Source organism: Isoptericola sp. NPDC056573, assembly GCF_042793335.1.
Taxonomy (GTDB): Bacteria; Actinomycetota; Actinomycetes; order Actinomycetales; family Cellulomonadaceae; genus Isoptericola.
This window is the reverse complement of record NZ_JBHTUY010000001.1, coordinates 423913-539255: the sequence shown is the minus strand read 5'-3', so window position 1 is coordinate 539255 and position 115343 is coordinate 423913. Positions and strand designations below refer to the sequence as shown.

91 protein-coding genes (2 of these 91 only partly in view) are annotated in these 115343 nt (G+C 74.4%); 37 read left to right on the top strand and 54 right to left on the bottom strand.

What is annotated here, in order from left to right; genetic code table 11:
- The 6 genes from ACFQ8E_RS02400 to ACFQ8E_RS02375 all read right to left on the bottom strand — a co-directional run.
- Positions 1-1977, bottom strand: the 5' portion of a protein-coding gene (locus tag ACFQ8E_RS02400; protein WP_430548960.1) for a CDP-glycerol glycerophosphotransferase family protein. 237 nt of this gene lie to the left of the window's left edge; the window shows 1977 of its 2214 coding nt (coding positions 1-1977); the start codon lies at positions 1975-1977; its stop codon lies beyond the left edge, outside the window.
- Positions 1978-2089: 112 nt separating this feature from the next.
- Complete coding sequence (locus tag ACFQ8E_RS02395) at positions 2090-4159, bottom strand: CDP-glycerol glycerophosphotransferase family protein (RefSeq protein WP_430548959.1); 2070 nt, start codon at positions 4157-4159, stop codon at positions 2090-2092.
- 252 nt (positions 4160-4411) lie between these two features.
- On the bottom strand, positions 4412-5440 hold the full coding sequence (locus ACFQ8E_RS02390; RefSeq protein ID WP_430548958.1) for a sulfotransferase family 2 domain-containing protein: 1029 nt from the start codon (positions 5438-5440) through the stop codon (positions 4412-4414).
- A 16-nt stretch (positions 5441-5456) separates the two neighbouring features.
- A complete protein-coding gene (gene cysN / locus ACFQ8E_RS02385; protein ID WP_430548957.1) occupies positions 5457-6770 on the bottom strand; it encodes a sulfate adenylyltransferase subunit CysN in 1314 nt (437 codons plus the stop codon).
- Positions 6771-6773: 3 nt separating this feature from the next.
- The gene (gene cysD, locus ACFQ8E_RS02380; protein ID WP_430548956.1) at positions 6774-7676 is read right to left on the bottom strand and encodes a sulfate adenylyltransferase subunit CysD; all 903 of its coding nucleotides are present in this window, start codon (positions 7674-7676) and stop codon (positions 6774-6776) included.
- Positions 7673-8572 carry an inositol monophosphatase family protein gene (locus ACFQ8E_RS02375; RefSeq protein WP_430548955.1) on the bottom strand — a complete coding sequence of 300 codons (900 nt, stop codon included), beginning with the start codon at positions 8570-8572 and terminating at the stop codon, positions 7673-7675. Before ACFQ8E_RS02375 ends, cysD begins: the two co-directional genes overlap by 4 nt.
- 130 nt (positions 8573-8702) lie before the next feature.
- Here ACFQ8E_RS02375 and ACFQ8E_RS02370 point away from each other — a divergent pair, with 130 nt between their 5' ends.
- Positions 8703-9659 (top strand): sulfite exporter TauE/SafE family protein, encoded by a 957-nt coding sequence (locus tag ACFQ8E_RS02370; protein ID WP_430548954.1) that lies wholly within the window; start codon positions 8703-8705, stop codon positions 9657-9659.
- Positions 9656-10945, top strand: a complete 1290-nt coding sequence (gene cysC, locus ACFQ8E_RS02365) for an adenylyl-sulfate kinase (RefSeq protein WP_430548953.1) — start codon at positions 9656-9658, stop codon at positions 10943-10945. Before ACFQ8E_RS02370 ends, cysC begins: the two co-directional genes overlap by 4 nt.
- 24 nt (positions 10946-10969) lie before the next feature.
- Here the strand turns inward: cysC and ACFQ8E_RS02360 are convergent, their stop codons facing one another.
- The 5 genes from ACFQ8E_RS02360 to ACFQ8E_RS02340 form a co-directional block, all read right to left on the bottom strand.
- Positions 10970-13606 carry a glycosyltransferase gene (locus ACFQ8E_RS02360; RefSeq protein ID WP_430548952.1) on the bottom strand — a complete coding sequence of 879 codons (2637 nt, stop codon included), beginning with the start codon at positions 13604-13606 and terminating at the stop codon, positions 10970-10972.
- A complete protein-coding gene (locus ACFQ8E_RS02355; RefSeq protein ID WP_430548951.1) occupies positions 13599-18683 on the bottom strand; it encodes a CDP-glycerol glycerophosphotransferase family protein in 5085 nt (1694 codons plus the stop codon). The genes ACFQ8E_RS02360 and ACFQ8E_RS02355 overlap by 8 nt, the downstream gene beginning before the upstream one ends.
- Before the next feature lie 14 nt (positions 18684-18697).
- A complete protein-coding gene (locus ACFQ8E_RS02350) occupies positions 18698-19036 on the bottom strand; it encodes a hypothetical protein (protein WP_430548950.1) in 339 nt (112 codons plus the stop codon).
- A gap of 219 nt (positions 19037-19255) precedes the next feature.
- On the bottom strand, positions 19256-20224 hold the full coding sequence (locus ACFQ8E_RS02345; protein ID WP_430548949.1) for an ABC transporter ATP-binding protein: 969 nt from the start codon (positions 20222-20224) through the stop codon (positions 19256-19258).
- Positions 20217-21215 (bottom strand): ABC transporter permease, encoded by a 999-nt coding sequence (locus tag ACFQ8E_RS02340; protein WP_430548948.1) that lies wholly within the window; start codon positions 21213-21215, stop codon positions 20217-20219. Before ACFQ8E_RS02340 ends, ACFQ8E_RS02345 begins: the two co-directional genes overlap by 8 nt.
- Before the next feature lie 165 nt (positions 21216-21380).
- Here ACFQ8E_RS02340 and ACFQ8E_RS02335 point away from each other — a divergent pair, with 165 nt between their 5' ends.
- Positions 21381-22649, top strand: coding sequence for a CDP-glycerol glycerophosphotransferase family protein (locus tag ACFQ8E_RS02335; RefSeq protein ID WP_430548947.1), 1269 nt, complete (start codon positions 21381-21383; stop codon positions 22647-22649).
- 121 nt (positions 22650-22770) lie between these two features.
- Here ACFQ8E_RS02335 and ACFQ8E_RS02330 read toward each other — a convergent pair whose 3' ends face one another.
- Genes ACFQ8E_RS02330 through ACFQ8E_RS02320 form a run of 3 tightly spaced genes read right to left on the bottom strand, consistent with a single transcriptional unit; the run spans position 22771 to position 26296 of the window.
- On the bottom strand, positions 22771-23466 hold the full coding sequence (locus ACFQ8E_RS02330) for an NTP transferase domain-containing protein (RefSeq protein ID WP_430548946.1): 696 nt from the start codon (positions 23464-23466) through the stop codon (positions 22771-22773).
- The gene (locus tag ACFQ8E_RS02325) at positions 23463-24761 is read right to left on the bottom strand and encodes a CDP-glycerol glycerophosphotransferase family protein (protein ID WP_430548945.1); all 1299 of its coding nucleotides are present in this window, start codon (positions 24759-24761) and stop codon (positions 23463-23465) included. The genes ACFQ8E_RS02330 and ACFQ8E_RS02325 overlap by 4 nt, the downstream gene beginning before the upstream one ends.
- Positions 24758-26296: a glycosyltransferase gene (locus ACFQ8E_RS02320; RefSeq protein ID WP_430548944.1), complete on the bottom strand. Its 1539-nt coding sequence runs from the start codon at positions 26294-26296 to the stop codon at positions 24758-24760. Before ACFQ8E_RS02320 ends, ACFQ8E_RS02325 begins: the two co-directional genes overlap by 4 nt.
- A 157-nt stretch (positions 26297-26453) precedes the next feature.
- On the opposite strand from ACFQ8E_RS02320, the gene ACFQ8E_RS02315 reads away from it, so the two are divergent.
- Both ACFQ8E_RS02315 and ACFQ8E_RS02310 read left to right on the top strand, forming a co-directional pair.
- Positions 26454-28916 (top strand): hypothetical protein, encoded by a 2463-nt coding sequence (locus tag ACFQ8E_RS02315; RefSeq protein WP_430548943.1) that lies wholly within the window; start codon positions 26454-26456, stop codon positions 28914-28916.
- A 79-nt stretch (positions 28917-28995) separates the two neighbouring features.
- Entirely contained in the window at positions 28996-30117 is a 1122-nt protein-coding gene (locus ACFQ8E_RS02310) for an acyltransferase family protein (RefSeq protein WP_430548942.1), read from the top strand.
- Between the two features lies 1 nt (position 30118).
- Here ACFQ8E_RS02310 and ACFQ8E_RS02305 read toward each other — a convergent pair whose 3' ends face one another.
- The gene (locus ACFQ8E_RS02305) at positions 30119-30973 is read right to left on the bottom strand and encodes a TylF/MycF/NovP-related O-methyltransferase (RefSeq protein ID WP_430548941.1); all 855 of its coding nucleotides are present in this window, start codon (positions 30971-30973) and stop codon (positions 30119-30121) included.
- Between the two features lie 124 nt (positions 30974-31097).
- On the opposite strand from ACFQ8E_RS02305, the gene ACFQ8E_RS02300 reads away from it, so the two are divergent.
- The 3 genes from ACFQ8E_RS02300 to ACFQ8E_RS02290 all read left to right on the top strand — a co-directional run bounded on the left by ACFQ8E_RS02300 (position 31098) and on the right by ACFQ8E_RS02290 (position 35605).
- Complete coding sequence (locus ACFQ8E_RS02300; RefSeq protein WP_430548940.1) at positions 31098-32114, top strand: hypothetical protein; 1017 nt, start codon at positions 31098-31100, stop codon at positions 32112-32114.
- Between the two features lie 133 nt (positions 32115-32247).
- Positions 32248-34359 carry an acyltransferase family protein gene (locus tag ACFQ8E_RS02295; protein ID WP_430548939.1) on the top strand — a complete coding sequence of 704 codons (2112 nt, stop codon included), beginning with the start codon at positions 32248-32250 and terminating at the stop codon, positions 34357-34359.
- 763 nt (positions 34360-35122) lie between these two features.
- A complete protein-coding gene (locus ACFQ8E_RS02290; protein ID WP_430548938.1) occupies positions 35123-35605 on the top strand; it encodes a hypothetical protein in 483 nt (160 codons plus the stop codon).
- Between the two features lie 74 nt (positions 35606-35679).
- On the opposite strand, the gene glf is transcribed toward ACFQ8E_RS02290, so the two are convergent.
- The 4 genes from glf to ACFQ8E_RS02270 form a co-directional block, all read right to left on the bottom strand.
- On the bottom strand, positions 35680-36816 hold the full coding sequence (gene glf, locus ACFQ8E_RS02285) for a UDP-galactopyranose mutase (RefSeq protein ID WP_430548937.1): 1137 nt from the start codon (positions 36814-36816) through the stop codon (positions 35680-35682).
- Between the two features lie 13 nt (positions 36817-36829).
- Positions 36830-38698 carry a glycosyltransferase gene (locus tag ACFQ8E_RS02280; protein WP_430548936.1) on the bottom strand — a complete coding sequence of 623 codons (1869 nt, stop codon included), beginning with the start codon at positions 38696-38698 and terminating at the stop codon, positions 36830-36832.
- A 10-nt stretch (positions 38699-38708) separates the two neighbouring features.
- Positions 38709-40583: a glycosyltransferase gene (locus ACFQ8E_RS02275; protein ID WP_430548935.1), complete on the bottom strand. Its 1875-nt coding sequence runs from the start codon at positions 40581-40583 to the stop codon at positions 38709-38711.
- A gap of 62 nt (positions 40584-40645) precedes the next feature.
- The gene (locus ACFQ8E_RS02270; RefSeq protein WP_430548934.1) at positions 40646-42607 is read right to left on the bottom strand and encodes a peptidoglycan recognition protein; all 1962 of its coding nucleotides are present in this window, start codon (positions 42605-42607) and stop codon (positions 40646-40648) included.
- A 225-nt stretch (positions 42608-42832) separates the two neighbouring features.
- Between ACFQ8E_RS02270 and ACFQ8E_RS02265 the strand changes: the two genes are divergently transcribed.
- Entirely contained in the window at positions 42833-44179 is a 1347-nt protein-coding gene (locus ACFQ8E_RS02265; RefSeq protein WP_430548933.1) for a SpoIID/LytB domain-containing protein, read from the top strand.
- Positions 44180-44191: 12 nt separating this feature from the next.
- On the opposite strand, the gene ACFQ8E_RS02260 is transcribed toward ACFQ8E_RS02265, so the two are convergent.
- Positions 44192-44380 (bottom strand): Trm112 family protein, encoded by a 189-nt coding sequence (locus ACFQ8E_RS02260; RefSeq protein WP_430548932.1) that lies wholly within the window; start codon positions 44378-44380, stop codon positions 44192-44194.
- Positions 44377-45819, bottom strand: coding sequence for a phosphomannomutase/phosphoglucomutase (locus tag ACFQ8E_RS02255; RefSeq protein ID WP_430548931.1), 1443 nt, complete (start codon positions 45817-45819; stop codon positions 44377-44379). The genes ACFQ8E_RS02260 and ACFQ8E_RS02255 overlap by 4 nt, the downstream gene beginning before the upstream one ends.
- A gap of 104 nt (positions 45820-45923) precedes the next feature.
- On the opposite strand from ACFQ8E_RS02255, the gene manA reads away from it, so the two are divergent.
- Positions 45924-47132, top strand: coding sequence for a mannose-6-phosphate isomerase, class I (gene manA / locus ACFQ8E_RS02250; RefSeq protein ID WP_430548930.1), 1209 nt, complete (start codon positions 45924-45926; stop codon positions 47130-47132).
- A 27-nt stretch (positions 47133-47159) separates the two neighbouring features.
- Here manA and ACFQ8E_RS02245 read toward each other — a convergent pair whose 3' ends face one another.
- Entirely contained in the window at positions 47160-47516 is a 357-nt protein-coding gene (locus ACFQ8E_RS02245) for a DUF3499 domain-containing protein (RefSeq protein ID WP_429764601.1), read from the bottom strand.
- A gap of 131 nt (positions 47517-47647) precedes the next feature.
- Between ACFQ8E_RS02245 and ACFQ8E_RS02240 the strand changes: the two genes are divergently transcribed.
- Positions 47648-48127 carry a metallopeptidase family protein gene (locus tag ACFQ8E_RS02240; protein WP_430548929.1) on the top strand — a complete coding sequence of 160 codons (480 nt, stop codon included), beginning with the start codon at positions 47648-47650 and terminating at the stop codon, positions 48125-48127.
- Positions 48128-48154: 27 nt separating this feature from the next.
- Here the strand turns inward: ACFQ8E_RS02240 and ACFQ8E_RS02235 are convergent, their stop codons facing one another.
- The 3 genes from ACFQ8E_RS02235 to ACFQ8E_RS02225 form a co-directional block, all read right to left on the bottom strand.
- A complete protein-coding gene (locus tag ACFQ8E_RS02235) occupies positions 48155-49825 on the bottom strand; it encodes a DUF5719 family protein (RefSeq protein ID WP_430548928.1) in 1671 nt (556 codons plus the stop codon).
- Positions 49822-53214 carry a glycosyltransferase gene (locus tag ACFQ8E_RS02230; RefSeq protein WP_430548927.1) on the bottom strand — a complete coding sequence of 1131 codons (3393 nt, stop codon included), beginning with the start codon at positions 53212-53214 and terminating at the stop codon, positions 49822-49824. The genes ACFQ8E_RS02235 and ACFQ8E_RS02230 overlap by 4 nt, the downstream gene beginning before the upstream one ends.
- An 88-nt stretch (positions 53215-53302) precedes the next feature.
- Positions 53303-53638, bottom strand: a complete 336-nt coding sequence (locus ACFQ8E_RS02225) for a WhiB family transcriptional regulator (RefSeq protein ID WP_429733639.1) — start codon at positions 53636-53638, stop codon at positions 53303-53305.
- Between the two features lie 162 nt (positions 53639-53800).
- On the opposite strand from ACFQ8E_RS02225, the gene ACFQ8E_RS02220 reads away from it, so the two are divergent.
- Positions 53801-54565, top strand: coding sequence for a TIGR03089 family protein (locus ACFQ8E_RS02220; protein WP_430548926.1), 765 nt, complete (start codon positions 53801-53803; stop codon positions 54563-54565).
- A gap of 39 nt (positions 54566-54604) precedes the next feature.
- Here ACFQ8E_RS02220 and ACFQ8E_RS02215 read toward each other — a convergent pair whose 3' ends face one another.
- From ACFQ8E_RS02215 to ACFQ8E_RS02195, 5 genes are all read right to left on the bottom strand, one after another.
- The gene (locus tag ACFQ8E_RS02215; RefSeq protein ID WP_430548925.1) at positions 54605-55360 is read right to left on the bottom strand and encodes a class I SAM-dependent methyltransferase; all 756 of its coding nucleotides are present in this window, start codon (positions 55358-55360) and stop codon (positions 54605-54607) included.
- A 140-nt stretch (positions 55361-55500) separates the two neighbouring features.
- Positions 55501-56469 carry a lysylphosphatidylglycerol synthase domain-containing protein gene (locus tag ACFQ8E_RS02210; protein ID WP_430548924.1) on the bottom strand — a complete coding sequence of 323 codons (969 nt, stop codon included), beginning with the start codon at positions 56467-56469 and terminating at the stop codon, positions 55501-55503.
- Entirely contained in the window at positions 56466-57629 is a 1164-nt protein-coding gene (locus tag ACFQ8E_RS02205; RefSeq protein ID WP_430548923.1) for a glycosyltransferase, read from the bottom strand. Before ACFQ8E_RS02205 ends, ACFQ8E_RS02210 begins: the two co-directional genes overlap by 4 nt.
- Positions 57626-58633: a glycosyltransferase family 2 protein gene (locus ACFQ8E_RS02200; protein ID WP_430548922.1), complete on the bottom strand. Its 1008-nt coding sequence runs from the start codon at positions 58631-58633 to the stop codon at positions 57626-57628. Before ACFQ8E_RS02200 ends, ACFQ8E_RS02205 begins: the two co-directional genes overlap by 4 nt.
- Positions 58630-60321, bottom strand: a complete 1692-nt coding sequence (locus tag ACFQ8E_RS02195) for a DUF2142 domain-containing protein (protein WP_430548921.1) — start codon at positions 60319-60321, stop codon at positions 58630-58632. Before ACFQ8E_RS02195 ends, ACFQ8E_RS02200 begins: the two co-directional genes overlap by 4 nt.
- 195 nt (positions 60322-60516) lie before the next feature.
- Here ACFQ8E_RS02195 and ACFQ8E_RS02190 point away from each other — a divergent pair, with 195 nt between their 5' ends.
- Together ACFQ8E_RS02190 and ACFQ8E_RS02185 are read left to right on the top strand one after the other, a co-directional pair.
- A complete protein-coding gene (locus ACFQ8E_RS02190) occupies positions 60517-61893 on the top strand; it encodes an LCP family protein (protein WP_430548920.1) in 1377 nt (458 codons plus the stop codon).
- Between the two features lie 13 nt (positions 61894-61906).
- Positions 61907-63295, top strand: a complete 1389-nt coding sequence (locus ACFQ8E_RS02185) for an LCP family protein (protein ID WP_430548919.1) — start codon at positions 61907-61909, stop codon at positions 63293-63295.
- An 86-nt stretch (positions 63296-63381) separates the two neighbouring features.
- Here ACFQ8E_RS02185 and purE read toward each other — a convergent pair whose 3' ends face one another.
- Genes purE through ACFQ8E_RS02165 form a run of 4 tightly spaced genes read right to left on the bottom strand, consistent with a single transcriptional unit; the run spans position 63382 to position 67296 of the window.
- Entirely contained in the window at positions 63382-63918 is a 537-nt protein-coding gene (gene purE / locus ACFQ8E_RS02180; RefSeq protein ID WP_430548918.1) for a 5-(carboxyamino)imidazole ribonucleotide mutase, read from the bottom strand.
- The gene (locus ACFQ8E_RS02175; RefSeq protein ID WP_430548917.1) at positions 63915-65189 is read right to left on the bottom strand and encodes a 5-(carboxyamino)imidazole ribonucleotide synthase; all 1275 of its coding nucleotides are present in this window, start codon (positions 65187-65189) and stop codon (positions 63915-63917) included. Before ACFQ8E_RS02175 ends, purE begins: the two co-directional genes overlap by 4 nt.
- 55 nt (positions 65190-65244) lie before the next feature.
- Entirely contained in the window at positions 65245-66588 is a 1344-nt protein-coding gene (locus tag ACFQ8E_RS02170; protein WP_430548916.1) for an ATP-binding protein, read from the bottom strand.
- 24 nt (positions 66589-66612) lie between these two features.
- Positions 66613-67296, bottom strand: coding sequence for a response regulator transcription factor (locus ACFQ8E_RS02165; protein ID WP_079569979.1), 684 nt, complete (start codon positions 67294-67296; stop codon positions 66613-66615).
- Between the two features lie 232 nt (positions 67297-67528).
- On the opposite strand from ACFQ8E_RS02165, the gene ACFQ8E_RS02160 reads away from it, so the two are divergent.
- The 6 genes from ACFQ8E_RS02160 (at position 67529) to ACFQ8E_RS02135 (ending at position 78534) form a co-directional block, all read left to right on the top strand.
- Positions 67529-68890 carry a sensor histidine kinase gene (locus ACFQ8E_RS02160; RefSeq protein WP_430548915.1) on the top strand — a complete coding sequence of 454 codons (1362 nt, stop codon included), beginning with the start codon at positions 67529-67531 and terminating at the stop codon, positions 68888-68890.
- Positions 68887-69612, top strand: a complete 726-nt coding sequence (locus tag ACFQ8E_RS02155) for a response regulator (protein WP_430548914.1) — start codon at positions 68887-68889, stop codon at positions 69610-69612. Before ACFQ8E_RS02160 ends, ACFQ8E_RS02155 begins: the two co-directional genes overlap by 4 nt.
- A 310-nt stretch (positions 69613-69922) precedes the next feature.
- Positions 69923-70717 (top strand): ABC transporter ATP-binding protein, encoded by a 795-nt coding sequence (locus ACFQ8E_RS02150; RefSeq protein ID WP_430548913.1) that lies wholly within the window; start codon positions 69923-69925, stop codon positions 70715-70717.
- Positions 70714-73350: an ABC transporter permease gene (locus tag ACFQ8E_RS02145; protein ID WP_430548912.1), complete on the top strand. Its 2637-nt coding sequence runs from the start codon at positions 70714-70716 to the stop codon at positions 73348-73350. Before ACFQ8E_RS02150 ends, ACFQ8E_RS02145 begins: the two co-directional genes overlap by 4 nt.
- A 57-nt stretch (positions 73351-73407) precedes the next feature.
- Positions 73408-78021, top strand: a complete 4614-nt coding sequence (locus ACFQ8E_RS02140) for an FtsK/SpoIIIE domain-containing protein (protein WP_430548911.1) — start codon at positions 73408-73410, stop codon at positions 78019-78021.
- 264 nt (positions 78022-78285) lie between these two features.
- Complete coding sequence (locus tag ACFQ8E_RS02135) at positions 78286-78534, top strand: WhiB family transcriptional regulator (RefSeq protein WP_166849954.1); 249 nt, start codon at positions 78286-78288, stop codon at positions 78532-78534.
- A gap of 109 nt (positions 78535-78643) precedes the next feature.
- Here the strand turns inward: ACFQ8E_RS02135 and ACFQ8E_RS02130 are convergent, their stop codons facing one another.
- Complete coding sequence (locus tag ACFQ8E_RS02130) at positions 78644-80122, bottom strand: sensor histidine kinase (RefSeq protein ID WP_430549037.1); 1479 nt, start codon at positions 80120-80122, stop codon at positions 78644-78646.
- 63 nt (positions 80123-80185) lie between these two features.
- Between ACFQ8E_RS02130 and ACFQ8E_RS02125 the strand changes: the two genes are divergently transcribed.
- The 7 genes from ACFQ8E_RS02125 to ACFQ8E_RS02095 all read left to right on the top strand — a co-directional run bounded on the left by ACFQ8E_RS02125 (position 80186) and on the right by ACFQ8E_RS02095 (position 87566).
- Positions 80186-80707, top strand: a complete 522-nt coding sequence (locus ACFQ8E_RS02125) for a DUF2505 domain-containing protein (RefSeq protein WP_430548910.1) — start codon at positions 80186-80188, stop codon at positions 80705-80707.
- A gap of 208 nt (positions 80708-80915) precedes the next feature.
- Positions 80916-82241 (top strand): ABC transporter substrate-binding protein, encoded by a 1326-nt coding sequence (locus tag ACFQ8E_RS02120; protein WP_430548909.1) that lies wholly within the window; start codon positions 80916-80918, stop codon positions 82239-82241.
- Positions 82242-82351: 110 nt separating this feature from the next.
- The gene (locus tag ACFQ8E_RS02115; RefSeq protein WP_430548908.1) at positions 82352-83497 is read left to right on the top strand and encodes a carbohydrate ABC transporter permease; all 1146 of its coding nucleotides are present in this window, start codon (positions 82352-82354) and stop codon (positions 83495-83497) included.
- Complete coding sequence (locus ACFQ8E_RS02110; RefSeq protein ID WP_430548907.1) at positions 83494-84417, top strand: carbohydrate ABC transporter permease; 924 nt, start codon at positions 83494-83496, stop codon at positions 84415-84417. Before ACFQ8E_RS02115 ends, ACFQ8E_RS02110 begins: the two co-directional genes overlap by 4 nt.
- Before the next feature lie 90 nt (positions 84418-84507).
- Positions 84508-86064, top strand: a complete 1557-nt coding sequence (locus tag ACFQ8E_RS02105) for a glycoside hydrolase family 1 protein (RefSeq protein WP_430548906.1) — start codon at positions 84508-84510, stop codon at positions 86062-86064.
- Between the two features lie 15 nt (positions 86065-86079).
- A complete protein-coding gene (locus ACFQ8E_RS02100) occupies positions 86080-87084 on the top strand; it encodes a LacI family DNA-binding transcriptional regulator (protein WP_430549036.1) in 1005 nt (334 codons plus the stop codon).
- A 20-nt stretch (positions 87085-87104) separates the two neighbouring features.
- Positions 87105-87566 carry a YdeI/OmpD-associated family protein gene (locus ACFQ8E_RS02095; RefSeq protein ID WP_430548905.1) on the top strand — a complete coding sequence of 154 codons (462 nt, stop codon included), beginning with the start codon at positions 87105-87107 and terminating at the stop codon, positions 87564-87566.
- An 81-nt stretch (positions 87567-87647) separates the two neighbouring features.
- Here the strand turns inward: ACFQ8E_RS02095 and ACFQ8E_RS02090 are convergent, their stop codons facing one another.
- The 6 genes from ACFQ8E_RS02090 to ACFQ8E_RS02065 form a co-directional block, all read right to left on the bottom strand.
- Positions 87648-89267, bottom strand: a complete 1620-nt coding sequence (locus ACFQ8E_RS02090; protein ID WP_430548904.1) for an APC family permease — start codon at positions 89265-89267, stop codon at positions 87648-87650.
- Between the two features lie 194 nt (positions 89268-89461).
- On the bottom strand, positions 89462-90505 hold the full coding sequence (locus ACFQ8E_RS02085; protein ID WP_430548903.1) for a 1-acyl-sn-glycerol-3-phosphate acyltransferase: 1044 nt from the start codon (positions 90503-90505) through the stop codon (positions 89462-89464).
- Positions 90502-91371, bottom strand: a complete 870-nt coding sequence (locus tag ACFQ8E_RS02080) for a patatin-like phospholipase family protein (protein ID WP_430548902.1) — start codon at positions 91369-91371, stop codon at positions 90502-90504. The genes ACFQ8E_RS02085 and ACFQ8E_RS02080 overlap by 4 nt, the downstream gene beginning before the upstream one ends.
- Positions 91372-91440: 69 nt before the next feature.
- Complete coding sequence (locus ACFQ8E_RS02075; protein ID WP_430548901.1) at positions 91441-92442, bottom strand: hypothetical protein; 1002 nt, start codon at positions 92440-92442, stop codon at positions 91441-91443.
- On the bottom strand, positions 92436-93017 hold the full coding sequence (locus ACFQ8E_RS02070; protein ID WP_430548900.1) for a hypothetical protein: 582 nt from the start codon (positions 93015-93017) through the stop codon (positions 92436-92438). The genes ACFQ8E_RS02075 and ACFQ8E_RS02070 overlap by 7 nt, the downstream gene beginning before the upstream one ends.
- A gap of 142 nt (positions 93018-93159) precedes the next feature.
- Complete coding sequence (locus ACFQ8E_RS02065; RefSeq protein WP_430548899.1) at positions 93160-96702, bottom strand: proline dehydrogenase family protein; 3543 nt, start codon at positions 96700-96702, stop codon at positions 93160-93162.
- Positions 96703-96755: 53 nt separating this feature from the next.
- Between ACFQ8E_RS02065 and ACFQ8E_RS02060 the strand changes: the two genes are divergently transcribed.
- Entirely contained in the window at positions 96756-97601 is an 846-nt protein-coding gene (locus ACFQ8E_RS02060) for a helix-turn-helix domain-containing protein (RefSeq protein ID WP_430548898.1), read from the top strand.
- 9 nt (positions 97602-97610) lie between these two features.
- Here ACFQ8E_RS02060 and ACFQ8E_RS02055 read toward each other — a convergent pair whose 3' ends face one another.
- The gene (locus ACFQ8E_RS02055) at positions 97611-98897 is read right to left on the bottom strand and encodes an Nramp family divalent metal transporter (protein WP_430548897.1); all 1287 of its coding nucleotides are present in this window, start codon (positions 98895-98897) and stop codon (positions 97611-97613) included.
- A gap of 216 nt (positions 98898-99113) precedes the next feature.
- Here ACFQ8E_RS02055 and ACFQ8E_RS02050 point away from each other — a divergent pair, with 216 nt between their 5' ends.
- The 3 genes from ACFQ8E_RS02050 (at position 99114) to ACFQ8E_RS02040 (ending at position 102133) form a co-directional block, all read left to right on the top strand.
- Complete coding sequence (locus ACFQ8E_RS02050; protein WP_430548896.1) at positions 99114-99707, top strand: biotin transporter BioY; 594 nt, start codon at positions 99114-99116, stop codon at positions 99705-99707.
- Positions 99708-99953: 246 nt separating this feature from the next.
- Positions 99954-101255, top strand: a complete 1302-nt coding sequence (locus ACFQ8E_RS02045; protein ID WP_430548895.1) for a Glu/Leu/Phe/Val dehydrogenase — start codon at positions 99954-99956, stop codon at positions 101253-101255.
- Positions 101252-102133, top strand: a complete 882-nt coding sequence (locus tag ACFQ8E_RS02040; RefSeq protein ID WP_430549035.1) for a putative protein N(5)-glutamine methyltransferase — start codon at positions 101252-101254, stop codon at positions 102131-102133. The genes ACFQ8E_RS02045 and ACFQ8E_RS02040 overlap by 4 nt, the downstream gene beginning before the upstream one ends.
- 7 nt (positions 102134-102140) lie before the next feature.
- Here the strand turns inward: ACFQ8E_RS02040 and hemQ are convergent, their stop codons facing one another.
- The 4 genes from hemQ to ACFQ8E_RS02020 form a co-directional block, all read right to left on the bottom strand.
- A complete protein-coding gene (gene hemQ, locus ACFQ8E_RS02035; protein ID WP_430548894.1) occupies positions 102141-102905 on the bottom strand; it encodes a hydrogen peroxide-dependent heme synthase in 765 nt (254 codons plus the stop codon).
- A 19-nt stretch (positions 102906-102924) separates the two neighbouring features.
- Entirely contained in the window at positions 102925-104070 is a 1146-nt protein-coding gene (locus ACFQ8E_RS02030) for a ferrochelatase (RefSeq protein WP_430548893.1), read from the bottom strand.
- Positions 104071-104185: 115 nt separating this feature from the next.
- Positions 104186-104680 carry a MarR family winged helix-turn-helix transcriptional regulator gene (locus ACFQ8E_RS02025; protein ID WP_430548892.1) on the bottom strand — a complete coding sequence of 165 codons (495 nt, stop codon included), beginning with the start codon at positions 104678-104680 and terminating at the stop codon, positions 104186-104188.
- A gap of 79 nt (positions 104681-104759) precedes the next feature.
- On the bottom strand, positions 104760-105521 hold the full coding sequence (locus ACFQ8E_RS02020) for an isoprenyl transferase (RefSeq protein ID WP_430548891.1): 762 nt from the start codon (positions 105519-105521) through the stop codon (positions 104760-104762).
- 258 nt (positions 105522-105779) lie between these two features.
- On the opposite strand from ACFQ8E_RS02020, the gene ACFQ8E_RS02015 reads away from it, so the two are divergent.
- Positions 105780-106553 (top strand): hemolysin III family protein, encoded by a 774-nt coding sequence (locus ACFQ8E_RS02015; protein WP_430548890.1) that lies wholly within the window; start codon positions 105780-105782, stop codon positions 106551-106553.
- Between the two features lie 45 nt (positions 106554-106598).
- Here ACFQ8E_RS02015 and ACFQ8E_RS02010 read toward each other — a convergent pair whose 3' ends face one another.
- Genes ACFQ8E_RS02010 through mca form a run of 3 tightly spaced genes read right to left on the bottom strand, consistent with a single transcriptional unit; the run spans position 106599 to position 108795 of the window.
- Positions 106599-107564: a carbon-nitrogen hydrolase family protein gene (locus tag ACFQ8E_RS02010; RefSeq protein ID WP_430548889.1), complete on the bottom strand. Its 966-nt coding sequence runs from the start codon at positions 107562-107564 to the stop codon at positions 106599-106601.
- On the bottom strand, positions 107561-107923 hold the full coding sequence (locus ACFQ8E_RS02005; RefSeq protein WP_430548888.1) for a hypothetical protein: 363 nt from the start codon (positions 107921-107923) through the stop codon (positions 107561-107563). The genes ACFQ8E_RS02010 and ACFQ8E_RS02005 overlap by 4 nt, the downstream gene beginning before the upstream one ends.
- Positions 107920-108795, bottom strand: a complete 876-nt coding sequence (gene mca / locus ACFQ8E_RS02000) for a mycothiol conjugate amidase Mca (RefSeq protein ID WP_430549034.1) — start codon at positions 108793-108795, stop codon at positions 107920-107922. The genes ACFQ8E_RS02005 and mca overlap by 4 nt, the downstream gene beginning before the upstream one ends.
- A 107-nt stretch (positions 108796-108902) precedes the next feature.
- Between mca and ACFQ8E_RS01995 the strand changes: the two genes are divergently transcribed.
- The 5 genes from ACFQ8E_RS01995 (at position 108903) to ACFQ8E_RS01975 (ending at position 112825) form a co-directional block, all read left to right on the top strand.
- Positions 108903-109346, top strand: coding sequence for a DUF4307 domain-containing protein (locus ACFQ8E_RS01995; RefSeq protein ID WP_430548887.1), 444 nt, complete (start codon positions 108903-108905; stop codon positions 109344-109346).
- Between the two features lie 193 nt (positions 109347-109539).
- Positions 109540-110022, top strand: coding sequence for a transcription elongation factor GreA (gene greA, locus ACFQ8E_RS01990; RefSeq protein ID WP_429764557.1), 483 nt, complete (start codon positions 109540-109542; stop codon positions 110020-110022).
- Positions 110023-110308: 286 nt separating this feature from the next.
- Positions 110309-110944, top strand: a complete 636-nt coding sequence (gene ectA, locus ACFQ8E_RS01985; protein ID WP_430548886.1) for a diaminobutyrate acetyltransferase — start codon at positions 110309-110311, stop codon at positions 110942-110944.
- 171 nt (positions 110945-111115) lie between these two features.
- A complete protein-coding gene (ectB, locus tag ACFQ8E_RS01980) occupies positions 111116-112375 on the top strand; it encodes a diaminobutyrate--2-oxoglutarate transaminase (protein ID WP_430549033.1) in 1260 nt (419 codons plus the stop codon).
- Between the two features lie 45 nt (positions 112376-112420).
- Positions 112421-112825 (top strand): ectoine synthase, encoded by a 405-nt coding sequence (locus ACFQ8E_RS01975; protein ID WP_430548885.1) that lies wholly within the window; start codon positions 112421-112423, stop codon positions 112823-112825.
- A gap of 106 nt (positions 112826-112931) precedes the next feature.
- Here the strand turns inward: ACFQ8E_RS01975 and ACFQ8E_RS01970 are convergent, their stop codons facing one another.
- The 5 genes from ACFQ8E_RS01970 to ACFQ8E_RS01950 form a co-directional block, all read right to left on the bottom strand.
- On the bottom strand, positions 112932-114239 hold the full coding sequence (locus ACFQ8E_RS01970) for an RNA polymerase sigma factor (RefSeq protein WP_430548884.1): 1308 nt from the start codon (positions 114237-114239) through the stop codon (positions 112932-112934).
- On the bottom strand, positions 114236-114580 hold the full coding sequence (locus ACFQ8E_RS01965; protein WP_430548883.1) for a YciI family protein: 345 nt from the start codon (positions 114578-114580) through the stop codon (positions 114236-114238). The genes ACFQ8E_RS01970 and ACFQ8E_RS01965 overlap by 4 nt, the downstream gene beginning before the upstream one ends.
- Positions 114580-114969: a YciI family protein gene (locus ACFQ8E_RS01960; RefSeq protein WP_430548882.1), complete on the bottom strand. Its 390-nt coding sequence runs from the start codon at positions 114967-114969 to the stop codon at positions 114580-114582. Before ACFQ8E_RS01960 ends, ACFQ8E_RS01965 begins: the two co-directional genes overlap by 1 nt.
- Positions 114969-115127, bottom strand: a complete 159-nt coding sequence (locus ACFQ8E_RS01955) for a hypothetical protein (RefSeq protein WP_430548881.1) — start codon at positions 115125-115127, stop codon at positions 114969-114971. Before ACFQ8E_RS01955 ends, ACFQ8E_RS01960 begins: the two co-directional genes overlap by 1 nt.
- Positions 115128-115198: 71 nt before the next feature.
- Positions 115199-115343, bottom strand: the final stretch of a protein-coding gene (locus tag ACFQ8E_RS01950; RefSeq protein ID WP_430548880.1) for a carbohydrate ABC transporter permease. 755 nt of this gene lie beyond the right edge of the window; 145 of the gene's 900 nt are visible here — the last part of the coding sequence; its start codon lies off the right edge, out of view — the gene reads right to left on this strand; the stop codon is at positions 115199-115201.

Below are 115343 nucleotides of genomic sequence, written 5' to 3'. Positions count from 1 at the left end.
CTCCTCCTCGTCGAAGCGCGCGTACACGATCGGGGTCCCCAGGTACGCCACGTCGAAGTGCACCGACGAGTAGTCCGTGACGAAGGCGTCGCACTGCTTGAGCAGGTCCTGGAACGACACGGTGCCCGTGTCGGCGATCTCGATACGTTCGCCCGCCACGGTCGCCCCCTCGAACCTGGACGCCATGTTGTAGTGGGGCACGAAGGTGAGCCTGTGGTCGTACCGCTCCAGCATCTCGTGCAGGCGCCGGCTCTCCAGGAAACCCGACATGAACCGCTGGTAGGTCGACCCCTCGTAGGGGACCTCGCCGTCCTGCGAGCCCTGGAATACCGTCGTCGCGAGGTAGTTCCGCCAGGTCGGCATGAAGAGGATGGTCCGGCTGGCCGGGGTCGGCGTCAGCGCGTCGTACCGCGGCATCCCCGCCTCGACGAGCTGCCGGTCGTACCCCGACGCGACGCGCAACGCCTCCGTCTCCCGCGGCATGACCGTCAGGCAGATGTCGTAGCCCGTCGTGCCGCGCTTCACGGCGTTCGGGCTGAGGTGGACGCCGTGCTTGAGGTAGACGCGCAGCGCCCCGACCCGCCAGACGATGTGCCGCGTGTACTCCTTCCTGTCCCACCCGTCCGGCACCAGGTAGGCGATCGAATAGGCGTTGGCCAGGGCGGTGGCGTGCAGCAGGAGCAGCTGGTGCCGCCACGACGAGTGGGCGACGACGTGCCCGTACGGGGCCACCCGGTCGTACTGGGGGCTCGACCGGTCGATGACGTAGTAGGCCCGGCGCCGAAGGCCCGACTCGCGGAGGTGTCGGAACAGGTGGGCGCCGTTGTCCTGCGCGGTGTCCTTCCGCTCCCCGACGAGCCAGATCTCGCGACCGGCGAAGAACGGGCGCGTCACGAGCCGGAGGAAGCGGAGCCACCGCATCCGCCGACCCGCGGACCCCCGGGCGATGAAGCCGGCGTCCTTCTTCAGCAGCATGCCGGCCCACCGCAGGCGCGCCGAGAGCCCCGAGCCCTCCTGCATGGTGAGGAACGCAGCGTTTCCGTCGCCGACGGTGTGCAGGAGATACCGGACGGTGGCCGTCCGTGGTCGACCCGAGGCGGCGTCCGCCTCCGCGTGCATCCCGACCGTCCGCGCGCTGATCAGCGCGCCCCCGCGCGGCCGGAGGTTGCGCCGCAGCCGCAGCTCCGGCACCTCGGTGTCGAGCTCGATGACGAAGCGCCGGTGGCCGCTCCCCGTGCCGACGAGCGGGAGCCGGGTCCGCAGGCCCGCCCACTGCGCGTCGCCGCGGTTGCCGACCCGCGGCGTCAGCGGCACCGGGCCGGAACGGGCGACGTCGCCCGACGGGCCGGTCAGCGCGAGGCGATATCGCCAGGGCGGTTCGGGCATGTCCGAGCCGAACGCGACGGACAGGAACCCCGTGATCTCGACGTCTCCGTCGGCGGGGTCCAGCGCCTCGAGCCACGGCGTGGCCGCGGACAGCGCGAGGCGGCCCAGGAAGTCGGCGAGCAGCGACCCCCGCGTCACGTCGTGCTCCGTGAGCACCTGCTGGACGTAGCGGGCCACGCTCAGCTTCGTCCCGTGGTCCGTCCAGAGCAGGAGGGGCGTCGGGCTGGCGAGCGACAGCTGGTCCAGCCTCTTGACCTCACGCCACAGCTGTCGGGCCCACTCCTCGATCGTGGCGGCGCGCGGCAGAGTCGCGACGGTGCCGTAGCGGGCGCCGGAGGCCAGCAACCAGTCGCACGCGGCGTCGTTCCGGTCCTTGCTCAGGTTCGACGCCGCCTCCACCCCGGAGACCTTGTGGCGAGCGAGCACCGCCCGGACGTCCATGCCGGGGTCGTGCACGACCCCGATCGGGGCGCGGCGGAAGCGGGGCAGCTTCCGGAGCTGGGCCAGTGCAGGCCCGAGGCTCCCTGCCCGGCCCTCGCCGACGACGAAGACGATGGCGAGGTCCGGCCGCGGCGCATCCACGTCGCTCACATGCACGTCGTTCACCAGCCGCTCACTAGGATTCGTGGTCCGGAGAAGGGGAGGTCCGGCCCATTTCTACCAGAGCCGGAGGGCGTCGGGGCGTCCTCCGGTCCGGATCGTCTCACGACGCTCCCCCGTTCCCCGGGGCCTTCCGGTCGGACCATCGCCGGTCCGTCCACCGCCACCACAGGACCCTGGGGCCGCCCGCCGTGCGCACGGACTCGGCCGCCCGCTCGCAGTTGTGGCGGTCGTGGTATCGAACCGACCGCTGCGCGCGGGCCCAGTGCTCCTCCGGCATCGCGAAACCGTCGGCAGCCGTCGTCTCGACCTCCTCGACCAGCCGGTCGACGTCGGTGACGATCGTCCCCGGGAGGTCCGCGTCCAGGTCGAGGAACGACCCCTGGTCCCCGAAGAACCGCGCCTGGTCGAACTGGAAGTAGAGGACCGGTCGCCGCTGCAGCGCGAAGTCGAAGGCCACGGACGAGTAGTCGGTGACGAGGCCGGCGTGCTCCCGCAGGAGCGTCTGCACGTCGACCTCCCCCTGCTGCAGCACGCGGACCCCCTCCACGTCGAACAGGTCGACGTAGTGCCGCATGTTCGGGTGGAGGATGAACGTCACGCGGAGGCCGTCACGCATCGCCCGCGCGAGGCGCGGGTGGCCGAGGAACTCCTGCCACCGCGCGCGGTACTCGCTGTCCAGGAACCGGTCGCGGTTGCCCAGCCACTCTCGCCAGGTCGGGATGACGAGCAGGCCCTCCGGGTCCCGGTCGAGCGGTGCGAGCAGGTGGTCGAACCGCGGCAGTCCCGTCACCCGCACCTGCGCGGGCCGGTACCCGAACGCGTCGACGGCGACGCGTCGCTCCCGGTCCGAGCTGACGTGGAACCGGTCGGTGGCGAAGCCCGGGGCGAAGCGCCCGTAGTTGGCCGTCATGTTCTTCGTGCCGGAGATCCCGTGGCGCAGGAAGACGCGCACGGCCCGCACCCGGGCGACGACGGCCGGGTGCCGCGACGGCAGGAGGTACTCGGCGTGGTGCGTCCCGGCGATCCGCGAGGCCAGGAACGCCACGCGGACGTGCTCGCGCGAGCCGTGGAGCACGACGTTGCCGAGGCCGTCGAGCCTGGCACGGTCGGGGGCGTCCTCGGCGACGACGTAGTAGGCGCGTCGCCGCGGCTCGTGCTCCCGGAGCCACCGGAAGAGGTGGTAGCCGTTGTCCTGCGCCTTGTACGGCAGCTCCCCGATGAGCCAGATCCCGAGGAACGGGCGGACCAGCGGAAGGATCCAGGCGAGGCGGGTCCATCGCCGCAGGTACGCGTCGGCCTCCGGCGACGTGCGCTCGACCCGCACGGACACGTTGGACCCGCGGAAGGTCTCGTAGGGAAGCAGCTGCGTGACGACGCCCCCGACGACGGCTCGGCCTGGCCGGAGCACGACCGGGTGCGCCCTGGTCCCGATGCGGCGGGCCTGGACACGGCCCTCCGGGTCCTCGACCTCGACGCTGAGGTCCAGCGTCTCGTCCCGGGCGTCGAGACGGGTCACGAGCGCGGACACCGGCAGCGCGAGGGCCCCACGGTGGACGAACCGCCCTCGATCACGACGGGACTCGTCGGGCATCTCCTCGAGGGGCACGTCGAAGTCGTACCGTCGTCCCGTCTCGCGGGAGGCCGCCACCAGCCGGGCGGCACGGGCACCACGATCGGCGCCGCGGACCCGCAGCCGCAGGGCCACGCCGTCGGCGCCCAGGCGCAGCCCGTCCACGTCGATGAGGAACTTGCGCGCCGGGGCGCCTCCCAGGAGCACGCTGAGGTTGCCGTTCTGGGTCACCGCCAGGCGGTCGTCGGCCGCGCCGGCTCCGGACGACCGCGCGACGTCGACCCGCGTCGTCGACCGGAAGTTGCCGAGCCGGACGGGGGCCGGCGCCTCGGCGGTGCCCCGGCGCGAGGCCGCGCCACCCGCGGTCGGCACCGGGTGCAACCACAGGTCGGCGACGTCGTCCCCGGGCACGGAGCGGTGCCGCAGCTCGTCCAGCGACAGCCGCGCCGAGAACGTCTCGAGACCGCTCGCCGGGACCCGGACCTCGACCCCGCTGCCGCGGAAGACCGCCGACAGCTCGCCGACCTTCCAGCCGGGACGCACCGCGGTCCCCTCGACGACGACGTCACCGTCGCGGAGGCCCACCTCGAGGCGCTGCATGCCCGACCCCGCGCCCGATGCCGGGCGCAGGGCACGTGCCGTTCGACGGGCCCATCGACGGAGCCCCCCTCGCCTCACCGCGGCCACGCCGCGCGGACGAGGAGCGCAGGCCTGCACGCGTCGGGGCGCGACGGCGTGTCGCACCCGCGCTCCAGTCGAGCCATCGATACTCCCCACGACTACCCGCGGACACACCGCGGCGGCCACGACAGTCTAGGTCGTCCCCGGCCCGCGTCGGGCGCCCCGGCACCGCTAGTCGTCCGAGCGCGTCACCATGCGCTTCGCCCTGGAGGCGACGCGCCTCAGCGGCGTCCGCGTCGCCTGCGCGAGGCTGTGCTCCAGGTCCCTGTTGGCGCGGACCAGCCCGGCCCGCTCCTGCTTCAGGTCCTTGATCTCGTCGCGCTCGTCCTTCGCGATCCCGTACAGGGTGGCGATCCGCTCCCCGAGGCTGCGGCGCGCGGCGATGTCGCGGAAGTCCGACGCCGACCACCGCGCCGGCTCCTGCATCACGGGGTCGAAGTCCCACCGGTCGCCGAAGCGGTCGACGTCGGCCGCGTAGATCTCCTCGAGCGCCTCGCGCACGCCGCCCTCGAACACCTCGGACGCCGCCTTGAGCGGGGTGTCGTTCTCCCGGCCGAGGGACACCTCGTGCGGGCGCCCGACCTCGTCGAGATGGGCGCTCAGGTCACCGAGCAGCGTGGGGATCTCGCTGATGTCGTAGAGACGCGAGTACGGGATCGTGTCCTCGTGCAGCCGCGTCGACTGGGGCGCGAAGTGCGTGTCGCGGACCGGGCCGCGGGGGTCGCGCAGCACCTCGACGAACCGCGCGAAGTCGCGGACCACGTCCTCGACGGAGCCCGGCGCGTCCGGCAGCCACTCGGCCCCGGCGAACTTCCGCCCCGTGTACACGGGGTCGCCCACGAGGAACTTGGACTGCCACGCCGAGAACGCCCGCAGGCGCGGGTCGCGCACGACCGCGAAGACGAACCAGCCGTTCGCGGGGGAGATCTCCGCCCGCTCGGCCGGCTCGAGCTGCTTGAGCGACCGCACGCCGCGCCAGAGCCGACGGTGGTGGATCATCATGCGCGGCGTCGCCTCGCAGCTCAGCACGCTGGTGAACTGCTCCGGGTCCTGTCCGCTGAGCTCCGCGACGAGCCACTTCAGGCTCGTGCACGCGTTCTTCGCCAGGTGCGTGAACAGGACCTTGTGCTCCGGCAGCACCCAGGTGTTGGGCGCGGTCGCGTGCTCCGCCGTCAGCGGAGCGGTCGCGGTCACGGCCATGTCGATCACCTCGTCCTCAGGCGGTGTGCGGAAGGGTCCCGACCATCCCCGCCGCCACGGTCTTGTTCGTGGCCTCGTCGACCAGGATGAACGCGCCCGTGCGCCGGTTCTGGCGATAGGGGTCGACGAACAGGGGCTGCGTGACGCGCAGCTGGATGCGGCCGATCTCGTTGAGGCGGATCTCGGTCGCGTCCTCGTCGCGGTGCAGCGTGTTGACGTCGACGCGGTACTTGACGTCCTTCACCACGGCGCGCGCCCACCGGGTGGTGTGCTTGATCGCGTACTTCTTGCCCTGCACCAGCGGCGCCGACTCGTCCATCCAGCAGATCTGGGCGTCGATGTCCTGGAGCGCCGCGGGCGAGTTGTTCGGGCGGCAGATCATGTCGCCTCGCGAGATGTCGATCTCGTCCGCCAGCCGCACCGTCACGGACATGGGTGGGAACGCCTCGTCGACCGGGCCGTCGGCGGTGTCGATCCCCTCGATCGTGGTCTCGAGCCCGGACGGCAGCACCCGGACCTTGTCACCCTTCTTCAGCACCCCGCCGGCCACGGTGCCCGCGTACCCGCGGTAGTCGCGTGCGTCGTGCGACTGCGGCCGGATGACGTACTGCACCGGGAACCGCACGTCCTGCAGGTTGCGGTCGCTCGCCACGTGCAGGGACTCCAGGTGGCTGAGCAGCGGGCGCCCGTCGAACCAGGGCATGTTCTCGCTGCGGTTCACCACGTTGTCGCCGACGAGCGCCGAGATCGGGATGAACGTGAGGTCCGGCACGCGCAGACGCGAGGCGAAGTCCGTGAAGTCGCGGCGGATGCTCTCGAAGGCCTCCTCGGCGTAGTCCACGAGGTCCATCTTGTTCACGCAGACCACGATGTGCGGCACGCCCAGGAGCGTCGCGAGGAACGTGTGCCTCCGGCTCTGCTCGATGACGCCCTTGCGCGCGTCCACGAGGATGAGCGCGACGTCCGCCGTCGACGCCCCGGTGACCATGTTCCGCGTGTACTGGATGTGGCCAGGGGTGTCCGCGATGATGAACTTGCGCCGGGGCGTGGCGAAGTAGCGGTACGCGACGTCGATCGTGATGCCCTGCTCCCGCTCGGCCCGCAGGCCGTCGGTGAGCAGCGCCAGGTCGGTGTAGTCGTTGCCGCGGTCCTTGCTGACCTGCTCCACCGACTCGAGCTGGTCCTCGAAGATCGTCTTGGAGTCGAACAGCAGGCGGCCGATGAGGGTGCTCTTGCCGTCGTCGACGGAGCCCGCGGTCGCGAAGCGCAGCAGGTCGGCCGAGGTGTCGATCGCCGGGGAGGCGGTCTCGGTAAAGGTCTCGGTGCTCATGGCTTAGAAATAGCCCTCTCGCTTGCGGTCCTCCATCGCGGCCTCGCTCACCTTGTCGTCGCCACGGGTGGCGCCACGCTCGGTGAGGCGCACGGCGGCGACCTCCTCGACGATCTCGGCACGGGTCGCTGCCGTCGACGCGACGGCGGCGGTGAGGTTCGCGTCCCCCACCGTGCGGTAGCGGACGGACCGCAACTCGGCGGTCTCGCCGTCCTTGAGCGGCGTGAACTCGTTGACCGCGAACAGCATGCCGCCCCGGTCCACGACCTCGCGCTCGGCCGCGAAGTACAGGTCGGGGAGATCGATGCCCTCGGCCTCGATGTAGGCCCAGATGTCCAGCTCGGTCCAGTTGGACAGCGGGAACACGCGGATCGACTCGCCCTGGTGGACGCGCCCGTTGTAGAGGTCCCAGACCTCGGGGCGCTGGTTCTTGGGGTCCCACTGGCCGAAGTCGTCGCGGAAGGAGAACACGCGCTCCTTGGCGCGCGCCTTCTCCTCGTCCCGGCGTCCGCCGCCGAAGAGCGCGTCGAAGCCGTTCTTCTCGGCGGCCTCCAGCAGCACGGGGGTCTGGATGCGGTTGCGGGAGCCGTTCGGCTCCTCCTGCACCAGCCCGCGCTCGATGGCCTCCGGCACGGAGGCGACGACGAGCTGGACGCCGAGCCGCTCGACCCAGCGGTCGCGCGTGTCCAGCACCGACGGGAAGTTCAGGCCCGTGTCCACGTGCATGATCGGGAACGGGATCCGCGCCGGCGCGAAGGCCTTGGCGGCCAGGTGGAGCATGACGATCGAGTCCTTGCCGCCCGAGAACAGCAGACAGGGGCGCTGCATCTCCGCGACCACCTCGCGGAAAATGTGGATGCTCTCCGCTTCGAGGCTGCGGAGCTGGCTCAGGACGTGAGACGTCACGGCTGGGCACCTTCCTTGATGTCGACCCCGACCTCCGTCAGCGCCGCACGCAGGTGCGCCGCCACGGCCGGGTGGCTGACGAAGAGATCGGGGAGCCAGGGGTCCTGGCGGTTGTACTCGAGCGGGGTACCGTCCAGGCGGGTGCACTCGAGGCCCGCGGCGAGGGCGACCGCGACCGGTGCCGCCGAGTCCCACTCGTACTGGCCGCCGGCGTGCACGTACGCGTCCGCGGTGCCGTCCACGACGGACACGACCTTCACGCCTGCCGACCCCATGGGCACGAGCTCGACGTCGGCACGGGCGGCGAGGTCCCGCACGAACTGCGGCGGGCGGCTGCGGCTCGCGGCGAGGCGCAGCGGGCGGCGGCCGGCCAGGACAGCGTCCGTGTCCGTGTCCGTGTCCGTGGCCGTGTCGCCGGCCCGCCGCGGCCCGGCGTCGGTCGTGACGGTGCTGAGGACGGCGTCGCGGGCGGGCAGCCCGACCGCCCCGGCGGCCAGCCGGTCGGAGCGGGCGACGCCGCGGTCCCAGAGGGCGACGTGCACCGCGAAGTCGTCCCGCCAGCGGGCGCCGTCGCCGGCGCGCTCGGCGAACTCGCGGGTGCCGTCGAGCGGATCGATGATCCACACGCGGTCCGCCGTCAGGCGAGCGGCGGAGTCGGCGGCCTCCTCGGAGAGGACGGCGTCGGCCGGGCGTGCGTGCGCGAGCGCGGCGGCGAGCCACGACTGGCTGGCCGCGTCGCCCGCGTCCTTGAGCTCGCCCGCCACGAACGCTCCGCCGGCGGCGTCGACCTCTGCCCGCAGGCCGCGGAGCACCCCACCGGCCCCCTGCGCGAGCGCGACGGCGAGCTCGCCGTCGGGCAGGCCCGGGTCCGGGAAGGACGGGGCGGACGCGGACATGGGACTCCTCGGCTTGAGGCTCTGGACGGGGGCCCGGGCGGGCCGCGGCCGACGCTACCATTCCGAATTGGACGATTCCCCGAGAGTTCACATTGTTGAATTCTGTTTTTCCGATAGGAATGGTGCACTTTTGAGCCTCGACCTCCCGCTGATCGTCGGCGGACTCGTCGTGGGCTTCGTCGTGGGCCTCACGGGCATGGGGGGCGGCGCCCTGATGACGCCGATGCTCATCTTCGTCTTTCGCGTCGACCCGCTCACCGCCGTCTCCTCCGACGTCGTGGCCAGCCTGTTCATGAAGCCCGCCGGCGCCGTCGTGCACCTGCGCCGGCGCACCGTGAACCTGCAGCTCGTGCTGTGGCTGTGCATCGGTTCGGTGCCCGCCGCGTTCTCCGGTGCCCTGCTCATCCGCTACCTGCCGTTCGGTGACGGGTTCGACGAGGTGCTCAAGCAGATCCTCGGGGTCGCGCTGCTCATCGCCTCGGCGGGGCTGGTCGTGCGGGCGGTGCTCGGCATGCTCCAGCGCCGCACCGCGCTCGGCGAAGGACCCGCCGCGCCCAGCAGCCCGGACGTCGTCGTGCGCAAGGTGCCCACGCTGATCCTCGGCGCCGTCGCCGGGCTCATGGTCGGCCTCACGTCCGTGGGCGCCGGCTCGATCATCATCGTGGTGCTGCTCCTGCTCTACCCGGCCCTCAAGGCCTCCCAGCTGGTGGGTACCGACCTGGTGCAGGCCGTCCCGCTGGTCGCGGCCGCGTCGCTGGGCCACATCCTCTACGGGGACTTCGAGCTCGGACTGACGACGTCGCTGCTGGTCGGCGCCGTCCCGGGCGCCTGGTTCGGCGCCCACGTGTCCAGCCGCGCCCCGGGCGGCATCATCCGCCGTGCCCTCGCGATCCTCCTGCTGGCCTCCGGCCTCAAGCTGCTGGGCGCCTCGCTCGGCGTCGTCGTCGCGGCCGCGGTCGGCGCACTCGTCGTCGGCAACGTGCTGTGGATCGTGGTCCGGGAGCGCATCAAGCGGCTCCCGCCCAGGCCGACGCCGCCCGGCACCGTCCCGAACCCCGAGAAGAAGGACACGACGACGCGATCATGACCGAGCCCACGCCCGTGCCCTCCGACCTGCCCGCCGAGCTGCCCTCCGACCTGCCTTCCGTGACCCGCGTCCTGTCCCCCGACGAGCTGGACCTCCTCGAGCTCGCCCTCGCCGGCGGCCCCTGGGTCCCGCCCGCCGGGCTGCCCGCCGGCCCGGCGACGCTCACGGACGCCGAGAACACGCCGCTCGCCGTCGTCGGCGAGCCCGGCGACGAGGCCCCGCGCGCCGTGCGCCCGTTCGCCCGGGCCGCCGGGCCGCACTGGGACCCCGCCCTGCGTCGCACGGCCCGCGCGGTACGTGACGACATGCCCACCGGCCTCGCGCCCGTCGCCGTGGTCGTGACCGAACCTCCCACGCGCTCGGAGGTGGAGGCCCTGCCCGGGCTCGTCGGCGACGCCGGGGCCGTGCTGCTGCTCGTCCCCGCCGCGCGCCGGTCCCCCGCCGCAGGGCAGGTGGGAGCCCCCGGGCTGGTGCGCGTCGCCCGGGACCTCGCCGACGGCTCGCGCCACGCGAGCGTCGTCGTCGTGCCCTGGCCCGCCGACGCCCCGGACGCGCTGCGCTGGACGGACGTCGGCACGCGCTACGGCGCCGTGCGGACGGAGGTGCTCGTCGCGCACCGCTCCCCCGCCGCGCGCGACGCCGTCGCGGGGCTCGGCACGCTCTGGTCCGACGCGGTCGCCGGGCTCTACCCGGAGGTACCGGCGGCCGAGGTGGTGCGCGCCGCCGGCACGGCCCGGCCGCGGGGTGCGGTGGTCTTCTTCACGGGCCTGTCCGGGTCCGGGAAGTCGACCGTGGCCCGCGCGCTGGCCGCCGAGCTGGACGACGAGGGCCTGCACACCACCCTGCTCGACGGCGACGAGGTGCGCCACCACCTGTCCAAGGGCCTCGGCTTCGACAAGGCCTCCCGCGAGCTCAACGTGGAGCGCATCGGCTACGTCGCGTCGCTCGTCTCCTCGCACGGGGGTGTCGCCGTGGCGGCGCCCATCGCGCCGTTCGCGTCGGGCCGCGCCCGGGTGCGCGAGCTCGCCGAGGCCGCCGGCACCTTCCTGCTGGTGCACGTCAGCACGCCGCTGGAGGTGTGCGAGGCCCGCGACCGCAAGGGCCTCTACGCCAGGGCCCGGCGCGGCGAGATCCCCGACTTCACCGGGATCTCCTCGCCGTACGAGGCACCGACCGACGCCGACCTGGTCATCGACACCGCACGGGTGAGCGTCGAGGACGCCGTGGCGCGGGTCCGCGCGGCGCTGGACGCGGCGGGCGGCGACCGGTCCGGCCTGCCCCGCTGACCGCGGAAGCCCGCCGCCGGGGCCTCAGCCGCGCAGCGCCGCGAGGATCCGGTCGCGCGCCTTGCCGTCCCGGTAGGCGAACGCGCGGTCGATGCGCTCCGCGTACAGGTCGGGCAGGGCCCCGAGGACGTCGGCGACGGCCCGCTGGGCCTCCTCGGGGCTCGTGACGACCGGACCGAACCCGGACGTCTCGAACCCCGCCGCCCGGGAGCGGGCGCTGTCGGGGGCGCCGAGCACGGCCTCCCGGTCGACCTGGAGATAGACCGTCGGCCGCCCGAGGTAGGCGAGGTCGAGCGCACGGGCGGAGGAGTAGTCGGTGACGAGGACCGCCGCCGAGGCCAGGGCCGCCAGCAGGTCGTCCTGAGGGACGACCTCCACCCCGGGCGGGGGTGAGAAGACCTCGGGGCCGACCCCCGACGGGAGGACCAGCCGGACGCGGCGCCCCTCCCGGGTGGCGAGAGCGGCGAGCTCGGCGGACTCGAGGAGCTGGCGCCAGGCGGCGACGAACGGCAGGGCGCGGAACTCGTCGACCGCCCGCCCGGCCGAGGCCGGGTCCGACGGCCGCAACGTGCCCGCCCGCCAGCCGGGCAGGACGACGATGTGCTCGGCCGGCGCCCGCAGCTCCTCGAGCCGGTCGTGCGAGGGCAGCCCCGTCAGCGCGACCTCGCTCGGGAGGTAGGCCTGGTTCCCGTAGGGGCCGCCTGCTCGGACGAGCTCGATCGCCGACGAGACGGTGATGAGGTCGGCCTGCGACGCCCAGGAGTCCCGGTGGAGCAGCCTGCCGACCCCGCCGGCGGGCAGCAGCGCCACGCGCCACTCGCGCGGGATCCCCTGCCCCGGCAGCGGGGTGTGGGCGCGCCGTGACATGCGGGACGTGACCAGGAGGTCCGCCCGGCGCAGGAGAGCCGCGTGCTCGGGCGAGCCGGCGGTCACGCACCCGACGTCCGCCCGGCGCAGCCGCGACTCGGCCTCCGACCCCGCCTCGGTCACGAACCGCACCTCGACGTCGGACACCTGCTCCCGCACGTACTCGTAGAGCAGCTCGCTCTGCGACGGCGAGGCGTCGGCGTCGTCGCCCGTGACGAACACCCAGGTCTCGCCGCGCGTGGCCGCCGGCCCGGCAGGCGCGCCGGCCTGCGGCGGCACCGCGGTCCGCACGGATCCCGTCACGGCCCGTGCGAGGCGCCGCCACCGCGCGGCGGCGGGCCTGGGGGCCGAGCCCGGCGCGGGGGTCGGGGCCGGCGACGCGGCCGTGGTCGTGGTCGGACCGGCCTTCGGCGCCGCGGGCTTGACGTCGATGGGCGGCCGTCTCCCGGCACGCTCGTCGACGGCGCCGGCCTTCAGGATCGTGCCGTCGAGATCGAGCGTGAAGCGCGGGTCGGTCGAGGCCAGGCCGACCTCGTCACCCCGCTCCATCCGCACGAGCAGCACCAGCTGGTACAGCCAGGTCTTCCCGAGGAACTCGATCCCGCGGCTCCTGGTCTCGAGGACCTCGGCGTCGCCGACGACGACCTGCAGCTCCGGAAAGTCGCTGGCGCTGCCGTAGACGGCCGCGCGCCACGCGCCCCTCTCGGGGTGCCAGCGCAGCCGCTCCACGGGCGAGGACGTGACCTCCTCGACGGCGGCGAGCCACGCGAACCGCATCTCCAGCGGCACGGCGAAGATGTCGAAGCCCTGGATGTTGGCCGCGCCGATCTGCCGCAGGTTCTCGGTCAGACGCTCACGGATGAGGGCCAGCTGCTCCTCGGAGGCGAGGTCGACGGGGGTGTTCACGCGTCGGTTCCGCCGGAACAGCATGAACACGAAGTACAGCAGCAGGTTCGCCAGCCACGGCGGGCACTCGTCGCCGGCACGGTCGAGCATGCCGCGGTGCGAGATCCCGAACAGCGACGCGTAGCGGGACATGTTGCCGCTGTGCTTGGACACGATCGAGGACGCGTCGGCACGGCGGAGGTAGAAGTACTCCGCCCCCGGGACCAGCACGTACCGCGCGCCGTTGCACAGCAGGAAGTGCCCGATCATGTCGGTGTCGGAGGACTGCAGGATCTGCTCGTCGAAACGGAGGCCGTGGCGAACGATCACGTCGTGGCGGAAGAACGCGACCCCACCGAGCGTGTGGATCTTGCGCGGCTCCCGGTGCAGGTCGACGACCGAGCTGGGGGCGCCGACGTACCGGGCGTCCAGCGTGTGCCCGATCGTGGAACCGTCGGGCGAGGTGAGGATCGCCCGGCCCACGTACATCGTCTCGTCCGGGAACCGCTCCCGTGCCTGCTCGATCTCGAGCAGGTACCGGGGGTCCAGCCGGTCGTCGGGGTCCGGGTGCGAGACCCAGGTGCCGCGGGCCCAGGCGAGGCCCGTGTTCCGCGCCGAGGCCACGCCCCCGTTCTCCTTCGTGACGACCCGGACCGCGTAGTCGGTGGTGGGCATCCACGCCCGCACCACCTCCTCCGAGTCCTCGGGGCAGCCGTCGATGACGAAGATCAGCTCGTAGCCCGCGTGCGCCGCGACCTGCTCGTCGAGCGACCGGAGGAACGCGGGAAGGTACGGGCCGACGCGGTAGCAGGCGATGACGAGGCTCGTGTGGGGTGCCAGGCCGTCCCACTCGCCCTCGGGGCGATTGATGTCCGTCCTGTCGATGTCTGTCCTGTCGATGTCAGTCATCGCGGCCCTTCCGCTCCTTCAGGCCTTCGATCTCCAGCCCGACCTCGTAGATCCGCCTCGAGTTCTCGTGGTCGAAGTAGGAGAAGAACGTCTCGACCCGCTGCTCGAACTCCGGCTCCGGCGCGCAGCCCCGCTCCAGGTAGCGCTCCAGCAGGTCGAGCAGGTCCGACTCCTCCTTCGCGACCTCGCCGAACGCGTCGGTCGCGTAGTCGAACGACGCGGCGGGGTAGTGGGGCGGGATCGAGTCGGGCTGGTAGTACAGCACCGGCTTGTGCATCTGCGCGAAGTCGAACTGGACCCCGGAGTAGTCGGTGATCATGAGGTCCGACCCGGTGAGGAGCTGCTCGTAGCTGACGTCCTCCGTGGCGGCACGCACCTCGACGAGCTCGCTCTGCGAGACGAAGTCCGTCAGCTGCGTCCCGGTGTTGGGGTGGAGGAGGAACAGGAAGCGGTAGCCGTGCTTCTCCAGGGCCGCGTGCAGCCTCGGGCTGTTGATGAGCGAGTGGAAGACCTGGAAGTAGTCGGTCTTCCGGAAGGCGCGGTGGCTGAGGGTCTGCTCGACGCCCCGTTGCGGGCTGTGCAGGTACGTCCGCCAGGTCGGCGCGAGGAGGATCGTCCGCTCCGCCCGGGAACGGAGCCCGTCGTAGCGCGCGAACCCCGTGACCTCGACCTGGTCGGCCTCGTAGCCGTAGTTCGGCTGGAGCAGGTTCCGACGCTCGAGCTCGGAGACCACCAGGACCCGCTCGAAGTTCGAGTACCCGATGTTCAGCAGGTTGTCGAGCTTGTCCACGACGAGCCCGTGGTTGATGTAGACGACGCGCGCGTCGAACAGGTCGCGGAAGTACGTCTGGTCGAGCTGGAACCCGAAGGTGTTGCTCGTCCCGATGCGCGTGGCGAAGACGATCGACGCGTGGAGGTAGTGCAGCCGCTGCCGGTCCGTCCCGAAGGCGAGGTACTCCACGCCGTCGGCGTCGAGCTGCGCCGCGAGGGCCGTGCCCGGCTGGGCCACGTAGTGCGTCTCGGCCCCGTCGCGCTGTGCCTGCGCGTAGCGGTACGCGTACTCGCCGTTGTCGCCGCCCTTGACGATGCGGTCCGCGTACATCCAGATCCTGCGGCCGCGGTAGGCGGGCAGGGTCGAGAAGTACTCGCCGCGGAGCCGTGCGGCCTCGATCCGCACCGGGTCGCCGGACTCCCGCAGCGACCGCTGCAGGTTCTGCTCGGCCGCGTCCCGGGCCGACTCCGAGTAGGGCGCGATGTCGATCCCGCGGCGACCCACCGTCAGGATCCCGAGTCCGGGCACGGCCCAGTACGCCGCGGGCTCGCCGCTGAGCTTGGCGGTCGCCCGCGTGAAGCGGAGGCGCAGCGGGGTGTACCACGCGTCCGACGACGCGTACCGGAACTCCAGCCGCTCCGTGGCCTCGGCGAACGGGACCGACGCCGTGAAGGTGAAGGCGCGGTGGAGCGCGACCCCGTGCAGCGAGGTGTCGGCGTAGCGCTGCCGGTCGGCGAGCGGGATCGAGCGCCCGCCCACGTGCACCTCGAGCCGGTGCCCCGGGTGGTTGAAGGCCAGCGGGATCCGGCCCCTGACCGTCAGGACGCCGTCGCGGGCGGCCATCGAGTCGATCGAGACGGTCACGTCGTCCGGACGCTCCAGCTCCAGCCCTCGGAACTCCGCGAACGGGCCCTGTGCGTCGTGGCCCAGGGCCGGCTCGAAGGCCGCCCCGTGCTTGAGCCGCAGCAGGTGCATGCGCACGATCGGGGACGGGATCCGGGTGGGGCGTCGGGGGGACCAGATCAGCTCGTCGGCCGTGTGCCGCAGCGCACGCGAGAGGACGCGCTCGTAGGCGGCGAGGTCCTCCTCGGCGAAGATGCGCTTCGGCGTGCCGCCGGTGTTGTGCCGGACCCGCCCGGCGAGCAGGTGCACGAACAGGCGCTGGAGGTAGGTGTGGCTCGCGCCGAGAGCGTCCGTCGCCTCGAGGAGGTCCGCCCAGTCCCGCGCGAAGTCGAGGTACCAGTCCCGGGTCAGCACCTCGGCGGACTGCTCGGCGCCGTCGTCGAGCACGCCGTGGGAGCGCACCTCGCCGAGCACGCCGAACCCGCCGCTGATCGACAGCGCGGCGGCGAAGGCGAGGCCGCGCGTGCGCGCGGCCGGGTGCTTCCGGACGGCGGCCCAGAGGATGTCCGCGCGGACGAGCACCGGGCTGGAGCCCACCCACAGCGGGGCGTGCTCGGTGAGGGGCAGCCGTCCGCCGAGGTCGACCTTCGCGTGGAGCGTGTGGCCCGCGGTCGCGTCGGTGAAGACGTGCAGGTCCTCGGCCGCGTCGGCGTCCAGGCGGTCGAACGAGTCCGCCTCGAACTCCACCCCGGCGTCGACGAGGCACAGCCTGTCGCCCGGAGCCAGGCCGGCGAAGACCCCGGCCTCCACGAGCGCGTCGAAGGAGCGGTCCTGCACCGTGCGGAGATCCGCGTCCCGCTCGACCTGCGCGACGGAGAGCCGGGTCCGCAGGTGCGCCAGCGTCCCGTCCTCGCCGACGACGACGTAGCGGATCTTGGTCGTACGGCGCGGTCCCTGGTTCGTCGTGGGGCCGGCCGTCCCCGTCGTGGGGCCCTCGACGCGCGCGTCGGTCGCCCCCGCGCCCGGGAGACGCCGGGCGAGGTCGGGATCGGCGGCCAGGGCCGAGACCACCTCCCCCGCACCGAACTCGGAGTACCGCAGCACCGGGACCTGCTGCACCGTCTCGAGCCCGTCCGGCAGCAGCGGCACCACGTCGTGCTCGCGCGCGAGCCACAACCAGGACTCGGCGGCATAGAGCCGCTGACCCAGCATGTCGGGCACGAGGACGTCGACGCTGTCCAGGAACTCCGCGCGGTCGAGCTGGTCGCTCGGCACCACCGTGATCCCCGCGGCGTCGGCCCGCTCCGCGGTCAGCCGCCGTCCCTCGTCGTAGAACACGACCTGGGAGGCGCCGGAGCCGACGAACACGGACCGCAGGACGTCGAGGTTCCAGTCCGCGAGGTCGACGTGCCGGGGCAGGACCACGCCGATCCTCGGGTGGTCCCCAAGGGCGCTCCGCTCGGCCGCTCGTCCCTGGACGAGCGCGACGTCGACCCCCTTGCCCTGGAGGTACCGGAACAGCTCGGGCGACGAGACCATCCAGCTGACGCGCGCGCCGAAGACGGTCCGGACCTGCTCCTCGCACCAGGCGACCGGCGGGAGCAGGGACTCGTCCGCGCGCCGCACGGTCTCGTCGAGCACGACGTGCACCCGGTCGACGACGATCCCGACCTCGGGCTCGGCGGGGAGCGCGAGGAGGTACTCCGGGTTGTCGACGATCAGGGTGTCGACGTGGGTCGTGTCGCGCCAGCTCATCCACCGGAGCTCGCCCTGCTCGACCGCGTCGGTGATCCGGCGTCGAGGCCTCACGCTGCGCTGGTTACGGCTGGACCGTGGACGGGGCCCGCTCAGCAGGCCGACGGGACCCTCCGTCCCAGCCAGGAGGGAACGGAGCCGGTGGAGGCCGTCCCGAGAGCCTTCCAGGGCGGAGTTCCAGTCGGCCAGCACCGCGTGCGAGAGGCGTTGCGGCGGCTGCTCCCCGCGGACCCCGGACGGCGCCCAGCAGATCGACGGGCGCGCGGCGTCGAGCGTCCACTCGTCGGCGCCCGCGGCGTCGATACGGCTGTGTGCGGCACGGAACTGCGTCATGTAGGCGTGGCGCGCCCCCGACCTCCAGTTCGGCCGGAAGTCGGAGCGGGAGAGCGAGCCGACCTTGAGCTGGATGAGGCCGAGCGGCTCGGGGAGGTTCACCACCGCGGACCTCCCGAAGGCCCGCTTCAGCCGCTCGGAGAACTCGCTGTCCCCGCCCTTGCGCACGTCGTCGAACCGGCCGAGCCGGTCGAGCACGACAGACCGGCGGAACAGGAGCGACGACATGTTGGTCCGGTGCGGCGAGTAGCCCAAATAGGTGACCTCGCCCGTGCCCAGCACCCGCTGGCTCCTCGACGTGGACGCCATCTTGCGCGGGTCCGCGAGCAGCGGGAGGAGCTGTCGCTCGATGCGCTGCGTGTGCGAGACGTCGTCCGCGTCCTGGAAGGTCACGTACTCACCGCGCGCTTCGCGGAGCCCCGAGTTCCGCGCCCGGTAGGCGCCGCCGTTGTGCTCCCGCGGAATCACCCGCACCCGGGGGTCCGTCGCGGCGGCGGCGTCCAGGTGCTCCCGACCGCTCGTGGAGCAGTCGTCGACCACCAGGATCTCGAGGTTCGACCACGACTGGCGGACCAGCGAGTCGATCGTGTGGCGGAAGCCGCGGTCCGGGTTGTAGGTCGGCACGACGACCGACACCAGGGGCTGCTCGTCGCGCGGCACGCTGCACGGCGCGGCCTCGGGGGCCTCGATGCTCGCGAAGACCTCGCCGGCTCCGCCCAGGTCGTCGACGGCGAGCACGAACGGGGCGAGACCGCGGTCCGTGAACGGCTTGTTGAACTGGGCCCACCAGCGCTCGAGCCGGTCGCCGTCGACCGGGGCCGGACCGGCGGCGGTGCGGTCCGCCAGACCGGTCGGACGCACCAGGTCGGTGCGTCCCGCCCACGCGATCCCCTCCTCGGCGGTGGGGAGCGACGCGAGCTCCTCGAACAGCGCCTCGGCACCGGTGAGCACCGCGACCTGGGTGGCGAGCAGCAGCGCCGCCGACGCGCCCGGCTCCCACAGCTGCGACCGGTCGAGGGCCGTGAGCATGACCTTCGTGGCGGCCTGGAGGTGATGCTCCTCAGGCTCGAGCACGCAGGCGAGGAGCGCAGCGGCGAGCACGCGGGGGACGTCCCAGCGCAGCATCTGCTCCCGCGGGACGCCGGACTCGATGGCCTGGCGCAGCGCCTCCCAGCGATGGGCGGTGCCGGTGGCGTCCAGCGCGAGGAGGTCCAGGTAGGCGGCGGAGCGCATCCGGCTGCCGACGGCGAGCGCACGCCAGGGCGACTGCCGGTTCAGCAGGAGGAACTCCTCGGGCGTGAGCTCCCGGAACGCCGGTGCGGGGTCGTCGGGGTGCGCGTGCGCGAACGTCTGGGGCGCTGCGGGGAGGGACATGTCGGTGCCGCGTCCTAGAGGTCGGCCGAGCCCGCTGCGGGGGAGCCGGCCGCGTCCCGCTCAGGCCGCGCGAGCTCGAACGCGATCCGTGCCGCCAGCCGCTCCGGGAGGTGCTCCTCGATCCGCGCGAGACGCGCGTTCACCAGGGCGAGCTCGCGCTCCGTCGCAACGCCCGCCGAGCGCGACGTCTCGGACTCCCTCCGTGCGCCGTTCTGCCCGAGCCGGTAGACGGCCGAGAGCACCTTGCGCAGGAACAGCAGGACGATCGCCGTGCAGACCCCGATCGTGACCAGCACGGCGACGAGGCCCACCCGCACCGGGGCGAGCAGGCACACGAGCACGGCGGCGACCATGCACACCGCCATCAGGGCGACAGCGGCGATCTGGCGAGGCGAAAAAGACATAGTGGAAGACACCTAGCATGCGGTGGACGGTTGACGGACGCTGGCGCGCCATCCCTGTCGAACGGTTCTGACCCTGATCGGCCGACACCGACCGCGGCAGGGGCCGCTCGCGGGCCCATGGTAACCGGTGGGTCCGCCGGCCTCAGCGACCGGGCGGCCTGCCCGAGATCACGGCCCGGCCTGCTTCTTGGCACGCTGCTTGGTGCGGGCGCGCGGACCGACCCCGCCGGCGCGTGCGGACGAACGGGCCAGGCGGTGCGCGCGGACGAACTTGCGGTACTCGGCGAGCACGTCCTCCGTGCCGCCGTCCATGACGAGCTCCCCCTGGTGCACCCAGAGGACGCGGGTACACATCGCCTCGATCGTGCTGATCGAGTGGCTGACGAGGAAGATCGTGCCCGCGTTCTTGCGCACCTCGTCGATGCGGGCCTTGGAGCGGGCCTTGAACGCCGCGTCACCGGTGGCCAGCGCCTCGTCGATCATGAGGATGTCCGGGGTCGCGGCCGAGGAGATCGCGAACCGCAGCCGGGCGCCCATGCCGGAGGAGTACGTCTTCATGGGCATGTAGACGAAGTCGCCGATGTCCGCGAACTCCACGACCTCGTCGAAGCGCTCCTCGACCTGCTTGGGGGTGAGGCCGAGAGCCAGGCCGCCGATCCAGATGTTCCGCTCGCCCGTGAGCTGCGGCATCAGCGCGGCGTTGACGCCGAGCAGCGCCGGCTCCCCCGCCACGTACACGCCGCCGGACCGCGGCGGGATGAGGCCGGTGATGGCGCGCAGCAACGTGCTCTTGCCGGAGCCGTTGATGCCGACGATGCCGATGGACTCCCCGTGCCGGGCGACGAAGGAGATGCCGCGCACGGCGTGCACCTCGCTCACCGCGCCCACGTGCTGCGACGTCGAGCTCACCAGGCGGCGCAGGAGGGAACGCTTCGGCGCCTTGGCCTCGCGCACGTTGTCGGCGCCCTTGGCGGCGACCTGCTTCGCCTTGCCGCCGAAGACGCGGTAGACGATGTGCAGGTCGTCGACGACGAGCACCGGGTCGCCGACGGTCGCGACGGGCTTCGGGCCCTCGAGATCCTCGGGCTCGAAGTCCTCGTCGAGGTCGACGTCGAGATGAAGGTCGGACTCAGTCACGGCCGTACCGCTCCTCTCCGCGCCAGAAAACGATGAACCCGACCACGAAGGTCACGATCGCCCAGCCGGCCGCCCACAACCACATCCACGGGTCCTGCGGCATGGACGGCTCCTGCGTGAGGATCGAGCGGGCCACGTAGAGGAACACGCCGATCGGCTGGTACTCGAGGATCGGTCCGACGATGGCCGCCGCCTGGGCGGGCAGGTCCTTGACGTAGTGCATCACCGGGAAGATCACGCCGGAGGCGTACATCACGAGGCGCAGCACGAAGCCGATGATGTTGTCCAGGTCGGGAGTGATCGCCACGGCGCGGGCCACGATGAACGCGATGCCCGTGTTGAAGATCCACATCAGCGCCACGATGGCCGGCAGCAGGAGCCAGCTCCACGTGACGTGCACCGTCGGGTATGCCGGGAGCAGCCCGCTGAGCAGCACGATCGCGCACATGACCACCAGGGCCGGCACGAGGGTGGTGAGCAGCGAGACCACCTGGGCGATGGGCAGCACGGCGCGCGGGAAGTGCAGCGACCGGATGAGGTTGGTCTTCTGCGCGATCGACCGCGACCCGGCGTGCACCGACTGCTCGAAGAACCGGTACAGGAACGTCCCGATGGTGATGAACGCGATGGTGTTCTCCACACCGCGGTTCGCCCCGAGCAGGATGCCGAAGATCAGCACGTAGACGGTCGCGTTGAGGATCGGGTTGAGGACGGCCCACAGCTGGCCCAGATAGTTGTTCTGGTTCTTGGAGTAGGCCGTCGCGGTGCCGAGGACGCGGATGAACGCCCAGCGGGAGGCGACGTCGCGGATGTACTTGCCGAGCGGCGGGCGCACGCCCATCTGCTGCAGCCCGAACTGCTCCGCGATCGCCCGTCGCTCCTGCGACGTCGTGGCCGGCACGAGCGGCTCCGGCGGGCGGAGCGGGTCACGACCGGGCTCCGGCTTCCCGCGGTCACCCGAGGTGGCGTCCGTGGTGGTGTCGGTGGTCACGTAACTTGCATACCCGTCTTTCGAGGTACGGCCAGCGGCTGCCGGGCCCTGTCGATAGTACAGCGGCGAGGTGTGCGCTCCTCTCGCCGACGCCCCCTGGGGAAGGCCCCAGGACGCCGTGGAATACTCGTCGCGCCACGGGACCCCGCCACCAGGAAGGCACGGATGTCGCACGTCACCCCACCGCAGCAGCCCACGATCACGGACCGCGTGCGCAAGCTTGCCGCACAGATCTTGCTGAGCGCGGGTTCGCGCGTCAAGCGGGTCGTGACCAGCACGATCGCCGGTGAGGAGCCCGAGCACTCCCCCGAGCTGGACGGCCTGCCCCGGTTCCCCGTGGTGGCGTACTTCGCGGACACCCCCAACCAGGCGTACCAGCTGCAGCAGTGGCTGCCCGTGCTCGAACGCGTCGCCGCGGAGCACCCCGTGGCGATCGTCACCCGCCACTGGGAGCTCACCGAGCAGCTCCGCGAGACCACCGACCTGCCCGTCCTCTTCGTCCGGCGCCTGGACGGTCTGCGCCGGCTCTACGAGCAGATCGACGTGAAGACGGTCGTCTACGTCAACAACGGCTGGCGCAACTTCCAGTCGCTCATCTACCAGCGGGCCCTGCACGTGCACGTCAACCACGGCGAGTCCGACAAGGTCTCGATGGTCTCCAACCAGGCCAAGGCCTACGACCACGTGGTCGTCGCCGGCCAGGCCGCGGTCGAGCGCCACCGGCGCGCCCTCATCAACTTCGACCTCGACACGCTGGTCGTGTGCGGTCGCCCGCAGCTCGACCTCGACGTGGCCTCGGCGCTCGCGCCGGCCGAGGGCCGCCGGACCGTGCTCTACGCCCCCACCTGGTCCGGCGAGGACGAGGCCAACAACTACACGTCCCTCGACCTGTACGGCACCGCCGTCGTGCGCGCGCTCCTGGACCGCCCGGACGTCCGGCTCGTCTACAAGCCGCACCCCCGCGTGCTCACCGCGGAGGACCCGGCGGTCGCCGCGGCCCACGCCGAGATCGTGCGGCTCGTCACCGCCGCGCGAGAGGCGGGCGCGCCGCACGAGCTGCCGCTGGAGGCCGACATCCTCGGCCTGTTCGAGGACACCGACCTGCTCGTCACCGACATCTCGTCGGTCGGCCTCGACTTCCTCTACCTGCGTCCGGGCGTCCCGATCGTCCTCACCGACCGCCGCACCGACCGGGCCCGGATCGTCGCCGAGGCCCCCGTCGCGAGCGCCGTCGACATCGTGGACGGCGACACGGTGGGCGACGTCGGCACGCTCCTGGCCGCCAACCTCGCCCAGGATCCCCACCACGACGCCCGCGAGCGCGTGCGCGACCACTACTTCGGGTTCGCGCGCGGCGACAGCAGCCGCCGGTTCCTGGAGTTCGTCGCGGACTGCGTCGCACGCCGCGACGCCATGGTCGACCAGGCCGGCTGAGCCTGTCGGCACCCGCGACGGGGGGGACGACGGAGGGGCGACGACCTGCCGGTCGTCGCCCCTGCACAGAGCCGGGCCCGTCGAGCCAGGCCCGTCGAGCCAGGCCCGTCGAGCCAGGTGCTCAGAGCTCCTGGTTCGCCCGCTCCAGGTCCTCGGCGAAGTCCACCTCGACCGCGTACAGGTCGGAGATGTCCACCGGCAGCACCTTCACGCCGTCGTGCGCGATGGCGAGCTCGAGGCCGCCCTCGAAGTACTCCTGGTCGTCGACCTCGTCGAGGCGCTGCAGCAGTTTCGCCTTGTCCTGGGCGGCGACGTAGTTGATCCCCACGGCCTCGCCGAGCGCACCGTCGCCGACCTTCTTCGACAGCTCGTTGATGTAGCCGTCGTCGTCGACCGTGTACTTGACCTCCTCGTCACCGACGGAGGACGTGTTGACGCACACGAACGACCGGCCCTCGTCGATGAGGGGCTGCACGCGGCGCAGCACGTCCGGGTGGAAGACGACGTCGCCGTTCAGCCAGAGCACGCCGCGGTCCCCGGTGACCCGCAGGGCGCGCAGGAGGCTCTTCGATGTGTTCGTCTGGTCGTACACCTCGTTGTACGTGAAGGCGACGTTCGGCGCGGCCTCGAGGATCATCTCGAGCTTGAAGCCGACGACGATCAGCACCTCGGCCTCGCGGCCGTAGACGGAGCGGAGGTTGCCGAGCTGCTGGGCGAGGATCGTGCGACCGTCCCGCAGCTCCGTCAGCGGCTTGGGGTGCGGCCGGCCCAGGCGGGTCCCCATGCCCGCCGCCAGGATCACTGTCTGGATGCTCATCGCGTTCCTCTCTCGTTACCTGTCGGTGCGGCGCTCGGCGCGCCGTGGGCCTCGACCCGGGCGACCTCGCGGTCGCGGATCTGCATGAGGCGCTCGCACGCGGCGACGAACCGCCGCGTGGAGGCGCCGGGAGTCGTGTCGCCGAGGTAGTGCTCGCGCAGCGCGTGGCGCCGGTCGCGCGTCGGGTCCTCGGAGAGCTCGCGGTCCACGGTGGCCAGCACGTCGCCGAGGGCGGCGACAGGCAGCGACGGCGCGAGTTCCAGCAGCGGGCTCGCCGCGATGATCACGTCGCCGACCGGCCGGGTCACGACGATCGGCTCGCCGGTGGCGAGCCAGTCCATCGCCACGCCGGACACGTCGCAGACCAGGAGGTCGGCCGCCGCGAACGCCGGGGCGACGTCCCCGTGGGTGTCGGTGCCGTGGGCAGGGCCCTCGGCGGGGGCGGGCGCGCCGGCCAGGTACGCCCTGATCGCCTTGTCGGCCTCGCCGTACGCCGCGACCCGGACCCCGGTGAGCGGGTGCGGGCGGTAGAGCACCCGGTACCGGCCCGACTCCACGAGGGCGCGCACGATCGCGAGCCCGTGCGTGGCCACCGTGCCGTACTCCGCGGACGGCTGGCCGCCCTCCCACGTGGGGGCGTACAGGACCGTGGGCAGGGGCCCGCGCGGAGTCCTCGCGCGCAGGCGCAGCTGGTCGTCGAGCTGCGGGCGGCCCACCGGCACGCACCGCTCGTGCGCGTCGTACAGGGTGCTGAACCGCGCCATGCGCTCGACCGCGGCCTGCCCGGCGACGAACGAGAAGTCGTACGCCTTGGTCTGGTTCGACACCGTGACGAGCTTGTCGCTGTCGCCGTGCATCAGCGACGCGTGCACGAGCTGCCCGAAGCGCAGGCAGGTGAAGTTCTGCGGGTTGTGGTTGACGTAGAGCGCGAGCTTCGTCGGCGAGCGGCCGAGGACGTCGTCGAGCGTCGTGTAGTGCGCCACGGTGCGCACGTCGAGCCCGCTGTCGCGGCGGATCGCGCGCGCCGTGCGGGAGTCCTGGGTCACGACGACCACGGGGTGCTCGGCGTGCAGCGCGCGGAACGTCTCGTACCACTGCTCGATCTGGTAGAGCGCGTCGGGCGTGTCGGCGAAGTACACGAGCACCTCGTACGGCCACGACGTGCCGAGGAGCTCCTGGTCCTCTCCCAGTCCGTCCGGCATGCCGCCGGGCAGCAGCCCCAGCCGCCGGATGGCCTTGCCCCCCAGGGACCGGATCCGTCGGCGCCACGTGGCGCCGCGGGGTGTGGCGGTCAAGGCCCCTCCTCAGGGTGTAGGTGTGCGGTCCGGTGTGGTCGGCGACCGGCGCGTCGCAGCATACCGGCCACCTTCCGCGCGGCCCGGGACAGCGTGGAACGCCGGTACCGCGGCGGGCCGGCAGGCCGGCCTGCGGTCCGCGGAGACACCGGCCGACGACGGGCGACGTCCTCGAAGACCTCCGCCCACCGTCCGACGACCGCGACGTCGGAGTACCGCTGCGCGGTCGCGACCGCGGCCTCGCGCATGCGGCGCACGACGTCGTCGTCGAGCGACACGAACCGCACGATCGCCGCGGCGAGCGCGTCGACGTCGGCGTCCGGGACGAGGAAGCCGTCGACGCCGTCGGTGATGATGTCGGCGGGGCCGTAGCGGACGTCGAACGCGATCGGCACGCAGCCGCGCGCCATCGCCTCGGCGAACACCAGCGGCAGCCCTTCCGCCCTGCTGGTGAGGAGCAGGAACGAGGCGTCGGCGAGGCGGTCCGCCGCGCCCGTGACGTACCCGTGCAGCGTCACGCCGGGAACCTTCGCCGCGCGGGGCTCGAGACGCTCCCGCTCCGGTCCCTCGCCGTAGACGTCGAGGGTGAGCGGCAGGCCGCTGCCGGCCCTCGCGCGGCGCAGCCCCGCGATGGCGTGGCCGACCCGCTTGCGGCGGCTGAGGCTGGCGAGCATCACCCCGCGGTAGCGGTCGGCGTGCGCGGGCAGCGCGCCGTCGGGCAGGTCGGTGCTGTTCGGCACCACGTACGTGTTGTCCCGTGCGCCCACCCGGTCGTGGACGTCGCGCCGCTGCCCCTCGGTGAGGAACACCACCGCGTCGTAGTCCCCCACGTGCTCGATCATCGGGGCACGCGTCCCGGCGAGCGGCCCGTGCGCGTCCGTGGCCGCAGCGGTCAGGTGCGCCCCGTGCACCAGGTGCAGCGTGTAGATCCCCTTGATCTCGAGGTTGGCGAAGAACTTGGTCAGCGCCTTCGAGTCGACGACGACGTACGTCGGACGCTCGGTCAGGACGGTGCCGACCCAGTGCCGGTACAGGGCCCACACGGTGGACCACCGGCGCCCCGGGCGCCCGTCGCCGGTGTAGAACCTGACCTCGCGACCGGTCGGGGTGCTCTCGTCCACCGCCGCGACGGAGCCGTCGGGCCGGAAGTGCAGGTGCCGCGTGGTCTCCCCGCTCCTCTCCAGGCGCGCCCGCTCCCCCGGCGCTCCGCGCGGGAGGTCGGGGCGCGGGGCGGCGCCGGCGCGCGCCCCGACCTCCTCGTCCGACATCGCGCGGACGTCGGCCCACAGGTTGTGGAGCGTCACGCCCGGCACGAGCTGGCCACGCTCCTCGAGGCGGGCACGAGCCGCGTCGAGGTCGAGCGCCGGGTCGAAGGTGAGCACCCGCACCGGCGCCCCGCCCTGTTCCACGAACGCCCGGGAGCGCCGGAGCAGGGCCGACGTCATCCCTCCGAAGTCCGCGGGGATCGACCAGGTCGCGGCGGCATGCCCGCCGTCGGGCAGGCGGGTCGTCGTCGGTCCGTGGCTGTGGGGCACCGGCCCATCGTAGGGTCTGAGGTTCACTCGGTCCTTCTTCCGCGGCGCCCCTCCGGACACGGGGCCGCCCGCGGTGGACGGACGAGACGAGGCCACTGTAATCCGAGTCGTCCGATGTAGTATCGGCCGGCCCGTCGTCCCGGAACCGGAAGATCTGATGCCCTCTCGCCCGCTGCACCCTGCCACCCTGCTGCGCGGCGCCCGCCGCGCTCTGCGCGCCGCGCTCGGACGGCCGGAACCCTCCGCCCGGGAAGTCTTCGCCCGGACGCACCCGGTGGTGCACGAGGTCCGCGGCCTCCTGCACGCCAAGGACCTCAAGGGCGCGCAGTCGCGCGTCGACGAGGCCCTGGCCGCGCCGTCCCCCGGCCCCGACGCGCTCGTCGCGGGCGGCCTGGTGGCGCACCGCCGCCACCTGCACGAGCGGGCGCTCGACCTCTTCGACCGCGCGGGCGACGCACTGGCCGTGGCGCCCGTGCCCTACGTCGAGTCGCTCTTCCGCGTCGACCCGCAGCGCGGGCTCGCCCTCGTGCGCACCTGGCTCGACGGCGCCGGCGCGGCCCCGGGCGCTCGGACCTGGCACGCGGCGCTGCGCTACGTCTTCGCGCACGGCGACGACGCCCTGCGGCACGCGGTGCACGACCGGTTCGTCGCGGCGTACCGCGGGAACGAGGAGCAGTGGCCCGGCGGCGCCGCCGAGGTCGCGTGGCTCGAGCGCTGGCGCGGGGCCGACCGGCACACCACCGCACCGGCTCCCGGCACCCGCGTGCCCTTCGCGGTGATGGACTACGTGCAGCCGGGCAAGGGGAAGTCGTCGCAGAACATCGGCGACCACGTGCAGACGCTGTCCTCCCTCGGGCACGTCGTGCGCCGCCAGAACCTGCGCTTCCACGGCCGGGACGACCTCGTCGGCCTCGCCCAGGACATGCAGGAGCGGGTGCGCCCGGAGCTGCGGCTCGACGGCGAGGCGACCGACGTCGAGCTCTACCGGGTGGACCGCGACGGGTCGTCGTTCCAGTCGTTCCCGGAGGGCACCTGGCTGCTCGAGTTCGGCTGGCACTCCCACGACCTGGCGGGCACCGGCGTCTGGGACTTCCCGATGCACGAGAACCTGCGGCCGATCTTCGTCTCCTTCCACTGCAACAAGCGCGGGCTGCTGACCCCCGAGGTGCTCGACTACCTCCGCGCCCACGGCCCGGTCGGCTGCCGCGACTGGACCACGGTCGACCTGCTGCTGTCGCTCGACGTGCCGGCCTTCTTCTCCGGCTGCCTCACGACCACCGTCAGCACCGTCTTCCCCGAGCTCGACCAGCGCCCGGCGCCCGCCACCGTGTACGTCGACGCCGTGCGCGAGCCCGTGCCGGACGGGCACGACAACATCAAGCAGAGCTACCGCGAGGTGAAGGACCGCACGTTCGTGGAGAACATGCGCGAGGCGGTGCGGCTGCTCGAGTGGTACCGCACGTCGTTCACGCACGTGGTGACGAAGCGGCTGCACTGCTACCTGCCCACGACGTCGTTGGGCCTGGACGTCGACTTCCAGCCCGCGAACTTCGCCGACGTGCGCTTCAGCGGTCTGCACCCGCTGGACCACGACGGCTTCGAGGCCATCCGCACCGGCATGATCGCGCGGCTCGAGCCCGTCCTCACGGCGGTCTTCGAGGGCCGCGACGCCGAGCACGTCTACGCCCTGTGGCGGGAGACCGTCGCACCCGAGGTCGAGGCGGCCCGGGCCCGGCACGCCGCGGCGACACCGCTGCCGGCGCTCCCCGCCGCTCCGGCGACGGTGGCCGCCCCCGCCGCGGTCACGGCCCCTGCCGTGGACGGCGCCGTCGACGTCGTCCTCCTGCCCCGGCGCCCCCAGCTCCCCCACGTCGCGGAGGCCGTGCGGGCGCTCGACTCGTCCGCGTCCGTGCCGCTGCGCGTCTGGCTCGTGGGGCCGGGCGTCGCCACGCTCAGCCTGCCGGAGCTCTCCGAGCGCACCTCCGTGCACCGGGTGCCCACCACGGCCCTGGACGTCGGCTCGCTCGGCCTGGACTCGTCGCAGCGGGCGCACCACGTGCTGCTGCCGCACCTGCTCCCCGGCGTGGACCGCGCGGTGGTGCTGCCCGTCGACGCCGTCGTGCTGGACGACGTCGCGGAGCTCGCGGCGGTCGACCTGGGCTCCACGGCCGTCGCGGCCCGGCACACGTCGCACGCCGACCCGAGCGGCTTCGGCCTGCTGTACCGGGCGGCCCGCCGCCTGGACGACGCACCGGCGACGGCGTACGACTTCTACCGCCGCATCCACGCCCGGCACGTCTTCGACTTCAACGCGTTCGACGCCGACGTGCTGGTGCTCGACCTCGCGCGGCTGCGGGCCGACGGGTACGCGGCGGAGTCGCTCGTCGCGATGCGGGAGTTCCGGATCGACGCGCGCGAGGCCCTGCACCTGTACGTCGGGCCGCACCGCACCGAGCTCGACGCGGCCTGGGACCACGTGCCGACGCGGGACCTGCCGGACGCCCCGGCACGGCTCGTGCACTGGGCCGACCCGACCAAGCCGTGGGACGACGCCTACGTCGCGCGTCAGGAGCTGTGGCACGAGCGGGTGACAGGGTCCGTGCACCCTGCCGCTCGGTAACCGCGCCGCACCACCTCTCGTCCGAGCTCTCCTCCCGGGATGGTCGCCCAGGTCACCGGACCAGGTATCGTCGCCGCCCATGTTCTCCCTGCCGACCACGTCCGTACCGTCCGCCGGGAGCTCCACCCCAGCACGGGTGGGGTCCCGTCCGCGCCTCCGCGGACTGGACGGGCTGCGATTCCTGGCCGCGCTCCTCGTGCTCGGCTACCACTACACGGGGATCGGCATGCCGCACTGGGGCGCCGCGCCGTCCGACGTCTTCCCCGGGCTCAACCAGGTCACCCGCTACGGGTTCCTCGGCGTCCAGCTGTTCTTCATGATCAGCGGGTTCGTCATCCTCATGACGGCGTACGGCCGCCCGGTCAGCGCCTTCGCCGCGTCGCGCGTCGCCCGGCTGTTCCCGGCCTACTGGGCCGCCGTCGTCCTGACGGTGATGCTGCATCTCGTGTGGCACGACGGGCGGGACGCCTCGGCGGTGGACTCGCTGCTCAACCTCACGATGATCCAGAACGCCTGGGACGCCACCGACGTGCAGGGCCCGTTCTGGACCCTCTGGTTCGAGATGCTCTTCTACCTGATCGTGGGGGCGTTCATCCTCGTGGGGATCACCCGCCGCCGGGTCATCGCCCTCGCGGTCCTGTGGCCGCTCGTCGCGCAGCTCGCCAGGGCGAACGACGCCGACCTGCTGAGCGCGGTGCTGATCCCCTCCTACGCGCCCTACTTCGCCGTCGGCATGCTGCTCTTCCTCGTCTACCGCGACGGCGGCGACCTCGCGGTGTGGCTGGCCGTCGCCCTGACGAGCGTGCTGTGCGTGCGCCAGGCGTACCTCTACGCCGACCGGGCCTCCGAGCTGGTGGGCGCGCCCGTCTCCGCGGTCGTCTGCGCTGCCGCGGTGGTCGCGATGGTGGCGCTCCTCTGGGCGCTCAGCGCAGGGCCGCTGCGGCACCTCGACTGGCGGGTGCTGTCGACGCTCGGCGCCCTCACCTACCCGCTGTACCTGGTGCACGGCCAGTTCGGGTTCGCGGTGATCGACGTGCTGCACGACGACGCGCCCCGCTGGGTGGTGCTGGGGCTCGCCACCGCGCTCTCCCTGGCCCTCGCGGTCGTGCTGCACCACCTCGTGGAGAACCGCGTGCACGACCGCCTGCGCCAGGGCGTCCGGTCCGGGCTCGAGAGAGGGCTCGACACCGCCGGGCGCTGACTCAGCCGGCGCGCACCAGGTGGAGGCGCGCGTGCATCTCGCGCACCAGGCCGTACCTCGCGCCGTCGCGCGCGAGGAACTCGTCGACCGCCCTGCGGCAGCCCGACCACGCGAAGTAGTCGTCGACGACGACCCGGCCCGACGGGACGAGGCGCGGCACCACGCGCTCCAGGCAGGTGCGGGTCGACGCGTACCAGTCGCCGTCCAGGTGCGCGACGGCGACCGGGTCGTCGCCCGTCAGGGTGTCCTCGAACAACCCCCGGACGAGCGTCACGCCGGAGCTGTCGACCGGCAGACCGTGCCGGGCGAACGAGTCCCGCACCTCGCCGTACAGGTCGTCGCGGTAGCCGTAGTAGGTCTCCCCGCCACGACCCTTCGCACGCCCCTCGACGATCGTGGCGTACCGGGCGTGGACGTCCGCGCCGTCCTCCTGCGTGGGCGGCGGGATGAGGCCGAAGACGTCGTGGACGAAGAGCCGGCGCCCGGGCGCCTTGGCCGCCGCCATCACGACGGCCGAGCCACCGCGGGCCGTGCCGCACTCCATCAGCACGCCGGGCAGGGCCCGCGCCTCGGCGTCGAGCACGGCGTGCGCGAGGTCGTGCAGCGGGCGGGCGCCGAGCAGCGTCAGGTGCTCGGCGCGCACCGCGCGCGCGACGGCGCCGACCTGCTCGGGCAGGTCGTCGAGCAGACCCGCCTCCAGCTCGCGGACCCGGCGGCGCAGCCGGCGCACCTCGGCGCTGCGCGCGTCCAGCTCCGCGCGGAGCGCGGCGGCGTCCTCGTCACGGCCCGCCCGGTCCGACGCGGACCGCCCGCGCAGCGCGGCCACGAACCGGTCTCGCACGCTCCGTCCGGACATGTACCCATCGAACCTCAGGAACTGCCGGGCAGCCACGGGTGCGCCCCCGGACGAGCACCGAGCGTTCATCCCCCGGCCACGCCGACGTCCCCTGCTCGTCGCCCGACGCGGTGACAGTGGAGAGGTGACCGCGTTCGTCGAGTCCCCGCTCCAGCTGCTGTGCGCCGTCGAGGCGCACGCCGCCGGGCACGCCGGTCCCCGCACCCGGGTGCTGGCGCGCGCCGACGTCCCCGCTCTCACCGCCGGGGTGGACGCCGTGCGCGCCCTCGGCCTGCCCGGCGACCTCGACGTGGACCTGGCACCCGTGCCGCGGCACCTGCCGCACGACGTCGTGGTGGTCGGGGACCCCTTCTCCGGAGCCTTCCAGTCCGCGCTGGTCCGGACGCTGCGGCCGCCGACCCGGATCGTCGTGGTGGACGACGGGCTCGCCACCCTCGACCTCGCCCACCGCCTGACGTCCGGCAGCTCGTTGGTGCGGATCGGCGCCCCGCCCGGGTCGCTGCGCTTCGGGCTCGGCGCGCTGGCGGCGCTCCGGATGCGACGCGTGGCCGAGGCGGGCGGGCTGAGCCTGTGCACCGCCCTCCCGCTCGACCCGGACCTGCGCGCCTGGCTCCGCCTGCTGGGCATCGACGTGCTCGAGCACGGGTTCGAGTGGCTGCAGGGCAGGCCCCCGGCCGAGGCGCCTGCGGAGCGGACGGTGGTGGTCGGGTCGGCGCTGGCGGCCGACGGCCTGCTGCACCCCGACCGGTACCTGGCGTGGGTGCGCGGCGTCGCCGCCGACGGACCGGTGCGCTACGTGCCGCACCGCCGCCACGACCCCCGTGTCACGGCGCTCCTCGAGCAGGTTCCGGGGATCGAGGTGGACGCACCCGGCGCGCCGGTGGAGATCCGGCTCAGCGGGCTGCGGCCCGGCCAGCGCGTGGTCACGCTGCCGTCGGCCGCCGCCCTCACGCTCTCGCGGCTGCTCGTGCCGCGCGGCGTCACCGTCACCCCGCACGCCGTCCCCGAGGCCTGGTGGACCGACCGCGCGACGCCGGAGCAGCGTCACCGCCTCCGTGCCGCGCACGAGCTCGCGGTGCACGCCGCGGCCGCCCCCGTCGCCGGCCCGCCCCCGCGCGTCGTCCTGCCCGCCGCCTCGTGACCCGCGGGGACCACGTCGGTCCGCGCCCGGCGTCTCCCGAGGCCCCCGTGCGCGAGCCGGCTTGCCCTCGGCATCGGGTTCGTGGTTAGCCTTTCCGGCCCTCCGCCCCCGATCTCCACGGTGACCCCTGCGCATGACGACGCTCGTCCGCGACCAACCGTCCGGCCCGCCCGCCGCGGCGGACGGCGACACCCGCCGCCCGCCGCGACGCTTCCGCCCGGAGATCCAGGCGCTGCGGGCGCTGGCCGTGGGGCTGGTCGTCCTCTACCACTTCTGGCCCGGCCGCCTGCCGGGCGGCTACGTGGGCGTCGACGTCTTCTTCGTCATCTCCGGCTTCCTCATCACGGGCCACCTGCTGCGGGAGGCGGAGTCGACGGGCCGGATCCGGCTGGCGCGGTTCTGGGCGCGCCGGGCGCGCCGCCTGCTGCCCGCCGCGTACCTCGTCCTCGCGGCGACCCTCGTCGCGGCGGTGCTGTTCGCCCCGCAGTCGCTGTGGCAGCAGTGGTTCCGCGAGACCCTCGGCGCCACCCTGTACGTCGAGAACTGGGTGCTCGCCGGCGACGCCGTGGACTACCTCGCCTCGGACGGCGACCCGTCGCCGGTCCAGCACTACTGGTCGCTGTCGACCGAGGAGCAGTTCTACCTCGTCTGGCCCCTGCTCGTGGTGCTCGGCACCGTCGTCGCCGCCCGGCGGGGGGCGACCGTGCGCCGCACGACGTCGCTGCTGCTCGTCGCCGCGACCGTCGCGTCGTTCGCGTACTCGCTGTGGCTGACGTCGGCGAACCCGGCGCCCGCCTACTTCGCCACGACCACCCGCGCCTGGCAGTTCGGCGCCGGCGCGCTGCTCGCCCTCTGGCTCTCGCGGCCGGCACGGCGCCCGACGGGCGACGGTGCCCGCACCGTGCTCAGCTGGGCCGGCCTGGCCGTCCTCGTCTCGTGCGCCCTCGCCTTCGACGACTCCACGCCGTTCCCCGGCACGGCGGCGCTCGTGCCGGTGCTGGGCACCGTCGCCGTCATCGCCGCCGGCGCACCGTCCGGGCGGCTCGCCCCGACGTCCCTGTTCGCCTGGCGGCCCGTGCAGCAGACCGGCGAGATCTCCTACGCGCTGTACCTGTGGCACTGGCCCGCGATCGTCCTGGCCCCCTTCGTGCTGGGGCACGAGGCCGGCCTGGTCGAACGGGTCGTCCTGCTCGCCGGCGTCGTGCTGCTGGCCGCGGCGACCAAGCGCTGGGTGGAGGACCCGGCGCGCTTCACGGAACGCTGGAGCCTGCACGTCCCCCGACGTGCCCTCGGCGTCACCGCCGCCGGGACCGCCGCGCTCGCCCTCGTCGCCGGGGGCGGGCTCGCCCTGGCACAGCACCACGCGCAGGAGCAGGAGGCGATCGCCGACCGGATCGTCGCGGACCCGCCGTCCTGCTTCGGCGCCGAGGAGATGGACACCGAGCAGCCCTGCGACAACCCCGCCCTCGACGACGTCGTCGTCCCCGCGCCGGTCGCGGTCGCGGACGACGTCGCCGGGCCCCGGGACTGCTTCGTCGACGTCGACGGGACCGCGCTGGCGGACTGCTCCTTCGGCCCGGTCGACGACCCCGACGTGCCGCACGTCGTGCTCGTGGGCGACTCGCACGCCCGCGCCCTGCTCCCCGCGTTCCGGCAGCTCGCCGCCGAGGGGCGGCTCAGCGTCACCGCTCACCTGAAGAACTCGTGCGCCTGGACGACCGGGCCGGTCGACGCCGACGGGAAGCGCGCCCGCACCTGCGAGGAGTGGCGGGACAGGCTCGAGCCGTGGCTGGAGCGGAACGCCGGGTCCACGGACGCCGTCGTCACCACGGGGTACCTCGACTTCCTCTCGGGCAGCCCGGACCGGCAGGCGTCCGACCTCGCCGCCGCGTGGCGGCCCGTCGCCGAGCGGGGCGTCCCCGTCGTCGCCCTCTCGGACAACCCGCAGCACGACCAGGAGCCGTCGCAGTGCCTCGACGGCGGCCTGGCCGCCGACCCCACCCGGTGCGACCTGCCCGAGGACCAGGCGTTCCCCGACCCGCAGGTGTACGAGGAGGCCGCCGACGAGGTGCCCGGCGCCTCGTTCGTCGACCTCACGTCGCTCTACTGCGACGACGGCACCTGCCCCGCCGTCATCGGCGGCGTCAACGTGTACCGGGACACGCACCACCTCACCGCCACGTACGCGCTCACCATGACGCCCTACCTCGAGCGCGAGCTGCGCGACGTCGGCCTCCCGGTCTGACCGGCCTCCCTCCCCCAGCGCCGAACAGGCGCTTGACACCGTGATGGACGCTCCTCGGCGCCCATCACGGTGTCAACCGCCTGATCGGCAGCAAGGTGCGGAGGCTGCCCACAGGTACCGACCGTCCACAGATCGCGCCCGGCCACCGCTGACGTCTCGCTACAGGTGGTGCGGTGGCGGGATGCGCACATTCGCCGGGATCCCCCCTCTGCTCCAGGACGTGGCCGACGCCCAGGAGGGACTGCTCGGCTCCTCCCAGTGCGAACGGCACGGTGTCGGTGCGGCGCGCCGTTCGCGGCTCGTCGCCGCCGGCCGATGGCACGCCGTGGTGCGTGGGGTGTTCGACGTCGTGCCTGTCCCCCCGCGTGCGCGGACCGCGTCCGACGTGCCCCGGCGCGCGGTCCCACCGCTCGCCACCGCCCGTGTGCCGCTCCTGGCGCCATGGCCGCCGAAGTCACCGGGCGACATCCTGCACGGCCACCTGCGTCGCAGAGAGGCGTGGATCGGCATGCTCGCCTACGGACCCGACGCCATCGCTGTCGGGACGTCCGCGCTCGCGATGCACGGGGTGGAAGGGCTGCCGATCGTGACCCGTCCGGAAGCAGCGCTGCCGTCGGCGTCCCGACGTGCCTCACGTCCCGGAGTGCCCCTGCGACAGTTCGACGACGGACTCTCGACGGTGGAGTTCGGCGATCGTCGCACCGGGCACCGCCGCATCGTGACCGTCCCGTGGGCCCTCGCCCAAGCGGTTCCGGAGCTCCCGATGGCGCATGCGCTCGCGGTGCTGGACTCGGCGCTGCGGCTCGAGGCCGTCGACCGCCACGACCTCGGGCGTTCCCATGACCACGCCCGCGGGCGCCGCGGCGTCGCGTCCCGTCACGACCTGTGGGACCTGGCCGACCCGCGCGCCGCGTCCCCGTTGGAGTCGATGGCTCGCTGGCAGTGTGTCGAGGAGGGTGTGCCGCCGGACACCCTCCAGCTTCCCGTGCACGACCGGACGGGTCGTCTCCTCGCCGTCGGCGACCTCGCATGGCGGGTGCCCGGCGGATGGCTCGTCGTCGAGACGGACGGGCGTGCCTGGCACGACGACCTCCCCGGCGGTGACCGGAGGGATCGCGACCGCGACAACTCGCTCACCGTGCTGGGGATCCACCTGCTGAGGTTCGACGGCGGGCACGTCGCCCGCGGGGTGGTCGGCAGCGCGGTCCGCCATGCTCTCGCTGCGGCCCGCCGAACAGGCGGTTGACACCGTTATGGGTGTCGAGTGGCGCCCATAACGGTGTCAACCGCCTGTTCGGCAGCAGGAGGGTTCGTTCGGTGTCAGGCGGTGAGCTTGTTGTCCACCATGGACAGGGCGGAGCCGATCGCCATGTGCATGTCGAGGTACTGGTACGTGCCCAGCCGGCCGCCGAAGTGCACGTCCGGCTCGTCGGCCATGAGCTCGCGGTACCGCTTGAGCCGGTCCCGGTCGGCGGGCGTGTTCACCGGGTAGTACGGCTCGTCACCACGCTCGGCGAAGCGCGAGTACTCCCGCACGATGACGGTCTTGTCGCCCGCGTACTCCCGCTCCGGGTGGAAGTGGCGGAACTCCAGGATGCGCGTGTACGGCACCTCCGTGTCCGCGTAGTTCATCACCGGCGTGCCCTGGAAGTCCCCCACCGGCAGCACCTCGCGCTCGAAGTCCAGCGTCCGCCACGACAACGACCCCTCGGTGTCGTCGAAGTAGCGGTCCACCGGCCCCGTGTACACCACCGGCACCTGACCCACCACGGCCTGCTTGCTCACCGGCTGCGCGTCGTCGAAGAAGTCGGTGGACAGCCGCACCTCGATGTTCGGGTGGTCCGCCATCCGCTCCAACCACGCCGTGTACCCACCCGTCGGCAGGCCCTCGTACGTGTCGTTGAAGTACCGGTTGTCGTAGGTGTACCGCACCGGCAGGCGCGAGATGATCGACGCCGGCAGCTCGCGCGGGTCCGTCTGCCACTGCTTGGCCGTGTACCCCTGGATGAACGCCTCGTACAGGGGCCGACCGATCAGCGACACGCCCTGCTCGTCCAGGTTCGTCGGGCGTCGGCCCTCGAGCTCCGCCGCCTGCTCGCGCACCAGCGCCCGCGCCGCGTCCGGCCCGTGCGCCGACCGGAAGAACTGGTTGATCGTGCCCAGGTTGATCGGCATCGGGAACACCTCGCCCCGATGCGTCGTGTACACGCGGTGCACGTACGACGTGAACGACGTGAACCGGTTGACGTACTCCCACACCCGCTCGTTCGACGTGTGGAACAGGTGCGCGCCGTACCGGTGCACCTCGATCCCCGTGTCCGGGTCGGTCTCGCTGTACGCGTTGCCGCCCAGGTGGTCACGACGGTCGATCATGAGCACCTTGCGCCCCTGCTCGGCCATCCGCTCGGCGACGGTCAGGCCGAAGAGCCCGGTACCGACGACGACGAGGTCGGTCATGCTGTCCTCCTGGTCAGGGGGTCGGTCGGTCGGGCTCGTAGCCGCCGCGCAGGCGGGTGTACGCGCGGTACCCGGCCTTGCGCACCGACTCCGGCACCACGCGGTAGCCGGCGCGCACCACGACGTTGCGCACCATCTGCGGCCCGGTGAGGAAGCCCTCGGCGTGCAGCGTGCGCTGGAGCGCGAGCTCGGACGCCAGCAGACGGCGGCCACCGCGGCGCGCGTACGCCCCGGCGCCGACGCGGTACAGGACCAGCGGCCGGGTGACGTTCTCCGCGTCCGCGCCGCCCGCGATCATGCGGGCGAAGAGCAGGTAGTCCTCCATCAGGTCCAGGTGCTCGTACCCGCCCGCCGCGGCGACGGCGGAGCGCCGGTACACGACCGACGGGTGGTTGAAGGGGTCGCGGAACCGGGCCGTGGTCGCGATGTCCGCGCCCGTCGGCGGCACGCGCACCATGCCGGGCGCGTGCTCGTCGTCGTCGAACTCCTGGATCGCGGAGCCGACGATGTCGCACCCGGCGGCCACGAGCGGCACCTGCACGGCGAACCGCTCCGGCCGGGAGATGTCGTCCGCGTCGGCGCGCGCCACGATCTCGTGCTTGCACGCCTCGAGCCCGGCCTCCAGCGCGCGGGCGAGGCCGACGTTCTTCTCCAGGGGCACCAGGGTCACGGGGACGTCGGTGAGCTCGTGCAGGCGGCCGAGCACGGCGGCGACGTCGTCGCCGACGGGCCCGTCGCGGACGACCACGACCTCGTCCGGGCGCAGCGTCTGGTCCCGCGTGACGGACAGGAAGCCGCGTTCCAGGTGCGCGGCGTCGTCGCCCGCGTACACGGGCAGCAGCACGGAGAACCGGTGGTCGTCGAGGGCGCCGCGGACGACGGCGCGCACGGTGGTCGCCGCGGCCTTGCGGGCGGCCGGTCGCCCGGCGGCGTCGTCCTGCCCGAGCTCCAGCCGCGCCACGCTGAGGGCGGCGGGCCCCACCCCGGCGAGCACCTCGGTGTCGGCGCGCGGCCGCCGCACGATCCCGTGCCACAGCCCCCGGCCGCCGGCCTTGAGGAGGGTGCCGCGGGCGGAGGAGCGCACGACGGTGCGGGCCCAGCGCCGCAGCGTGGAGCCGCCGTAGAGCAGCCGCTCGGAGGGCGCGAGCGCCGAGGAGCGCGTGAACGTCCACACCTTGTTGCGCACCTCGAAGTAGAAGCGCGGGCCGGGGTCGTGGTCGGTGCCGACCAGCCGGGCGGTGCGGTGCTCGACGACGCTGCCCGGGACGTACAGACCGGTGCCGCGGCGCAGCAGGCGGGTCGAGTACTCGAAGTCGTCGTTCCAGATGAAGAAGTCGCTGACGGGCAGGCCGTGCTCGCGCACCGCGTGCGCGTCGACCAGCATCGACACGAACGACATGGACCGCACCGGCATCGCGCCGGCGGCGCGCGCCCGCGCCAGCTCGGCCGGCGACGCGCCCGGCCGGCTGCGCGGCGTGTTCATCGGGTGGTCGCTGCCGTCGGTCCACACGACGCGGCTGGCCATCGCGGTGACGTCGCCGGCATAGGCGTCGCGCGCGCCGAGCAGGGCCTCGAGGGCCGTCTCGGTGGGGACGGTGTCGTCGTCCATGAGCCACACGAGGTCGGCGTCGAGGTCGGCGACGGCGGTCGCGAGCCCGACGGCGAACCCGCCCGCGCCGCCGGTGTTGCGCTGGAGCGCCACGACGTCGGGGGCGCTGGGATGGGTGCGGGCGACCTCGAGGGCGTCGTCGGTCGACGCGTTGTCGACCACGACCACGCGGTCGACGGGCCGGCTCTGGGCGGCCAGCGCGTCGAGGGCCGCGACGAGCAGCGCGGCCCTGTTGTACGACACGACGACCGCGACGACGGTGGGAGTGGACATCCCGCACATCCTAGTGGTGCTCGGCGGGGCGGTGGTCCCCGCCCGGTCCGTCGTGCGCGGCGTCCGCGGAACGCGCGAAGGTCGCGCGCCACGTCGCCGGTGCCGCCAGTGCCGGGGCCGCGGCGCGCCAGCGCCGGGACACCGCGCCCCACCGCGCCGCGAGACGCACGTGGGCCACCGCCGTCGCGCCCGCGAGGCGCCACGCGCGGCGCCGGTCGTGGCGCAGCCAGGTCCCGGAGGCGCCGTCGCCCGCCAGCACCAGCACGGAGTCGTGCTCGGGCACCTCCCACCAGGTGGCCTGGTCGCGGCTCAGCGCGCCCCGCGGCATCCCCCGGGGTGCGGGGCGGAGGTTGCGCGCCAGGCCGCGCAGCGTGAGCCGCACGAGCGCCCCCGCCGAGGTGGGCTTCGGTCGGGCCGGCGCCGTCCAGCGCCGTGCGGCCGCGGCGTCGAACACCGCCTCCCCCGGCCGGTAGGTGATCGTCTCGGGGTAGGCCGCGCCCACCGCGCGTGAGGCGGGGACGACGTCGCCGAGCCCCGCGTGCAGGTCGCCAGGGCCGGTGAGCAGGTCGCGCAGCGCCCGGACGTGCAGGTCCACCGGGTAGTACCGCATCCCCAGCAGCAGCTTGAGGTCGGTGGCGAGCAGGGTCGCCAGGAGCAGGCCGCCGCGGGGGCGCCGGGCGTGCAGCAGCGCGGCCGCGATGCGGTTGCGCACGTGGACGTACGCCTGCCACTCGACGGTGTCGTCCTTCTCCGTCCACGCCACGTGCCACAGCGCCGCGCCCGGGAGCGACACGGTGGCGTGGCCGGCGTCGCGCGCGCGCAGGCCGAACTCGGCGTCGTCCCACTTGAGGAACAGCGGCAGCGACAGCCCGACGTCGCGCAGGACCGCGGTGGGGATGAGGCACATCCACCAGCCGTTGAAGTCGCTCTCGCCACGCGCGTGCAGCCAGGGGGTGTCGCGCAGCGGCGCGGCGGCGAGGTCGTGCCACTGCTGGTCGGCCTCGGGCGGGCCCCAGTTGAAGCTCCGCTCGTGCACTACCTCGCTGAACGAGTTGAGCACCGTGGGGCGGTTCAGGTCGAGCATGTGCCCGCCCACGACGACGGGCTCGCGCGCGGCGCGGTGGAACCGGATCGCGCGCAGCAGCGCCTCGGGCTCCACCTCGACGTCGTCGTCGAGGATGAGGACGGCGTCCGCGCCGTCGTGGTCCAGCGTCTCGAGCATGCCGCGAGAGAACCCGCCGGAGCCGCCGAGGTTGGGCTGCTCGACGACCGTGAGCTGGTCGCCGAGGGCCGCGGCGACCTCCGGGTAGTCGGGGTGGTCGACCAGGCGTCGCGTGCCCTGGTCGACCACGAACACCGTCCCGACCGCGTCGCGGAGCACCTGCGACGACGCGATCCGGCGCAGCGTCGCGACGCAGTACTCCGGCTTGTCCATGGTGGTGATCGACAGGCACACGTCGCCCGTCCGCCGCGGCGCGACGTCCACGAGCCAGCGCGCGCCGGTGACCACGACGTCGGCGTCGCCCGCGTCCACCTCGAACCAGAGCCAGCCGCCGTCGGCCATGCCCGAGACGTCGGCGTCGAGCACCACCGTGCCGCCGTCGACCGGCGAGGACGCCACGACGGACGCCACGCCCCGTGCGTCCGAGCGGACGAGGCGCAGCGTGCCGGCGCCGGCGGCCGCGGCCTCCAGCCGCACGGTGCCCACGCCGGCCCAGCGCACCCAGTACGAGGCGGGGAACGCGGAGAAGTACGTGGCGAACCCCTGGCTCGCGCCCGCCGGGACACGGACCGCGCCGTCGTCGACGACGGCGGGCCCCTCCTCCACGGTCAGGGCTCGGCGGTCGGGTGGGAGCGTCAGGATCAGCTGTTGCGCCAGGTGCACGCGCCCGACCCTAGCGTCCGCCGCCGGCCGGGCCGGCCTCCCGGCCCCTCATGCCCCGCCCGCTACCACCTCGCCACGGCGATCTTGCTGATCCGCACCGGCTTGCCGGAGTCCAGCGTCTTGAGCGTGACCGTGCCGCTCGTCCTCGGTACCCACACCGTGAAGATCCGGTCCCCGTCGGACGCCCTGCCGAAGTCCAACGTCTCGATCGCCTTCCCGCCGACGCGCACCTGCAGGCGTCCGTCCGAGGGGCTGGTCGCCCCGCGGATCACGACGCGACGCACCTGCTTGGCGCCCGGGAGCTGGACGTAGGCGCCCTTCGTCGTGGTGCGGTACGCGTAGTCGCCGAAGTAGGACGAGCTGGTGACCTTCTTCCACCCGGACGACCGCTTCCAGCTGGAGGGGCTGACCGCCCTGTTGGTCCGCGCCAGGCTGGTGAGCGGTCCACGGCGATGGTCCGAGTCGACGGCGCGCACGGCGAGCTCGCGGGACTGACCGGTGCTCTGGCTGAGCGTGATCGAGGTCGCGGACGTCAGCTTCACCTCCCGCCAGTAGTACGTGTACGGCATGCCCTCGTTCCACTTCGCGTAGCGCTGCAGCACCTGGTAGCTCACCGCGCCCGAGACGGGCTTCCACCGGTAGGTCGACCTGCCGTTCCACTGCACCGGGACCTGGTTCGACGTCGGATCGACGCGCGTGGGCGCCTTGACCTTCGGGACGATCGAGCCGTATTTCTTGATCGCGGCGTCGCGCCGCGAGTCGGCGCCCGCGCGGATCGTGCCCATCTTGGCCGCCAGGTACTGCCCCGGACAGGCCGTCAGGTTGGTGGTGCGGTGCATGAGCACCGTCGGCACCCGGACGTCGGTGCCGGGCTTGGCGCGCGTCCCCGAGCCCGTGCTCCCGCCGGTCGGCAGCACCACCGTCCCGCGCGGGTTGATCCCGTACGTGTAGCTCTTCCAGGCGACGACCCGGGCGAGCGCGGTGACGAGGGCGCTCGACGGCTGCGCCGTGTCGAAGCTCCCCATCGCCGAGATCCCGATGGTGCCGGTGTTGTAGCCGCCTGCTTGTGCGCCGACCGGGTTGTCCCACCGCGACTTCTTGCGTCCCTCGAAGATGTTGCCGAACTTGTCCACGAGGAACTGGTAGCCGATGTCCGGCCAGCCCCGGGACTTCGTGTGGTACGCGTAGACGCCGCGCACCAGCGCCGCGGACTGGCTCTCCTTGTAGCTGTTGGTGCCCGCCGTGTGGTGGATGTAGATGGCCTTGAGCTTGCCCGAGAGCTCCGGCCACCGGCCGGAGAGGGACTCGTCCGCCCCCCACCCGGAACGGCTGACGATCTTCGGACGGATCTCGGTCCCGGTGCCGGCGTCGGCCGACGCCGCGGGGGCCGACTCCTGGCCCACGGACGCGTCGGCCCGCGAGGTCCCCGGGTCCACGACGTCCACCTTCAGGCCGGTGGGCGGTGCCCCGCTGTCGGTGCGCACCCGGGCCTGGACGCCGTCGGCCCCCGCCGTCACGAGCGGCTCGGTCCCCGCGCGCCCGCCGGCCACGTCGGTGTCGTCGATCCCGAGCGACTGCCACTCGCTCCACGTCCCGGACTCCCGCACCCGCACCGCCACCTCGGTCACCGTCGCGGTCGACGCCTCGTCCCACGTCACCCCGGCCACCATGAAGTCCTGCGTGGTGGTGCGTTCGCTCAGCGCCGCGAGCGCCCCCTCGTCCGGCTCGGGCGCGGGGACGTCGCTGAGCGTCTCCGCCCCCTCCACGGCGGCGGTGTCCCCGGCGGTCTCGGCCGCGGCGTCGTGCTCGTGCCCGACGGCGTCGTCGAGGGCTCCCTTCTCGTGCCGGGCGTCGGGGTCGATGCCCCGCACCAGGACGTCCTCCACGTCCGGGGCGACGGCGTGCGCCTTCGGGACGGGGAGGGAGACCGTGGGGAGCACAACCCCCGCGAGGGCCAGCGCCACGACGGTCGACGTCGTGACGGCGGTCCGTGCCGCCCGTCGAGCCCTGGGTGTCGTCGTCATGCTCGTCTCCGCTCGTCCAGCTCTGGTCGATCGCCGATCGGTCTGACCGGACCGACGGGCCTCGGTCGACCCGCGTGGCGCATCGTCGCGCCGGGCACCTGACCCGCACGACGATAGGGACGGATCGGCCTGTCAGCACCTCGAACCCGGGAGCTCGGGCTGCTCCGCGCCTCCGGATGCTGGCGCGCGGCCCCTGGTGCACAGTGCTTGAGGGGGTGCATGACCATGACGCAAGAATTCTCGACCGGGCGGGCCGCGACCCGCCGACCGCGCCGGGCGCGGACCGCTCTCGCCGCGGTCGTCGCCGGTGTCCTGGCGGTGAGCGGCACCGTCGTGGCGGCGACGTCCGCGGAGGCCGCGGTGCCGTCGTCCTTCACGCTGACGGGCTCGGGTTTCGGCCACGGCGTGGGGATGTCGCAGTACGGCGCCTACGAGATGGCGCGACGGGGGGCGCCCAGCTGGGACGTCCTCCAGCACTACTACGCCGGCGGGAAGGTCGCCTGGAAGGACACGACCGGCAACAACATCCTGGTCCAGGTCTACGGCAAGGACCCGCTCGGGCGGTCCGGGTACGGCGACACGAAGACGACGACCACGGTCACGGTGCGCGGCGGTGACTGGCGCCTCGCGGACGAGGACGGCAAGACGCTGGCCTCCGGCTCCGGCACGGAGACCTTCGCGGTCACGGTCACGGCCGGCGGCCGGTCCCGGATCACGGTGAACGGCGACAAGTACTACGACCAGCTGCTGCGCATCACCTGGTCGGGCACCCGGTATTACAAGCCCACGGGGAAGACGGCGGTCGCGACGGTGTCCGGGGCGCACGGCTCGTACAAGCACGGCCGCCTCACGACGACGGCCCGCGGCGGCGTCCCCAACATCACCAACGACGTGCTGCTCAACACCGAGTACCTCTACGGGATCGCGGAGATGCCGTCGTCGTGGGGGCTCAACGGCGGCCTGTCCGCCCTGGCGGCGCAGGCGATCACCGCCCGCTCGTACGTCATGACCAAGCCGCTCCTCGCCGCGTGCCGGTGCAACGTCGTCGACGACGTGCGCGACCAGTACTACTCCGGCTGGAAGAAGGAGAGCGAGGGGACGGACGCTCGGTACGGCAAGGTCTGGAAGAAGGGCGTCGACGCCACCACCTCGAGCCGCACCCGGGCCCGGGTGCTGACCTACGGCGGCAAGGCCGTCGCCGCGCACTACTTCTCCTCCAGCGGCGGGCGGACGGCGAACTCGGAGGACGTGTGGTCGTCGAAGATCGCCTACGAGCGGTCGGTGTCCGACCCGTACTCGAAGTCGGCGCCGGGCAACTCGTACGCATCGTGGTCCCGCAAGCTGACGCAGGCGCAGGCCCGCGCCCTCTTCGGGCTGTCGAACGTGCAGTCGATCAAGGTCACCGCGAAGTGGTCGAGCGGTCAGGCGCGCACGCTCACGGCGACGTCGTCGACCGGGAAGACGGCGAAGGTGACCGGTAAGGCCGACACGATCCGGTCGACGGTGGGCAAGCGCACCACGGCGGGCTCGATGCCCGCCGCGTGGATCACGAAGATCACCGCGGTGTCCTAGCGACCGGGCGCGTCACAGGGGGCGGGCGTCGCTCTCCAGCAGCACGGGGACGCCGTCGCGCACGGGGTATGCCAGGGGCCGGTCCGGGTCGGTCGAGCGCAGCTCGGGCTCGCCGTCCGGGCCGACGGCGTCGACCAGCTCGGCGCCCGTCACCGGGCAGCGCAGGATGCTCCGCACCCAGGGGTCGATGGAGATGGTCATGCGTCCTCCGTCCGCACGAGCGACAGGACGTCGTCGCGCACCTTCACCATGATGTCGTCGTCGGCGGCCTCGACGTTGAGCCGCAGCAGCGGCTCCGTGTTCGACGCGCGCAGGTTGAACCACCACTGCGGGTGGCCGTCCCAGTGCGCCACGGTGAGGCCGTCAAGCTCGTCCACGTCCGCCTGCGGGTAGGCCGTGGCGTACGCCTCGCGCACCCTCGCCGTCGCCGCGGCGGCGTCCGCCACCGTCGAGTTGATCTCGCCGGACGCCACGTACGGCGAGTACATCTCCGCGAGCACGGACAGCGGGTGCGGCTGGCCGCCGAGCGCCGCCAGCACGTGCAGGGCGGCGAGCATGCCCGTGTCCGCGAAGAAGAAGTCGCGGAAGTAGTAGTGCGCGCTGTGCTCGCCGCCGAACACGGCGTCGTGCTGCGCCATCTGCGCCTTGATGAACGAGTGGCCCACCCGGGTGCGCACCGTCGTCGCGCCCGCGGCCTGCAGCAGGTCGGGCACGGCGCGGGAGGTGATGAGGTTGTGGATCACGGTGGGCGTGCGGCCCGCCTCGAGCTCCTTGGCCACCTCGCGCAGCCCCACGAGCGCCGTGACCGCGGACGGCGAGACCGGGTCGCCGTGCTCGTCGACGACGAAGCAGCGGTCGGCGTCGCCGTCGAACGCGAGTCCCAGGTCGGCGTCGTGCTCGACGACGGCGGCCCGCAGGTCCTCGAGGTTCTTCGGGTCCAGCGGGTTGGCCTCGTGGTTCGGGAAGCTGCCGTCCAGCTCGAAGTACAGGGGCACGACGTCGAGGGGCAGCGCCGGCAGGCCCGCGGCCGTGCCCAGCACCGCCGGCACGGTGTACCCGGCCATGCCGTTGCCCGCGTCCACGACGACCTTGAGCGGCCGGATCCCCGACACGTCCACGAGGCCGCGCAGGAACGCCGCGTAGTCGGCGAGGGTGTCGACGTCGCCGACCGACCCCGGCGTCGCCGTCGCGTCGTCGTCGGAGGCGGGGGCCGGCGGGTCGTCGAGGAGGCGCTGCGCGAGCTCGCGGACGTCGGCCAGGCCGGTGTCCTGCCCGACCGGTCGGGCACCCGCGCGGCACAGCTTGATGCCGTTGTAGACGGCGGGGTTGTGCGACGCCGTGAACATCGCGCCCGGGGCGTCCAGCGCGCCCGACGCGTGGTAGAGCCCGTCCGTGGAGCACAGGCCGATCCGCACGACGTCGACGCCGGCCGCGGTGACGCCCGCGGTGAACGCGTCGACCAGCTCCGGCCCGGACTCGCGCATGTCGTGCCCGACGACGACCCGGGTCGCGCCCTCCGGCGCCGCCACCACACGGGCGAAGGCGGCGCCGATCGCGCGGGCCACGTCCGGCGAGAGCTGGTCGGGCACGGTGCCGCGCACGTCGTACGCCTTGATGATTCGGGCCAGGTCGATCGTCACGACCCACAGCGTACGTGCCTGCCGCTCCCCGGGGCGGGTGGTTCTGCGGGCGGAGTTCCGCCCCGCGCGGCGCCGCGGGGGCGCGCGTGTGGAAGGGTGGTCCCGTGCCCGAGCTCTACCCGCTGGAGAACACCGTCCAGCACGCCGACTGGGGGTCGCGCACGCGGATCCAGGAGCTGCTGGGCACCGAGCCCGACGGCACGCCGGCCGCCGAGCTCTGGCTGGGCGCCCATCCCAGCGCACCGTCCCGGGTGAACGGCGACGGCTCCCTCCTGGAGCTCGTGCGCTCGGCCCCGGACGCGATGCTGGGCCGACGGGTCGCCGACGAGTACGGGCCGCGGCTGCCCTACCTGCTCAAGGTCCTCGCGGCCGAGCGGGCGCTGTCGCTCCAGGTGCACCCGAAGCCGCACGCGGCACGCGCGGGGTTCAACCGGGAGAACCGGCGGGGGCTGCCCCCGGGCGACCCGGGGCGCTCGTTCCACGACGACCAGCACAAGCCCGAGATGGTCGTCGCGCTGACCGAGTTCGACGGGCTGGCCGGCTTCCGGGCGCCGCGCGCCGTGCTCGACCTGCTCGACGGGCTCGACGGCGACCTCGTGGACGCCGTTCGCGCCGTCCTGCGGGCCGACCGCTCCCCCGGCGGCGTGAAGGCCGCGTTCTCCCGCCTCGTCGCCGCGCGCCGCGACCCGGGCGCGCCGGCCGACGTCTCGACGACGGTCGCGTCCGTCTCCGCGCGCCTCGCCGGGGGCTCGCCGTCGTCGCGCGCCGACGCGACCGTGCTGCAGCTCGCCGAGCAGCACCCCGGAGACCCGGCCGCGCTCGCGTCGCTGCTGCTGAACCGGGTCACCCTCGACCCCGGCCAGGGCCTCTTCCTCCCGGCGGGCGAGGTGCACGCGTACCTGTCCGGCCTCGGCGTCGAGATCATGGCGTCGTCCGACAACGTGCTGCGGGCCGGCCTCACCACCAAGCTGGTCGACGAGGTCGCGCTCGTCGAGTGCGCGTCGTTCGTGCCGCGACCGCCGCAGCCGCCCCGCACGCGACCCGCCGGCGGGCGGGGTCAGGTGACCACCTACCGCGCCCCGGTGCGGGAGTTCGCGCTCACCGTCGCCGACGTCGACCCCGCCGAGGACGTCGACCTGCCCGCCGAGGGGCCCCGCATCGTGCTGTGCCTCTCCGGCGACCTCAAGCTCACCGCCGAGGCCTGCCCCGCCCCCGCGACGCTGCACCGCGGCGGCTCCGTGTTCGTGCCGCACGACGCCGGGGAGCTGCGGCTGTCCGGCTCCGGGCACGCGGTGTGCGCGTGGGTCCCCTGACGGGACCGTGCGGACGACCGGGACGCGTCAGTCGGCCTCGCGCAGCACGCGCAGGTGGCCACGACGGGCGGTCTCGGTGACGGACGACGGCTCGCCCGCCGGCTCCTGGCGCACCCGCCCCGCCTCGCGGACGGCCTCCGCCAGCGCGGACAGGTCGTCGGGGGACGGCGCCGGTTCCTCGAACGCAGGGGTGAGGCGCACGACCTCCCACCCGCGGGGCGCGGTCAACCCTTCGGCGTGCTGGGCGCACAGGTCGTAGCTGTGCGGCTCGGCGTGCTGCGCGAGCGGACCCAGCACGGCCGTGGAGTCCGCGTACACGTACGTGAGCGTCGCGACCGCGGCATGCGTGCATGCCGTGCGCGAGCACTGCCTCACCGATCTCACGCGGGGAGAATACGCCGCGGTCGGGGGCGCGTGCGCGGGGCTCGCCGGTCGGTGCGGGTCGTGACCGCACCGTGACCCGGGCATCGGCACCGGGATCGGCACCGGGATCGGCACCGGCATAGGCTCGACGCGTGCACCACGCCTCCCGCCCCGACGACCGCCCCGAGCCCCGTCCGGAGCCGGGACCCGCTCCCGTCGTGCCGCCGACACGTCGCCGCGACCGCCGCGGGCGCGGGGTGCGCGGGCCGCTCCTGCCGCCCGGGATGCCGGCGTACCGCACCCGCGCGGAGCAGTTCGACGACCTGGTGCTCGACGTCGTCGAGCTGCTGCAGCGCCGCTGGGGCCCGCAGCTCGCGGGCACGGAGTTCGCCGTCGAGGACGTGCCGCCGTCCGAGCCCGCGCCGTGGGAGTCCGACGGCGTCCCGCTGGGCCGCTGCTTCCCGGCCGAGTCCGGCCGGCCAGCGCGCGTCGTGGTGTACCGCCGCCCGGTGGACTTCCGCGCCGCCGACGACACCGACCGCGCCGACCTCGTGCGCGACGTCGTCGTCGAGCAGGTGGCGCACCTGCTGGCACGCACGCCCGAGGAGATCGACCCCGGCTACGACTCCTGACCGCGCGGGGTCCGTCGGGCCGGGTCGTCAGCCGGCGTCGACGGTGCGCACCTCGACGGCGCCCGGGGTGGTGACGGCCGCGGTCGGCGCGACGGCGGCCAGCAGGGTCCCGGAGTCGTCGGTGCCGTCGTCGGCGCGGAGCACCGCGGCCCACGTGACGGCCAGGTCGCCGCTGCCCCCGTCGGCGCGGTCGACGCTCACCCCGGCGGGCACCGTGCCCTCCGCGGCCACGTCCTCGAGCGCGACGGGCGTCGTCACCCCTGCGGTGAGCTCGACGTCCTCGCTGCCGATCTCGTCCCCCGACGCGTCGTAGACCTTCACCGTGACGCCCGCCGTGCCTTCGGGGTCCACGTCGGGGCCGCGGTCGTCCGGCGCGGCGGCGAGCGTGAGGCCGGCCCGCACGCCCCCCGGCACCGCCAGCTGGCCCGCGGGCCCGGCGCCGTCCGAGCGGCGGACCTGCTGGGCCGCCGACCACGCCACGTCGTACGGGGTGCCGTCCACCACGGCGTCGTCCGGCTGCCGTCCCGGCTGGTCCGTCCGTGCGGCGCCCACGACCGGCACGTCCGCGTCCACGACCATCGTGTACCAGCCCTCGGGAAGACCGCCGAGGGGCACGTCCGTCACCACGCCGGGGTCCAGCTCCACCTCGTCGGCGCCGCGCAGCACGACCGGCCCCGACGGCCCGTACACGGTGACCCGCGCGGTCCCGCCCTGCTCGCCGGGCGCCAGGAGCCGCAGCCGCGGGGCGTGCGGGTCGTCCACGGCCTCGCCCCGGCTCTGCACCGCCCCGACCGCGAGCGACTCCCGCGGCGACGCGCCGGCCGTCAGCAGGTCCACCCCGGCCGGGAGCAGGCCGTCGATGGCCTGGGTCTGCAGGCTCGCGTTGACCCGGGCCCCGGCCGCGCGCACGTTGACCGCGAGCCGGTCCTGCTCCGGCGCCACCGACTCCAGCCGGGTCGTGACCTGCTCGTGCGGCGCGACGGTGAACGTCCCCTGACCGCCGAGGGCCACGGGGCCGCCCGGCCCGTACACGTCGAGTGCCACCGTGGCCGGCTGCTCCGACGGGTTCTGCACCGTGAGCGTGGCGGTCGACCCCACCTCCGTGCTGCCGCCCACCAGCCACTGCGACGTCGACGGGGCGGTGCAGACGCCCGCCCCGAGCCCGCGCAGGTCGCCCTGCGTCGTCACCGACCCCAGCGTCCCGGCCGCGCGGAACGGCTCGTCGGCCACCGGAGTCGCCCGCAGCACGCGGGTGGCGTCCACGCCACCCTGCCAGGCGGCCGCGGCCTCGCCCGTGGTGAGCGCCTCCGGGTCCTTGCCGCCGAGGGCGGTGGTGCGCGCGCCGTCCTCCGCGTCGCCCAGGACGAGCGCGCCCAGGCCGCTGGTCGTCGGCACGGGCGTGGCGTCGAACTGCTGGTCGCCGACGTCGGCACCGTCCGGCAGCGCGACCGGCGTCGGGCAGACGAGCGTGGCGTCCGCCGGCTGCACCCCGACGGTGCGCGTCCCCGCGGCCACGGCCTGCTGCTCCGCACCCGTCCACGACTGCGCCCACTGGTCGCCCAGCACGGCCACGGCCGCCAGCGCCCCGACGGCCGCCACCCCGGTGACCGCCGCCGCCGTCGCGCGCACGCCGCGCCGCACCCGGGTGGTCCGCACGTCCTCGTCCGCCTTCCCGGCGCGCTTCCGTGGCGCCGTCATCGTCCCCGCCGCCGTCCGACCGGCAGCGCCAGCAGCGCGTGCACCAGGAGCACCAGGCCGGCCGCGGCCAGCCAGGCCGTGCGGTGCGGCGCCTCGAACCACACCCGCACGTGGCCCGCCTCGGGGCCGGCCGCGAACGCCTGCGTCCCCCCGGCGTCCACGGCCGGGAGCCGCCGCCCGTCGAGCGTCGCGTGCCAGCCGGCGTCCGCCGTCTCCGCGATCCGCAGCGTGCGGTCCTCGCCGCCCTCGGCGAGCCGGCCGCCGGCGCTCGTCCCGTCGGACGGGACCGTCCGCACCGCGTCCTTCGGCGCGAAGAACGGGGTGGGCGCGCCGTCCTGCGCGGCGTCGTCGGTGCCGTCGTCGGTGCCGTCGTCCTTCAGCACGGTCGCCCAGCCCGGCGCGGGCCCGTCGGTCGTGACGCGCCAGACGAGCGTGCCCTCCTCGGTCACGCGCGCGAGGCCCGGCACGAGGTCGAGCGTGGTGGCGAGCTCCGCGTCGCCGCCGGCGGGGACCTGCACGGCACCGATGCCGAGCGCCGCGAGCCGGTCGACGACGTCGGTCGAGCGCCCGGTCGCGACCTCCGCCACGACCTGGTCCAGCAGCGTGGTGTCGGTGCGCTCGGCGCCGCCCACCAGGCCGGCGGCCCGGGCACGCACCACGGTGGAGGAGTCCTCGAGCCGGGTGCCGTCCGCGTGCAGCAGCGCGTAGTCGACCACCGCCGTGCCGGACGCGTCGGCCTCGCCGCCCGGCTGCACCCGGTCGACCTGCAGCACCCGGGCGGACCGCGGCGGCGCCTGCATCTGGGTGCCGACGGCGGGCACCACGGCGGTCTCGGCCGCGCGCAGGTCGCCCACCCGGCCGCCGGAGGAGCCGAGCGCCCACGAGGCGAGCTGAGCCACCGGCAGCGCGAGGGCCACGACGGCGACGACGACGACGCCCGCGGTCGCGGCCCGCCCTGCCCCGCGCGTCTCCCGGGCGACCGGCTCCGCCGTCGGCACCCGCCCGGCCGACGGCAGCGCGCAGATCGCGGCGGCGCCCAGCCCGAGCAGCAGCACCGACAGCCCGACGCCGGGCCAGCCGGTCACGCTCGCGGCCGTGCCGTCGGCCGCCGACCCGCTCGCCACCGCCGTCGCGACGGCGAGCACCGCCGTCGTCAGCCCCGCGGCCCCGGCGAGCCACGCCAGGCGTACCCCGCGCACCGCCCGGGGCCGGACCAGCGCGACGGCCGCCAGCGCCAGGACGGCGCCGCCCAGCAGGGCCGGGCCCACCACGGCCGCGCGGCCGAGCGCGCCGTCGGTCCCGAGCCAGGTCTCGAACCACGCGGTGTCCCCGGGCAGGCCGAGCAGCAGCTCCACGGCCGTGGGCGTGCCGGACGCGACCAGCGGGGCCCCGGGCTCGGCCACGAGCAGCCGCCAGCCGCCGTCCGACCACGTGCCGAGCACCTCGCCCCAGAACGGCAGCGGCACCACCACGGCCGGCAGCAGCACCAGCAGCAGGGCGCGCCACGCGCGGCGCACCAGCAGCGCGCCGACCCCGATCAGCACCGCGGCCACGGGCAGCAGCACCGGGGCCGCGCAGACGGCGACGGCCAGCAGCAGACCGGCGGCGCCGGCCGCGCCCAGGGAGCCGCGCCGCCGCCCGGGCGCGAGCGCGACGTCCCGCGCGTGCACCCCCACGGTGCGGAGCACGGCCACGAGCAGCCACGGCAGCGTGAGGTGCACGACGACCGCCCCCAGCCGACCCGAACCGAGCGACGCGAGGAAGCCGGGCGCCGCGGCCCAGGCGAGCGCGGCCACCGCCCGCACCACGACCGACCGCGTCAGGGCGCCGGCCGCGAACCAGCCGCCGAGGGCCGCCAGGGGCAGCGCGACGAGGACCAGCGCGTTCACCGCCGTCTGCAGCCCGCCGCCGGCCAGCACGGCGAACGCCGTGAGCGGCAGCAGCAGCGGGTCGGCCGGCGCGCGGACCCCGAGACCGTCGCGCACCCAGCCCGACGTCGCGGCCTCCCACACGTCGCCCACGGTGCCGGGGGCCGGCAGCAGCCCGCCGCCCACGACCCGGCCGCCGTCGGCCAGCACGCCCTGCCACGGGCCGAAGAGGGCGACGTCGAGCGCCACCACGGCGACCACCACGACCGCCAGCACCGTGCGGCGCGTGCGCCCGAGCCGCCGCAGGTCGGCGCGCTCCAGCTCGCTCGGCGCCCATCGGGCGCGCTGCGCCTCGGCGCGGGCCAGACGCGCGTCCCGGCGTTCGCCGGCCACCTGCCGCCACGTGCCGAGCAGCGGCGTCAGCACCCGCCGCGGGAGGCGCCGGGTGCGGGCCGCGCGCCGTCGGGCGCGGTAGAGCGGCACCAGGCGCAGCGTCGTGACCACGGCCGCCACGAGCTCGTCGCGGGCGTGCGCGGGCCGCTTGAGCGCCAGCCGGTACATGGCCGCGAACGGCGCCCACAGGAGGGTGGCGAGCCAGACGAACGGCAGCAGGGGCAGCGGGGTCTCGACGAGCCGCAGGTAGAGCTGGCTGCGGCGGCGGGCGTAGCGGGACGCCTCGAGGTCGGGCGTCGTGGCCTCGCGCCCGCGCAGGCCGAGCAGCGAGGCCTGCGCGTGCTTCACGACGGCGTCGGGCACCACGACCACGCGGTGGCCGGCGAGCCGGGCCCGCCGGCACAGGTCGAGGCCGTCGCCGAACGGGCCGAGCTCCGGGTCGGTGCCGCCCAGCTCGGCCCACACGTGGGCCCGCACCAGGGCGCCCGCCAGCCCGACGGCGAGGACGTCCTCGCGGGCGTCGTGCTGCCCCTGGTCGATCTCGGTGTCGTCGATGCCGGTCATGCGGCGACCGAGCGGCGACACGGTGCTGCCCACCTCGATCAGCATGCTCGCGTCGGGGGCGGGCGTGCCGTCGGCGGCGACCGGCCAGCGGCGCTGCTTGCAGCCCGCGACGGCCACGGCGCTCGAGTGCTCGACGGCGCGCAGCAGGCGCGACAGGGCGTCGGGCTCGGGGGCGGAGTCGTCGTGCAGGATCCACAGCCAGCCGGTCTCCGGGACGCCGACGACCTCCTGGGCGCGGTCCACCGCCTCCCCGAGGCTGCGGACCCCCGACGCCGTGACGAAGCGGGCGCCGCCGAGGCGCAGGTCCGGGTGCGCGGTGGACTCCGACGCGCCCACGTCGACCACGACGACCTCGTCCGCGCCGCGCTCCTGCCGCGCGAGCGCGTCGAGGGTGGCGTCGAGGAAGCGGGTGCGGCCACGGGTCACGACCACGGCCGTCACCGTGACGACCAGCGGGACGGCGCCGGTGCCGTCGAGCGTGCGGTCGGGCGCGACGGCGACGGTCGCGCCCGTGGGGGCGACCTCCCCGCCGGGGCGGGCTGGGATCGGGTGCGCAGCAGTCATCCTGCCCGCCATGATGCGACGGGCCCCGATCCGGTCGTGGGATATCCGTCCCGAGCGTGTCGGGCCGGACATCCCGTCGAGCGTCGGGTCAGACGGCGCGGCGCTTCAGCTTGCGGCGCTCCCGCTCGGAGAGCCCGCCCCAGATGCCGAACCGCTCGTCGTTCGCGAGCGCGTAGTCCAGGCACTCGGCCCGGACCTCGCAGGACGTGCAGACCTTCTTGGCCTCACGCGTGGACCCGCCCTTCTCCGGAAAGAAGGCCTCCGGGTCGGTCTGGGCGCACAGCGCCCGTTCCTGCCATCCCAGGAGCGTCTCGTCGTCGGTCGTAGCGTCGCCGAACAGCGGAAGCACCGGCGCGACGCGCTCGGGCTCTCGGCCGACGTCTGACGGGAAGACCCCCCGGTCCCCATCGAGCAAGTTCCACATGGCGTGCCCCTCCATGCCGTTCTCTAGGGAAACTGCATACCTGGAATTACACGCGTGTCCTTCGGAGGCGTCAAGTCGAAATGTGCTAGTGATTGCGATCTCCACTGCCCATTCACAAGCCTGGCGTCCTGTGCTAGCCCGGGCACTCGTAGGCTGACCTGCGTGAATCCGCTCCCCGCCGCCGGTCGCACCCCCACGACGATCTCTCAGGTGATGGATCTCGTCCTGTCCGACCCGGGGCGTCCCCGCCTCACCTGGTACGGCGACGAGGGCGAACGTGTCGAGCTGTCCGGCGCCGTCCTGCAGAACTGGGTGAGCAAGACCGTGAACCTGCTCGTGGAGGAGTTCGACGCCGCGCCCGGCACGGTCGTGACGCTCGACCTGCCGGCGCACTGGCGCGGCGTCCTCTGGGCGCTGGCCGCGTGGCGCTGCGGCGCCACGGTGGAGCTCGTGGGCGGCTCCCCCGCGGCGGGCGGCGACGTCGTCGTCACCTCCCGGCCCGCCGCCTGGGCCGAGGTGCTGTCCGGACCGGGTGCCGCCGACCTCGTGGCGGTCGCGCTGCCCGCCCTCGCTCGGTCGTTCGACGGCGACCTGCCCCCCGGTGCCGTCGACGCCGCGGGCGCGGTGATGACGTACGGCGACGTCATCGGGTGGGCCCCCGAGACCGACCCGACCGCCGTGGCGCTCGACGACGGCACGGGCACCGGCCCGGTCGCCTTCGCGGACCTGGTGCCCGCCGACGGCACGCCGGGAGCCCGCGTGCTCGTCGACGGAGCCCGCCCGCTCGGCGTCCTGCTGCGCGAGCTGCTCGCCGTCTGGGCCGCCGGCGGCTCCGTCGTGCTCGCGTCCGCCGCCACCGCGGCCGGGCTCGCCGCCGACCCCGCCCGCCTCGACCGCCTGCGCGAGAGCGAGCGCATCACGGCCTGACGGTCACGGTGCTCGGGTGAGCGCCCGTCTCCTCCTGCGTCAGGAGGCGGCGCGGCCCCAGGCGACGAGCCCCGTGCCCGTGCGCGGGAACGCGCGCTGCGCGACCCGGAACGGCCAGGTCGCGGCGGCCACGAGCGAGCCCTGCGCCGCCGTCGACGGCTGGAACAGGCGCCCGCTGCGGGCGGTGCGGTCGGCGGTGCTGCCCTCCTCGCGCAGGCCGGGGCGACGTCGCGCGAGCTGGTTGCGCGCCGCCTCCAGCGCGTACCCGAGGGGCACGCCGTACAGGCGCAGGCCGACGTCGGCCAGGCCGGCGTCGCGCAGCAGGGCCACGAGGGCGGCCGGGTCGTAGCGGCGGAAGTGCCCGACGGCCTCGTCCATGGGTCCGTACCGGCGCTGCCAGGCCGGTGTGGACAGCAGCAGCGTGCCACCGGGCCGCAGCCGCGCGGCCCACTCGCGGAGCGCCGCGGCGTCGTCCTCGATGTGCTCGATCACCTCGAACGCGCACACGAGGTCGAAGCGCTCGGCGGCGGGCAGGGAGTCGAGCGGGCCCTGCACGACCGTCCCGGGCACGCCCGCCTCGACGAGGCGCTGCTCGGCGGTGCGCGCGCTGTCCGCGTCGAGCTCGACGCCCGTGTACGCCGCGGCGCGGGCGGCGAGCCGGACGCCGACGGCGCCCTGGCCGCAGCCCACCTCGAGCACGCGGCCCGCGGCGCCCGGCAGCAGCGGTTCCACGACGTCCCACCGCAGGCTGCCGTACAGCGTGAGCGGGGGCAGGGCGGCGGCGGGGTTCGGCACGGGCGTTCCTTCGTCCTCGACGGCTCGGGCGGCGGTGTCCAGCGGCTCCGTGCGGCTGCACGACGGCCGGGGCCAGCCTGCCAGCGCGTCGGCCGTGGCGGCACCACGCCCCGCCGAGGGGCGGCGCCTCTCCCGGGGTGCTACCTGGGCCGGGCGAGCGCCCCCAGGCCGGCGAGGGCGAGGTCGGCGAGCGTCACCAGCACCCGGCTGACCAGCACCAGCAGCAGCACCGCGGCGTGCGGCAGCGCCCCGGCCAGCACCGCGAGCAGCACCAGCTCGCGCGCACCGGCGCCCGCCGGCACGACGACGACGAGGAACCCGACCACCCACGCCAGCGCGTAGCCGCCGACGGCGAGCGCGACGCCTCGCGGGTCGGCGGACATCCCGAGACCGACGGCCAGGACCCACACCTGCGCGCCGGCGAGCAGCCACCCGGCGACGGACCACAGCGTGGCGGCGCCGAGCCCGCGCCACCCGAGCGGGCGGTCGAGCGGGGGCCGGCGCGCGACGCGCAGCGCCCACGCGACCAGGCGGTTCAGCACGGGCGGCAGCAGCACGACGGCGACGGCGGGCAGCGCCCACAGCACCGGCCCGGCGGCACCGAGCGAGCCGGTCGCGACGAACGGCAGCGCGACCAGGCCGACGACCGCCCCGGAGACGACGCCGACGAGGGTGGCGACCGCCGTCGTCGTCACGGAGGTACGGCGCGCGATGCCGTGGTCGACGCCGAGCTCGGCCGCCGCGACCACGTTCCACACCCCGCCGGGCACGTACTTGCCGAGCTGGCTCAGCCCGAACACGCGCAGCGCGACGCGCAGCGAGGTCGGGGCGCCGAGGTCGGCGAGGACGACGCGCCACGACACGAAGGTGCACCCCACGAAGGCGACGGACAGCACGAGCGCGACGGCGAGCCGCTGCCACGAGAGCTCGGTCGCCGCGCGGGCGAGGTCGTCCCCCGCGGCCACGACGGCGTAGACCGCGAGCCCGAGCGCGAGGACGAGGAAGCCCCAGCGCACCCACGGCGACCGCAGCACCGCGAGCGCCCGGCCGAGCCGCCCGGACGACGCGCCGGCCTCCCCCGCCGCGTCCCCGGCGGCGTCGCCCGTCACGGCCGGACCCCGCGCGCCGCGAGCAGCCGGACTAGCGGACGGGTGACGGCCTCGGGCCGGGCGAGGTCCCGCCCGGCCGCCGCGCGGCCACGCGCGACGGCCAGGGCGTCCGGGTCGCGCAGGGCGAGCAGCCGGTCGGCGAGCGCCGTCGGGTCGGCGGGCGGGACGAGCTCCAGGTGGTCGCCCAGCAGCCGCCGCTGCGGCTCGGTGTCGGAGGTGACCACCACGCAGCCGGCCGCGAGGCCCTGGAACACCTTGTTCGGCACGACGCGCAGCCCCTTGGGGGTGGCGGAGAAGATCCCGAGGCAGACGTCGTGGGCGGCGACGAGGGCAGGCAGGTCGGCGGGCTCCACCCAGTCGTGCCAGGTGATGCCGGGCGTGCCGCGGAGCCGGTCGCGCGCGGCGGGCAGGTCCTGGCCGGACCCGGCGAGCGTGACCTCCAGGCCCCGCCCGCCGCGCGCGGCCTCCTCGGCCGCCCGCGGCAGCGCGACGGCCAGCGCCTCGGCGAGCACGTCGGTGCCCTGGAGCGGGGTGAACAGGCCGAAGAAGACGACGCGCAGGGGTCGGCCGTCGTCCGTCGCGCCGTCGCCGGCCGGGCCGGTGCGGACGGGCGCGGCGTCGAACCACGCCTGCGGCGCCCCGACCGGGACCACGAGCCCGCGGCGGGCGCGGGCGGGCACGAGCTCGCCGAGCATCCGCAGGTGCTCGGGGGTGTCCAGCAGCACGACGTCGGCGCACGACGTGGCGACGCGGTCCAGGCCGCGCAGCAGCGTGACCCGTGCCCCGCGGGCGCCCCGGTCGGCGGCGGTGTCGCCCGCGAAGACGAGGTGGTCCAGCAGCACGGGCGTACGGCCGAACAGCAGGCGCGCGAGCACGACGTCGAAGTGGCCGAGGTAGCCGACGAGCACCGCGTCCGGGCGGCCGTGCGCCCGCCGGTGCGCCGCGACGTCCCCCGCGAGCAGCGCCCAGCAGCGCAGCAGCCGCACGAGCAGGCCGGGCAGGCGCCACGGCTGGCGCAGCATCCGCACACGCTCGGCGGTGCTCAGGCCGAGCGGCCGGTCGAGCTCGTGGACCGTGTACCCCTGGTCGCGCAGGCCTGCGACGAGCACGCCGACGCGGGGGTGCCGGGCGGCGTCGTACGTGCCGAACGCGACGATCACGCGTGCGCGTCCTCGTCGTCCCGCGCCGCGCGCCGCTCCGCGTCGCGGGCGCCGTCGTCGGGCCGCGGGCGGTACTGGAGCTCCTTGACCCGCTCGAGGGTCTCCTCCATCAGGGTGCGGTTGGTCCGCAGCAAGTCGGCGATGACGAGCAGGGCGAGGCAGAGCAGCGCGCCGACGAGCATCGCGCCGGCGAAGACGAGCGACTGCACGTGGCCGCCGGCGTCTCCCTGGGCGAGGAAGACGAGGAAGCGCACCGCCGGCACGGCCGCCGCGACGAAGAACACGGCGAAGAGCGTGAGGAACACCAGGTGCGGCCGGAACATGATCGCCGACCGCACGATGGCCCGCCCGGACCTGCTCATGTGCTGCCAGATGTTGGTGAACAGGCGCGACTCGCGCGTCTTCGCGTTGGTGGTGATCGGCAGGCTCGCGATCCGCAGGCGCTTGTTCCCCGCCTGGATGATCGTCTCCATGGTGTAGCTGAACTGGGTCACGACGTTCAGCCGCAGCAGCGCCGCCCGCGAGTAGGCGCGGAAGCCGCTCGCGGCGTCGGGCAGCGACGTCCCGGCGGCCGCGCTGACCACGCGGCTGCCGAACCGCTGCATCCGCTTCTTGAACGGGGAGAAGTGCTCGATCGTCGCGGTCTGGCGGTCCCCGACGACGATGTCCGCCTCGCCCTTGACGATCGGCGCGACGAGGTCGCCGATGCGCTCCGACGGGTACTGGTTGTCGCCGTCCGTGTTGACCACGACGTCGGCCCCGTGGGCGAGCGCGTAGTCGACGCCGTCGCGGAACGACCGCGCCAGCCCGCGCGTGCTGGTGTGCCGCACGACGTGCCGCACCCCGAGGCGGCGCGCCACCTCCGCCGTGCCGTCCGTCGACCCGTCGTCGATCACGAGGACCTCGACGCTGTCGAACCCCTCGACCTCGCGCGGGATCGTCGCGAGCACGAGCGGGAGCGTCCCGGCCTCGTCGAGGCACGGGATCTGGACGAAGAGCTTCATCGCGCATCCTTCGGGGCGCCAGGGGCCGCCGACGGCAGGGCGCCGGGGGCCGCGTCGGTCGACGACGCCGCGAGTCTACGGGGCCAGAGGAGGCCGACGACCAGACCCCCGACCAGCACGGCGGCCGCGACCGCCAGCAGCACGACGAGCGCGGGCCCGGGCAGCGGGCTCCAGGCCAGCCACCGGTCGACGGCGTCGCCGAACGCCTCGCCGGGCCCCCGGTAGAACGCGTCGAACGCCCACAGCAGGCCGCCGACCGCGGCGGCGAGGGCCAGCGTCACGACGACGGGCACGCCGCGCGCGAGGCGCCGGTCCGACCGTCGCGCGAGCTGCCAGGCCGCGATCGCCACCGCCGTCGCGAGCGCGACGACGCCGCCGAACACGTACCGCCCCTGGATCGCGACCAGGCGCCCGGTCTCGGCGTGGAAGTCCCACGCGTTGTAGGCGACGCCCGCCGCGAGCGCCGCGGGGGTGAGCAGCACGACGACGGCGGCCCGGCGCGCGCCGGGCAGGGCGAGCGCCGCGAGCGCCGCGGCCATGAGGGCCACCGTGCCCCCGACCACCCACGCGCCGGCCAGGTGCACCTCCAGCCACGACAGGTTGCCGAAGAACGACTGCGCGAGGCGGCCCGCGATGATCGACGGGACGTCGGCGTCGGGCACGGTCGCGAGGATGTTCAGCTCGCGGGGCCGCCCGACCGGCTGCACGGCGCCCAGGGTGATCACGTTGCGCACCCACCACCACCCGCCGACGGCGAGCGTGACGGCGCCGGCGACGGCGAGGCGGCCGAGCCGACCGGGCCAGCGGCGGCCGCGCGCGAGCGCGTACGCCGCGACGACCATGGGCACCGCGAACGCGAGCATCACCTTGGTGAGCAGCCCCAGGCCGAGGACGACGCCGATCGCCACGGCCACGCGCCAGCGCAGGTCGCCCGTCACCACCCGCACGGCGAGGTACGTCGCGGCGGCGCACGCGAGGACGACGAGGGCGTCGTTGTTGACGGACCCCATGACGTGCCCGAGCTGCGGCAGGAGGAGCGGGAACGCCCCGGCGACCAGCCCCGCCGACGGCGACCCGCTGGCGCGCCGGGCCGACTCGGCGGCGAGCGGCACGACGAGCGCGAGCAGCAGAGCGTCCAGCAGCCGCAGCGCGAGCGTGACCTGGTCCCAGCGGGCGTCCGTCAGGCCCGTGACGTGCAGCATGCCCGCGCCGAGCGCGTAGTAGGCGGGCGGGTGCTGCGTCATCTGGTCCACCTCGGTGCCCGACGACGCGTCGCCCAGCGCGTTGCCGGCGTCGACGCGGGTGCGGTCCTCGCGCGGCACGGGGACGACGTCGACGAACTGGCGGGCGTCCGCGCGGTGCTGCCACCGGCCCGGCAGGTCGGCGGGGTAGGCGGCCTCGTCCACCGCGGCCGTGACCGCCGGGGAGAAGTAGGCGTCCCCGGGCGGGGGCCAGCCGCCGCCGTAGGCGATCCGCAGCACGCTGTTGACGTGGTTCTGCTCGTCGGGCGACCGGAACATCGGCGTGACCGCGGCCCACACCACCGTCCACGCCGCCACGACGAGCGTGAGCGCGGCGACGGCGCGCCGGTAGCGGCGGCCGGCGGGGGGCCGCGCGGCGCCCGTGCGGGTTTCAGGGGTGCCGGTCGCCGCGGGGGCCGGGCGCGCGTGCGGCGTCGTGTCCGTCACGACCACAGTGTCCCCCACCTGGTGGCCGCCGGCCCCGTGCCGCCGCGCCCGGCCGCGAGGGTTCGCCCGCTCTTCATCTGCCGTCCGCCGGCGGACCGTCGGACCAGCGCCGACGTTCGACCCACACATTTCCTCTACCGTCCCGGTCCTCGGGCACCGCAGCGGCGTAACACCGACCCTCTATGCTCGCTTCCCGTGACCCGCACCACCCCACGCCACGTCGCCTCGCGCCCCGGCACGACCACGGGGCCCTCGCACGCCCGCGCGCTGCGCCGGCACACGGTCGCGCGCGCCCTGGGGATGGGGCTGACCGCGGTCCTGGCGTTCGTCGCCGTCGGCGGCGCGACCGCGGCGGTGAAGCTCACCGGGAACATCACCGCCGTCGACTCCGACAAGCTGCTCGGTGAGGCCCGGCCCGAGAAGAAGATGCCGGAGGACCCGAACGCGGACATGCCGCTGAACATCGTCCTGATGGGCTCGGACAGCCGCGGCGGCGACAACGCCGACATCGTGGGCGACGGCACCCAGGGCGCCCGCTCGGACACGACGATGATCATGCACATCTCGTCCGACCGGTCCCGCGTGGAGATGCTGTCGATCCCGCGCGACACCACCGTCGACGTCCCGTCGTGCCCGACCGCCTCCGGCGGGCAGACCTCCCCGCTGTCCGGCTCGAAGTTCAACGCGGCCTTCGCCCAGGGCGTCATGACCGGCGGCGACGTCGAGTCGGGGGCGCTGTGCACGATGAAGACGATCGAGACGATCACCGACGTGCAGATGGACGGGTTCGTCGTCGTGGACTTCGCCGGCTTCGAGAAGATGGTCGACGCGCTCGGTGGGGTGGAGCTGTGCATCCCGAACGACATCGACGCCCCGCAGGCAGACCACCTCGTGCTGTCGGCCGGCCTCCAGGAGCTCGACGGGAAGACAGCGCTCAAGTACGCGCGAGCGCGCAAGGGGCCCGGGCTCGGCGACGGCTCGGACCTCGGCCGCATCGCGCGCCAGCAGGAGCTGCTGGCCGCCGTCGCCCGCCAGGTGCTCAGCGCCGGCACGCTCGCCGACCCGACCAAGTCGCTGAAGTTCCTCGGCGCCGTGACGGGCTCGATGACGATGAGCAGCAACTTCGCGTCCATCCAGGGACTCGCCGGGCTCGCGTACAGCGCGCGCAACGTCCGCCCTGACACCATCGCGTTCATGACCGCGCCGTATCAGTACGACCCGAACAACGCGGCGAACGTCCTGCTCACGGACGAGGCGGACGAGGTCTGGAAGAACCTGTACAACGACGAGCCCCTGAGCGACGCGATCGCGGAGGAGCCCGCCGACGACGCCAAGGACGGCGCGAAGGACAGCGAGAAGGACGGCGCGAAGGACGACGCCGGCACGGGCACGCAGGACGCGGAGTCCACCGACGACGTCGACGCCACCCCGGTGGCCGACGACGACACCGGGTCGACCGAGGACACGACGGACGGGTCCGGCGACGGCAAGAAGGACCCCGAGCCGAAGCGGACCCGCGACGCCGGCGAAGAGGCGTTCACGGGCGCCGACGTGACGTCGGTCTGCGGATGAGCGCGGGGGAACCATGAGCAACGACGACCAGCGCATCCCGCCGAGCTTCACGCCGTCCGGCGGCCGGTCCGACCGGCCCAGCGGCTCCGGCGACGCCATCCCCGTGGGCGGCGGCTCCCGGCCCTCGGCCCCGCCCACCGGCGGCCGCGTGGGCCGGCGGGACGACGCCGCCCCGGTCGAGCCGCGCGTGCGCCGCCAGTCGTCGCGCGAGATCCCGACGACGCCGCCCGAGCGGCGCGGCGGCGCCCAGCAGAAGCCCCGGTCGTTCGCGCCCCGCGGATCCTCGGCGTCGGCCCCGGCCTCCCGCGCGCCCCAGTCGCGCGCTCCCCAGGCCCGGCAGGGCTCGGGCACGCGCGTGATGCCCGCGTCGGCCCCGGGCCCGGCGCGCCGCACTCCCCCGCCCGGCAGGGACGGGGGCGCCGCGGCGGCCACCGCCGGGGGCGGCGGGTTCCGCGTGCGCAAGGGCCGCATCGCGGCCCTCGTCCTCGTGCTGCTCCTGGTGCTGCTCCTGGCCTGGCCGATCGGTCTGGTCGTCTGGGCGAACGGCAAGATCCAGCACGTCGACGCCCTGTCCGACGCCAAGGGCACGCCCGGCACCACCTACCTGCTCGCCGGGTCCGACGCGCGCGGCACGGGCAGCGTCGCCGACGACGGCACCGAGGGCGCCCGCACCGACACGATCATGGTGCTCCAGAAGCCGCGGAGCGGGCCCGCCTCCCTCATCTCGATCCCCCGCGACACGTACACGGAGATCCCGGGCCACGACCCGAACAAGATCAACGCCGCGTACTCGTTCGGCGGCGCTCCGCTGCTCGTCGAGACGGTCGAGGGGCTCACGGGCCTGACGATCGACCACTACGTCGAGGTCGGGTTCGGCAGCGTCGAGGAGATCGTCGACGCCGTCGGCGGCGTGGAGCTCTGCTACGACCGCGACGTCGACGACCCGAAGAGCGAACTGACGTGGGAGGCCGGCTGCCACATGGCCGACGGCGAGACCGCGCTCGCGTTCTCCCGCATGCGCTACTCCGACCCGAAGGGCGACATCGGCCGGGCCGAGCGGCAGCAGCAGGTCATCGCCGCCGTCGCCGCGAAGGTCGTCAAGCCCAGCGTGCTGCTCAACCCGGTCAACCAGGTGCAGCTCGTCAACGCCGGTACCGACGCCCTCACCGTGGACGAGAAGACGGGCATCGTCGACCTCGGCCGCCTCGGCCTGGCCTTCAAGGCCGCCACCGGCCCCGAGGGCGTCACCGGCACCCCGCCGATCGCCGACCCGGGGTACGACCCGGGCACCGGCGTCGGCTCGACGGTGCTGCTCGACGAGGACGAGGTCGACCAGTTCTGGGCCGACGTCCGCGACGGCGAGCTGAAGCCCGGCAGCACCGTCGGGGGCATGCCCGGCTGAGGTCGCGGCGGCCCACCGACCGCGGCCGCGAGCACGACGAAGGCCCCGCGAGCCTGCACGGCTCGCGGGGCCTTCTGCGTGCGGCGTCAGGCCGAGAAGCCCGTGCGGCGCGCGCCCTCGCGGGCGGCCCGCAGCTTGTCCCCCTTGGCCCGGGCGACGTCGGCGAGCTCGGCCTGGAACGCGACCATCCGCTCGCGCAGCGCGAGCGACCCGGCGTCGGTCCCCGCGGCGAGGATGCGCGCGGCGAGCAGGCCCGCGTTGCGCGCGCCGCCGATCGAGACGGTCGCGACCGGGACGCCGGCGGGCATCTGCACGATCGACAGCAGCGAGTCCATGCCGTCGAGGTAGCGCAGCGGCACGGGCACCCCGATCACCGGGAGCGGCGTCACCGAGGCGAGCATGCCCGGCAGGTGCGCGGCGCCGCCGGCGCCCGCGACGATCGCGCGCAGCCCCCGCTCGGACGCGGTGCGGCCGTAGTCGATCATCTCGGTCGGCATGCGGTGCGCCGAGACGACGTCGACCTCGACCTCGACGCCCAGCTCGGCCAGCGCGTCGGCGGCGGCCTCCATGACCGGCCAGTCCGAGTCCGACCCCATGACGATGCCGACGGCAGGCGTGCTCATGCGTGCTCCTTGGTGGTGGCGGTGCTCGTGGCGGTCGCCGTGGTGGTGCTCTCTCCGCGCAGCAGCGCGGCCGCGTCGAGGGCGCGACGGCGCACCTCGTCGAGGTCCGAGCCGCTGACGTTGACGTGCCCGAGCTTGCGGCCCGGGCGGATGCCCTTGCCGTACAGGTTGACGCGCGCCTCGGGGAACCGCGCGAGCACGTCGGGCAGCGCGTCGGTGAGGGCGTCGAGGCTCGAGCCGAGCACGTTCGCCATCACGGTCCAGGGGGCGCGGGCGGCGGTGTCGCCGAGCGGCAGGTCGAGCACCGCGCGCAGGTGCTGCTCGAACTGGCTCGTCACCGCGCCGTCGATGGTCCAGTGGCCGGAGTTGTGGGGACGCATCGCGAGCTCGTTGACCCACACCGCGGCCGTGCCGTCGTCCTCCCGGGTCTCGAACAGCTCGACGGCGAGGACGCCCGTGACGCCCAGCCCCTCCGCGACCTCGACGGCGATCCGGCGCGCCTCGGCGTCCACCGCCGGGTCGAGGTCGGGCGCCGGGGCGACCACCTCCGCGCAGACGCCGTCGCGCTGCACCGACTCGACGACCGGCCAGGTCCGCACCTCGCCGGACGGGCGGCGGGCGACGAGCGCCGCGAGCTCGCGCACGAACGGCACCTTCCGCTCCACGAGCAGCGGCGGGGCCCCGTCGGCCGCGGCCTGCAACCAGTCCACGACGTCGTCGGGCGACGACACGACGCGCACGCCCTTGCCGTCGTAGCCGCCGCGGGACGTCTTCACCACGGCCTCGTGCCCGGCCTCGTCCGCGAGGAAGGCGGCGAGCGCGTCGCGTGCGGCGGCCGGGTCGGTCGGCAGCGCGGCCCAGCGCGGGCACGGCAGCCCCAGCTCGGTGAGGCGTCGCCGCATGACGATCTTGTCCTGCGCCTGGACCAGCGCGTCGGGGCCGGGGCGCACGGGCGTGCCGTGGTCGATGAGGTCCTGCAGCAGGGCGTTGGGCACGTGCTCGTGCTCGAACGTGAGCACCGCGGCGGGGGCACGCCCGTCGTCCGGGGCGATGAGGGCACGGATCGCGCCGTCGTCGCTCGCCACGCCGACCGGCGCGTCGGTGACCACCTGCGCGGCCGACGACGCCGGGTCCTCGACCAGCACCCGCAGGCCGACGCCCAGCTCGGCGGCGGCGGGGGCCATCATGCGGGCGAGCTGGCCGCCGCCGACGACGGCGACGACAGGGGCGGCACTGGCAGGGCTGGCTGGGGCTGAGGTGGGTCCGGTCACGGGCACCGAGGATACCGGCCGCCGGTCACCGGCCGTCCGCAGCGGACCGGCCGGCTCAGTCGCCGTGGTGGTGCAGCCAGCCCCGCCGGCGACCGCGCGACGAGATCGTCGTCCCCGGCGGCAGGACCAGGTGCGGGTCGAGCGTGCGCGGCACGCCCGCGAGGAAGAGCGCGAAGACCGGGGGCCGGCGCTGCACGAGGTCGAGCCGACCGCCGTCGGCGGCGGCCAGGTCGCGCGCCAGGGCGAGACCGAGGCCCGTGCTGCCGCCCGTCGTCGTGCCGCGCTCGAAGATGCGGGTGGCGACGTCGTCGGCCACGCCCTCCCCCTCGTCGGAGACCTCGATCGCGACCGCGCCGGTCGTGCCCGACGGGCGCGAGCGCACCGTCGTCGTCCCGTCGCCGTACTTGAGCGAGTTCTCCAGCAGGGTGGCGATGATCTGCGCCAGGGCACCCGGCGTCGCGAGCACCTGCATCCCGTCCGGCACCTCGATGACGAGCCGGCGCCCCGCCCGCTCGAACGTCGGCGCCCACTCCTCCTCCTGCTGGTGCACGACGTCCGCCAGCACCACGGCCTCCGTCGTGCCGCCCTGCGACCGCCTCGACGCGGCGAGCAGGTCGTCGACCACGGTGACGAGCCGCTCGACCTGCTCGAGCGAGATGCGCGCCTCCTCGACGATCTCGGGGTCGTCGGAGGCGAGCGTGATCTCCTCGAGCCGCATCGTGAGCGCGGTCAGCGGCGTGCGCAGCTGGTGCGACGCGTCCTGGGTGAACTGCCGCTCGGCCGCGAGCCGACCGGCGAGCCGGTCGGCCGACCGCGCGAGCTCCGCGGCGACGAGGTCGATCTCCTCGACGCCCGACGGCTCGAGACGCGGGCGCACCTGCCCCGACCCCAGCTGCTCCGCGGACGCCGCGAGGTAGACCAGCGGCGCGGACAGCCGGTTCGCCTGCCACACCGCCACGGCGATGCCGGCCGCGATCGCGACGATGCCCGCGATGATGACGAGCACCACCGTCTGCGCGGACTTCACGTAGGCGCCGATGGCCGACACCGTCATCGACACACCGACGTTCTTGTCGGTGAGCTTCGCCTTGTCGATCGTGGGCGGGGAGACCGGCTCGCCCGCCGTCAGCTGGGTGCCGTCGGGCAGGGTGACGACGACGTACGCCGGCAGGTCGCCCTCGCTGCCCTCGGCCGCGCGCTGCACCGTCGCCTCCTCGACGACGTCGCCCCGCTCGAGGGTGTTGTCGACGCTGCGCGCGAGCGTGTCCACCCGGTTGGTGACGCGCTGCTCCTCGGTGGCCAGGACGTACCGGGCACCGAAGATGCCCAGGGGGACGCCCAGCAGGAGGACGGCGACGGCGACCGCGGAGATGGTCGCCAGCAGGACGCGGCGACGCACGAGGTCAGCCCTGTCCCGTCGGCGTCAGCTCGCGCCGAGCTCGAAGCGGAACCCGAGCCCTCGCACGGTGGAGACGTAGCGCGGGGCGTTGGCGTCGTCGCCGAGCTTGCGGCGCAGCCACGACACGTGCATGTCGAGCGTCTTGGTCGAGCCGACCGGGTCGGAGCCCCAGACGTCGCGCATCAGGGTGTCGCGCACCACGACCGACCCGGCGTTCGCGACCAGCACCTTGAGCAGGTCGAACTCCTTGGTGGTCAGGTGCAGCTCGCGGTCGCCCTGGAACGCGCGGTGGGCGGAGACGTCGACCCGCACGTCCTGGGCGCGCAGCTCCTCGTCCTCGCCCGTCTCGCCGTGCGTGCGTCGCAGCAGCGCCCGGACGCGGGCGAGCAGCTCCGCGAGGCGGAACGGCTTCGTCACGTAGTCGTCGGCGCCCGCGTCGAGCCCGACGACCAGGTCCACCTCGTCCGCGCGGGCGGTGAGCACCAGCACCGGCACGGTCAGGCCGGACCCGCGGATCTCCCGCGCCACGTCCAGGCCGTCCATGTCCGGAAGGCCCAGGTCGAGGACGACGATGTCCGCGTTCCCGGCGTTGTCGACGGCTCCTTGACCAGTTCCTTGCACGATGACGTCGTAACCCTCACGCGTGAGAGCCCGCGCCAAAGGCTCGGCAATAGCCGGGTCGTCCTCGGCCAGCAGTACGTGGGTCATTCCCTCATGCTAGCGGCAACGTCGCTGGTCCTGGACCCCTCCCCACGCCGCGTCGGGGCCAGTCGGGTGTGACATGGAGATGACGCCCCGGCACGTCGTCGTCCACGACGGCGGCACCCGTGCCGTCGTCGACCTGCGACGACGGCCGGTCCCCCTGGGGGACGACGCGCGGCGCCCGCGGTCCGCCCCCGGGCGGACGCGGCCGCTCCGGCGCCCACCTACCCTGGCGGACATGAGCTGGATCGAGAGGATGGGGCGCTGGTTCGAGGCGCACCGCTTCGGCGTCGACCTGACGACGACGGTGCTGCTCGCGGGCGTCATGCTCGTCGCGGCCACCGACCTGTACTCCTCCCAGCCCGACCTCGGCCGGGGCGAGTCCATCGCCTGGACCGTCGCTCTCCTCGCCCCGCTCCCGTGGCGGCGGACCCGGCCGGTGGCGTCGGCCGTCGGCGTCTTCGGCGTCGCGCTCGCCCACATCCTCGCCGGCTACCCGATGATCATGCCCGGCGACCTGCTGGTGCTCGTCGCGCTCTGGTCCGTGACCGTCTACGGGCCCACCTGGTCGCACGTCACCGCGATCTGCTCGACGGCGGTCGGGAGCGTGATCGTGCTGCCCGTGGCCGTCGCCGTCCGCGGCGGGCTGGGCGCCTCCGGCGTCGCGGAGATGGTGCCCGTGGGCATCTTCTGCCTCGTCACGGGCCTCGCCGTGTGGGCGTTCGCCCTCGTGCGGCGGTCCCGCCGCGTCACCATGGACGCCCTGCGCGACCGCGCGCACCGCCTGGAGATCGAGCGCGACCAGCAGGCCCGGATCAGCGCCGCCGCCGAGCGCGCCCGCATCGCCCGCGAGATGCACGACATCGTCGCGCACTCCCTGTCCATCGTCGTCGCGCAGGCCGACGGCGGCCGGTACGCCGCGGCGTCCGACCCCGAGGCCGCCGTCCGCGCGCTGGGCACCATCAGCGAGACCGGGCGCACCGCCCTCACAGACATGCGCCGCCTCCTCGGCGTGCTGCGCTCGCAGGACGACGAGGACGCCGCCCGCGACGAGGCGTCGCCCGGCTCGGGGGCGACGCCCGCGCTCACCACCGGCCCCGCGGCCGGCGGCGCACGACCGGCGTCGGCCGCCGCCGACGAGCCGCGCCAGGCGCGCCCCGCGCCGCAGCCCGGCGTCGAGGAGATCGAGGACCTCGTCGCGCAGGCGCGGGACGGCGGGCAGCGCGTGTCGCTGGTGCGCGTCGGCGAGCCGCGCACGCTGCCCGCGGGCATGGGGCTCACCCTGTACCGCGTGTGCCAGGAGTCGCTGACCAACGTGCGCAAGCACGCCGGCCCCGACCCGGCCGTGACGGTCGCGGTGCGCTGGACGACCTCGACCGTCGAGCTCGAGGTGCTCGACGACGGCCGCGGCGCCGCCGCGACGGGGAACGACCCCGGGTTCGGGCTGCGCGGGATGCGCGAACGGGCCAACCTGTACGGCGGCACGCTCGAGACCGGGCCCCGCCGGGGCGGCGGGTTCCGCGTCCACCTCGAGCTGCCGCTGCCCGGGGCGCCGGTGACCGCCCCGCCCGCGCCGACCACCACCCAGGAGGACGCATGACCCCGCCCGCCGACGTCGCGCCGCCCGCGCCCGGCCCCACGCCCGGACCCGCGGGAGGCGTCGTGCGCGTCGCGCTGGTCGACGACCAGCAGCTCGTGCGCGCCGGGTTCCGCATGGTCATCGACTCGCAGCCCGACCTGGAGGTCGCGCTCGAGGCCGGGGACGGCGCCCAGGCGCTGCGGCTGCTCGCCGACCACCGCGTCGACGTCGTGCTCATGGACGTGCGCATGCCGCACCTCGACGGGCTCACCGCCACCGCCCGCCTCACCGCCGCGCCCGACGCGCCGCGCGTCATCGTGCTCACCACGTTCGACCTGGACGAGTACGTGCTCGAGGCCATCCGGTCGGGGGCGTCGGGGTTCCTGCTCAAGGACGCCCCGCCCGAGGAGATGCTCGCCGCGATCCGCACCGTGCACGCCGGGGACGCCGTCATCGCGCCGTCGTCCACCCGCCGGCTCCTGGAGCACCTGGTCACCGCTCTGCCCGCCGACGAGGCCGCGCCGCAGCGCGACGCGCTCGCCGGCCTCACCGACCGCGAGCGCGAGGTGCTGGTGCTCATGGCCCGCGGCCGGTCCAACACGGAGATCGCCGCCGACCTGTTCGTCGCCGAGGCCACCGTGAAGACGCACGTCGGGCGCATCCTCGCCAAGCTCGACGCCCGCGACCGCGTGCAGGCCGTCGTGACCGCCTACGAGACCGGCCTGGTCCGCCCCGGCTCCTGACCCCCGACCTGTCAGGACGAGCGCGGGGTATAGGCCGCGCCCACCCTGACACCTCCTGGCGCCTACGAGTTGTCAGGATGGGCGCGAGGTATACCCCGCACCGGTCCTGACACGTCGCGAGGGTGCAGGTCAGGGACGGTTCAGGGGCCGGTCAGGGTCGGTGTCATACCTGAGGATGACCTGGGAGCACGCGAGGACCCACCCTCGGGCCGATGTCGGCGACCCGGGCTCTCCGTAGCGTCGGTGGTGTCCTGGTCCGAGTGCTCCACGGAGCTCCCGGACCACCACCCCGAGACACCGGAGAGCTTCCGTGGACACGACCGTGTACGTCCCGATCCCCGACGAGGGCACCGCAGCCCGACCGACCGTCACCCCGGCCGTGCGGGCGCGCGCCCTGACCAAGACGTACGGCCGAGGCGAGGCGCAGGTGCGCGCGCTGGACGGCGTCGACGTCGACTTCACGGCCGGCCGCTTCACCGCGATCATGGGCCCGTCGGGCTCCGGCAAGTCGACCCTCATGCACCTGCTCGCCGGCCTGGACTCGGCCACGAGCGGGCAGTCGTTCATCGGCTCCACCGAGGTGACCGGGCTGAACGACAAGGCCCTCACCGCGCTGCGGCGCACCCGCGTGGGCTTCGTGTTCCAGCAGTTCAACCTGCTGCCGATGTTCACGGCGGAGCAGAACATCACCCTGCCGGTCGAGCTGGCCGGCGGCACCGTCGACAAGCAGTGGCTCGGCACCCTCGTCGACACCCTCGGCCTCGGCAAGCGGCTCACGCACCGCCCCAGCGAGCTGTCCGGCGGCCAGCAGCAGCGCGTCGCCATCGCACGCGCCCTCATCGCCCAGCCCGACGTCGTGTTCGCGGACGAGCCGACCGGCAACCTCGACTCCCGCTCCGGCGCGGAGGTGCTGAGCTTCCTGCGCCGCTCGGTCCGCGAGCTCGGCCGCACGATCATCATGGTCACGCACGACCCGGCGGCCGCCGCGTACGCGGACCGCGTCGTCCTCATCGCCGACGGCAAGATCGCGGGCGACATCACCGACCCGACGCCGGAGTCCGCCCTGGCCGGCCTCGACGCGCTGCGGACGGTGGCCTCGCGATGATCCGCCTCACCCTGTCGCAGATGCGGCGCAGCGCCGGTCGGCTCGCCGCCGCCGGCCTGGCGATCGTCATCGGCACCGCGTTCGTCGCGATCACCCTTGTGGCGGGCAACGTCATCACCCGCACCACCTACGACTCGATCGCCGCCCAGTTCACGGGCGCCGACCTCGTGGTCCGCGGCGTCCCCGCGGACGACGCCGCCCTCGACGCGGTGCGCGGCGCCGACGGCGTGGCGACGGCCGACCCGCAGCTCATGACGTACCAGCAGCTCGAGTCCGGCGGCCGCACCATCTACCAGGGCGTGCTGGCCGAGCCCACGGACACGGGCGTGCTGCCGCTCGAGGTCGCCGACGGCGCGCTGCCCGGGGCCTCCGGCGAGATCGCGCTGCCGGTCGACGTGGCCGAGCGCCTCGACGCGTCCCCGGGCGACACCGTCACCCTCGTGCGCAACGTCCTCGAGGGCGACCAGAGCTCGGAGGAGGACGCCTGGACCGAGGTCCGCGAGCAGCTCACCGTGTCGGGCACGCTCACCGACCCGTTCGGCGCGTACTCGATGCAGGGCGGCGCCGCCGTCGCCCCCGCGTCGGACGTCGCCGGCTGGGAGGCCGACCTCTACGCCCCGGGCGAGGAGGTCCTCGAGCCCACGACCGTGCTCGTCACCCTCGACGACCCCGCCGACGTCGAGCAGGCCCGCACGGCCATCACCGGCGCGCTCACCAACGCGGCCGCGGCGTCGGGCGCCGACACCGCGGACCTCAAGGTCGTGACGCCCAAGGAGCACGCCGAGGCGGTCGCCAGCGAGATGACCGGCGGCGAGAACGTCATGTTCACGCTGTTCGTGCTGGTCTTCGCGGCCGTCGCGCTGCTCGTCGCCGCGCTCGTCATCGCGAACACGTTCCAGGTGCTGGTCGCCCAGCGCACCCGCACGCTCGCCCTGCTGCGCTGCGTCGGCGCGGACAAGGGCCAGCTGCGCCGGTCCGTGCTGTTCGAGGCGGCGGTGCTGGGTCTGCTGTCCTCCGCGGTCGGCCTGGTGGCCGGCGTCGGGCTGGCGCAGGCCGCGCTCACGATCGGCCGCGGCATGGACCTGGGCGTCCCGCTGCCGGCGACGGTCACGATCACCCCCGCCGTCGTCCTCATCCCGCTGGCGGTGGGCACCCTCGTGACGCTGGTCGCGGCGCTCTCCCCCGCCCGGGCCGCGACCCGCGTGGCCCCGCTCGAGGCGCTCCGCCCCGCCGACGCGCCGTCGGCGGCCCGCGGCGCCGGCCGCGTGCGCCTGGTGCTGTCGATCCTCGTCTCCGTGATCGGCTTCGCCCTGCTGGGCGGCGGCGTCGCGCTGAGCACGGTCGGCCAGGAGCCCACCACCGGACTCCTGGTCGCCCTCGCGGGTGGTGTCCTGTCCTTCGTCGGCGTCCTCGTGGGCGCGGTGTTCTGGCTGCCCCGTGTGGTGGCGCTCGCCGGTCGCCTGGTCGGGGCGTCGGGCCCGACGGCGCGGCTCGCGGCCGCGAACACGCTGCGCAACCCGCGCCGCACCGCGGCGACGTCCACCGCCCTGCTCATCGGCGTCACCCTCGTCGGGATGATGTCGACGGGCGCCGCGAGCGCCCGCGTGACGATGGACTCCGAGCTCGACTCTCGCTACCCGGTCGACGTCACCGTCTCGACCGACCTGTCCAGCGACCCGACGAGCGTCGCCGCCGGCGACGCCGCCGTGACCCCCGTCCCGTCGGCGCTCGCCGGCACCGTGGGCGACGTCACCGGCGTCTCCCGTGTCGTCGAGACCCCGGCCACGGCCGCCACGGTCACCGGCGACGGCGTGGACGAGGGCCTCGCCCTCACGGTCCGGGGCGTGACGCCGGACGACGCGGCGTCGGTGATGCGCAGCACGGAGACGGTCGCGCCGCTCGCGAAGGGCACGGTCGTCGTGCCCGAGGACGTCGCCGACGTCTGGGGGGTCGACGACGGCCAGACCCTCACGCTCACCGGCCCGGACGGGTCGCTCGACGTGAGGGCCGCGGTCACCGACCTCGCCGACGGCAGCCTGGTCGTGGTGCCGGACGACCTGTCCGCCCTCGACCCCGACGCCCCGGTGACCAGCCTGTGGGTGGGTCTCGACGACCCGTCCGACGCGGCCTCCGTGGTGCCGTCGATCCAGGACGCCGTGGCCGACACCGAGGCGCCCGCCGACGTCATGGGCGCGGCGGTCGAGCGCGCCGGCTTCCAGCAGGTGATCGACACCGCGCTGGGGATCGTCGTGGGCCTGCTCGCGGCGGCGGTCGTGATCGCGCTGATCGGCGTGGCGAACACGCTGTCGCTGTCGGTCATCGAGCGACGCCGGGAGTCCGCCACGCTGCGGGCGATCGGCCTGTCGAAGGGCCAGCTGCGCGGCATGCTCGCCGTCGAGGGCCTGCTCATCGCGCTGGTGGGCGCCGTGCTGGGCGTGCTGCTCGGCCTGGTCTACGGCTGGGCCGGCGCCGCGGCGGCGCTCGGCTGGGCGGGCACGCCCGTCATCGTGGTCCCGTGGCGCGACGTGCTGGTGATGCTCGTCGTGGCCGCCGTGGCGGGGCTGGTGGCGTCCGTCGCCCCCGCCCGCACGGCGGTGAAGACCTCGCCGGTGGAGGCGCTGGCGAGCGAGTAGCGGGAGTTGTCCACAGGCCGTCCGCGACGGCCGTCCCGGGCGGGCACCCTGGAGGTCATGTCGACCTCCGCGGTGCCCGCCCTCGTCGTCCCCGCGCCCGGCCTCCGCCGGGGGCGGGCGGGCGACGTCCGCGTCACCGTGCGCCCGGGAGAGGACGTGCTCCTGCCCGCGGGGCTGCCGTTCGGCGCGTGCCGGGCCGGGCTCGCCGACCTGCTGCGCCGGCCCGAGCTGCGGCACGTCCCGGTGCACGCCGGCGGCGTCCTCGTGTCCGACGACGACGTCGTCGGGCACCGCCCGCTCCTGCCCGGGGCCGTCGTCGCCCTGCGCGACGACACCGCCCGCCCGGCGGCCGCGATCCTCGACGGGCCGTGGCTCGCCGCCCGCGCCGACGGCCCCGCCGCCGGGGCGACCGTCGCCCTCTCACCGGGCACGTCGACGGCACTGCCCGACGACGCGGGCCCGCCTCCCGAGCACGGCGTCGTGGTGCGCGCGGACCCTCGGCGGCCGGACCGTGTCACCGTGCGGCGCACCGGTCGGGGCAGCACGGTGTCCCCGGGCGCGAGGAGCGGTACGCCACCGTCCGGCGACGGGCGTGCCCGCGGGCCGCGCCCGACCGCGCGGCTCGTCCGCGGGACGGGCCCGGCGCGACGGCGTCCGCGGGCGGTGGGGCGTCGGCCGCGCCGCTGGCGCCCCGGCGGCGTGCTCGAGGTGACCGGACCGCACGGGACGCGCTCGTGGACGCTGCACCGCTCGGGCACCGTGGCGGCCTGGCTCGACGCCACCCCCGGCCGTGCCGAGGCCGCCGAGGGCGCGTCGCCGTCCGGGCCCGGCGCCGGGATGCTCGCCACCGCGGCGCTGCCCGTCGTGGGCTCACTGGTCCTCGCCGCGGTGCTGCGGCAGCCGGCCTACGCGCTGTTCTCCCTGCTCGGAGTCGCGACCCTCGTGCCCCAGCTCCTCGCCGCGCGGCGGCGGCGCCGCGGCGGGGCCGGCGCGTCGTCCGCCCCGGGCGGCCCGGCCGCCGTCCACGTGCCCGGTGGAGCGCCGGAGCCCGGTGCGGCGCCGCCCCGCGTCGTGGGCGAGGCCCCCGGCCCCCTGATCGCCCGGCTGGTCGCGGCCCACCAGGCGTCCGACGGCGCGTGGGACGACGCGTGCGCGCGGGCCGCGTCCCGGGCCCGCGCCGGTGGCCCCCTCGCGGGGACGACGCCCCGGGGCGCCGGCGCCGGGACCTCCGGTCGTGGACGCCGGGCGGGAGGGGCGGCGGCCGGTGCGCTCGCCCGGCTGGTCCCCGACGGCTCGGTCGCCGTGGTGGGGCCGCGCGCGGAGGTGCTCGCGGCCGCGCGGTCGGTGGTCGCCGAGCTCGCCGCGGCGGGCGCGTCGGTGGAGGTCGTCGGGGCGCTCGACGCCTGGTCGTGGTGCCGCTGGCTGCCGACCGTCGGCCCGCCCCTGCTCGTCGTCGACGTGCCCGACGTGTCCGACCTCGCCGCGGTCACCGGGCGACCCGACGACGTGCTCGCGCGAGGCGGCGCCGTGCTGCTGTGCCTGCCCGACGGGGCGCCCGTGCCGTCGTGGTGCCGCACGACGTGGCGGGTGCGCGCGGGCAGGGTCCGGAGGGCCGCGCCCGACGGCTCGGCCACGGCCGGCCCGCTCGTCGGCGTCGACGCGGCCTGGGCGGAGCAGGCCGCGCGGCTCGTCGCCGGCCTGGCGGGACTGCGACGGTCGTTGGTCGCGCTGGACTCGGCGGACGGTCACGACGAGGCGGGCGGGCCCGGCGACGACGGCGACCCGACCGACCCGCGGCTCCCGGCCGCCGTCCCGCTGGTCGACCTGTTCGAGGGCCGGCCCGACCCCGGACCCGCCTGGGACACCGCCGCCGGCTGGGCCGTGCCGCTCGGGCGTGACGCCCGCGGCCGCCCCGTGACCTTCGACCTGGTGGCGGACGGCCCCCACCTGCTGGTCGCCGGCACGACGGGAGCGGGCAAGTCCGAGCTGCTGCAGTCGCTCGTGCTGGGGCTCGCGGCGCGGCGGTCCCCGCGCGACGTCGCGCTCGCGCTCGTCGACTTCAAGGGCGGCGCGTCGTTCGGCGCGTGCGGGCGGCTGCCGCACGTCGTCGGCCAGGTCACGGACCTCGACCCCGGGCTCGCGGGACGCGCCCTGGCCGGTCTGCGGGCGGAGCTGCGCCGGCGTGAGCACGTCCTCGCCCGGCACGGGGTCGCGGACCTCGCCGCCCTGCCCCCGGGGCTGCCCGACACCCCGCCGCGGCTGGTCGTGGTGGTGGACGAGTTCCGCGCCCTCGCCGACGACCTGCCGGACTTCCTGCCCGGCCTGCTGCGCGTGGCGGCGCAGGGACGCTCCCTGGGCGTGCACCTCGTGCTCGCGACGCAACGGCCCGCGGGCGCCGTGAGCGCCGACGTGCGGGCCAACGTCTCGGCGCGGCTCGCGCTGCGGGTCGTGGACGCCGCGGACTCGCTCGACGTGGTCGAGACGCCCGCGGCCGCCCGGATCCTGCCGGGCACGCCGGGGCGCGCCGTCCTGCGCCGCGGGGCCGAACCCCCGGTGGCGCTCCAGTGCGCCCACGCCGCGGGGCACCCCACGACGCCCGAGGGCCGGGTGCGTCACGCCCCGGCCTGGGGGACGCCGCCCGCGGCCGCACCGTCGGGGCCGGACCCGCACGAGCGCCTCGCGGAGGCCGGCGCGCGGTCGTGCCGCGTCGGCACGCTCGTCGACGCCTGCGTGGACGCCGCCGCCGCGCGCGGACTCCGCCCGGGCGCCCCGCCGTGGCTGCCCCCGCTGCCCGGCCGCGTCCGGGCGCGGGACCTCCCCGAGGTCGACGACGACTCCGCCGGCCTCCGCCTCGCGCTCGGCGACGACCCCGACCGCCAGCGCCGTACCGTCGTGCGCTGGGACCCGGGCACGGGGCACCTGGGCGTCGTGGGACGGGCGCGCTCGGGCAGGACGACGACGCTCCTGACGCTGGCGGGGGCGGCGCTGGACGAGGGGTGGCACGTGCACGTGCTGGCACCGGCCGCCGCGCTCCCCCGGTACGCCGCCCTCACGGGACACCCGGGCCTCGGCACCCTCGCCGGCCCCGCGTCGCCCCGGCGCGCGGCACGGCTGCTGCGCCTGCTGGCGGCGGACGCGGTGCCCGCACGGCCGCGGACGCTCGTCGTGGTCGACGGCGTCGAGGAGCTGCGCACCGCGCTCGCCGGGCCGGACCCGTGGGACCCGCTGGTGCGCGCGCTGGCCGCCGTCGGCGTCGCGTTCGCGCTCGCGTCCGACGGCGCGACCCTCGGCGGGCTCGCCGCGCGGGTCGGGCCGCGGCTGGTGCTGCTCGGCAGCGAGGCGCACGCCGACGTGCTCCTCGGCGCGCCGTCGGGGCTGGCCGGACGCGGCGGGCTCGCGGGTCGCGCCGCGTGGCTCGCGCGCGAGCCGGTCCTGTGCCAGGTCCTGCTGCCGGGCGAACCGTCCGTCCCGGACGCCGGTCCCGGCGGCCGCACGGAACGCGCGACCCCTGCGCCGCTGCGGGTCCGGCCGTTGCCCACGACGGTCGAGGAGGCCGATCTGGCCCCGGCGCCCGGGCGCGGGCCCCGCCACCGCGCCGCCGACCCGCCCGACGGCGGCGCGCTCCTCGTCCCGGTCGGGATCGGGGGCGACGCGGCAGCCCCGGTCGCGCTCGACGTCGCGCAGGGAGCCCTCGTCACCGGACCGCGCGCCAGCGGCCGCACGACCGTCCTGCGCCTCGTCGTCCGGCGGCTGGCGGCGGCGGGACGGCTGGCCGGCGTGGTCTCGCGGGACGCCGCACTGCGCCGCGACGCCGGCGACGCGCCGGCCGTGGCGCCGTCGCCGGCGTCCTTGCCCGGACTCCTCGACGGGCTTCAGGACGGGCTGACGGGCCGCGCGACCGGCGAAGGGCTCGTCGACCACGCCGCCGTCACGCACCGGGGTCACGACGTGCTCGTGGTGGACGACCTCGACGTCCTCGCCCAGCAGCACCCGCTCGAGGCGGAACGGATCGCCGCGCTGACCGACGGCACCGGCCTCGCGCTCGTGGCGGCGGCGAGCTCGACGGGGACGGCGCTGGCGCACCGGGGCGCCCTCGCCGAGCTCCGCGCGCGGCGCACCGGGGTGGTGCTGCACCCGGGCGAGCGCGGGGCGGACGACCTGTGGGGCGTCCCGCTCGCGGACGCCGTCGACCCCGGACCGGCTCGCGCGGGGCGCGGCGCACTCGTGGAGGCGGGGCGGGTACGGGTCGTGCAGGTGGCCAGGCCGGCGGACGCGGACCCGACCCCGGCGGTCTCAGCCGGACGTCGACTCGACGACCCGGCGCGACATCACCGCGACGAGCACCGTGCCGGCGACGAGCAGCAGGCCGAGGCCGGCGAGCACCGCCCAGAGCACGCCCGCGGTGAGCAGGCTGACGCCGACGAGGCCCTGCATGATCTGCCACACCACGATGGGCGCCCGGCCGCCGTGACGCCCCGCCCACAGGGCTCGGCTGGACCCGACGAGCAGCCATGCGAGCCCGAGGAAGAAGAGCACGAGGAACACGCTCACGGCTACGCTGTGAGAGGCGCCGCGGACGAGCTCGACCCCGACCAGCAGGGCCCCGCCCACGAGGAGGACGGCCTCGATCACGACTCCCGCGGCGACGACCTTCAGGCCCGGCGGGCGTGAGCCCTCCGGGACACCGTCGGCGTCGGACGAGGGGGTGACAGAAGCGCGCATGACACGTCAGAATACGTGCGACCTGCGGTTTCACGACAGTGTGATGAAGCACTCACGCTTCACGCAGGAGAAACTTTCACGTAACCCCTTGTGCGGCGCTTCACGAGGTGTGACGCTGGACGGCAGATCAACCCCCACCCACCGGACCCGGTTTGGCGCGCCCTCGCGCGCGCCCCTCTGACGGACCAGGTCCCCCTGCACCGAGGAGATGACATGGACTGGCGCCACAAGGCCGCCTGCCTCGACGAGGACCCTGAGCTCTTCTTCCCCATCGGCAACACCGGCCCCGCCCTCCTGCAGATCGAGGAGGCCAAGGCCGTGTGCCGTCGCTGCGACGTCGTCGACACGTGCCTGAAGTGGGCCATCGAGTCCGGCCAGGACGCCGGCGTCTGGGGCGGCATGAGCGAGGACGAGCGCCGCGCGCTCAAGCGCCGTACCGCCCGCGCCCGCCGCGCCGGCTGAGCACCTCCGCGAGACGGAGAAGGCTCCCCGCGAGAGGGGGCGGACCGCAGGCCTGCGGTCCGCCCCCTTTCTCGTGCGGGGAGCCTTCTGCGTCTCGCGCGGAGCTTCTCTATCGCGGCGCCTGGCCGTCGCGCAGCTCCAGCTCCAGCACCACCTGGGTGCCGCCGCCCTCGCGCGCCTCCCAGTCGATGGTGCCGCCCAGCTCGTTCGTCACGAGCGTCTGCACGATCTGCGACCCCAGGCCGCTGCGCGACGCTCGGCCGAGGCTCGCGATGCCCTCCGGCATCCCCACGCCGTCGTCGGCGACGACCACGCGCATCGACGCGCCGTCGCGCTGCACGTCGATCTCGACGTTGCCCGACTCCCGGCCGGGGAAGCCGTGCTCGACGGCGTTGGTGACGAGCTCGGTGAGCACGAGCGCGAGCGGGGTCGCGTCCTGGGCGGGCACCATCCCGAACGACCCGGACTGGCGGGTGCGCACCTGCGTGCGCGTCGAGGCGACGTCGGCGGCGAGCCGCAGCGCGCGGCTCAGCATGCCGTCGAGCTCCACGTTCTCGTCGAGGGTCTGCGACAGGGACTCGTGCACCATCGAGATGGTCGCGACCCGGCGCATCGCCTCCTCCAGCGCGGCCCGTGCCTCGGGCACGTCCATCCGGCGGGCCTGCAGCCGCAGCAGCGCGGCCACGGTGGCGAGGTTGTTCTTCACGCGGTGATGGATCTCGCGGATGGTCGCGTCCTTGGTCATCAGCTCGCGCTCACGACGGCGCAGCTCGGACACGTCGCGGCACAGCAGGACCGCGCCGATGCGCTGGCCGTGGTCCGTGAGCGGCAGGGCGCGCAGGGACAGCGCCACGCCCTTGGCCTCGATGTCGGTGCGCCACGGCGCGCGGCCCATGACGACCAGCGGCAGCGACTCGTCCACCGTGTCCTGGTACTGCACGATGTCGGCGGTCACCTCGACCAGCGACTGCCCGACGAGCGGCCCGATGACCCCGAGCCGGTGGAAGCAGGACAGCGCGTTCGGGCTGGCGTAGAGCACCTCGCCCTCGGAGTTGAGGCGGATCAGCCCGTCGCCGACGCGCGGTGCGCCGCGGCGGGGCCCGGTGGCGGCGTTGGTCGCGGGGTACTCGCCGCGCGCGATCATCGCGAGGATGTCGTCGGCCGACTCCACGTAGTTGAGCTCGAGCCGGCTGGGCGTGCGCCCGGACCCCAGGTTGGTCTGCCGCGCGACGACCGCGATCGGCCGCCCGTCGTGCACCACCGGCACCGCCTCCTCGCGGACGGCGTAGGCGCCGAACCAGCGCGGCTCGCGGGAGCGCTGCGCGCGCACCTCCGTCATGGCGGCCGCGAGCTGCGGACGCTGCCCGTCGGGCGCGAACGACCCGACGATGTCGTCGTAGTGCACGGTCGCCCCGGTGGACGGGCGGCACTGGGCGAGCGCGACGAAGCCGCCGTCGGACGTGGGGAGCCACAGCACCAGGTCGGCGAAGGCGAGGTCGGACACGAGCTGCCAGTCGCCCACGAGGAGGTGCAGCCACTCGGCGTCTTCCTCGGAGAGGTCGGCGTTCTGGGCGATGAGGTCACTCATGGCGGACACGCCCACCAGCCTACGGGCGCTCTCCCCCCGCCCCCGCCTCGGTAGGGTGACCTCGTGCACCTGACCGTGGAGCTGACCTACGCGGCGGACGCGGACGCCGTCGTCGCGATGCTCGCCGACGAGGCGTTCATCCGCTGGCGGGCGCTGCGCGGCCCCGGCGGCCGCGTCGAGCAGGCGGACGTGACCGGCAGCCCGGCCGACGGCTTCACCATCGCGGTGCGGCGCACCCTGCCCACGGACCTCATCCCCGCGCAGGTGCGACCGTTCGTCGGCGACCACCTCGAGGTGCGCCAGGCGGAGGTGTGGGAGGCCCCCTCCGGCGGTCTGCGCACCGGGACCATCGCCGTCGAGATCGCCGGGGCACCCGTACGGGTGACCGGGACGGTGCGCCTCGAGTCGACGGCGGACGGCGGCACGCGCCAGGTGTACGACGGCGAGGTCCGCGCGACGGTTCCCCTGTTCGGCGCCGCGGTGGCCGAGGCCGCCGCCCGGGCGGTCCGCTCGACCCTCGAGGCCGAGGGCGCGGCCGGTCAGGAGTGGCTCGCGGCGTCGACCGGACCGGGTGAAGACGGGTAACGATCCGGACACGCGCTCGGCGCGCAGGCCACTGACCTGCACAGACGCCGCGCGCTCCGTCACAGAACGGCATCGACGCCCTCAGCGGGCTTGACTTTCGTCACCACCGACGGCCAGCATCATCACCTGGCCGTGGGAGCGCTACCACCATGGAGGTGGGAGCGCTACCAAACCTCCGTCTTTGCCCGACCCAGACAAGGGAGTCACCGTGCTCAGCAGCACCCGACCCACCCGCCGAACCCGTCGCGTCGTCGCGGCGACCGCCGGCGTCGCGACCCTCGCCCTCGCCCTGACCGCCTGCGGCGGCTCGGACGACGGCGACGACGCGGCCTCCGGTGACGAGAAGATCACCCTGACCGTCGCCACCTTCAACCAGTTCGGGTACACCGACGAGCTCCTCGCCTCGTACACCGAGGACCACCCGAACGTCACGGTCAAGCAGGTCACCGCCGCGACGTCCGAGGACGCGCGCAACAACCTCACGACCAAGCTCGCCGCCGGCGGCGAGGGCCTCGCCGACATCGAGGGCATCGAGGTCGACTGGCTGCCCGAGCTGATGCAGTTCCCCGACCTGTTCGAGGACCTGGGCGACCCGGCCCTCGACGGCCGGTGGGTGGACTGGAAGGTCCAGCAGGCCACGACGCCCGACGGCAAGCTCATCGGCTACGGCACGGACATCGGCCCCGAGGCCATCTGCTACCGCGCCGACCTCTTCGAGAAGGCCGGCCTGCCGACCGACCGCGAGGAGGTCGCCGACCTTCTCGGTGGCGCGGACGCCACGTGGGAGGACTACTTCGAGGCCGGCAAGAAGTTCGTCGCCAAGTCGGACTCGGCCTGGTTCGACGGCGCGGTGCCGACGTACCAGGGCATGGTGAACCAGCTCGAGGGCGCCTACGAGGACCCGGCGACGGGTGACCCCAAGGACCTCAAGACCAACCAGGAGATCAAGGACCTGTACGACCAGGTCCTGACCGCGTCCGTGGACGACGACCTGTCCGCCGGCCTCGAGCAGTGGGGCGACGACTGGGTCGCCGGCTTCCAGAACAACGCCTGGGCCACCATGCTCTGCCCGCCGTGGATGACCGCGTCGATCGAGCAGAACGCCGGCGGCGTCGAGGGCTGGGACGTCGCGGACGTCTTCCCGGGCGGCGGCGGCAACTGGGGCGGCTCGTTCCTCACCGTCCCCTCCTCCGGCGACAACGCCGCGGCGGCCAAGGAGCTCGCTGCCTGGCTGACCTCGCCCGAGGTCCAGACCCAGGCGTACGAGAACGCCAACACGTTCCCGTCGCAGCTCGACGCCCAGGCGTCCGACGCCGTGCAGGACTCGACGAACGACTTCTTCAACGACGCTCCGGTCGGCCCGATCTTCTCGGCCCGCGCCCAGGCGATCGAGGGTGCCCCGTTCAAGGGCAAGAACTACTTCGCGATCCACACGGCCGTGCAGAACGCGCTCAACCGCGTGGACCTCAACGGTGACGACGCGGAGAAGAGCTGGCAGGGCGCCCTCGACGAGTACGCCTCGCTCGGGCTCTGACCCCCTGACCAGTCCCTGACCCCCGCCGCACCGCCGGGCGGGCCCGCCGAGACACGCTCTCGGCGGGCCCGCCCGGCGGCCGGCGGACCGGCGAGCACAGGAAGCAGCAGATGGCCGTCCTCTCCCCCACCCAGCCCACGCACCGACGGGGTGCGACCGGGCCACGTCCTCCCCGACGCGTCGGTTTCACCCAGCGCCTCGGCCGCTGGGACGTGAAGGTCTCCCCGTACCTGTACATCTCGCCGTTCTTCCTGCTGTTCGCGCTCACCGGCCTGTTCCCGCTCGGGTACACGCTGTTCGTGTCGCTGTACGACTGGAACCTGCTCGGCGGCCAGGGCGAGTTCACGGGGCTGGAGAACTACGCCGCCGTCCTGGCGCAGCCCCTGTTCTGGAAGTCCCTGGTCAACACGTTCTCGATCTTCGTCTTCTCGAGCATCCCGCAGGTGATCCTCGCGATCACGATCGCGGCCCTGCTCGACCAGAACCTGCGCGCCGCCACCTTCTGGCGCATGGGCGTGCTGATCCCCTACGTCGTCGCGCCGGTCGCGGTCTCCATGATCTTCGGACGGCTGTTCGCCGACGACTACGGCCTCATCAACGAGCTGCTCGGGTTCGTCGGCGTCGACCCGATCGGCTGGCACACCGACCGCGTCGCCAGCCACGTCGCCATCGCCAGCATGGTGAACTTCCGCTGGACCGGCTACAACGCGCTCATCTTCCTCGCCGCCATGCAGGCCGTGCCCCGCGAGCTCTACGAGGCGGCCGTCATCGACGGCGCGGGCCGCGCGCGGCAGTTCTTCTCCATCACCGTGCCGCAGATCCGCGCCACGATCATCTTCGTCGTCATCACGTCGACCATCGGTGGCCTGCAGATCTTCGACGAGGTCCGCATGTTCGACCCGAAGGGCCTCGGCGGACCGGACCAGGACTGGATGACCACCGTCGTCTACCTGTACGACGTCGCGTGGGGCAACCAGAAGAACCTCGGCCGCGCGTCGGCGGTCGCGCTGCTGCTCTTCCTGCTGATCATCGTCATCGGCATGGTCAACTTCCTCATCACGCAGCGGATCGCGACCTCCGGCCCGAAGAAGGAGAAGGTGGGCCGCCGGCACACCCGTCGCCTCGCGGCGGACGCCCGGGTCGCGCAGGCGACCGGTGCGACCGCCCCCGCGAGCGGGGGCGCGAACCAGGGGCCCCCGCGACCGCCCACCTTCCCCCCGACCACCTCGACCACCGACCGGGAGGACCGCCGATGAGCTCCGTCGCCGTCACCGCCCAGACCGCCGGCCGGGGCGCCGCCCGCGCGGCCACCAAGCGCCGGAACCGCGGCTCGCGGGCCACCCGCAGCGCACAGCGCCGTCCCGGCTGGGTCACCTACGCCCTGCTCGGGGTCACGCTGCTGATCTCGATCTTCCCGCTGTACTTCACGCTGCTGCTCGGGTCGTCCGACCCGGTCACGATCGCGAAGAACGCGGTGCCGCAGTGGCTGCCCGACTCGAGCCTGTTCCAGCAGTTCGCCACCGTGATCGAGTCCACCCGGATCAACTTCTGGAAGGCCCTCACCAACTCGGTGATCGTCTCCGTGCTCACCTCGCTGTCGGTGGTGCTGTTCTCCACGCTCGCCGGCTACTCGTTCGCCAAGCTGCGCTTCCGCGGTCGTGGCCCCCTGCTGGTCTTCGTCATCGCCACGATGGCCGTGCCCACCCAGCTCGGCGTCATCCCGATGTACATCCTCATGACGGACCTGGGCTGGATCGGCAAGCTGCAGGCCGTCATCGTGCCCGCCCTCGTCACCGCGTTCGGCGTCTTCTGGATGACGCAGTACCTGTCCGAGGCGCTGCCGTACGAGCTCATCGAGGCGGCCCGCGTTGACGGCGCGTCCATGATCCGCACGTTCTGGTCCGTGGCCCTGCCGGCCGCGCGACCCGCCGCCGCGATGCTCGGCCTGTTCACGTTCGTCCAGCAGTGGACCAACTTCTTCTGGCCGTCCATCGTGCTGAACAGCGAGAACCCGACCCTCCCGTTGGTGGTGCAGTCGCTGCAGGCCAACTTCTTCGTCGACTACTCGCTCGTGATGGCCGGCATCTTCCTCGTGACGCTGCCGCTGCTGGTGATCTTCGCCTTCGTCGGCAAGCAGCTGGTCGCGGGCATCATGGCCGGCGCCGTCAAGGGCTGACCCGCCGGCGCCCCCGCCTGACGTCACGCCCACGCAGCCGCACCGTCGTGCGGCTGCGTGGGCCCACCACCGATGGAAAGATCCGAATTCATGACCCTCCCCACCCCCGGCGCGCGCCGGGCGGCCCCCGGCACGACCGTGCCGTTCACGCCCAGCGCCCCCCTCACGAGCTCCCCGCACGCGACCGGGGCGGTCACGTTCCCCGACGGCTTCCTCTGGGGCACCGCCACGGCCGCCTTCCAGATCGAGGGCGCGTCCACGGAGGGCGGCCGCGAGGACTCGGTCTGGGACGCGTTCTGCCGCATCCCCGGCGCCGTGGTGAACGGCGACGACGGGTCCGTGGCCGACGACCACTACCACCGCTACCGCGAGGACGTGGCGCTCATGCGGCGCCTGAACCTCGACGCGTACCGGTTCTCGACGTCGTGGGCCCGGGTGGTCCCGGACGGCAAGACGGTCAACCAGGAGGGCCTGGACTTCTACTCGCGCCTCGTCGACGAGCTGCTCGCCGCCGACGTGCTGCCCTGGCTGACGCTGTACCACTGGGACCTGCCGCAGGCGCTGGAGGAGCTGGGCGGCTGGCCGAACCGGGACACCGCGGCCCGCTTCGTCGACTACGCCGTGACGATGCACGAGGCCCTGGGCGACCGGGTGAAGGTCTGGACGACGCTCAACGAGCCGTGGTGCTCCGCGTTCCTCGGCTACACCGCGGGCGCGCACGCCCCCGGTCGCAAGTCCCCGGCGGACGGCCTCGCCGCGGCCCACCACCTCATGCTCGCCCACGGCGGTGCCGTCCGGGCGCTGCGCGAGCGCGACCCGGAGGCCGTGCTCGGCCTCACGCTCAACTTCACCGTCTCCGACCCCGTCGACCCGACGGACCCGGCGGACGTCGACGTCGCGCGCCGCGACGACGGCATGTTCAACCGCTTCTTCCTCGACCCGATCCTGCGCGGCGCCTACCCGCAGGACCTGCTCGACGACGTCGCGCACCTCGGGTTCGCCGACGTCGTGCGCGAGGGCGACCTCGACGTGATCTCCACGCCGATCGACGTGCTCGGCGTGAACTACTACAACGGCGGCGCCGTCTCCGCCCGACCCCAGGGTGCCGCGGGCGAGACGCCCGCGGGCACGGCCGACCCCGGCGGCGAGCGCGTCGACGCCGCGGTGTGGGAGACCCGCTCCCCCAACCCGGTGCCCGACGGCATCTACCACCACAGCCGCGGCCTGCCGCTCACCGACATGGGCTGGGAGGTGCAGCCGGAGGGCCTCACCCGTCTGCTGACGCGGCTGCAGCGCGACTACACCGGCCCCCGTGGCACCTCGATGTACGTCACCGAGAACGGCGCCGCGTACCCCGACGTCGTGCAGGCCGACGGCCGCGTCGACGACCCGGACCGCCTCGCGTTCGTCGACGTGCACCTGCGCGCCGTCCGTGACGCGATCGACGCCGGCGTCGACGTGCGCGGCTACTTCGCGTGGTCGCTGCTGGACAACTTCGAGTGGGCCCTCGGCTACTCCAAGCGCTTCGGCCTGGTGCACGTCGACTACGAGACGCAGGAGCGCACCGTGAAGTCCTCCGGACACTGGTACGGCGAGGTCGCCCGCACGGGCGTCGTGCCGGCACGCGACGGCGCGGACGCAGAGTAGTCTCCGGACGTGGTCATCGAGCATGCCAGCCCGACGCTGGACGACGTCGCCAGGGCCGCGGGGGTCTCGCGGTCCACGGCCTCGCGCGCCATCAACGGCGGTGACCGGGTGTCGCCCGAGGCGCAGACCGCCGTCGACGACGCCGTCGCCCGGCTCGGGTACGCCCCGAACCGGGCGGCCCGCTCGCTGGTCACCCGTCGCACCGACTCGATCGCCCTCGTGGTGCCCGAGCCCGACGCCCGCATCCTCACGGACCCGTTCCTCGCGGGCGTGCTGCGCGGCGTCAGCGAGGGGCTGACCGGCACGGAGCTGCAGCTCGTGCTGCTGCTCGCCCGGCCGGGCGAGCCGCCGGGCCACATCGCGCGCTACCTGCGGTCGGGGCACGTGGACGGCGTCATCGTGGCGTCGCACCACCGGGAGGACCAGCTCGAGTCCGAGCTGATGCGCTCGCACCTGCCGTCGGTGTTCGTGGGGCGGCCGTTCGACACCGAGTCCCTGCACTTCGTCGACGTGGACAACGCCTCAGGCGGGCGCACCGCCACGCAGCGCCTCGTGGACCGAGGCTGCACCCGGGTCGCCACCATCACCGGCCCGCTCGACATGACCGCGGCCGTCGACCGTCACGACGCCTGGCAGCACACGCTCGAGGACGCCGGGCTGCCTGCCACCGCCGTCGAGAACGGCGACTTCACCGTGGCGGGCGGCGCGGCCGCGATGGAGCGGATCCTGGCGCGGCACCCCGACGTCGACGGCGTGTTCGCCGCGTCGGACCTCATGGCCACGGGCGCGCTCCAGGTGCTGCGCGAGTCCGGCCGGCGGGTGCCCGACGACGTCGCCCTGGTGGGGTTCGACGCCCTCGGCGCCGAGCGGACGACGCCGCGACTGACGACCGTGCTGCAGCCCGTCGTCGAGATGGTCACGGCCGCGACCGCGACCCTGCTCGACGTCCTCGGCGGGGCCGACGTGCCCGCCGAGCCCCAGATCTTCGTGCCGCGCCTCGTCGAGGGCGAGTCGGCCTGACCGTCGCTACGGTCGTGCCCATGAGCGACGCGCCCGCGGTCCAGACCTTCACCACCACCCTGCTCGCGACCGGCGGCAACAACGTCGGGCTGCCCGTGCCGGACACCGTCGTCGCGGCGTTCGGGCGCGGCCGGCGGGTCCCGGTCGTCGTGACGGTCGACGGCGGCTACACCTACCGCACCACCGTGTCGTCGATGGGCGGGCGCTTCCTGGTCTCGTTCAACGCCGAGACCCGCGCGGCCACCGGCCGCGGCGCCGGCGACGAGGTCGAGGTGCGGCTCGAGGTCGACGACGCGCCCCGCACGGTCGAGGTGCCGCCCGCCCTGGCGTCCGCGCTCGCCGCCGACCCCGCGGCCACCGCCGCCTGGGGCAAGCTGTCGCCGAGCAGGCAGAAGGCGCACGCCCTCAGCGTGGACGGCGCCAGGACTGACGAGACCCGGGACCGCCGTGTCGCGAAGGTGCTGGAGTCGCTCGCCGGCTGAGAGGCCTCCCGCCCCGGCGCGTACGACGGCGGCCCGCCAGAGTGCTCTGACGGGCCGCCGTGGTGTGCCGGGCGCGAACGGTCAGTCGCGCCGCGGGGTGTCGTCGTCCACACCGATGGCCGTCTGCAGGGCCTCGCGGTAGTCGGCGGCGAGCTGCGACGGGTTCTTGCCCAGCTGCGAGTTGCGGTAGCCGTACAGGAAGTAGATCGCGAAGCCGAGCGCGAGCCACACCAGGAACCGCAGCCACGTCTCGACGTCCAGCTGCAGCATGAGCCACAGGCACAGCACGCCCGAGACGATCGGCAGCACCGGCGACCACGGCACCTTGAAGTGGTCGGCCTTGACCTCCCCGCCGCCGGCCTTGAGCTGGCGACGACGGAGGATCGGGATGCCGAAGCTCACCAGCACGAAGGCCGACAGGGTGCCGATGTTCACCATGTTGCCGAGCACGTCGACGGAGAAGAAGCAGGTGACGACGACCAGGAGCACGGCGGTGCCGACCTGGATCGTCACGGGGGTGCCGCGCTTCTCCGACGTCTTCGACATGCCGCGGGGCAGCAGGCCGTCACGGCTCATCGCGAAGACGATGCGGGTGAGGCCGAGCATGAGCACCATGACCACGGTGGTGAGGCCGACGAGGATGCCCACCGTGATGACCTGGGTGGCCCAGGTGGGGGCGTTCTCCTGCAGCTGGAACGCGGTGATGATCGTCGCGGACGCGCCGCCGTCGGGGGTGGCGTCGCGCAGCTGCTGCGGGGTGGCCATGCCGGAGAGCGCGATCGACACGGCGATGTAGAGGCCGGTGCAGATGGCGAGGCCGCCGAGGATGCCGCGGGGGACGTTCCGCCGCGGGTTCTTGGTCTCCTCCGCCGCGGTGGCGACGACGTCGAAACCGATGAACGCGAAGAACACGGTGCCGGCACCCGCGAGGATGCCCATCACGCCGCCCACGGAGAGCTCGGCGCCGGCCATCCAGGAGAAGAGGGTCTGCGTCATCGTGGTGTTGTGCGTCGTGGACTCGCCGAACGACTCCGGGCTCGGCACGAACGGGCTGAGGTTGGACGCGCTGAAGAACGCGAAGCCGACCACGATGATGAGCAGCACGATCGCGACCTTGATGGCCGTGAGGACGCCGGTGACACGCGTCGAGAGCTTGGTGCCGACGGCGAGCAGCGTCGCGAGCACGACGATGAGGATCGCGGTGCCCCAGTCGAAGGAGACGCCGCCGAGGCTCACGGTGTTGTGGATGCCGGAGGCGACCCCCTCGGAGTCGACGCCGCCGAGGCCGAAGACGTTGAGGAAGTTGTCGAAGTAGAGGCCCCACGCCTTCGCCACGACGGACGCGGCGAAGAACATCTCCAGGATGAGGTCCCAGCCGATGATCCACGCGAGCAGCTCGCCCATCGACGCGTACGAGAACGTGTACGCGGAGCCCGCCACCGGCATGTACGACGCGAACTCGGCGTAGCACAACGCCGCCAGGGCGCACACGACGCCGGCGATGACGAACGAGATCACGACCGACGGGCCGGTCTGCGTGGCCGACACCTGCGCGGCCTTCGAGAAGATTCCGGCGCCGATCACCACCGAGATGCCGAGGACCATGAGGTCCCAGGCGCCGAGGGTCCGCTTGAGCTGGCGCTGGGGCTCGTCGGACGCCGCGATCGTGGCTTCGATCGAGCGCCTCCGCATGAGCTGCATCGTTGAGGCTCCTTACTGGAGTGGTCTGTACCACCGGGTCTCGGCGGCCGGGAGACCTTACACCGCCCGGCTGCCTCCGTGAACGGGGTGTTCAGCGCTGCTCGCCTTGTCACCACCATCCCCCAGTCGGCCGCTCCCGGCGCGCAGAACGGCGTGCGTGGCGTCGTCGGCCCGCAGGAGCCGCGGGACGACGGTCACGGCCTGGCGGCGTCGAGGTCCGCGGAGCGTGCGGTGATCCAGGCGTCCACGCGCTCCCACTGCTCGAAGAGCCACAGCTCCCGGCCCTCGACGTCGGCAGGGAGGTCGCCGACGCGCACCAGGGTGCCGCCGAGCACGATCGTCTTGTCCATCGGCAGCTCGCGCCAGATGTCCTTGACCGTGACGAGACGGTCCAGGCCCGTGTGCGCGACGACCAGCACGGCGGCGTCGGGCGCGACGGCGTCGAGCGCGGACAGGAAACCGCCCGTGTGCGGCACCATGACGTGCGGCATGCGCTCGGCCCGGTCGGCGAGGGCGTCCTTGCCGTGGGCACGGAGCGCGTCGATCCGCTGCGCGCGGCGCCGGGGCGTCACGTTGCCCCCCTCGGGGAACAGCACGAGGGCGTCGCCGGGCCCCAGGTCGGCCGAGATGCGCGTGATGGTCTCCGCGGCGCCGGGCTGCCCCGGTCTCCGGCGCGCGACGGGCGTGACGAAGGCCGCGGGCAGCCGGCCCAGGAGGACGTCGATCGCCGGGTCCCACTGGAGCGTGTCCTTGAGGACGATGGCGGGCGCGCGGTGGGCGCGACCGAGGAGGACGTCGACCAGGATGAACGAGTCCCCCGGACCGGCGTGCCGGCTGAGCACGAGGACGGGGACGTCGGGCAGCCTCGCCCCCTTCTCGACCTCGACGACGATGGTCAGCCGCAGCGTCCACCGCACCTGCCAGAAGAGGACGGCCAGCGCGGCCCGCGCCACGGCGACGTGCGCCCGCTGCACCCAGGGGCGGTGCATCGCCAGCCCGAACCCGGACGCCACCCACAGCCCGAACAGCACCACCAGTGCGGCGGCGTCCCACAGCACGTAGAACGACAGCATCCACAGCAGGCGCACCACCCGCAGCCGGCCCGGCAGCAGCCAGGTCAGCGCGGCGCCGACGACCAGCGCGAGCATGATCGACGTCGGCACCAGGAGCACCGCCAGCAGCACCACGAGCGGCGCCAGCACGACCCGCCGGACCCAGCGGGGCGGGGGCGCGATCACGGCTGCCCTGCCGCGTCCGGCGGCGTCGGCCCCGGTGCCGGTCCCGGCGGGGCTGCCGCGAGGTAGTCCCGCGCGGCGGCGTACGACTGGGCGATGCGTGACGCGGTGGAGTCCATGCGCCGGAACGCGCCGAGCTTCTCGTCCCCCGGCAGCGCGCCGCCGGTCGGCAGCACGTGCACGGTCGCGACCCGGCGGGCCTCCTCCAGCTCCCGGAAGTAGCGGTGCCGCCGCGCGATCTCGAAGCTCACGCGCGCGACGTCGGACGGCTTGGACGGGACGGTGAGCGGCTCCTCGACCCGCCCCACCTGCAGCACGTAGACCGTGGTCGCGCCGCGGCGCACGGCCTCGCCGAGCGGGATGGAGTTCACCATGCCGCCGTCCACGTAGTGCTCGCCGCCGATCTCGGTGGGCGGCAGCGCGCCCGGCACCGACGCCGAGGCGAGCACCGCCTCGACCAGCGGCCCGGAGTCGAACCAGTGCTCCGACGCACGCTCGATGCTCGCCGCGGCGACCACGAGGGGCACGGTCAGGTCCTCGAAGGTGGTGCGCTCCCCCAAGGTGCCCGCGATGAGCCGGCGCAGCGCGGCCGGGTCGTACAGGTGCGTGCGGGACTTGGCGAGGCGGCCGAGCTGTCGGTACCAGGCCTCGCCGTAGACCTCGTTCGCCGTCGGGGACGCCCACGCGGCACCGAGGCGGTCGACGACGGCGATGCTCGGGTCGGCGGCGACCGCGGCGCCGTTGATCGCGCCGATCGACGTGCCGACCACGAGGCCGGGCGTCACCCCCGCCTCGAACAGCGCCTGCAGCATGCCCACCTGGACCGCCCCGCGCACCCCGCCGCCGCCGAGCACGAACGCCACCGTCATGGCCGCGATCGTGCCACGACGTCGCACCGACGGCATCGGGACGGCGTCAGCGCCGCACCACGGGTCGCGCTACTGGACGAGGACCTGCGCCTCGCCGATGGCGAGGGTCGACTCGCGCGTCTGGGCGGGCACGTCGATCTCGCCGTCCAGGCCGCCGCCATCCCACTCCGCGGTCCAGTACGCCGTCCCCGCCACCGTGATGTTCCCGGAGCGCCGGTTCTCGGCCCCGTCGAAACCGCACGTCGGGGACGGGCGGGCGTCGCTGCTCACGGCCTCCGACCAGGGGGTGCCCGGCGCGCGCGAGCCCGCGCAGGTGGTCGTGGCGTAGACCTCGCCGGTGTCGTCGTCGGTCAGCGTCCACACGATGCGGTCCAGCCGCCCCTCGACGGTGACGGTGAGCCCGCCGTCCGTCTCGGACTCCGTGATGGGGCCGGTGGTGTTCGCCGCCGGGTTCGCCACCCAGAGCCAGACCGGCATCCCCACGATCCCGATCGCGGCCCCGTCCACCTCTGCCGTCGGCGGCGTCGAGCCGATCTCGCCCATCGTCAGCTGCATGCGGGCGTACGCGCGCTCCGCCAGCTCCAGCGGCGACGGGCCGACCTCCGTGGGCGGCGGGTCCTCCTGCCACAGGCGGAACGGGGCGCAGAGATAGGTGTAGCCCTCGACGTCGTCCAGGCACTCGTCCTCCGGCGGCACGCAGGCGACGATGTAGCCCTCGGTCTTGCCGTCCCAGATCTTGTCGTCCTTCGGGGGCTGCGGGTTGGCCAGCGCCATGTAGCAACCGCGCTCGCTGTTGTAGACGGCCTTGCCCTTCTTGCACGGGATGACGTGCGAGCCGTACTTGCACTCGCGGACGGACCCGTCCCCACCTCCGCCACCGGGGTCCGAGCCGTCGTCGCCGTCGTCGCCCGGGCAGGTCACCTCGCCGCCGACGTTGCCGTCGTTGTCGGCGCCTCCCCCACCCGTGCAGGGTGCGGCGACGGCAGGGGCAGGGGTCGCGACCGTCGGCGCGACGGCCGCGCCGGTGAACAGCATCAGCACGGCCAGGACCCGCGCCACCCGCCTCAGCACGACTGCTCCGTGTCCGCCTCGCGGCTGTCGATGCCCCATCGGTCCTCCCCGCGCGCGCTCATCGTGTAGACGACCGTGAACCGCTCCGGCACGCCCTCGGCCCGGGGGACCTTCGCGCCGTCCTCGTCGAGGGTCGTGACGCCGGAGGTGTCGTTGCAGACCTCGAGGGTCACCCGCTCGTCGCCCGGCGAGTCCCCGCCGGGGTCGAAGTCGCTGGCCTGCACGTCCGTGAAGGTCGCGGCGCCCTCGGTCTTCCAGCCGTCGGCGACGCGCTGCTCGTACGTCGTCCGCTGGGCCTGCCACTGCTCGTCGTCGGTCCAGAAGCCCTGCATCATCTGCCAGCTCGCGAAGCCGTCGTTGCCGACCTTCGCACCGAGGTCGTAGAAGTCCTGCAGCGTCTGCTCGGCGGCCTCGACAGCCTGCTGCTCGGCCGCGTCCACGGTGGGCGAGGGGCTCGGGCTGGCCGGCAGGACGGCGGCGGGTTCGTCGGCCTCCGGCGAGCAGGCCCCGAGGACACCGACGGCCACGACGAGCGCGCCGGCCACGAGGGCAGCGCGCGTCCGGGTCTGGTGCATGGGGATCCTCGGCTCGGGTGCCGCTCGATGCGCGCGGACACGTCGTGGGGGTGTGTCGCGCGCCAGGATAGCGCGCGAGCCCGCCGCGGGACGGAGGTGTCCGTCCCGCGGCGGGCTCGCAGCGGGGTCGCGGCGGGGCCGCTCAGGCGTGCACGTGCCCGTACCGGTGGCGGGTGCGGCTGACGGCCTGCTCGCGCACGACGGCGAGCAGCTCGCGCCGGCCGCTGGCGACCACCGGCGCGTCGAGCACGGTCACGGTGCCGAGGCGGGTCGCGGCCGCCTCGCGCAGGCCCGGCGCACGGCCGACCACGCGGACGCGGCCGGTGACGCGGCCGGCCGCGACGGCGGCGGCGAAGTCCGCGTGGGACGTCGGCGCCTCGTGCGGCACGCCCCAGCCGCTGTCGGTGTCCGGCACGACCACCGCGGGCACGCCCGCCCGCTTCGCCGCGGCGAGCACCCGCCGCACCTCGATCGGCAGGGCGCCGTCGCCGACGCGCACGGTCAGGCGGTCGATGGGCCGGTAGCGGAAGGTGTTCTCCTCCACCCGCAGGCCGGACTTGTCGTGCCCGACGCCGATCTCGGCCGCCCACGCGGCGTCGTCCGACGCCTGCGCCGCGGCGAGCCAGCCCTCGGGGTCGTGGGTGCGCGACGGCACGCCGTCGGCGTCCGCCCACGCGCCGAGCTCGGCGACGTAGTTGGGGCCGCCCGCCTTGGCGCCCGGGCCCACGGCCGAGGCCTTCCAGCCGCCGAACGACTGCCGCTGCACGATGGCGCCGGTGATGTGCCGGTTCACGTACACGTTGCCCGCCTCGACGCGGTCGAGCCAGGTGGCGATCTCGTCGTCGTCGAGGGAGTGGATGCCCGCGGTGAGACCGAAGTCCACCTGGTTCTGCAGGCGGATCGCCTCGTCCAGGTCCTGGGCGGTCATGATGCCGAGCACGGGGCCGAACACCTCGGTGAGGTGGAAGAACGACCCGGGCGCGACGCCGTCGCGCAGGCCCGGCGACCAGAGCCGGTCGGCCTCGACCCCGGCGGCGGCCGCCGCGTCGTCCAGGCGACGCGGCCGCACGAGCCACGACTCCCCCGGCTCGAGGGTCGTGAGCGCGCGCAGCAGCTTGCCCTGCGCGGGCTCGGTCAGCGGCCCCATCACGGTCGACAGCTCGGTGGGCGAGCCCACCGCGAGCGACTGCACGGCGTCGACGAGCTGGCGGCGGAACCGCTTGCCGGTCTCGGTGGACGGGTCGCCCACCGAGCCGACCAGGATGACCAGCGACGCGGCCGAGCACTTCTGCCCGGCGTGGCCGAAGGCGCTCTTGACCAGGTCGGCGACGGCGAGGTCGAGGTCCGCCGACGGCGTCACGACCAGCGCGTTCTTGCCCGACGTCTCCGCGAGCACCGGGCGCTCCGGCCGCCAGGAGGCGAACAGCTCTGCCGTCTCGATGGAGCCGGTGAGGATCACGCGGGCCACGTCCGGGTGCGTCACGAGGTGCTGGCCGAGGTCGCCGTCGGGCACCCGCAGGAACTGCACGACGTCGCGCGCGACCTGCGGGTCGAGCCCGATCTCCGGCGCGACCTCGTCGAGCCCGGCGTGCACGGCCTCGATCGCCAGCTCGTAGCAGCGCGGCGTGGTGGGGGCCGGCTTCGCGAGCACGGTGGACCCGGCCGCGAGCGCCGCGAGCGCACCGCCCGCGGGGATGGCGACGGGGAAGTTCCACGGCGGGGTGACCAGCGTGACGCCGTCGGGTGTGAACGTGGCGCCGTCCACCTGCTCCAGGGCCTCGGCCATCGCGGCGTAGTAGTTCGCGAAGTCGATCGCCTCGCTGACCTCGGGGTCGGCCTCGGCGACCGTCTTGCCCGGCTCGTGCACCATGGCGGCGACGAGGTCCGTGCGGCGCGCCTCGAGCTCGCGGGCGGCGGCGCGCAGCACGCGCGCGCGGTCGGCGGGCGCGACGGCGGCCCAGGCGCGCTGGGCGGCGACGGCGCGGGAGACGGCGTCGTCGATCGCCTGGGTCGAGGTGATCTCGGGGGCCTGGACGGGGACGAACCCGGAGTCCGGCCCGACGACGCTGCGGGCCCACGCGCGGTGGCCGGCCACGGCCGGGTCGGTGTCGACGGCGTTGCGGAACGGCTCCGCGGAGGGGCAGCCGGCGGCGGTGGGCGCGGTGCCCCCGCCGGAGAACCGGTCGCGACGGCGCGGCGCGACGTCCACCGGCTGGTAGTGCACGCCGTGCCTCACGGACGCGCGGAAGGCGAGCTCCTGGCGTTCCATGGCCGTGGCCTCGACGCCGTCGTCGCCGCCGGCGGGAGCGAAGGCGGCGTGCAGGAAGTTCTGCTCGGCGGCGTTCTCCTCGAGGCGGCGCACCAGGTAGGAGATCGCGACGTCGAAGTCCTCGTCGCGCACCACCGGCGTGTACAGCACGACGTGGCCGCCGTCCTTGGCCACCTCGTCGCGCACGAGGCGCGCCTCGATGGGGGCCATGCCCTGCAGCATCTCGATGTCGAGCCCCTCGGTGACGCCGCGGCCGCGCGCGAGCAGCACCGCGAGCGCCACGTCGAAGAGGTTGTGCGACGCGACCCCGAGGCGGACGGCGGCGGTGCGGTCGGCGCGCAGGTGGTGGTCGAGGATGCGCACGTAGTTGGCGTCCACGTCCGGCTTGGTCGGGTAGGGCGCCTGCGCCCAGTCGTGCAGCTCGGCCTCGACGTGCTCCATCGCCAGGTTGGCGCCCTTGACGAGGCGCACCTTGATGCGCGCGCCGCCGTCGGCCACGCGCTTCTGCGCGAACTCGGTGAGCTCGTCGAGCGCGCCCATCGCGTCGGGCAGGTACGCCTGGAGGACGATGCCGGCCTCGAGGTCGCGGAACTCGTCGCGGTCGAGCACCTGCGTGAAGACCGCGGTGGTGAGCGCGAGGTCCTTGTACTCCTCCATGTCGAGGTTGAGGAAGACGCCGTGGTCGCGCGCGGCCCGGTACAGGGGCAGCAGGTGCTCGACGACGCGCTCGCGCGAGCCGTCCAGGTCCCAGGTGACGAGCTGGGCCGCGACGGACGACACCTTGACGGAGACGTAGTCGACGTCGGGCCGGCGCACGAGGTCGATGGTGCGCTGCAGGCGGGCGGCGGCCTCGTCGTCGCCGAGCACGGCCTCGCCCAGGAGGTTGACGTTGAGGGTGTAGCCCTCGGCGCGGGTGCGGGCGAGGTGCTGGGTGAGCCCCTTGCCGGCGTCGGCCACGAGGTGGCCGACGAGCTGGCGCAGGCGCACCCGGGCGGCGGGGACCACGACGGAGGGCAGCACGGGCGCGACGACGGCGCCGACCTTGAACAGCGTGCGGTCGACGGGGCCGAGGAAGGTGGCCGAGCCGGCGTCCCGGCCGAGGCGGGCGAGCGCGGTGGCGGCGACGCCGACGTCCTGGGGGCGCGCGACGTCGTCGACGAACCCGACGGCGAGCTCCAGCCCGGCCGGGTCGGAGACGAGCGAGCCGAGCCGCTCGGCGGTGGCGCGCGTCTTCCGGTCCGCGCGGGTGGTCGACCCGGCCTGGCCGGACGAGCCGGAGGCGACGGCGATCCAGTGGTGGGCGAGGGCGACGGCGTCCTCGACGAGGGCTTCGGCGCCCTGCTGGCCTGCGACGGTGTCGGCGCTGCGCACGGCGGAGGGGGTGGCGCCGCCGCGCGCCGGAACGGAGGTACTCATGCCACCAGGGTGCGCCCTCGGCCCAGGGCCCGTCTTGTACGATCGGGCCCGCGATGGGCGCAGATTCCGACAACACCGGCGACGCCTCGGGCGACACCTCGAGCGGCGCCCTCGGCGACCCCTCGCCGGCCCGCGACGACGCGTCCACGGACGTTCCCGGCACCGCCGCCCTGATGGCCGCCCTGTCCCCCGTGATGGTGGACCTGATGGACGAGCTGTCCGACGTCATGTTCTGCGCCAAGGACGCCGACGGGCGCTACCTCGCGGTGAACCAGGTGTTCGTGCGCCGCACCAACGAGCGCTCCCGCCGCCAGGTGCTGGGCCGCCGCGCCGTCGACCTGTTCGTGCCCGAGCTGGCCGAGCGCTACGAGGCCCAGGACGCCGAGGTGGTGCGCACGGGCCGCCCGCTGCGCAACGAGCTGGAGCTCATCCGTCGCGTGGGCGGCACACCCGGCTGGTTCCTCACGGCGAAGCTCCCGGTGCGCGACGGCGCCGGGCGCGTGGTCGGCCTCGTCTCCGTGTCGCAGGACCTGCGCTCGGGCGACGCCGACGACGCGACGATGGACGCGATGGCCCGCCTGGTCGCCGCCGTCGAGCGGCACCTCGACACCTCGCCCGGCGACCCGCTGTCCGTGGCCGACCTGGCGCGCCTGTCGGGCAGCACGCCCGCCGTCCTGGACCGCCGGGTGCGCAAGGTCTTCGGGCTCTCCCCGCGCCAGCTCGTGCTGCGCACGCGCGTGGACCGCGCCGCGCACCTGCTGACGTCCACGACGACGCCGCTCGCCGAGGTCGCCGCCGCCGCGGGCTTCTACGACCAGCCCTCGTTCACGCGGACCTTCGCCCGGCTCACGGGCGAGACGCCGTCGTCGTTCCGCCGGCGCGCCCGCGCCGCCGGCTGAGCCGGCGCCTCAGCCGAGGACCGGCGCCAGCGCCTGGACGAGCTGCTGCACGCCCAGCACGACGAACATGCCGGCGATGACGACGAGCGCCACGTTGGTCAGCGGCCGGTTGCGCCACCGCTCCGGCACCCGCGAGGAGTTCATGAGGAACAGCAGCGTGATCGCGAGGAACGGCATGAACAGCGAGCCCAGCACGCCGTAGGCGACGACGAGGGCGATCGGCTGGTCGAGCAGGAGCAGCAGCATCGGCGGGAACGTCAGCCACAGGATGTAGAGGCGGTAGTACGAGCCGCCCGCCTTGCGCCGCGGGTCGTCCTCCGAGAGCCCGCGCGCGGTGGCGACGAAGTCGGCGAACATCAGCGACACGCCGTTCCACACGCCGAGCACCGACGAGAACGACGACGCCCAGAACCCCACGAGGAACAGCGGCGCCATGAACGCGCCGTAGCGCTCGGCCAGCACGTCGGCGAGGTCGACGAGGCCGCCCTCGCCGTCGGCGATGGTGATGCCGGAGGAGTAGAGCAGCTCGGCGCCGACGATCAGCATGGAGATCACGAAGACGCCGGAGATCACGTAGGCCATGGCGTTGTCGATCCGCATGACCTTCATCCAGCGCGGGGTGTGCCAGCCCTTCTCCTTGAGCCAGTACCCGTACGCCGCGAGCGTGATCGTGCCGCCGACGCCACCGGCGAGGCTGAGGGTGTAGATGATCGAGTCCTCGGGGATCCGCGGCACCAGGCCGCCCAGGATCTCGCCGATGTTCGGCAGGGTGAGGACCGCCGAGCCGACGATCGTCACGAACATCACGCCGACGAGCACCGCGATGACGTACTCGAACATCTTGTACTTGCCGAGCCAGACGACCGCTGCCCCGATGAGGCCGGACATGATCGCGAACCAGATCAGGTCGACCTGCGGGAACAGCGCGACGAGCGGCAGGGCCGAGCTCGACATCGCCGCGGCGCCGTAGCTGAAGCCCCACACCACGATGTAGATGCCGAAGTAGACGCTGGCCCACGCGCCCAGCGACTTCCAGCCGTCGAAGATCGTGCGGCCCGTGGCGAGCGACCAGCGCCCGGCGCCCTCGACGAGCACGATCTTGATGAGGACGCCGAGGACGGCGGCCCACATCAGGGTGTAGCCGAAGCGGCTGCCCGCGACGAGCGTCGCGACCAGGTCGCCGGCGCCGATGCCGGTGGCGGCGACGACGAGGCCCGGGCCGACGATGCGCCAGCGTGGGCGTTCGTCCCTGAGCTCGTGGTCGAGGGCGGGAGATGCGACGTCCTTGTCAGCCATGTCGCCGGAGGCTACCGCACGGGTGTTGCGGGCATCGGAAACATGCCGGGCAGGTCCGATCTCGCCGTCCCGGGCCGTGCACGAATCCCACAATCAGACGGCCCCAGCACGCCGATGGACACCGCGCCTGTGTATGAGTCGTACAAATCCGTGCCCTGCGCTCTTGGCGACGTCCGGCCATGACCGCGGCCGGGCCGAGCACCTAGCGTCGTCGTCATGACCGCAGCCACCCTCTCCCTCTCCCCCGCCCGCCCGCGCCGCGTCCTCGCGGACCTGCTGCCCGGGGCCCTCGCCCGCGACGCCGTGCTCGTCGTCGCGGTGGCCGCCCTCACCGCCCTGGCCGCGCAGGTCGTGATCCCCGTGCCCGGGCTGCCGGTGCCCCTCACCGGCCAGACGTTCGCCGTCCTGCTCGGCGCCGCCGCCCTCGGGCCGTGGCGCGGCGCCGCCGCCCAGGCGGTGTACCTCACCGCGGGCGTCGCCGGCCTGCCCGTGTTCGCCGGCGCGACGGCGGGCTGGGAGTCGGTCGCCGGCGCGTCCGGCGGCTACCTCGTCGGCTTCCTCCTGGCGGGCGTGGTCGTCGGGGCGCTCGCGCGCCGCGGCGCCGACCGCCGCGTGCTGTCCACCGTCGGCACCTACGCCCTCGGCACCCTCGCCGTCTACGCGGTGGGCGTGCCGTGGCTCGCGGTGAGCACCGGGATGCCCGTGGGCGCCGCACTGCTCTCCGGCGTTGTCGTCTTCCTGCCCGGCGACGCGCTCAAGGCCGCGCTCGCGGCCGCCCTGCTGCCGACCGCCTGGCGGTTCGTGCGCTGACGCACCGCCGGTCGAGCGTGTCGAAAGCGCCGTCCCTCGGTCTCGACACGCTCAACCGGCGGCATCGTCGGGTCAACGCCCGGACACGGCTCCGTAAGGCGGCGGGTTTCGCCCGCTGGAGGGTGCGCGGGAGCGGCTACGGTGGGCGCCGAGGCCCACCATCCCGGGCCGCGCCACCCCTGCCGGGGCCCCTGACCGGGGCCCTCGGCACCGTGTCCTGGAGGACCCGTGACGACGACGACGTCGATGACCTCGACACCCCTGCCCGACACCCCGGCCGCACCGGCCGCCGCCCCCGCGCCGAGGGCGAGCTCCCCGCTCGACACGGCGCACAGCCAGCTCGCCAGCGCCGTGGCCGTGCTCGGCTACGACGAGGGCCAGCGACAGATGCTGGCCACCCCCCGCCGCGAGATCCACGTGGCCGTGCCCCTGCGGCGCGACGACGGCGAGACCGTCCTCTTCCACGGCTTCCGCGTGCAGCACAACATCACCCGCGGCCCCGGCAAGGGCGGGCTGCGCTACGCGCCCGGCGTCGACATCGACGAGGTCCGCGCCCTCGCCATGTGGATGACCTGGAAGTGCGCCATCGTCGACCTGCCGTACGGCGGTGCCAAGGGCGGCGTCGCCATCGACCCGCGCGACTACTCGACGGCCGAGCTGGAGCGCGTCACCCGCCGGTACACCTCCGAGATCATGCCGATGATCGGCCCGGACACCGACATCATGGCGCCCGACATGGGCACCGACGAGCACACGATGGCATGGGTCATGGACACCTACTCCGTGAACCGCGGGTACACGATCCCCGCCGTCGTCACCGGCAAGCCCCTGGCGCTGGGCGGCTCCCGCGGCCGTGGCACCGCCACCAGCGCCGGCATCGTGCACGCCACGGCGGCCGCGCTCGGCGAGGCCGGCGTGCCGCTGACGGACGTCACCGTCGCCGTGCAGGGCTTCGGCAAGGTGGGCTCGCACGCCGCCGCGATCTTCGCCGCGCGCGGCGCGACCGTCGTCGCGGTGAGCGACCAGTACGGCGGGCTCCGCAACGACGCGGGCCTCGACGTCCCCCGCCTCCTCGCGCACGTCGCCGCCACCGGCTCCGTCGTCGGCTTCGACGGCGCCGACCCGCTGTCCAACACCGAGCTGCTCGGCCTCGACGTCGACGTCCTCGTGCCGGCCGCCGTCGAGGGCGTGCTCGACGGCGTCACCGCCGCGGGCGTCCGGGCACGCTGGGTGGTCGAGGGCGCCAACGGCCCGACCACCACCGACGGCGACCGCGTGCTCGCCGCGAACGGCGTCACCGTCGTGCCGGACGTGCTCGCCAACGCCGGCGGCGTCGTCGTCTCCTACTTCGAGTGGGTGCAGGCCAACCAGACCTACTGGTGGTCCGAGCAGGAGATCGCCGACCGCCTCGAGCACCGCATGACCTCCGCGTACGGGGACGTCTCCGCGCTCGCCAAGCGCGAGGGCCTGTCGCTGCGCGACGCCGCGCTGGTCATCGGCGTGCAGCGCACCGCGGAGGCGCACCGCATCCGGGGGCTGTACCCCTGAGCACCGACCGGACGGACCCCGCGGCGCCCGCGGCCGGCGACCTGGAACCCCTGGTCGCGCGGCTGCGGGCGGCCGGCTGCGTGTTCGCGGAGGACGAGGCGGCGCTGCTGCTCGAGGCGGCCGCGCGCCCGGAGCCGGCCGCTCGGCGCCGCAGCGGAGGTGCCGACGCCGTCGACGGCGACCGCCTCGAGGAGCTGGTCGCCCGGCGCGTGGCGGGCGAGCCGCTGGAGCACGTGCTGGGCCGGGTGGAGTTCGCCGGCCGCTCCTGGTCCGTGGGGCGCGGCGTGTTCGTGCCCCGGCGCCGCACCGAGCTGATGGTCGGCGCGGCGCTCGCGCTCCCCGCCCCGGCCACGGTGCTCGACCTGTGCTGCGGCTGCGGCGCGGTGGGCGGCGCCGTGCTGCTGGGGCTCCGGGCCGCGGGCGCCGCGCCGGTGCTGCACGCGAGCGACGTCGAGCCCGCCGCCGTCGTGCACGCCCGTCGCAACCTCGGGCCGCTCGGTGCCGCCGTGCACGAGGGGGACCTGCTGTCCGTCGTGCCGGCGATGCTGCGGGGACGCGTCGACCTGCTGCTGTGCAACGCGCCCTACGTGCCCACCGGCGCCATCGCGACCATGCCGCCCGAGGCCCGCGACCACGAGCCCGCCGTCGCGCTCGACGGCGGGGCCGACGGCCTCGACGTGCTGCGCCGCGTGGTGGCGGCCGCCCCGGGCTGGCTCGCCCCGGGCGGGTCGCTGCTCTTCGAGGTCGGCACCGGCCAGGTCGAGGGCGCGACCGCGCTCGTCGAGGCGCACGGGCTGCGGGCGACCGTCGTCACCGACGACGACCCGGACGCCGACGACGCCACCGGCGGCACCGTCGTCGTCGCCACCGTCACCTGACCCGCGGTCAGGCGCGGGGCTGCTTCTCCGCCCAGTCGGCGAGGGTGACGCGCGGGCCGGTGAAGAACGGCACCTCCTCGCGCACGTGGCGGCGGGCCTCGGTGGCGCGCAGGTCGCGCATGAGGTCGACGATGCGGTGCAGCTCGTCGGCCTCGAAGGCCAGCAGCCACTCGTAGTCGCTCAGCGCGAACGTGCTCATCGTGTTGGCGCGCACGTCCTTGTAGCCCGCCGCGGCCATGCCGTGGTCGCGCAGCATCGTGCGGCGCTCGGCGTCGGGCAGCAGGTACCAGTCGTAGGAACGCACGAACGGGTACACCGAGAGGTAGTCGCGGGGACGCTCGCCGGCGAGGAACGCGGGCACGTGGCCCTTGTTGAACTCGGCGGCGCGGTGCAGCGCCACGACCGACCATTCCGGCGCGAGCGCCGACCCCAGGCGGGAGGCGCGCAGCCGCTGGTAGGCGCCCTGCACCGACTCGACGGTCGGGCCGTGCACCCACACCATGAGGTCGGCGTCGGCGCGCAGGCCGGCGACGTCGTACACGCCGCGCACGACGACGTCGCCCTCGGCGCGGGCGGGGTCGCGGGCGTCGTCGGGCTGGCCGTCCCAGAGGGCGGCCTCCGCCTCCGCGGCGATCTCGGCGCGCTCGGCGTCGCCCACGGGCAGCGGCTCGGCGGTGGAGAAGACCGCGATCATCGCGTACCGGATCGACTCGTTGATCGCGGCGGCGTCGACGGTCTCGCCGGTGTCGCCGTGGATGTGGCTGTCGGTCATGACGTCCTCTCGGTCCGGGTCAGGAGTGCAGGTCGACGCTGCACAGGGCGGGGATGCCGCTGGGCTCCTCGTCCCGCCGCAGGCAGCAGCCGGGGGCGCACACGGAGCGGAACGCGGGCAGGTTGCCCACCGTCTCCTCCGCGACCTCCTCGCCGCGGGCGATCGCCGCGCGCTCGAGGAGCAGGTCCACCAGGCCGGAGACGAACACCGGGCGCGTGCCGACCGTGCCCGCGCGCACCGCGGTCATGCCGAGCTCGGCCGCGGTGGCCATCGCCTCGGTGTCGAGGTCGTAGGCGACCTCCATGTGGTCGGAGACGAAGCCGATCGGGGACAGGACGACGTCCTTGAGCCCCTCGCCGGCCCGCTCGGTGAGCAGGTCGTTGACGTCCGGCTCGAGCCACGGCTGCGACGGCGGGCCGGAGCGCGAGCAGTACGCGAGCTCCCACTCGACGGCGTGCCCGCGCACCTCGGAGACGACGGCCGCGATGACGGCGGCGACGTCCAGGTGCTGAGCCGAGTACGTGGCGTGCGAGACGCGGGACGCGGCCTCCATCGTGTCGGGGATGGAGTGCGTGACGAAGACGAGCTTGGCCGCGGCCGGGTCGCCGCCCTTCGCCTCGAGCGCCTCGTAGCCCTCGAGCACGGCCTCGGCGTTGGCCGCCACGAAGCCGGGGTGGTTGAAGTAGGAGCGGATCTTGTCGAACTGCACGCCGGTGGAGCCCTCGGAGCCGAGCTGCCCGCGCTTCTCCAGCGTCACCGCGAGGTCCTCGCGGTACTGGCGGCAGCCGGAGTACGAGGAGTACGCGGAGGTCACGAGCGCGACGGCACGCGTCGCGCCGAGACGCTCCAGCTCGTCGATGGCGTCGGTGGTGTAGGGCTCCCAGTTGCGGTTGCCCCACACGACGGGCAGGTCGATACCGCGGTCGGCGAGCTCGGCCTCGAGCGCCGCCTTCAGCGCGAGGTTCTGCTCGTTGATCGGGCTCTTGCCGCCGAAGCCGTAGTAGTGCTCGCCGACCTCCTCGAGCCGCGAGTCGGGGATCCCCTTGCCGGCGGTCACGTTGCGGAGGAACGGGACGACGTCCTCCGGCTTGTTCGGGCCACCGAAGGAGTACAGGAGCAGGGCGTCGTACGGGCCGGCATCGGCCGACTGGGGGGTCAGCGACATGACTGCCATCATGGCACCGGCTCAGGGCCCGGCCCGCCGAGAACGTGCTCCGGCCGACGTGACGTTGAAGGAACGCGTTGTCATCTCGTCGCCGACGTCCCGCACAACCGTCCCGTCAGCCCGACGCCGGACGGTCGGGGATGTCCGCCTGCGCGAGCCGCAGCCGGTCCAGCAGGTCGCGCAGGTGCTCGAGCTCCTCGCCCGGCAGGGCCGGGCTCACGTACTCCGCGATGGTGCGCACGTGCGCGAGCCCGGTCTCGCGCTGGCGCCGCGCGCCTTCCGCGGTGAGCCGCACCAGGGTGCCGCGGGCGTCGTCGGCGGGCACCGACCGCGCCACGAGGCCGCGCCCCTCGAGCCGCTCGACCATCCGCGACAACGACGACTGCGCGATCAGCATCCCCTCGTTGAGGTCGCGCAGCCGCAGCTCGCCCCGCGGGGCGCGCGACAGGGTGAACAGCACGTCGTACTCCCGCATCGACAGGTCGCGCCAGATGTCGTCGGCCTGGAAGCGGCGCATGAGCGTGACCTGCGCCCGGAACAGCGACTCCCAGGCCTCGGCGGCGAGGCGGACGTCGGCCGTGGGGCGGGTCTCGTGCTCGGGCGGGGTCACCGTGGCAGTGTGCCGCACTCCCCGCCGGTCAGGCCTGTCGAAGCGCCGGGTCCGGGCGGTCGGCACCGCCGGGCACCGCTCAGCGGCCGAGACGGCGCTCCCGCCGGGAGAAGTCGCGCAGGGCGCGCAGGAAGTCCACCCGGCGGAAGTCGGGCCAGTACGCCTCGCAGAAGTACAGCTCCGAGTGGGCGCTCTGCCACATGAGGAAGCCGCCGACGCGCAGCTCGCCCGACGTGCGGATGACGAGCTCCGGGTCCGGCTGGCCCTTCGTGTAGAGGTGGGCCGCGATGTCGTCGACGTCGATCCGCTCGGCCAGCTCCTCGAGCGACGCACCCGTCGCGGACTCCTGCTTGAGGTACGACCGGACGGCGTCGGCGATCTCGTGCCGGCCGCCGTAGCCGACGGCGACGTTCACCTGCAGCCCCTGGACGTTCTTCGTGGCCTCCGCCGCGCCGCGCACGGCGTCCGCGAGCTCGCCCGGCAGCAGGTCGAGGCGGCCCACGACGCGCAGCCGCCAGCGGCCCGACTCGGCGAGGTCCTGGACGGCGTCGCGGATGATGTCGAGCAGGTCGGCCAGCTCGGACGCGGGGCGCGCGAGGTTGTCGGTGGACAGCATCCAGAGGGTGACCACCTCGACGCCGAGCTCCTCCGCCCAGCCGAGGAACTCCGCGATCTTGTCCGCCCCCCGCCGGTGCCCGGTGGCAGCGGTCTCGCCGAACGACCGGGCCCACCGCCGGTTCCCGTCGAGGATGACGCCCACGTGCCGGGGCGTCTGCGCCGTCGGCAGCGAGGCGGCCAGGCGCCGCTCGTACAGGCCGTAGAGCAGGTGGGGCATGCGCACGCGGGACCTCGGGGGTTCGGGCCGGACCGCGGGCGCGCGACAGCGCGGGCACCCGGCGGGGGCAGGACGGACGGAGAGCGGGACAACGGTACCGCTCCCGTGGACCCGCAGGTCCAGGGCCTGGGCGACGCTCGGCGACGCCCCGCAACCCCTGCGCACGATCTTCACGGCGCGGGGTCCTCGTGTCCGCGCCGCGTCCCCTACGCTGGCGTAACCTACGGATGCGTAGGTTCGCCGTCCGACCGAGAAGGAGCACCCGTGGCAGCAGCCGCCCAGCCGAACGGCCACCGGGCCGACCGCCTCGACGCGTCCGACGTCGCGGAGGTGGCCCGCGAGGCGAAGGGCGTCGTGGGCGACGCCGTGCAGACCGTGTCGGCGGCGGCCGCCGGGAAGCCGGCGCTCCTCAAGCCGCACCTGCGCGGCTGGATCCACGCCGTGACGACCCCGCTGGCGCTGGCCGCCGCGATCGTGCTGGTCGTCCTCGCCGACACCGCCGCCGACAAGGTCGCGTGCGCGATCTTCGGCCTCACCGCCGTCATGCTGTTCGGCACCAGCGCCGTCTACCACCTCGGCACCGGCACCTGGTCGCCCCGCACCGCCGCCGTCCTGCGGCGCCTGGACCACGCCAACATCTTCCTCATCATCGCCGGCACGTACACGCCCCTGGCCGTGATGCTGCTGCCGCGCGGCACCGCCACCGTGCTCCTCGCCGTCGTCTGGAGCGGCGCGATCCTCGGCCTCGTCGGGCGCGTGCTGTGGATGAGCGCGCCGCGGTGGCTCTACGTCCCGGTGTACGTGGCGCTGGGCTGCGTCGCCGTCGGCTACATCCCGCAGTTCTCCGCGGCGGGCGGCGCCGCCGTCGCGTGGCTGGTCGCCTCGGGCGGCATCGCGTACATCCTCGGCGCCGTCGTCTACGGCACCAAGTTCCCGAACCCGTCGCCCCGCTGGTTCGGGTTCCACGAGATCTTCCACGCGCTCACCGTGGTCGGGTTCACCTGCCACACCGTGGCGATCTACCTGGCGGCCCTGTAGCCGCACGTCGCCGCACGTCGCCGCACGCGGCCGGGCCCGGCGGGCTCAGCCCGCGGGCACCACCAGGTAGCGCCGGTTCGCCAGCGACGGGTTCTGCCGACGCACCTGGGCCAGCGGCTCCGGGTCCAGGTCCACGGTGCGCACCTGCGGGGTCTCGTCGAGCTCGAGGCCGACGACGCCGTCCGGCCCGGCCAGGAGCGACCGGCCCACCAGCCCGGGGCCGGACATCCCGACACCGATCACCACCGCCGTGTTCTCGATCGCCCGCGCGCGCAGCAGCGTGCGCCAGTGGTCCGCCTTGAGCGGACCGTCCACCCACGCCGCCGGGACGACGATGACGTCCGCGCCGGCGTCCACGAGGCGGCGCGCCGACTCCGGGAAGCGCAGGTCGTAGCAGGTGACGACGCCGAACGTGAGGTCCCCCAGCCGCAGCACGAGCGGGGGCACGCCGGCCGGACCGGCCTCGAGGCGGTCGGACTCGCGGGTGCCGAACGCGTCGTACAGGTGCACCTTGCGGTACGCGCCGACGACGGAGCCCGTCGCGTCGACCGCGACGACGGTGTTGAAGGCGCGCGTCGGCGGCTCGGGCGCCGAGCCGACCGTCGGCGTCGTCCCCGTGATCGCGGGCAGCGACCCCGTGACCGCCGGGAACGACCCGGTCACGGCCGGGAAGGCCCCGCTGACGGCGGGGAACGCGCCCGTCACCGTCGGGTGCTGGCCCGTGCTCGCCGCCGGCGCGCCGTAGGCCGGCAGGGTGGTGCCGGCCACCACCGCGATGCGGTACCGCGCGGCGTGCTGGCGCAGGGCCGTGACGAACGGGCCGTCGAGCGGCTCCGCGTGCTCGACGCCGACGCCGTGCGGGTCGTAGCCGGAGGAGTACTCGGGCAGCACCAGCAGGTCGGCGCCGACGCGGCCGGCGGCGAGGAAGGCCTCGGCGACCGCCTCGCGGTTGGCGTCGTGGTCGGCCGTGATCGCGAGCTGTCCGACCGTGACACGCACGCTCGTGCTCATCGCCCGGGCTCGCCGTCCGTGCCGCCGCTCCTGCCGTCGTCGTCGGTACCGTCGTCGCCACCGTCGCCCGTGCCATCGTCGCGCGGCCCCCCGTCGGGCGCCCCGGGGCCCCGCCCCGGGCCCTGGAGACCGAAGTGCTTGGGCTCCTCGAGCGGGATGCCCTGCTCCTCGGCGTTGCGCTGCGCGCGGCGCAGGTGCCGCGTGAGCGACAGGAAGAGCAGCACGCAGGCCACGGCCACCGCGAACGTCGCGACGAACCCGGCGAGGCCCGGCGTCACCTGGAGCTCGTCCGGCCCCTGGGTCGGGCTGGGGCTCGGGCTCGGCGCGGCGGCGAGCAGGGTCGCCCAGGCGGCGCTCATCGGTCGCCCTCCCGCAGGCCGGCGAACAGGTCGTCCTCCGGCAGCGACGTCGGCACGCGGGAGTCCGCGAGCTCGAACTCCTCGGTGGGCCACACGTCGGCCTCGAGGTCGCGCGGCACGGCGAAGAAGAACCCGTCCGGGTCGATCTGCGACGCGTGCGCCACGAGGGCCGCGTCGCGCTGGGCGAAGAAGTCCGCGACGGCCACGTGCGTGGTCGCCTCCCGCTCGGGGATCTCGCGCGCCGCGCGCGACTCGATCCAGTCGCCGAACGGCGACTCCAGGCCGGCGCCCTGCATCGCCTCGTGCACGGCGCGCATGCGCGCCATCGAGAAGCCGTGGTTGTAGTAGAGCTTGAGCGGCTCCCAGGGCTCCGCGCCGCCCTCGACGACGTACCGGGAGGCGTCGCCCGCCGCGTGGTACGCCTCGAACCCCACCTCGTGGCACTTGATGTGGTCGGGGTGCGGGTACCCGCCGGACGGGTCGTAGGTCGTCATGACGTGCGGGCGGAACTCGCGCACGAGCTCCACGAGGGGCGCGGCCGCCTCGTCGAGCGGCGTCAGGCCGAACGAGCCCTCGGGCAGCGGCGGCAGCGGGTCGCCCTCCGGCAGCCCGGAGTCCACGAAGCCGAGCCACGTCTGCCGCACGCCGAGCGCCTCGGCCGCGGCCGCCATCTCCAGGCGGCGCACCGCCAGGCGGCCCTCGATGGTGTCGAACTCGTGCCCCTCGGGCACCTGGAAGCTCGGGTTGAGGACGTCGCCCCGCTCGCCGCCCGTGCAGGTCACCACGAGCACCTCGACGCCCTCGGCGGCGTACCGCGCGGTGGTCGCGGCTCCCTTGCTGGACTCGTCGTCCGGGTGCGCGTGCACCGCCATCAGACGCAGGGGCTCGGACCGCGGGGTGGGCGGCACGGAGGAGGCGGAGGACAAGGTCCCTCCCGGGGTGACGGGTCGGCAGCGAGGTTCAGGGACAATGGTGCACCATGAGCGAGCCCGTCAGCCCCACTCCGCCCGCCGACCGGTACGGCACGTCGCGTGCTGGACAGGACGGTCGCCAGGACGGCCGACGCCCGCTCGGCACGGGGGCCAAGGTGGCGATCGGCGTCGCCCTCGCGGCGGCCGTCGGCGTGGCCGCCTGGTTCTCGGTCGAGCAGACCCGCCGGGACCCGGTGACGGTGGAGATGGTCGGCTTCGACGTCCGCGACGCCGAGCAGGTGGACGTCACCTTCCAGGTCCACATGCCGCCCGGCACGACGGCGGTCTGCGAGGTCGAGGCGCTCGCGCAGAGCTACGCCCAGGTCGGCACCGTCGACGTGCCCGTCGGGCCTGCCGAGCAGCAGACCTCGACGTACTCGGTGACGGTCCGCACGTCCGAGGAGGCCACGACCGCCGTCGTCGAGTCCTGCGACGTCCCCGACGCGCCCTGACACCGCCCCGATCCCGCGTCTCGACCGGGATCACGCTGTTCGCCCAGGGCAGAGGCCTGGGTTCTGGCGCCTCCCCGGGCTATCCTGAGGGATTCACACGCAGTCCTGCCCCAGCCGACGCGCGTGCCGACGCCCGTCGGTCGCCCGCGCACGGCCGAAACAGGCCATCGAGCACCACGAAAGGAGAGCCCTCGTGACCGAGAGCACTGTCACCTGGCTCACCCAGGAGGCTCACGACCGGCTGCAGGCCGAGCTGGAGCACCTCTCCGGCCCCGCCCGCACCGAGATCGCCGAGCGCATCGCCGCCGCCCGCGACGAGGGCGACCTCAAGGAGAACGGTGGCTACCACGCCGCCCGCGAGGAGCAGGCGAAGAACGAGGCCCGCATCCGCGAGCTCACCGAGAAGCTGCGGCACGTGCAGATCGGCACGCCCGCGGACGACGGCGTCGTGGAGGCCGGCATGGTCGTCACCGCGGTCGTGGCCGGGGACGAGATGACGTTCCTGCTCGGCTCCCGCGAGATCGCCGGCACCACCGACCTCGACGTGTACTCGCCGACGTCGCCGCTCGGTGCCGCGATCGACGGGCACCGCATCGGCGAGAAGGTGGCCTACACCGCGCCGAACGGTCGCGAGATCCCCGTCGAGATCCTCAAGGCCACGCCCTTCGCGGGCTGACCTCCCCCGGGCCGCGCCCGGCACCGACGCATGCCATGGGCGTGCCCGTCCCGACGGGCACGCCCATCGTCGTCCCCGGGGTGACGCCATCCGCGACTTCACCCCGTCGGTCTCAGCATCCGAGACGGATGGCGATCCGTAGAACCGTCGATGATCCGTCGATGGTCAACGCGACCTTTCGTTGCGCTGCCAACGATCGGGGACCCGCCGCCGGCGCCGGCCGGTCGAGGAATGGTCATGGCCGAGGTGAACTTTCCCCCGCGATACGTCTATGGTCGATGGCGGTATGGACACGACGGACACCGCAACGACCAACCATTCGACCGACGACAGCTCGACCGACAGCCCGACCGACGCCACGGCGTCGTCCCGCGCCGCGGAGCCCCTCCCGGGCCTCACGGTGCGCCCGCCCACGACGGCGGACGGCGCCGCGATGTGGCGCCTGGCGCGCGACTCGGGCTCGCTCGACCTCAACTCCTCCTACGCCTACCTGCTGCTCGCGGACCACTTCGCCGCGACCTGCCGCCTGGCGTTCCTCCCCGACGACCCCGACGGCCCCGACGGCTCTGACACGGAGGGCGAGCCCGTGGGCTTCGTCTCCGCGTACCGGCTGCCGGCCGACCCGGCCACGCTCTTCGTGTGGCAGGTCGCCGTCGACCCGCGGGCCCGTGGCCGCCGCGTCGCGGGGCGGCTGCTGGACGCCGTCGTCGACGCGACGGCGGCGGGCGACGGCCCCGCCGTCACCCGGCTGCACACCACCGTGACCACGGACAACGTGTCGTCCCGGCGCGTGTTCGCGCGGTGGGCCGCCGGGCGCGGCGCGACCCTGCGCGAGACGACGGGCTACGAGGCCGCACACTTCCCCGACGGCCACGAGGCCGAGCCGCTGCTGGTGATCGAGGGCATCCGCCCTCCCCGTTGACCGACTCCACCATTCAGGTCCCTTAGACCTCGGGCTGCGCCGGTTCGGCGCGCAGGTGACGACGCAGCCCTCTCCACTACAACACCGCACCGGCGCGCACCACCTCAAGGAGTGTCCTTCGTGACAACCCCGACCGTCCCCACCACCGAGGCGTCCGCCGCCGACGACCCGATGGGCTTCACCGCCCTCGAGTCGGAGGTCCGCAGCTACTCGCGCTCCTGGCCCGTCGTGTTCGACCGGGCCTCGGGAGCGACGGTCCACGCCGAGGACGGCACCGAGTACCTCGACTTCTTCGCCGGCGCCGGCACGCTCAACTACGGGCACAACAACCCGCTGCTCAAGCAGGTGCTGCTGGACTACCTCACCGACGACCGCATGGTGCACACGCTCGACATGTTCACCTCGGCGCGCCGCGAGTTCCTCGAGACGTTCAACGAGGTGATCCTGGAGCCCCGCGGCCTGGACCACAAGGTCGTGTTCCCCGGCCCGGGCGGCGCCAACGCGGTGGAGGCGGCGCTCAAGCTGGCGCGCAAGGTGACGGGCCGCGAGTCGGTCATCAACTTCACCAACGCCTTCCACGGCATGACGCTGGGCGCGCTGTCCGTGACGGGCAACTCGATGAAGCGCGGGGGCGCCGGCATCCCCCTGGTGCACGCCACCCCGATGCCGTACGACGACTACTTCGACGGCGACGTGCCCGACTTCGTGTACCTGGAGCGGCTGCTCGAGGACAGCGGCTCGGGCCTCAACGCGCCCGCCGCCGTCATCGTCGAGACCGTGCAGGGCGAGGGCGGCATCAACGCCGCGCGTGCCGAGTGGCTGCGCGGCCTGGCCGACCTGTGCAAGCGCCACGACATCCTGCTGATCCTCGACGACATCCAGATGGGCTGCGGCCGCACCGGCAAGTTCTTCTCGTTCGAGGAGGCCGGCATCGTGCCCGACATCATCTGCCTGTCGAAGTCGATCTCCGGCTACGGCCTGCCGATGGCGCTCACCCTCGTGCGCCCCGAGCTGGACATCTGGGAGCCGGGCGAGCACAACGGCACGTTCCGCGGCTTCGCTCCCGCCTTCGCCACGGCCGCCGAGGCGATCCGCACCTACTGGACGGACGACACGCTCGAGACCGCCACGATCGACAAGGGCGCGCTCGTCGAGGCGCACTTCAACTCTCTCGTCGCCCGCTACGGCGACGACGTGCTGGTGGCCAAGGGCCGCGGCCTCGCCCGCGGCCTGCAGACGCCGGACGGCGAGACCGCGAGCCGCATCTGCGACGAGGCGTTCTCCCGCGGGCTGCTCATGGAGACCTCGGGCCCCGACGGCGAGGTCGTCAAGCTGCTGCCGCCGCTGACGATCACGTACGACGAGCTGCAGCGCGGCCTGCGCATCATCAGCGACTCCGTGGCCGCCGTCCTGCCCGCGCCGACGGCCTGACCCGCACCCGAACCCACCGCTCCCGAACCACCGGAGGTACCACCCATGCTCGTGCGCACGCTCGACGAGATCACCGACACCGACGCCGACGTCAAGAGCGAGAACTGGCGCTCGAAGCGGATCATCCTGGCGAAGGAAGGGGTCGGCTTCTCCGTGCACGAGACCACCCTGTACGCCGGCACCGAGAGCTTCTTCTGGTACGCCAACCACATCGAGGCCGTCTTCATCACGTCCGGCGAGGGCGAGATCGAGGACCTCGGCACCGGCGAGGTGCACCAGCTGCGGCCCGGCTCGCTGTACCTGCTCAACGACCACGACAAGCACAAGGTGCGCCCGCGCACCGACATCACGTGCGTGTGCGTGTTCAACCCGCCGGTCACCGGCCGCGAGGTGCACGACGAGAACGGCGTCTACCCGCTCGTCACCGAGCCGGAGGCCGCCGCGGTCTGACCCGCCCCGCCGCCGAGGTAGGACCGAATCTGCCGAGGTAGTACGTGCCCTCGCGAGGGCTCGTTACTACCTCGGCAGTTCTCGTACTACCTCGGCGGGTTTCGGACTACCTCGGCGCGAGGGCCGCGAGGCGGGCGCGCAGCAGGCGGCGGTCGCCCTCGCGGTCGACCAGGTCGAGGGCGCGGCGCAGCTCGACGACGGCGTCGGCGGGCCGGCCGGCGCGTGTCAGCAGGTCCGCCCGCAGGGCCGGCAGCAGGTGGTAGCCCGCCAGGGCCGGGTCGCGGGCGACGGCGTCGACGGCGGCCAGGGCGGCGTCGGCGCCGCGCACCTCGGCCACGGCCACCGCACGGTTGAGCGCGACGACGGGCGACGGCGCCAGGTCGAGCAGCACGTCGTAGAGCGCCAGCACCTCCGCCCAGTCCGTCTCGGCGGCGGTGCCCGCCCGGCAGTGCAGCGCCGCGACCGCCGCCTGCACCTGGTACGGCCCCGGCCGGCGCGCCGCGAGCGCCGTGTCGAGGACGGCCAGCCCCTCGTCGATCTCGTCGCGGCGCCACCTCGAGCGGTCCTGCTCCGCCAGGGTCAGCGCGACGCCGTCGCCCCCGCTCCGCGCGTCGCGCCGCGCGTGCTGCAGCAGCAGCAGGGCGAGGAGACCGCGTGCCTCCGGCTCCTGCGGCAGCAGCCGGGCGGCGAGCCGGGCCAGCCGCACCGCGTCCCCGGCCAGCGCGCGGCGGTCGGCGCACCCCTCCACCTCGTCGGCGGGCTCGGCCCAGGCGTCGTAGCCCTCGGTGAAGAGCACATAGAGCACCGCGAGCACCGCGTCGGTGCGCTCGGCCAGCAGCCCCGGCGGCGGCACCCGGAACGCGATGCCGGTGGCCCGGATGCGCCGCTTGGCCCGGACGAGCCGCTGGGACATCGTCGCCTCGGGGACGAGGAACGCACGGGCCACCTGCGCCGTCGTCATCCCCGTGAGGGAGCGCAGCGTGAGCGCCACGCGGCCGTCGAGCGGCAGGGCCGGGTGGCAGCACGTGAACAGCAGCCGGACCAGGTCGCCGTCCGGGTCGTCGGGCGACCACCCCTCGTCGTCGAGGCCGCGCTCCACCTCGTCATGCACACCGTCGGCGGCCCGTCCGGGCCCGGCGACGCGCTCGCCCCGCCGCACCGCGGCCTCGCTCTTCTCCGCCTCGACCTGCCGGCGGCGCAGCACGTCCAGGGCGTGCCGCCGCGCCGTCGTCGTGAGCCACGCGCCCGGCCGGTCCGGGACGCCGTCGCGCGACCAGGTGCGCAGCGCCGTGGCGAACGCCTCCTGCGCGGACTCCTCCGCGAGGTCGAGGTCGCCGGTGGCGCGCGCCACCGCGCCGAGGACGCGTCCCCACTCGCTGCGGAACGCGTCCTCGACGGCGTTCGTGGTCGTCACGCCGGCTCGACGCCGTCGGTCGGCCAGAACGGGTGCACCTCGACCGTGCCGCCGCCCCAGGCACCCGGATGCTCGGCGGCGATCGCGAGCGCAGCCTCGAGGTCGGGGGCCTCGACGACGTCGAACCCGCCGATGACGTCCTTGGTCTCGGTGAACGGCCCGTCGGTCACCAGGGGGCGACCGTCGCGAACGCGCACCCGTCGCACGTCGGCCGCGGGGCGCAGCCGCTCCCCGAGCACCCGGGACCCGTCGGCGTCGTGCCGGCGCACCCAGTCGACGATGTCGGGCGTCGGGCCGCGGTCGGGGACGTCCGGCTCGACCACCAGCAGCAGGTACCGCATCAGGCGCCTCCCTCGCGCGTCTCGTCGGCAACGCCGTCGCCCTCGAGCCCGAGCGGCCAGAACGGCCGCAGCTCGATGGCGCCCTCGTGCGCCATGGGGTGCTCGGACGCGATGGTGATCGCCGTGTCGAGGTCGGGCGCGTCGATGACGTCGAACCCGCCGATCGCCTCCTTGGTCTCCGAGAACGGGCCGTCGGTCACCAGTGCGCGCCCGCCCCGGACCCGCACCCCGACCGCGTCGGCGGGCGGGCGGAGCCGGTCGCCCAGCACGGCGGTGCCGCTGCCGTAGTACTTCTCCACCCAGCCCTCGATGGGCGGCGCGCCCGCGGCGTCCTCCGGCCGCAGCTGCGGGTCCTCGGGGGTGGACAGCACCAGCATCAGATACCGCATCAGATCTCCTCGTGGAAGCCGTTGAAGAACACCATCGGTCCGAAGAACGCCACGTCGACCGGGCGGTAGGCGCCGATGCCCAGTCCTTCGCGTCGCACCTCGGCCAGGAACCGCCTCGCCGCCAGGTCATCCTTCAGGATCGTGTCCAGGAAGCGCATCGTCCACCTCTCTTCCCGCGGCCGGCGGCCGCGTCATGAGCACGACGAACGGGGGCGACCCGGACCGACACCTATTTGATCCCCGTGCTCGCGATGCCCTGCACGAACGTCTTCTGGAAGACCAGGAACACGACCAGCAGGGGCACGACGGCGACGGTCGCCACGGCCATCACGGCGCCCCACGGCGAGCTGAAGGCGGGGTTGCTGGTCAGGGTG

Coding starts and splice junctions, on each gene's coding strand:
- ACFQ8E_RS02360 (WP_430548952.1), bottom strand. CDS start 13,606: ATGACTGACATCGACAGGACAGACATCGACAGGACGGACATCAATCGC.
- ACFQ8E_RS02200 (WP_430548922.1), bottom strand. CDS start 58,633: ATGAAGCTCTTCGTCCAGATCCCGTGCCTCGACGAGGCCGGGACGCTC.
- ACFQ8E_RS02330 (WP_430548946.1), bottom strand. CDS start 23,466: ATGAGCATCCAGACAGTGATCCTGGCGGCGGGCATGGGGACCCGCCTG.
- purE (WP_430548918.1), bottom strand. CDS start 63,918: ATGAGCACGCCTGCCGTCGGCATCGTCATGGGGTCGGACTCGGACTGG.
- ACFQ8E_RS01975 (WP_430548885.1), top strand. CDS start 112,421: ATGCTCGTGCGCACGCTCGACGAGATCACCGACACCGACGCCGACGTC.
- ACFQ8E_RS02165 (WP_079569979.1), bottom strand. CDS start 67,296: ATGACCCACGTACTGCTGGCCGAGGACGACCCGGCTATTGCCGAGCCT.
- ACFQ8E_RS02070 (WP_430548900.1), bottom strand. CDS start 93,017: ATGCACCAGACCCGGACGCGCGCTGCCCTCGTGGCCGGCGCGCTCGTC.
- ACFQ8E_RS02065 (WP_430548899.1), bottom strand. CDS start 96,702: ATGAGTACCTCCGTTCCGGCGCGCGGCGGCGCCACCCCCTCCGCCGTG.
- ACFQ8E_RS02355 (WP_430548951.1), bottom strand. CDS start 18,683: ATGTCCCTCCCCGCAGCGCCCCAGACGTTCGCGCACGCGCACCCCGAC.
- ACFQ8E_RS02350 (WP_430548950.1), bottom strand. CDS start 19,036: ATGGTCGCCGCCGTGCTCGTGTGCCTGCTCGCCCCGGTGCGGGTGGGC.
- cysC (WP_430548953.1), top strand. CDS start 9,656: ATGACCGAGCCCACGCCCGTGCCCTCCGACCTGCCCGCCGAGCTGCCC.
- ACFQ8E_RS01965 (WP_430548883.1), bottom strand. CDS start 114,580: ATGCGGTACCTGCTGCTGGTGGTCGAGCCGGACGTCCCCGACCGCGGC.
- ACFQ8E_RS02105 (WP_430548906.1), top strand. CDS start 84,508: ATGACCCTCCCCACCCCCGGCGCGCGCCGGGCGGCCCCCGGCACGACC.
- ACFQ8E_RS02155 (WP_430548914.1), top strand. CDS start 68,887: ATGACCCCGCCCGCCGACGTCGCGCCGCCCGCGCCCGGCCCCACGCCC.
- ACFQ8E_RS02185 (WP_430548919.1), top strand. CDS start 61,907: ATGAGCAACGACGACCAGCGCATCCCGCCGAGCTTCACGCCGTCCGGC.
- ACFQ8E_RS02295 (WP_430548939.1), top strand. CDS start 32,248: ATGACGACGCTCGTCCGCGACCAACCGTCCGGCCCGCCCGCCGCGGCG.
- ACFQ8E_RS02135 (WP_166849954.1), top strand. CDS start 78,286: ATGGACTGGCGCCACAAGGCCGCCTGCCTCGACGAGGACCCTGAGCTC.
- ACFQ8E_RS02050 (WP_430548896.1), top strand. CDS start 99,114: ATGACCGCAGCCACCCTCTCCCTCTCCCCCGCCCGCCCGCGCCGCGTC.
- hemQ (WP_430548894.1), bottom strand. CDS start 102,905: ATGACCGACAGCCACATCCACGGCGACACCGGCGAGACCGTCGACGCC.
- ACFQ8E_RS02235 (WP_430548928.1), bottom strand. CDS start 49,825: ATGACGGCGCCACGGAAGCGCGCCGGGAAGGCGGACGAGGACGTGCGG.
- ACFQ8E_RS02145 (WP_430548912.1), top strand. CDS start 70,714: ATGATCCGCCTCACCCTGTCGCAGATGCGGCGCAGCGCCGGTCGGCTC.
- ACFQ8E_RS02290 (WP_430548938.1), top strand. CDS start 35,123: ATGGCGCATGCGCTCGCGGTGCTGGACTCGGCGCTGCGGCTCGAGGCC.
- ACFQ8E_RS01960 (WP_430548882.1), bottom strand. CDS start 114,969: ATGCGGTATCTGATGCTGGTGCTGTCCACCCCCGAGGACCCGCAGCTG.
- glf (WP_430548937.1), bottom strand. CDS start 36,816: ATGACCGACCTCGTCGTCGTCGGTACCGGGCTCTTCGGCCTGACCGTC.
- ACFQ8E_RS02160 (WP_430548915.1), top strand. CDS start 67,529: ATGAGCTGGATCGAGAGGATGGGGCGCTGGTTCGAGGCGCACCGCTTC.
- ACFQ8E_RS02060 (WP_430548898.1), top strand. CDS start 96,756: ATGGGCGCAGATTCCGACAACACCGGCGACGCCTCGGGCGACACCTCG.
- ACFQ8E_RS02315 (WP_430548943.1), top strand. CDS start 26,454: ATGCCCTCTCGCCCGCTGCACCCTGCCACCCTGCTGCGCGGCGCCCGC.
- cysN (WP_430548957.1), bottom strand. CDS start 6,770: ATGAGCACCGAGACCTTTACCGAGACCGCCTCCCCGGCGATCGACACC.
- ACFQ8E_RS02305 (WP_430548941.1), bottom strand. CDS start 30,973: ATGTCCGGACGGAGCGTGCGAGACCGGTTCGTGGCCGCGCTGCGCGGG.
- ACFQ8E_RS02140 (WP_430548911.1), top strand. CDS start 73,408: ATGTCGACCTCCGCGGTGCCCGCCCTCGTCGTCCCCGCGCCCGGCCTC.
- ACFQ8E_RS02225 (WP_429733639.1), bottom strand. CDS start 53,638: ATGTGGAACTTGCTCGATGGGGACCGGGGGGTCTTCCCGTCAGACGTC.
- mca (WP_430549034.1), bottom strand. CDS start 108,795: ATGGCGGTGCACGCGCACCCGGACGACGAGTCCAGCAAGGGAGCCGCG.
- ACFQ8E_RS02010 (WP_430548889.1), bottom strand. CDS start 107,564: ATGAGCACGAGCGTGCGTGTCACGGTCGGACAGCTCGCGATCACGGCC.
- ectB (WP_430549033.1), top strand. CDS start 111,116: ATGGGCTTCACCGCCCTCGAGTCGGAGGTCCGCAGCTACTCGCGCTCC.
- ACFQ8E_RS02395 (WP_430548959.1), bottom strand. CDS start 4,159: ATGCAGCGCCTCGAGGTGGGCCTCCGCGACGGTGACGTCGTCGTCGAG.
- ACFQ8E_RS02280 (WP_430548936.1), bottom strand. CDS start 38,698: ATGTCCACTCCCACCGTCGTCGCGGTCGTCGTGTCGTACAACAGGGCC.
- ACFQ8E_RS02260 (WP_430548932.1), bottom strand. CDS start 44,380: ATGACCATCTCCATCGACCCCTGGGTGCGGAGCATCCTGCGCTGCCCG.
- ACFQ8E_RS01955 (WP_430548881.1), bottom strand. CDS start 115,127: ATGCGCTTCCTGGACACGATCCTGAAGGATGACCTGGCGGCGAGGCGG.
- ACFQ8E_RS02265 (WP_430548933.1), top strand. CDS start 42,833: ATGACGCAAGAATTCTCGACCGGGCGGGCCGCGACCCGCCGACCGCGC.
- ACFQ8E_RS02090 (WP_430548904.1), bottom strand. CDS start 89,267: ATGCAGCTCATGCGGAGGCGCTCGATCGAAGCCACGATCGCGGCGTCC.
- ACFQ8E_RS02030 (WP_430548893.1), bottom strand. CDS start 104,070: ATGTCGCTGACCCCCCAGTCGGCCGATGCCGGCCCGTACGACGCCCTG.
- ACFQ8E_RS02110 (WP_430548907.1), top strand. CDS start 83,494: ATGAGCTCCGTCGCCGTCACCGCCCAGACCGCCGGCCGGGGCGCCGCC.
- ACFQ8E_RS02095 (WP_430548905.1), top strand. CDS start 87,105: ATGAGCGACGCGCCCGCGGTCCAGACCTTCACCACCACCCTGCTCGCG.
- ACFQ8E_RS02375 (WP_430548955.1), bottom strand. CDS start 8,572: ATGTCCGCGTCCGCCCCGTCCTTCCCGGACCCGGGCCTGCCCGACGGC.
- ACFQ8E_RS02115 (WP_430548908.1), top strand. CDS start 82,352: ATGGCCGTCCTCTCCCCCACCCAGCCCACGCACCGACGGGGTGCGACC.
- ACFQ8E_RS02045 (WP_430548895.1), top strand. CDS start 99,954: ATGACCTCGACACCCCTGCCCGACACCCCGGCCGCACCGGCCGCCGCC.
- ACFQ8E_RS02055 (WP_430548897.1), bottom strand. CDS start 98,897: ATGGCTGACAAGGACGTCGCATCTCCCGCCCTCGACCACGAGCTCAGG.
- ACFQ8E_RS01995 (WP_430548887.1), top strand. CDS start 108,903: ATGAGCGAGCCCGTCAGCCCCACTCCGCCCGCCGACCGGTACGGCACG.
- ACFQ8E_RS02390 (WP_430548958.1), bottom strand. CDS start 5,440: ATGGCCGTGACCGCGACCGCTCCGCTGACGGCGGAGCACGCGACCGCG.
- ACFQ8E_RS02130 (WP_430549037.1), bottom strand. CDS start 80,122: ATGAGTGACCTCATCGCCCAGAACGCCGACCTCTCCGAGGAAGACGCC.
- ACFQ8E_RS02005 (WP_430548888.1), bottom strand. CDS start 107,923: ATGAGCGCCGCCTGGGCGACCCTGCTCGCCGCCGCGCCGAGCCCGAGC.
- ACFQ8E_RS02270 (WP_430548934.1), bottom strand. CDS start 42,607: ATGACGACGACACCCAGGGCTCGACGGGCGGCACGGACCGCCGTCACG.
- ACFQ8E_RS02310 (WP_430548942.1), top strand. CDS start 28,996: ATGTTCTCCCTGCCGACCACGTCCGTACCGTCCGCCGGGAGCTCCACC.
- ectA (WP_430548886.1), top strand. CDS start 110,309: ATGGACACGACGGACACCGCAACGACCAACCATTCGACCGACGACAGC.
- ACFQ8E_RS02080 (WP_430548902.1), bottom strand. CDS start 91,371: ATGACGGTGGCGTTCGTGCTCGGCGGCGGCGGGGTGCGCGGGGCGGTC.
- ACFQ8E_RS02335 (WP_430548947.1), top strand. CDS start 21,381: ATGTCGCACGTCACCCCACCGCAGCAGCCCACGATCACGGACCGCGTG.
- ACFQ8E_RS02230 (WP_430548927.1), bottom strand. CDS start 53,214: ATGACTGCTGCGCACCCGATCCCAGCCCGCCCCGGCGGGGAGGTCGCC.